Consider the following 90,705-nt stretch of genomic DNA (forward strand, 5'->3'; position numbering starts at 1 on the left):
TTTGGAGTGATGGGCATTTCAAATGCGGACAAAGAGTTCGTGGTGAAGGTGCGATCCACTTGTTCGCACCTTCCCTAACATTTGCCACAAAACACTTTAATAACCGTTGCATGGTAATATACCATGCTAATTTTTTCACGAAGAAAGGCAATCAAAAATCTAAATTGTGACATAACTTAAATCAGCTTAGCCATTAAGTATTCATCAACATATTCACCATCAACTTTCATCGAGTTTCGCTTTATTCCCTCGACCTCAAAACCACAAGCGTGATAAAGAGCACAAGCTCGGACATTATGACACATGACATTTAACTCCATACGGGTAAAAGCCCGCGCTGTTGCCCACTCTGTCAGCGCAGAAAACAACTTTTTACCAAATCCTTGTCCGGTGGTAGATTGTTGAATACCGATAACACAATACAAGACATGTTTATTGCGATTTGCTGGTTGACCAATGCCGACAATAAAGCCTGCGATCTCATCATGCTCTGCCAGTACCAGCATGACTTTGTTGTTTGCATCGACAAACGAAGCCAATATTTGAGCTTGCTCAACCTCTGTCGTAGTTCGCTCTCCCGGTTCATAGAGCATAAAGGTTGTTTCACTGTCGAGTCGGTTCATTAACGCCAATATGTTATGCGCATCAGATACACAGACTTCTCTCACATCCATATGATGGCCTCAGGTTAAATAGTTAATGTCAAGTTATGCAAATATTTATGAAGGTTTATCGATTTTATATCATCTGAAGTTATCCACTTCCAGTTGTTCGATATTAAAGAACCTCAACCTTTACCTTGATAATTCCATCGCGAATATTGCCGATGGTGCTAAAGGCCGATTTGGAGAGATCGATAGTTCGCCCGCTTTTAAAGGCGCCGCGGTCATTGACCTTGACCACTACGCTCTTGCCATTGGCGAGGTTGGTGACCCGCACCATGGAGCCAAAGGGCAATTCCATATGGGCGGCGCTATTGAGGTTGTTACGATATAACTCGCCGCTGGCGGTCTTTTTGCCGTGATAGCGGTCGGCATAATAGCTGGCATAGCCGGTTTCGCTATAGCCGCGCCAGCTGCCGCCGTGACTCTCGTCATAACGGCTGCTACAGGCCGCCAGCAGCAGGCAAAGAGATAACAGCAGCCCTTTCTGGATATGTTGCACCTTTCCCCTCTCCTCTCTTCTTCTTTCCACTCTGCGCTATTTTTGCATCTTCGATGCGGCCGGTGACACTGGCGGCATGTTCGCAAGCAACTTCTCGCCTTATTGTCAGGCCGCAGCGACGGTGCGGCTACTTTGCCATATCTTCCATGTAAAAAGGGAGGCAAATGCCTCCCTTTCAACTAGTTACCGGTCATCCCGTGTCGGATGGGCCAGAGACATCTCAGGCAATCAGCTTGTCGTCGGCAAAGCCGAAGCCACGCAAACCCACCACATGCACGTGCTCGTGCTTGCCCTGCACCTTGCGGATGAGCTTGTAGGTGGTGCCCTTCTCGGGGCTGATGTTCTCGGGCGCCGCGATAAGCAGCTGCATATCCTGCCGCTCGCACAGCTCGAACAGGGTGGCGATGGATTTGCCATCCAGACGGGCCGCTTCGTCGAGGAACAGCAAGCGGCACGGGGCTATATCCTTGCCGCGCAGACGGCGGGACTCCTCCTCCCAGCTGATCAGCACCATCAAGAGGATGGCCTGACCGGTACCGATCGCCTCGCCGGTGGAGAGCGCACCGCTCTCGGCACGCAGCCAACCATCGGCGCCGCGCTGCACCTCAATCTCCAGCTCCAGATAGTTGCGATAGTCGAGCAGCACGTCGCCCATCACCTGATAGCTGCGATCCCCCTGCTCGATCTGCGGGTTCAGGCGCTGGAACAGCTTGGCCATCGCCTCGGAGAAGCTGAGCTCCTTGTCGGCGAACAGATCGTTGTGCATGGCGGTTTGATCGGCCAGCGCCGTCAGCAGACGGGTATGGGCCTCGCGGATATTGACGTTGAGACGCACCCCGCGCACCAGACCGAAGGCGATGTTCTGCAAGCCCTGGTTGAGCACCCGGATGCGGTTCTGCTCGCGGCGGATGATGTTGGTGATCTTGGCCGCCACCTCGTGGGAGGAGAGCGACAGATGGGTTTCCCGCTGCTTGAGCTCGTCGGCGAGACGGGCCAGCTCGATCTCCATCTCCTCGATCGCCTCCACCGGATCATCGGAGCGGATGATGTCGTTGCGGATGCGATCTTTGAGGTAACGGTAGACCTGCACGTAGAAGGCGACCTTCTGCTCGGTGCTGCGGTTGCCCTCGGAGAGACGCAGCGCATCGCGCAGAGCCTCGTCGTGGGCCACCGCCACCCGCAGGGCGCCGAGAGCCTTGTCCGACATGGAGCGCAGCTCGTCGCTGTCGAGGTACGCCAGCTCGCGCTTGTTGAGGCGCTTCTCGACATCGGTCTCCCGCGCCAGACGCACCACCCGCGACCAGCTCGCCTTGTGACCCACCAGAGATTTACGGGCGCTGTAGTAATCCTTGCCTTCCAGCTTGAGACGACCGCCAAGGGATTCGATCTCCCGCTTGGTTACCTGCAACTGGGCCTCGGCGCTGGTGCGACGGGAACGGGTGCGGATCAGCAGCTCTTCAATCTCTTTCTTGTGGGCGCGCGCCTTCTCTTCCATATCGTCAGAGAGGGTCAGCCCCATGGCCGCCAGCTCCTGCTCGAACTCGGTCAGGGTCTGGCGCTTGGCCTCGACGCTGGAGTTGAGGGCGGTGCGCAGTTGCAACGCCTCGGTGTGACGCAGGGCAATCTGCTTGTGCTGCTCGCCAGCGGTGCGGGCGGCAAGCTCGGCCGCTTTCAGCTTCTCTTTGAGTCGCTCGCTCATCTCGGAGGCCTTGCCCAGCAGATCTTGCGCATCCTGATAGGCAAAGTGCGGCAAACGGGCCACCAGCTGATCGAGGGCGTAGCAACGGCGCTTCTGCTCGGCCAGCAGGTCATTGACCTCATCGAAGGCCGCCTGCAGCGCGGCAAGATCCTGCGGATCCTGACGCAGCACCTGCACCATGGTTTCCAGTTTTTCCAGCGCCTTGCCGTGTTTGGCGATAAAAGCTTCGGCTGTTTTAAGGGCCTCAACGTCGGCGTGAGCCGCCTCGAGGCGGGCCGCCAGATCAGTCTCGGCAAACAGGTGGGCAAAGGGCAGCATCCCCTGCACCAGCTGGATATGGCGAGTCAGCTGGGCGGCGGCCGCTTTGGCCTCGGCCAGCTGCTTGTCACACTCACCAATGGCACCTTGCAGCGCGCGCAGTTCGGCCTGCTTGGCCTGCACTTCGGCTTCGGGGTCGGGGCGGAAGGCGATATCCAGATGCTGGCCAATAAAGTCGCGGAAGTGACCGTAGAGACGGTGATACTTCTGCTGCTCGAAGGCGGCCTTGGCGTAACCCTCGATGAGCCCTTCTCGCTCAAGGTCGAGCTGCTCGATCCGTTTTTCCCGCGCTGCGCGGCCAAACAGCGGCAGCTCGGGGTAGCGGGAGAAGCGCACTTGACGCTTGCTGGTGCGCACCAGCACGGCGTCCCCCAGCTCGTCCGCTTCCACCAGATCTTCGTCAAAGGAGTCGGGGTTGCCCTGAATCAGGTAGATATCTTCCGGGCAATCTTCCAGCTTTTTCAGCCGCTCGATGGCGCCTTCGAGGTCGAGCACCACCAGGGCACTGCGAGCCGGGCCGTAGAGCGCCGAGTAGTAAGGGGCATCGTCGATGGAGATATCGTCATAGACATCGGAGAGCAGCACGCCCCCCACCTGCTCGGCGATGCGGGCAAGACGGGGATCCGCCTCGCCTGCTCCCAACTGCAGGTTGCGAATTTGCAGCTCCAGCGCCTGTTTCTGCGCCGCGATGCGGTTGCTCTCCTGCTCGAACTCGCGCTCCTTGTCGAGCACTGTCTGCATGCCGGCCGAAAGCTCTTCAGCGGTAGCGAGCGGCAGGCCGCTCTGCTCGCGCAGCTGCTCGAGCTTTTCAAAGGATTTGAGCCAGCGCGGCGCCAGCTTGGTGAGTTCCGCAATATCGCGACCCAGCTGGGTGCCCTGATGCTCGAGGCTGGCGCGGCGCTGGTTCACCTCTGCCTGCTGCTCGGAGAGCTCCTCCTGACGGGTGCGCTGGGCTTCGAGGAAGATCTCCAGCTCATCGCTGCTGGCAATCAGCTGGCCAGAGGCCTGCTGCAGCTCGTCACGCAGCTTGAAGAGGCTCTTCTGGCTTTCGCTCTCTTTCTCGAGGCGAGCCAGCGCGGCGCGCAGCCCCTGCCCCTGGGCAATGCGGGCCTTGTCTTCGATATGACGCTTGAGCAGCGCCTGCGCAGTGGGCCAGGCGGCCTCGCGCACTGTCTCCGGAGCGATGCTGAGCAGCAGCGCCAGCGCCGCTTCGTGCTCGGCCACTGCCGCCTTGGCCAGTGCCAGCTGTTGCTCGGCCCCAAGCACCCGGCTGGTGAGGCTCTGCTCGGCTGCGCGGAACTGATGCAGGGTGTCGCTCGCCTGTTCGGCGGTCAGCCCCGGCAGCTCGCACTGCTCGCGGGCAGCATCGAGGGCCTGCACCGCCTGACGGTACTGGATGGCGCGGGTCTGCTGGATATCGAGCGCCTGCTGGTAGTCGGCCAGCTGGGTCTTGAGGCTGTCGACCTCTGCCTGTGCCAGCTCCTTGCGCTCTTCCACTTCCAGCAGCTGGCCGTGGATCTCTTCCACTACCGCCTGCTGCTGTTCGAGTTTGTCAGAGAGATCCGCCAGATCGGCGCGGTACATCTCGATCTTCTTCTGCAAACTGACAGCCGCCATCACCTTGGCCAGATGCTCGGAGGCAGACTCCAGCTCGTCGGTCAGCAATTTTTCGCGGTTGGTGAGCTGCTCCACCTCGTCGGCCAGATAGATGGCGCGCTGTTTCTCTTCGGCCAGAATACGGCGCTTGTCGGCCAGCTCCTGGCGCGCCTTGAGGGCCAGCTCGGAGAGGCGGCTCTTCTCGGCGGCATTGCGCACATAGTCAGCGGCCACATAGTGGGTAGTCTCGGTGATCAGGTTCTTGAACAGATCCCGCTGCCCCTGGGTCTCCTTGATCGCCTCCAGCGTGCGGCGGTTTTCATAGATGGCCGCCTCCATGTCTGCAAACGCCTTGCGCACCCCGGAGTTCTCCGGCAGCAGGTATTCGCGCAGGGAACGGCTGATGGACGAGGAGATACCGCCGTAGAGAGAAGCTTCGATCAGGCGATAGAACTTGCCGCGATCTTTTTGATCACGCAGCTTCTTCGGGGTGATGCCGAACTCGAACATGAAGTTGTGATAGTCGGTCACCGTATTGAATTTGGCGACTTTCAGCGCCCCCAGCTCGGCGGCCGCCCCTTTCAGGTCGGTAAAGGCACGTACCCGCCCCTTGCCGCCATCGAGCTTCTCCAGCAGCAGATCGGTCGGTGCCAGATTCTCCGGCACATCCACCAGCGCAAACGGGGTGATGTTGACCTTGTTGTCGCGGTTGGCCACCTGCTCGAGGTGGACGCCGACCCAGATCCGCTGCTCGCGGCTGTTCATCACTTCCAGAAGTGAGTAGCAGTGGCCGCGCTGCAGTTTGCCGTAGAGCCCCTTGTCACGGGAGGCGCTGCTCGATCCCGCTTCCGTGGTATTGCGGAAATGGAGCAGTGACTGGTCGGGGATGAGCGCCGCGATAAAGGCCGCCATGGTGGTGGACTTGCCCGCGCCGTTGCCGCCGGAAAGGGTGGTGACCAGCTGGTCGAGATCGAAGGTCCGGGCAAAGAAGCCGTTCCAGTTGACCATGGTCAGGGATTTGAACTTGCCTCGCACCGGTTATACCTCCAGATCCAGTTGTTCTTCATCGAGATCCGCCTCGATGTCATCAAAGAGCGAGTCGCTGCTCGGCATTTCGTCGTCGTGGAAGATGGCTTCACCCTCCTGGATCATCCGCAGCTGAACGGCGCGCGGATCTTCATCGGAACGCACATCGGCGGCGAAACGGAACACCGATTCGTTGACCCGGAATTTATCCCCGTTGCCAAGGGCGGTGATCATGCCAAGGCGACGCAGACGGCGCATGGAGGTACGGATCTTTTCGAGCAGCTTCTTCTTGTCGAGATCGGTACCGCCGGAGCGGCTGTTGACCATCCGCAGTAGTTGCTTCTCGTCGGCGAGGCTCAGCACCTCCTCCTGCAGCTCGGCCATGGCGAATACCCCTTCCGAGGCCAGACGATCCGGGCTCAGGTAGAGGTAGCAGAGCACCTTGCCCACCAGCATATCGAGCTCGGAGAGCACAGTGGTGCCGATGTCGGAGCTCGGGCGCGGGCGCAGGTAAAAGAAGCCTTCCGGCGCCTTGATCAACTCCACCTGATAGCGGCCGTAGAAGATCTCCAGCTCGCTGTGATAATCGACCAGCGCCGAATGCTGCTCGAACTCGTCGGCACTGATGTGGCGACCCGAGCGCAAGGCGGTGTCGATGCGCGGAAACAAGGGGTTGGCAATCGCCTCTGCAAGGCGCAGCGGCAAGGGAAACTCAGAATTGATCAATGACATAGGCCTGAACCTTGGATCCAGCTTGGTTAATGGGTTTCCATGCGGGTTGGCGATGCAGTTCGCGCTCGCCGCTGGCATGGCCCAGGCGCACGGCCTGGTCGATCAGAAGACGCGCCACATCGAAGTGGGCATGAGCCGGGTAGTCCAGCAGGTATTCCCGCAGTACATCGGCCAAGTCCAGCTGCTGGCCCTGCTCGGGGTAGCGGGCCAGATAGCGCTCGATGCGCTCGGCCAGCTCCTGGTTGATATCCACCATCTCGACGTACTCCATCTCGAGGGGCACCTCACCGGTCACCTCCTCGTCGTGGATGGCGATGGTCTCGTCGCGCAGCTCCAGCAGACGGGGTTCTTCGGCCACCCGCAGCTGCCAGTTGTGCTGCTCGAAGTTGCGAATGGACTCGCGCAGCCGCTGGCTGAAGGCGCGGTTCTTGTCCATATCGATGGCGTTGCGGATAAATTTGTGGACGTGCCTGTCGTAGCGGGACCAGAGCTCGATGCACTGCTGACCCCAGCTGGTGATCACATCCAGCCGCCCTTGCAAGGCGTGAGTCAGCTCCTCGACGTGAAACAGATCGTCGCGCCCCTGCGCCGCTTCCTGAATGTTGAGCAGCCCCGCCTGCAGGCGGTGGCCGGCAGCGTCCAGAGTATCCTGCAGCTCGCGCAGGGTCTGGCCGGTCTCGTGCAGCAGTTTTTCGCAGCTGTGAATGGCATCGACCCAGTTCTGGGTCAGCAGGGCCGCGATCTCGCTCTTGACCTGATTCTGCTGCTCATCCATGGCACGCTGGGTGAGATCAATTCGCCCCAGGGTCTCTTCCAGCGAGAAGGTGAGGCGCGGCAGCACCTCGGCATCCCACTGCTCGCGGGTATTGGTCTCAAGCGCCGCCTTGCGGGCGGTGTCGAGCTCGGCAGCCAGGTGTTCGAGCAGAATGGAGAGCTTGATGGAGTCAACCTGACGCTGATCCATAAAGAAGTCGACGATGCTCACACCCAGGCGCGACAGGCGGTAGAGGCTCTCCCCCGCCACCATGTTGGTATTGAAGCGCGACAGCAGCTGCTGGCGAATGAGATCGTTGATGGCGTTGTTGGCGCGACCGGTGAGGGTCTCATCCATCTGGCCGAAGGCGCTGCTGACATAGCCAAAGGCATCGTGCAGCGCCGCTTCCGACAGGTCCGACTCATCTTCGGACAGGGTCTTGATTGCAATCAGAAAGGCCAGCCGGTCGGTCGGCAGGCTCAGCGCCAACCCCTCCTGCCTGACCCACCCTACTAGCTCCGGCAAAGAACGCTCTGGCAGGGTACGGGATGTACTCATCATGATGTTGTCATCTCGTTGTTGTATTGGGCGCAAAATCGTGCGCGCGGCTACATCCGGTAGCATCGAAAACATGGTTCACATCAACGTGAACAGCGAGCAATCAGCTGGCCGGCTTTTGGGCCATCACATGGATATAGCGACCGAGGGCGACAAAAGGCTCCTGACGGCAATATTGCTGCTCCATGGCCAGCAGATCGTCGAACTTCTCCACCTGATCCTGCTTGTGACGCATATAGTCGTGGATCACCCGCACACCGGTTTTGCCGATGATGCGCAGCCCCCCGCGACCAATCCAGTCATAGACCTGCTCCGGCAGCTGGGGGTTGGTGGGCGTTAGCGCAGTCTGGCGCTTCTTGCGAAGGCCAAGGCGCACATAGTCAAAATTGCCCACCACCAGGCTCTGGAACAGCAAACCATGACGGTTGTAGAAAAGCAGCGACAGTATGCCCCCGGCATTGACGAAAGGGAACAGACCCAGCAAGGTCTGGCGCGGCTCGGCGAGCCACTCCAGCACCGCATGGCAGAGCACCAGATCAAAGGTCCCGGTCACGTGTTGCTTCAGATCCTGAATGGGGCAATGGATGAGACGAATTTTGTCTTCCAGCCCCTTCTCGGCGATCTGGCTGCGGGCCAGTTCCAGCATTTCTGCTGACAGATCGCACAGCTCCACCTGATGGCCCATGGCCGCCAGCTTCTGGGCAAAATAGCCAAAACCGCCCCCCGCATCGAGGATGCGCAGCGGACGGTTGCCAAGGCGGGCCAGGCAGGCTTCGATGTCGCTCCAGACAACGGTGGTGCGGATGCGCCCCTTGGTGGAGTCGTAAATGTTGCGGGCGAACTTGTCGGCGCGCCCGTCAAAACTCTGATCGTGCTTCAAGGAGAAACTCAACATTAGCGCCACAGGGTTGTGGCCATCCCAAAAAAGAGAGGTATTCTGTCACATCCCGAATTTGCTGAAAACTCAAGGAAGTGTCTGCCGTGTTTGTGCTCAAAAAGTGGCTTGGTCAGCTGTTGATGCCGCTCCCCTTCTCTCTCTCCCTGCTGCTGGTCGCCCTGCTGCTACTCTGGTTCACCCGTTTTCAGAAAACCGGCAAGCTGCTGGCCACTCTCTCCCTGCTCATTGTGGCGCTGATGGGGATGCGGCCGGTGAGCTATGAACTGGCCCGCGGGCTGGAGCAGACCTTCCCGCCGTTCGAGGTGAGCCAGCATCCCAACATCGATGCCATCGTGGTGCTCGGCAATGGTCATGTCAGCGACCCGGCGGTACCGATGCGCAGTTGGCAGAACAATATCGCCCTGGCCCGCACTCTCGAAGGGGTGCGCCTCGCCCAGGCCTATCCCGAAGCCGAACTGGTTTTCTCCGGCTATGTGTCGGGGGATCCCCTCTCCAATGCCGAGGTCAATGCCCGGATGGCCGAGAGCCTCGGCATTCCCCGTTCGCGGATGACGTTGTTTGAAAACAACAAAGACACTCATGATGAGGCGGTCAGTATCAGCCGACATCTGAAAGGAAAAGAGGTGGCGCTGGTCAGTTCAGCAACCCACCTGCCGCGCGCCATGGCCCTCTATCAAGGTCAGGGACTCAATGCCGTGCCGGCCCCCACCGACTACACCGCCAAGCAGAGCCAGGTACCCCAGCCCCTCTACAGTTATTTACCCAAAGGGCGTTATTTGATGTATTCCGAAGCTGCCATCCACGAATGGATTGGGGTATGGTGGGCTCGCTTGCGGGGGCAGGTTAACGAATGAGCGATCAAGCGTTTCATTCCTGATTTGGATCAGGAAAGCGAAAAAAAATTACGTCATTTGCCGCCGGGTCAGCTATCTTGGGCTCGGTTCAATTCATATAATGTCGCGCAATCAAATGCCTAGGAGATATACAAGATGAGACAGCACCTGGTAATGGGTAACTGGAAACTGAACGGCACCAAAGCTTCTGTTGAAGCTCTGATCAAAGGACTGACCCCGGCTGCTGCCGCTCATCCTTCTGTACAAGTCGCCGTCTGCCCGCCGGTTATCTTTTTGGGTCTGGTTGAGCAACTGACCGCTGGCAGCAAGATTGCCTACGGTGCCCAGAACGCTGACGTTCACGAGTCTGGTGCCTTCACCGGCGAAAACGCCCCCTCCATGCTGAAAGCCTTTGGTTGCACCTACTCTCTGGTCGGCCACAGCGAGCGTCGTACCCTGCACGCAGAGACTGACGACGTGGTTGCTGCCAAGTACGAAGCGATCCAGAAAGGCGGCCTGATCCCGGTTCTGTGCATCGGTGAAACTCTGGAGCAGTTCGAAGCCGGCGTGACCAAGAACGTGGTTGAGACCCAGCTGAAAGCCGTTATCGACCGTTGCGGCATCGCCTCCTTCAACAACGCCGTTATCGCTTACGAGCCGGTATGGGCCATCGGTACTGGCAAGACTGCCACTCCGGAGATCGCTCAGTCCGTTCACGCTCACATCCGTCAGTACCTGGCCGGTTTTGATGCCGCCGTTGCTGCCAAAGTACAGATCCTGTACGGCGGTTCCGTTACTGGTGCCACTGCAGCCGACCTGTTCGGTCAGCCGGACATCGACGGTGGCCTGGTCGGTGGTGCGTCCCTGAAAGTGGACGACTTCTCCCAGATCATCGCTGGCGCTGCCAAGTAATCGCTGATTACGGCAAAGAGAGGGGCTCGTCCCCTCTCTTGTATCGCTTTTCCTATGGTGGCCCCCGCATCCCATATGAAAGCCGATATAGTAAAAGTGGCTTGTCTATTTAAACATTCGTATTTGACAACTCAGATCCAGAGGCACTCATGACCAAACAAATCAAACGTATTGGTGTTTTGACCAGTGGTGGCGACGCACCGGGTATGAACGCAGCCATTCGCGCCGTGGTTCGCGCCGGTTTGCATCATGGCCTGGAAGTTTACGGTATTTATGATGGCTACCTCGGTCTGCACCAGGATCGTATCGTCAAGCTGGAGCGTCACAGCGTCTCCGACGTGGTGAATCGTGGTGGTACTTTCCTCGGCTCCGCCCGTTTCCCTGCCTTCAAAGACCCCGCAGTGCGCGCCGAAGCAATCGAAAACCTGAAAAAGCACGGTATCGATGCGCTGGTCGTCATCGGTGGTGACGGCTCCTACATGGGTGCCAAGAAGCTGACCGAAGAGGGTTTCCCCTGCATCGGCCTGCCGGGCACCATCGACAACGATATCGCCGGTACCGACTTCACCATCGGTTTTGATACCGCTCTGAACGTGGTGGTTGACGCCATCGACCGTCTGCGCGACACCTGCAGCTCCCACCACCGTATCTCCGTGGTCGAGATCATGGGCCGCCACTGTGGCGATCTGGCCATGTCCGCCGCCGTTGCCGGTGGTGCCGAATATGTGATCGTGCCGGAAGTGGCTTTTGACAAAGAGAAGCTGCTCAAGCAGATCAAGGAAGGCGAAGCCAAAGGCAAGAAGCACGCCATCATCACCATCTGCGAGCACGTTACCGACGTGAACGCGCTGGCCAAGGACATCGAAGCCCTGACCGGTCGTGAAACCCGCGCCACCATCCTGGGTCATATCCAGCGTGGCGGTGCCCCGACTGCTCGTGACCGCATCATGTCCAGCCGTATGGGTGCCTACGCCGTTGAGCAGCTGCTGGCTGGTCACGGCGGTCGCTGCGTCGGCATTCAGCGCAACGAGCTGGTACACCACGACATCATCGACTGCATCGAGAACATGAAGCGTCCGTTCGATCAGGAGCTGTACAACCTCTCCACCACCCTGTTCTAAGCCTCGCGGCTTTTTACCGGCTGTTGATGACAAAAACCCTCCATCGGAGGGTTTTTTTATATCTTGCAAAAACGGGGGCATCGGCACGCTGTGTGACCCTCACCATACGGGTTGCCTGATTCCCCAGCCTTGCGCCATCTGACTGATCACCAGCCTTCCTCTCCTCACAGCAACCGGCTTCAGCCTACGAACAGAGTTCCGGTATTGTCGTGGATGTTTTATCACTACGAACCGGATTGCGTTGACCTGTGCTCTGTCGACCCTGAATCGAGCTTGTTCAGCCTCCTCGTCATACGCCGCTTTTTATATCTCAATCTTGTAGAAGGGATTCAGATATCTTCCCCAACCATGCTCCGGCGCAGTTCTCGTATTGCACTCACATGACTCACGCAGATGTACCGGCTACGCAAATCGCTGCTCGCCCCCAGTCCAGCCCAGCCCAGCCCAGCCAGAGAGTACGCCTCTGCTCTATTGCGCACCTCACTCTTGTTGCGGCCATGTCTATTCCGAGGCCAACGGGGAAATTGGCGGTGATAAAACAGCCAGCTGCCACTCTATATCCCCCCGATGCACGGCTCTCCTCCCTATGAACCCAGTGTATTGCTGTAAAAATGCGGAGACTCTGGACTGATAAAGTGATGGTGTGACAAGGGCTGGCAACCAGACTCTCTCCATAGACTTCTTTTGGATGGGTTATCTACGTCAGGAGTCGTCAAATCATTGCCTTTCGCACTTTTTATGGCCTCAATGACACTATTACGAGGGTGAAAACTTATAAAACGCCAATTGAGCCCCATACACCCCCCTTCACCAAACCAGCCAACAGCTCAACAACCAATTGAATTTAAATGAAATAATCATAAAAGCAGAATCTTGAATGCCTAACCTGCCATAGCAGGTGATAAAATCAGCTCAATATGATAAAAATAGCCATCTCAACCAACCACGAACATAAAGCAGCTATTTCATCAAATTACACCTTGTTTTACCCCCTTGTTATGGTATCTTGACTACATCAACCAACAACTTAGGGAGAGAAAAATGAAAGAGTTTGTCGTTACTGCCGTTTTCACGGTGTTTTTCACCCTGGTTGCTGTCTCTCTGCCCTCACTGTCACAGTTCTGAGCCGGATAGAGAGGCATCAATCCGGACCGACCCTCTTTGCCATGTCTGTTTAATCGCCACCAACTGGCGCTTTTCAGTAATAATGCCGAGATGGTCAACATAGATATGATTTCATCACGTTGACGCTGTTTCTTTCGCCACAAGGGTTAACCAGGATGGTTTAGCCATATGGCCTGATGGAGTAGAATCAGCAGCAGATCATATCCGAGGGGAGCGAGGCTCCCCTTTTTGTTACCCGTCGTTTGACAATCCCCTACCCCGGCATCTACAACAGGCTGGTTGACGCCATACGGCCCATGCCCACAACTGATGTTTTCCCTCCCGTGCTCTCCATTCAACACTGCTACATCCGTCAGCAATCTCTTGTGCACACCTTTGCTCTGATACTTGTCCGGCAGATATAAAAAAGCCCCCGCCATCATGGCAGGGGCTCGCGTTACGCAGTGTCAGCTAAAGGCTGTTATATCTCAGCCCAGCCCAAAGCAGTTATGCCTTGTTCCAACGCTGTGGGTCATATTCCGGGCTGAAGCGGTCAACAATGACAGCACAGGCCGCATCGCCGGTGATATTGAGGGAGGTGCGGATCATGTCGAACAGCCGATCCAGCGCGAACAGCAGCGGCAACCCTTCGATGGGGGATCCCGGCCGCCAGCAGCACGGCAACCACCAGGAAGCTTGGGCCCGGCACACCGGCCTGACCGATCGCCCCCAGAGTGGAGGTCACAATGATGGCCGCCCAGGCACCGACGCTCAGATCGATGTTGTAAACCTGCGCGAAGAAGATGGCGACCAGGCCGTAATAGATGGCGTTGCCGCTCATGTTGATGGTGGCCCCCAGCGGCAACACGAAGGAAGCGGTCGCGTTAGTCACTTTCAGATCATGCTCGCAGGTCTCCATATTGACCGGCAGGGTCGCCATGGAAGAGGCGGTGGAGAAGGCCACGATCTGCGGCTTCTTCATGGCAGAGAGGTACTTCATTACCGGCGTATTGGAGAACATCATCACCAGCAGCGGATAGACCACAAAGCCGAAGATGAGGATGGCAGCCACATAGACCACGAACAGCTTGAGTACCAGGGTCAGCACATCGAAGCCATAGGTACCGATGGCTTCCGCCATCAGACCGAACACCCCGAGCGGCGCGATGATCATCACCTTGTTGATCATCCAAACGAAGGCATCCACCAGGGTATTGAGCCCATCGACCAGTGGCTTGGCCCGCTCGCGCGGCTGTTTGGCCAGCGCAATGCCGAGGAACATGCAGAACACCAGGATCTGCAGGATGTTCGCTTCGTTGAGGGAGTTGAAGACGTTGGTGGGGATCATGCCAAGCAAGGTGGCGACTGCATCCGGCAACGCCCCTTTATCGGCGTAGTCACCGCCAAACATGGAGGCAACGGAAGCGAAATCAACCCCGACACCCGGTTTGAAGATCTGCCCCATCACCAGCGCTAGCAACACGGCCAACGCTGAGGTCACGAGGAAGAAGGCCAGCGTAGCCGCACCGATCTTGCCCGCCGCCGGGCTGGCGCCCAGATTGGCGGCGCCGGAGAGGATGGCAACCGCCACCAGCGGGATCACCAGCATCTTGATCAGCTGGATAAACAGGGTACCGAGCGGTGCAAACACGGTGGCTTGTTCACCCATGAACGCGCCGACCACTGCGCCCAGTACCATGGCGACCACAACCTGGAAGCCGATGTTTTTAATGAGTCCTTTAGTTAACACAATATGTTCCTTTATGTAGCAAAATTCACACTTTTCCCAGTGCAATTAACCAAACAGGGGAATGAGCGGCTGCCCATTCCCCTGTTTGCGCGTGTTATCTCACATTTAATTGCTGTTTTAAATCAGCAAATCATTAACCTTGGCTATTAATAAGTTTGCGAAAAAGTGAAGATTCAAAGCGGTCTCGACGATTTTTACCTCATCCCCCATGACAACTGGCAAAAGATTGTGCTAGTTTGGCTGCACAAACGTACACACAGGGATGTAAAGATGCTGAAAGTTAACGAGTATTTCGACGGAAATGTAAAATCCATCGGTTTCGAACAAAAAGGCGAGAAATCAACCGTCGGGGTGATGAACGCCGGTGACTACCTGTTCAACACCGCCGCCCCCGAACGGATGACAGTGATCAAGGGCGCCCTCACCATCCAGCTGGCTGATGAAGATGAGTGGCACACCTACAGCCAGGGTGAATCCTTCCTGGTGGCCGGTCACTCTTCCTTCAAACTGGAAGTGAAAACCCCCACTGCCTATCTGTGCGAATTTCTCGACTGATCAGGCCGGTTGAAGGGGATCAGCCCCTTCAACTTTCTTGGTCCCCCCGGCCCCATTATCTGTGTCCATGTCACAGCACCGCACATCCCCGCTTCCTATCCATGGCAAAAATCCTAGAATAAACAGACATAAACCATCACCGGATTGATGTCATGATCAGCGTGTTTGACCTGTTTTCCATCGGAATTGGCCCCTCCTCTTCCCATACCGTCGGCCCCATGCGTGCCTCCTATGCCTTTGTGCAGCAGCTCAAACTGCAAGGCCATCTGCCGCAGGTCACGCGGGTCGAAGTGGAGTGTTACGGCTCGCTGGGCCAGACCGGCAAAGGGCACGGCACCGGCAAAGCGATCATTCTGGGGTTATCGGGCTTTGAACCGGAATCGGTCGATATCGATGCGATTCCCGCCATTCTGGCTCGAGTGGAAAAGGAACAGAACCTGCCGCTGGCAGGCGAACAACCAAGCCATTTTCCCCGCACCGGTGCCATCATCTTCAACCGCCGAAAAACCCTGCCGGCCCACACCAATGGCATGACTCTGCGGGCCTTTGATAAAGAGGAAAACCTGCGCTTCAGCCAGACCTACTACTCCATCGGGGGCGGCTTCATCATTGAAGAGAGCCACTTTGCCACCGCCAAAGAAGAGGCCGCCAAGTCTGATGCCGAGCACCCTGTCCCCTACCCGTTCGACAGCGGCGCCCAACTGCTGGCCCACTGTCAGGAGAGCGGCCTCTCCATCTCTGGGCTGATCCTGGCCAATGAGCGGGTATTTCACAGCGATGAGCAGATAAAAGCTGGGCTACGCAAGATCTGGCAGGCGATGCAGGGCTGCGTCGAGCGAGGCTGCAAAAGCGAAGGGGTGCTGCCGGGCGGCCTCAAGGTTCGGCGCCGCGCCCCGGGGCTGTTCCGCCAGCTCAGTTGCGAGACCAACTTCAACAAGGATCCGCTGATGGTGATGGAGTGGGTCGATCTCTTTGCGCTGGCGGTCAACGAAGAGAACGCCGCCGGTGGCCGGGTGGTCACCGCCCCCACCAATGGCGCTGCGGGCATCATCCCCGCCGTGCTGCACTACTACGATCGCTTCGTGCACAAGGTGGATGACGAGACGCTGATCCGCTACTTCCTCACCGCGGCTGCCATCGGCATCTTATATAAGAAGAACGCCTCCCTCTCCGGGGCCGAAGTGGGCTGTCAGGGTGAAGTGGGAGTCGCCTGTTCCATGGCGGCTGGCGCGCTGACCGAACTGCTGGGTGGCAGCCCGGCCATGGTGGAGAACGCCGCCGAAATAGGCATGGAGCACAATCTCGGCCTCACCTGCGATCCTATAGGCGGACTGGTGCAGGTGCCCTGCATCGAGCGCAACGCCATGGGGGCGGTCAAGGCGATCAATGCCGCCCGCCTCGCCCTGCGCGGCACCGGTGAGCACAAGGTGTCACTGGACAAGGTGATCAAGACCATGTGGGAGACCGGCAACGATATGAAGACCAAATACAAGGAGACGGCCCGTGGCGGCCTCGCCGTTAACATTACCGAATGTTAAAAAACGGCAAATGACTCCATTTGGTTCCGAAATGCCCGGCATCGCCGGGTATTTTTATGGGCAAACGCTTAACAAAATGGATAAGCACAAAAATAAATTTTATACTCGCGCCTCAGATTCAACAAAAATAGATCTATTTCAACTTTTTTTAGGTCTGGAACCGTTACACTACGGTTATCTGGTTCTGTGACCTGCGCTGACAAGCGCGCTCCATGGATCTCCCAAATTTCTGTGAGTGGGCATGCCGCCCCCTTCTACCCTGAGGTAATAGTGACATGATCAGCGTTTTTGATATCTTCAAAATCGGTGTAGGCCCCTCTTCTTCCCACACTGTTGGCCCGATGAAAGCGGCCAAACAGTTTGTTGACGAGCTGCGCGCGGGCGGCAAGATCCGCGATGTAACCCGGATCAATGTCGATGTCTACGGCTCCCTCTCCTGGACTGGCAAAGGCCACCATACCGACACTGCCATCATCATGGGCCTGGCTGGCAACCTGCCGGAAAATGTTGATATCGATGCCATCCCCGAGTTTATCTCCCGTGTTGAGCAGACCGAGCGCCTGCCGATCGGCCTGCACTGCCACACCGTCAGCTTCCCGCGCGACGCCATGGTATTCCACGACGAAGCCCTGCCGCTGCACGAAAACGGCATGAAGCTGACTGCCCTGATCGAAGATGAAGTGGTTTACAGCAAGACCTACTACTCCATCGGTGGTGGCTTTATCGTTGACGAAGAGAACTTCGGCAAGGCTGACAGCGGCGACATGTCCGTACGCTATCCGTTCAAGAGCGCCGCTGAGCTGGTTGCCCATTGCAGCCAGACCGGTCTCTCCATCTCTGCCCTGATGATGGAAAACGAGAAGTGCTTCAACACTCCGGAAGAGATCTACAAGAAGTTCGGCAAGATCTGGAACACCATGCGTGAAGGTATCGAGCGCGGCTGCCGTACCGAAGGTGTTCTCTCCGGCCCGCTGCGCGTACCCCGTCGTGCCGCACCGCTCTACCGTCAGCTCAACACCAACGAGAACCTCTCGAGCGACCCGATGAACATCGTTGACTGGGTCAACATGTTCGCTCTGGCCGTGAGTGAAGAGAACGCTGCCGGTGGCCGAGTGGTCACTGCCCCGACCAACGGCGCTGCCGGTATCATCCCGGCCGTACTGGCTTACTACGACAAGTTCATCCAGCCGGTTGGCCGCGACGAGTACACCCGCTTCTATCTGGCTGCCGGTGCCGTCGGCATCCTCTACAAGATGAACGCCTCCATCTCCGGCGCCGAAGTGGGCTGTCAGGGTGAAGTGGGTGTCTCCTGCTCCATGGCCGCTGCCGGTCTGACCGAGCTGATGGGCGGTAGCCTGGAGCACGTCTGCGAAGCTGCCGAGATCGGCATGGAGCACAACCTGGGTCTGACCTGTGATCCGGTTGCCGGTCAGGTACAGGTGCCTTGCATCGAGCGTAACGCCATCGCAGCCATGAAGGCTGTCAACGCCTCCCGTATGGCCCTGCGTCGTACCTCCAAGCCGCGCGTCTCCCTGGACAAGGTGATCGAGACCATGTACATCACCGGCAAGGACATGGACTCCAAGTACCGTGAAACCTCCCGTGGCGGTCTGGCCATCAAGGTGATGCAGGTTGCCTGCGAATAAATAGGGGTTGCGACCCTCATCTGAACAAAGGCGGGATATCCCGCCTTTTTTACTGCCCAGATGGGATGCCGGGCACTTAAACCGGCATACCGACCATTTCACTGTAGGGCGTCGCTGATATGTCCCTGCTACGCCACTGCGATGCTGATTGCTTTTTCTAAATACCTCTCCAATTACATACCTTGATTAACTCGTCTCAATGGATTGGAAGCGACGTTCTACCCTGCCAGTAACCTTTACCCGCTATCTTGCCCCTGTCACGGTTTCACAACTAATCGATATCGAGATGGCCCCTAAGCTCAATCCCCTCCACTTTGGGCATACCCTTGTTTGGCAAGACGCGGTTACCACTCCCCCTGCGGATTATCACGCCGCCACATTGATTTCCACCTATGTGGCACTTTCGTGATCAGGGCAAACAATCAAGCACACAAACAGGGGGTTAGCTCATCATTTTGGCCACAGCGCATCGCGCAAACTGGTTTTAGCACAGTTATCATCGCCCTCTTTACGCGCCCTTTGATGGACAAATCATCACGCAGTGGAGGCCAAAAAAGCGCCCAAGGAAGAGGCTGAAAATAATCGATGAATGAGCCAATAGCCGTTGAAATGGAGGATATGAGTACGCGCCACTCGCTATTTTTGTGAGCGCCAGCAAAGGTTGAAGATATGGTGTTGGGGGCAGATTGACTTTCTATTTAAACAGCGAAAAGTGAATATCACCAAAGGGAGGGTTTAATTTGGCCAGATCCTGTCACGGGATTATCGCAAGCTACCTCTCCGGAGCCGGAATGCGTCATGCAGAGTCACAAAGAATTAGCCCCGCTGGGCAGAACGCACCACGGGGCTGGATATTCAGGATGGTTTTTTCAGGCTGGCCTTGTGCTGCTCCAGCAAATTCTCAGGGGCGGCGGCACCTGCAGGTAGAACCCCTGGTTGGTCAGCGCGGCCATCACCTTGCCGACATCAGCCAGACCCAAGGGCTTGGCCGGATCCAGCTTGGTCATCAGCACCAGCTCGGGACGCCCGAATGCGCTCAGCAATGGCTCGGGAACGCGGGAGAAATCCTCTCTTTTTTCAACAAAAAGGTAGGTCTCGGCTTTTTTGCGACTTTTATAGACTGCACACAACATGGAAATTGATATAATCCGACGAGTTTATTGCCTCTGATGGGGGCAAACTATAACATCAGGAATTGAATAACAATAACGGATTAGCATCTCTGCCTCGGGGAAGATTCATGGTTGAGCGCGATAACGAATTGAAAGGGACCACCTTCACTATTTCTGTGTTGCATATCAGCGATGGCGAGCCTGAGCGGATACGTCAGTTGTTGGCCGAAAAAGTGGCCCAGGCACCCTACTTTTTTAATTGCGCGCCGCTGGTGATCAATGTTTCCCGACTGGAACATATTCCCGATTTCGAACAGCTCAAGGAGCTGGTGGAGTCCGAAGAGTTTGTGCTGGTTGGCATCACGGGGGCGCGCAGTGAAGAGATGAAGACAGCCGCCAAGGCGGTGGGACTGGCTGTAATGGCCTCGGGCAAGAGTCGCAAGAGCGAACCGGAACCCGAGCCTGCCCCCGCGCCAGCCGCTCCTGTGGTGGTTCCCGAGCCCGAACCCGCCCCCTTGATCCCGAGCAAGGTACATGTGGGACCGGTTCGTTCCGGCCAGCAGATTTATGCCGCCGGCACCTCGTTGGTGGTGCTGGGGTCCGTCAGTCCGGGAGCTGAAGTGCTCGCCGACGACAGCATTCATATTTATGGCACCCTGCGTGGCAGAGCCATTGCCGGTGCCCGGGGAAACACCCAGGCCCGGATCTATTGCCAGCAATTACAGGCCGAGCTGCTCTCCATCGCGGGCACATTCCAGCTGAGCGATGCATTGCCGGCAGGCCTGATCCAGCAACCGGTACATGTCCGGCTGGACAACGAACAACTCCGAATAGACCGTATCAAATAGAGTTACAAGGAAGCGAGAATGGCGCGAATCATAGTCGTTACATCGGGTAAAGGTGGCGTTGGCAAGACCACAACCAGTGCGGCCCTGAGCACCGGCTTAGCCCAGCGTGGTCACAAGACAGTGGTCATTGACTTTGACATCGGTCTGAGAAACCTGGATCTCATCATGGGCTGCGAGCGGCGCGTGGTGTATGACTTCGTCAACGTCATCAACGGGGAAGCAAACCTCAATCAGGCGCTGATCAAGGACAAACGCTCGGAAAATCTGTTTATCCTGCCCGCCTCCCAGACCCGGGACAAAGATGCCCTCACCCGTGAGGGGGTCGAGAAGATCCTGGATCAGCTGGCGGAGATGAAGTTCGATTACATCGTCTGCGACTCCCCGGCGGGGATCGAGGCGGGCGCGCTGATGGCGCTCTATTTTGCCGATGAAGCGATCGTCACCACCAACCCGGAAGTCTCTTCCGTGCGTGACTCCGACCGCATCCTTGGTATCCTGGCCTCCAAGTCCCGCCGCGCCGAGCGTGGCGAAGACCCAATCAAGGAGCATCTGCTGCTGACCCGCTACTGCCCGACCCGCGTCAACCGCGGCGACATGCTGAGCGTGCAGGATGTGCAGGAGATCCTGGCCATCCCGCTGCTCGGGGTGATCCCGGAGTCCCAGGCGGTGCTGCGCGCCTCCAACTCCGGCGAACCGGTTATTCTGGACAAGGAGTCCGATGCCGGTCAGGCCTACGAAGATGCGGTGTCCCGCCTGCTGGGCGATGCCAAGGAATTTCGTTTTCTGGAAGAAGAGAAGAAGGGCTTCTTTAGCCGACTGTTCGGGAGTTAAACATGTCATTATTGGATTATTTTCGTTCCAACAAGAAACAGAACACCGCACAACTGGCCAAAGAGCGGTTGCAGATCATTGTTGCTCACGAGCGTTCATCCAGAGGGGGGCCGGATTACCTGCCCCAGCTCAAGCAGGACATCCTCGATGTGATCCGCAAATACGTCAACATTGATCCGGAGAAGATAACCGTCCAACTGGATCAGAAGAGTGATGAGCTGTCGGTACTGGAGCTCAACATCACCTTCGCCGATGACAAGAAGGGATGAGCTGACGCCCTATGCGTGACCCCTTCCCCCAATGAAGACCGGATCCTGTCACTGGATCCGGTTTTTTATTGGCACAAAAACAGGCCACAGCGGCTCGCCTCATCTCGCCAAGGGGTCTGCCGACCGCTAGAATAGCGCCGCCCCGCAGGCAGTGATCTGCGCTGGCACCTTTTTCTCTTTTCTGGAACAGACCGCTTATGTCTATGAATGACGAAATGCACAGCGTCGAGGAACTGCTCGATACCGCCCTCGAACTCTTTATGGAGCTGGCCTCTGACAACCTGCCGGAGCAGGAGATCGCCCGCTTCAATCAGGAGTTCAACGATCGCGGCCTGCTGGCCGAAACCGACCCGGCCGATGACTGGGAAGCGGACGTGGGTTTTGCGGTGAGCGATACCGACTATGCCGAGATCTGGGTAGGCCTTGGCAATGAAGAACAAGAGTATGAGCACTTGTTTGCCCGTATGCTGCTCTCCCGCCGTGTTGACGAGAAGTTTTGCCACATCGAATGGTTGCCCCAATAATTCCGGATCCCGATGATCCCAGCCACTATCAGTGGGAGTCTGACCCTGACTCTGTGGCCCCTGAGCGTCCATCTGCATCCCTTGGGCGCCGGGTGTTGAGGTGGGCAGGCAAGATCGCGCTGGCCGGGCTGCTCTGCTCGGTTGGCTCGGTCGCCTTACTCCGTTTTATCGATCCGCCGATGTGGAGCTGGCGTATCGAGCGGGCCCTCTTTCCGCACGCCAAGATCACCCAGGTGCGCCATGAATGGGTAGATCTGGAGTCCATCTCCAAAGAGCTGCAACTGGCGGTGATCGCAGCCGAGGATCAGCGCTTTGCCGATCACAACGGCTTTGACATGGATGCCATCAACGCCGCGCTCAAGCACAACCAGCACAGCGAACGGGTGCGCGGTGCCAGCACCCTCAGCCAGCAGACCGCCAAGAACCTCTTTATGTGGAGTGATCGCAGCTTCCTGCGCAAGGGGCTGGAGGCCTGGTTTACCCTGCTGATGGAGCTGGGTTGGGACAAGGCCCGTATTCTCGAGGTCTATCTCAATATCGTGGAGTTCGGCCCCGGCATCTATGGCGCCGAAGCAGCTGCCCGCACCTACTTTGGCAAACCGGCCAGCCGCTTGACCCGCTACGAGTCATCCCTGCTGGCCGCCGCCCTGCCCAATCCGTGGCGCTATCGGGTCAAGCCCCCGTCACCCTATGTGCAGAAGCGTTCGGTCTGGATCCGCCGCCAGATGGGGCAACTGGGCCAGATCACCCTCAATCGGGTGCATCAGGCCGACTGATCCTCAGGGCTCATCGGGTTTCTCCGGTGGGCCCAGATGGCCGCCCACCGTCTCGTGGTGGAGTGGCAGATAGTGCCACCACCAGGCCTCGCGCCGTCGCTTGATCTGTTGCCGCCGTCCCCGCTGCTTCATCCCCTTACTCCCTGCCAGATGATCCGCGCCTTAACCATACTCCCCCAACGGCAACTTGGACAGGCCAGCCACGCCCGGCGTACTGGTCTGGCCGCCACAGCCAATAATTGTTACAGTAGCGAACCTCGATGTATCTGGAGTGATTTCATGGAACAGCGTACCCCGGATCAGCTGGTCGAATGGGCCTATGATCAGTTTCTTGAGCAGGCCGCCGATATGCTGGCCCCCGAACAAATAGTCGACATCACCCTGGAGTTTGAGCAGCGTGGCGCCGTGGAGGCAACCCTGCCCAATGCCGACTGGTCGACCGAGCTGGGTGAGCCGGTCGATATGGAGCGCTGGGTCGAAGTGTGGGTCGGTTTGCTGGATCATCAGGATGAGTTTGAGGTGATCTTCGCCACCTTCCTGCTGCCCCGTCTGCTGACCGAAGATCAAGTGCATGTGCGCTGGCATCGCCAGCAGCAGGCATAAAAAAGGCGCCATCGGCGCCTTTCTTGTTTCTGTGCACTCTTATTGCTGTTCTCTGCTAATCCTGCGCCGCGATGGCCTTGGCCAGACAGCGGCGGCACCAGCAAGCGCTGGCCTCCTGCATCGGCATTGCCGGCAACTGGCTGCACCAGCACTGGGCGATGGTCTGACCGGCAGAGACGGCGCAATAGGCCGGTTCGCCACAACCCGGACAGCGGTGGGTGCTTTTCGAGCCATTCAGCTCGGCCATCACCGCCAGCTGGGCCTTGCTATCCATCGCCGACCAGTGGCCGATCTCGGTCAGGGTGCGGCCACAACCAAGGCAAAGCCCATCTTTCGCCTTGCAGAGGCCAACACAGGGACTCGGCATCTTATTCGCTATCCACTGCCGAGTCGGTCTCTGTGGCCACCAGAGTGATGGCGTTATCTTCGATGACAATCTTGCCCTGCTTGTAGAGGCCGCCGATCGCCTTCTTGAAGGTGCCCTTGCTCATGCTGAACAGCTTGTAGATGAGCTCGGGTTCGCTCTTGTCACCCACCGCCAGACTGCCGCCCTGCTTTTTCATCCGGCTCAGAATGCGCTCACCAGCGTCATCAACCCGCGCCAGACCCGGCTTTTGCAGGGTCAGATCCAGCTTGCCATCCTCGCGCACCTGCTTGACCCAGGCGGTTTGCGGCCGACCGGTCATCACTCGGCCAAACACTTCGTTCTTGAACAGCATGCCGGGATACTGACCGTTGACGATCACCTTGATGCCAAGGGGCGAGTGCTCCCCCGGCAGCGCAGTCACTTCGTCACCGACCTTGAAGTTGCTGCCGGCCGGGGTCAGGAAACGCTCGATGCGGCTGGTGCCGACCATGCGCCCTTCGTTATCCAGTTGCAGACGCACCAGATAAACGTGGCCCACCTGCATCGGCTTGTTCTGCTCGCGGCTCGGCACAAACAGATCCTTTTTCATGCCCCAGTCGAGGAAAGCACCAATCTTGTTGGCATTGACCACTTTCAGACCGGCGAATTCGTCCACCATGGCAAATGGCTTGTCGGTGGTGATCACCGGTTCGCAATCGGCATCCAGATAGAGGAAGACCTGCACGCTATCCCCCTCTTTCACCCCTTCCGGCAGTTGACGCTTGGGCAGCAGCAGTTCACCGTACTCATCGGCCGCAAGCCAGGCGCCACGGTCTTCGAGTTCAACAACGGTGAGGGTGTTCATCTTGCCAATCTGTATCATGGTGCTCTCTTTTTTCATTACCCGGATGGGCCAATTGATCATGGCCCCTATGGGCGCGCATGTTACCTCAAGAGCGGTGATCCGGCCTAGTCCCCAAGCCACCACGAGCCGCCCTTTCGCCCCTATCTTATCCGCCAATGGTGATTAAATCGCCAAACAGGCGGCCATTTGCTGCAAATAACCCCACTTTTAGGTAGACTTCGCGGCTGTTCAAATCCAGAGGAACTGTCGATGAACCCATCCACTCGTACCCGCCATCTTAATCAATGGATCCAGAGCCACAGCGATCAGGATATGACCTACCCGGCCCTGCACGGTTTTCTCTGTGCTCGTCTGGTGGGGCCGGAAAGCCCTGACTGGCAACGCCCGCTGGCTGGTTTGCTGGAACAGGATGCCGAGTTGGATGAAAAAAGCGCAGAAGCCCTCAACCACCTGATCGCCGAGCTGGAATCTCAAGCCGACGACGCCCAGCTGGCCCTACCCAGCCAGTGTCGCCTGCCCAGCGATAACCCCGAGCAGGTGTTCGAACAGAGCCACCCCCTCGGTCAATGGTGTTATGGCTTCAGCATGGGTTTTGCCACCTGGCCCAAGCCGAAGGATTTGAACGACCCGACCACCCAGTACCGCTTCAGTCTGGCCGCCGAGCTGAGCCTGTTTCGCGACAAGCAGATGGCCCAGATGCTCTATAGCGCAGCCGCCAGCGAACTCCCCTTTGTCGAGTTCTGCAAACGACAGCGCCAGAATATGAAAACCGCCCTCAACCAGTTGCTCAACCTCGACCAGTATCAGGCCGCCCCCAGCGCTGATGTGGCCCTCAATGGCGAGCAGGCCCAACAGTGGCAGACCTGGTTCGAGCTGGCCGACAGCTGCCGCGATCATCAGGCCCGCCTCGGCTGGTTCGAGAAGATCATCACCGATGCCACTCCGCTCTTTGATGAAGCCTTCTGGCAGCAAACCGCCGGCCACGGCTGGAGTGCCCCCGAGCTGCGCCCTCTGCTGGCCGCCAGAGCCGGCCGCGCCGACTGCCTGCTGCGCCTTGGCAAGCTGGGCGAGGCCAAAGCCGAGTATCTGGCGCTGCTGACAATCTGCATGGCCGATGAGCTGGGTTGCCGCTACAACCTCTCCACCCTCTATGCCCTGCAAGGGGATTGGCAGGCGTTGGCCGCCCTGCTGGTGCGCTTCGATGAAGCCTCCAGCTGGTTGCTCTACAACAAGGCGCTGATGGTCTTTGCCACCGAGGGTGCCGAGGTAGCCAAGCCCCATCTGCTGGTCGCCATCGAGGCCAACCCGCACATTCCGGCCTGCCTGCTGGGTCAGCGCAAGCTGCCCAAACAGGAGCCACAAAGCTGGCAAGCGGGCAGCCGCGACGAGGCCGCGCTCTACGCTATCCACACACGCGAGGCCTGGCTCAAGCAAAACGCCCTCATCTGGTTGCGTAAAGGCTGAACAGCGTTGGCTTAAAATCCCGTCGGTCAGACTCGGTTTTTCCTTGAGGGCGTGCGCCACCGCACATTTCATCGCAACCGGGTCAGACAAATCAGCTTGAGTTTCGTATCATCAATGTCAAAGTATCAAAAGAAACTGCATCTGATGCAGCCGTCACAGCAGGGTGTAATATGTCAAAAATCATAGCGTTACTCGCTCACTACCCGCCCTATCAGTTGGTACATGCCGCCGAGATGCTACGGGATACCTTCGAACAGTTTTATGAACAGCGCTACCAGCTGACCGTGCCGCAGTGGCGCCTGATGATGGTGCTCGGCCCCAATTACCCCATCAGCCAGAAAGAGCTGGTCGAGGCGAGCGGCATGGACAAGGTGCGCATCTCCCGCGAGATCCGCCGTCTGGTCGAAAAAGGGATCATCTTTACCGAGAGCAGCGAGCAGGATAAACGCATCAGCCTGGTCTCCCTCACCAATGCCGGGCTCGCCCTCTTCCTGCAACTCAAGAGCGAAGCGGGCAGCTGGCAACATACCCTGACCGACTATCTGCCAAGCGAATCCCGCGAGGCGATCCGTCAGCATCTGCACAGCGTCAGCGCCGCCATCGAGCAGCTGCAATCACTGGATCGGGAGAAATAATCATGGATTTGAAAAAGTTCGCCACCATGGACATCAACATGCTGCTGAGCGTCGTCAATATGCAGCTGCGTGATCGATATGACGATCTGGATGATCTCTGCAAGGCGCAGGAGATCGATCAGGCAGCACTGGAAGCGCGGCTCGCCAGCGGCGATTTTCACTACCAGCCAGCGCAGAAACAGTTCAGATAAAGAGAGCTAGCGGGATCGGGATCACAGCGCCAGTGATGGCGCTAGCTCTGCGGTAAAAACCTGATATGGTCTGAAGAGCCCCAACAGGGTGATGCACGGATACATCACCCTGTCACAAGAGGGCATTAAAATCGTTTCAGGTGAGCAAACCAAGGATGACCCCATGATATTGATGACCCGACAGAGCCTGTTGATCACGCTCTGTACCCTGTTGATGATCAGCCTCTTCACGCCCCACATGCCGCAAAGTACCGAACAGTGGCTGACCACCCTCTTGCTTGGCTTGCTGGTCACGGTGGCGCTGCTACTGGTGCGCGGTTGTCGCCGCTTTATGATGGAGTAGTGACTCCGCCGGAACGTCTATACCGACCGCTTGCCGCGATACTCTCTGTAGCATTACGGTCTTGTCGCAATAACGTCTGTCGCAATCACACCAAGCCAAAAAACAAACGCAGCCTGATGGCTGCGTTCTTGTATCTGGCGGGGCAACCCCTGAAGAGATAACCCCTAACGGGATAGATAGCCCTTATAGAGAGAGCCCTTAGATAGCCAGAGCCTCAAGCTGCGCTTTGGCCGCTTCCATCCCCTTGCTCTGGGCATCCGGGCCCATACCCATCCCCTCGGCGTAGATGAAATCCACCTCTTTGATACCGATGAAACCGAGCACGGTACGCATGTAGGGGGTGACCAGATCGGTGGCGCTGCCGACGTGCATGTCGCCGCGGGGGCTGATCACCAGCGCACGGGTATTTTCAACCATCCCCACCGGACCGGTCTCGGTGTAGCGGAAGGTGACGCCAGCGCGAGCCACCAGATCGATCCAGTTTTTCAGCTGGGTCGGGATGTTGAAGTTGTACATGGGGGCCGCAATCACCACCAAGTCGCTCGCCTTGAGTTCGGCGATCAGCTCGTCAGACTGGGCGATCACCGCCAGTTGACGTTCATTGAGATTGTCACCACCGCGCAGGCCGGAGGCCAGCTCGCCATCCAGCACCGGCAGGTTGAGGGCTGCCAGATCACGCACGGTGACGACATCATCCTGATGGTCAGCCAGGAAGCCGTCGATCAGGGCGTTGGATTGGGAATATTGACCCAGGATGCTGGATTTGAGTACGAGGATATTGGCCATGGTGAAACTCCATTTGGTTGTCGGTTGAACAGCGTTGCTGTCGATGGAGGTCACTCTAAACATTGTGCTTATTTGCTGATAACGAAAATAGATGCTCAACTTGTTCAAATTTTTTGATGCAAGGCCACTTCCTCGCCAGCCAACCCTGCGGCCGCGCTTCAACCCTTGGCAGAACAAACGATTGCCGTTATGATCCGCCGCACTTTTTTCCAGCGACCCGGATCCCATGATACCCTCGCGCAGGCACTCTCCTCTGGCCGGTGCAGTCTGGATGATGGTGGCAGGACTCTGCTTCGCCGCCGTCAACAGCCTGAGCCAGTATGTCAGCTTCAAACTCGGCCTTGCCTCTACTCAGGTCGCCTTCCATCAATACCTGATCGCCCTGATCTGCCTGCTGCCCTGGCTGGTTCGCCATGGCTTGCGCCAATCCCTGATGACCAATCAGTTCCGGTTGCACCTGTTGCGGGTATTGCTGGCGGTAGTCGGCATCCAACTCTGGCTCTGGGCGCTGGCGTACCCCGTCCCCATCTGGCAGGGGATCGCCCTGCTAATGACCTCGCCGCTGTTTGCCACCCTGGGCTCCGCCCTGCTGCTCAAGGAGCAGGTGAGCCGCGCCCGCATTCTGGCCACCCTGGCGGGCTTTGCTGGCGCCATGCTGATCCTCGCCCCCTGGACTGACGAATTCAACTGGGCCTCCCTGCTGCCGGTGGCTGCGGCGCTGTTCTGGGCCGGCTACTCCCTGATGGTGCGCTATCAGGCAGCCAACGAATCATCCCACACCATAGTGGTCTACCTGCTTATTTTCAGTACCCCGTTCAACGTCATGCTGGCCCTGCCAGAGTGGCAGTGGCCGAGCGAGAGCCAGTGGCTGCTGGTAGCCGCCTCCGGTGTGCTGACGGCGCTGGCCCAGATGTCCATCGCCCGCGCTTACAGCGTGGCGGAGGCCTCCTTCGTGCAGCCCTTCGATTTTGCCAAGCTGCCGATGAACGTGCTGGCGGGCTGGCTGGTATTTGGCTGGGCGCCCCCCGGCCGTCTGTGGCTTGGCGCCGCCATCATCATTGGCGCCATTACCTTGCTGACCCATCTGGAGCAGCGCGCTCACAAACCCGTTTCCTGAGGTACGCCATGCGTGCCTCTTTTTTTGTCCGCTATTTGTGTAATAGCGATCATCAACAATGACCATCGACATCAGGAGAGATCGTATGTTTGGAACCGCAACCCGCCCCGGCGCCACCCGTGCCCTGCTGCTGGGCTCCGGCGAACTTGGCAAGGAGGTCGCCATCGAGTTGCAACGGTTCGGGATCGAAGTGATCGCCGCCGACCGCTACCCCAATGCCCCCGCCATGCAGGTGGCCCACGCAGCCCACGTGCTGGACATGCTCGATGGCAACGCCCTGCGTGCCCTGGTTGCCGAGGTTAAACCCGACCTCATCATCCCCGAGATTGAAGCGATTGCCACCGATACCCTGGCAGCCCTTGAGCAAGAAGGGGTCAAGGTAGTGCCCAACGCCCGCGCTACCCAGCTCACCATGAACCGGGAAGGGATCCGCCGCCTCGCCGCCGAGACCCTGGGTCTGCCCACCTCACCCTACCGTTTTGCCCAGAGCAAGGAGGAGTTTGTCGCCGCCGTCGAGGCTATCGGCCTGCCCTGCGTGGTGAAACCTGTGATGAGTTCGTCCGGCAAGGGACAGAGCGTGCTGCGCGATCTCGCCAAGCTCGATGAGAGCTGGACCTACGCCCAGGAGGGTGGCCGCGCCGGTCGTGGCAAGGTGATCGTCGAGGGCTTCGTTCCCTTTGAGTACGAGATCACCCTGCTCACGGTACGCGCCGTCGATGGCATTCACTTCTGCGACCCTATCGGCCACCGGCAGGAAGATGGCGACTACCGCGAATCCTGGCAGCCGCAGGTGATGAGCGAGCTGGCGCTGGCCCGCTCCAAAGAGGTTGCGGCCAAGGTGGTCGAGGCCCTCGGTGGTTACGGCCTGTTCGGAGTCGAGCTCTTTATAAAAGGCGATGAAGTGTGGTTCAGCGAAGTCTCGCCGCGTCCCCACGATACCGGCATGGTGACCCTGATCTCGCAGGATCTCTCCGAGTTCGCCCTGCATGTACGCGCCATTCTGGGGCTGCCGGTCGGTACCATCACCCAGTACGGGCCGAGCGCCTCTGCCGTGGTGCTGCGCGAAGGGCACAGCCAGAATATCCGCTATCAGGGGATTGATGAGGCATTGGCACTGGTGCCGGGCGCTCAGCTGCGGCTGTTTGGCAAGCCGGAGATCGCCGGTCGCCGCCGTCTTGGCGTGGCGCTGGCCCGCGCAGCGGATTGCCAGGATGCGGTAGAGAAAGCCGAAGCCGTGGCCGCCAAGGTCGAAGTGCTGTTCTAAGGACTTTTTTGCCATAGCAAAACAAACGTTTGCCGATGTGATCGGGCGCAAGGGGCATTGCAATGCCCCTTTTGCATTTCCCCGTCAGGCTTATAATCCCCCTCCTCAAATTTGTCAGGAGTACAAGATGTTAGCTGCCGTGATCTTCGATATGGATGGTGTTCTGATCGACTCGGAACCCTTTTGGCAACGGGCCCAGATCGCCGTTTTCTCCGAACTGGGTCACCCCCACACGGTCGAGGATTGTGAGTCGACCATCGGCGTGCGCATCGATCAGCTGGTTGCCCACTGGTATCGCCTGCGCCCGTGGAGCGGCCCAACTCAGGAAGAGGTGGTACAGCGCATTCTGGATCGGGTCAACGCCCTGATCCTCTCCGAAGGTCAGGCCAAAGCCGGTGTGCTGGAGGCGCTCGACCTTATCGAAGCCCGCGGCCTGAAAGTGGGTCTGGCCACCTCCTCCCCCTTTGCGATGGTAGAAGCGGTGCTCGGCAAACTTGGCATTCGCGATCGCTTTATGGCGGTGCACTCCGCAGAGGTGGAGCGTTTCGGCAAACCGCACCCGGATGTCTATATCCACGCCGCCGAGAAACTGGGGGTAGAGCCGGTTCATTGTCTGGCCATCGAAGACAGCTTTACCGGCCTGCTGGCGGCCAAGGCGGCCTCCATGACCGCGCTGATCGTGCCGGATCCCGCTTTAGTGGGTGACCCACGTTTGGCCATCGCCAACTACCAGCTAAGCTCGCTGGCCGAGCTGAATGCCGACATGTTGGCCAGCTGGGTCGCGTAACGCCTCGTTACGCACCCCATCTCCTACTCGCAGGGGGCAGCTGGCCCCCTGTTATTGCCAAACAACCGTTGGCAATCCCCCTCTTGTCACCCGCGATCAGCAACCAGACGGCTCTTATCCTGAACGGCCCACGCAACCAGTTGGGCCTTGCCATTTCTAAGGCTTGATCTCTGTCATAAACGTGCGTTTGCTCGCGGTTAACCCCCTGCAGCCCGACTAGAATCAGGGTAGATAGGTGGCCTCAGGGCCCGAGGAGGTTATCATGATCGAGTACACCAGCAAGCGCATCGTCTGCCCCCACTGTGGCCACCATACCCAGGTCGAGCTGGATGCCAGCCAGGGTGATCAGGAGTTTTACGAAGATTGCATGGCCTGTTGCAATCCGATCCACCTGCGGCTTCACCGCGACGAAGCCCGCGACTGTTTGCAGTTGTTTGTGGATGCAGACGACGAGCAACTGTTTTGATTACGAGTCACAAAAGGCCGAACAGCTGTTTTGCCTGCAAGTCGCAAAGAGCTGAGCAGATGTTGTGACTGCGAGTCATAGAAGGTTGAGTGGATATTTTCACCATGTAAAAAACAAGGGCCTGCACACTGCAGGCCCTTGCTTATGAGGCGATTGAAACCGAGCCGTTTCCTTTCAGTGACCCGCGCGTGCCGCCAACACCCGTTCCACGGTATCGACGATGGCCTGGGTCTGGGGATCGATCTCGATATTGGTCTGCCAGCCAGCCTTGACCCAACCCAGGTTGGTGCGGGCCAGGGTCTCGGGGATCAGGTGGACGCAGAACTCCCGCTCGCGCACCTCACCGATGGTCAGGCTGATGCCATCGATGCCGATATACCCCTTGGTCAGCACATATTTCATCAGCTCGGGAGCGAGGCGATACCACACCTGACGGTTGTTGGGGGTGTCGATCACCGAGGTAACCTCCGCCATGCCGATGATATGGCCAGACATGGCATGACCGCCGATCTCGTCACCAAAGCGGGCAGCCCGCTCCACATTGACCTTGTCCCCCATCTTTAACAGGCCGAGGTTGGTGAGACGCAGGGTCTCCTGCATCAGATCGAAACTGACCAGATCCCCCTCGACCCGGGTGACGGTCAAGCAGCAGCCGTTGTGAGCGACCGAGGCGCCGAGGGCCAGCCCTTCCCCCCACGCCAAGCTTGGCATGCGGATCACATGGGTACGGAAGTTGGGTTGCTCTTCGATGGCGACCAGCTCGGCCACACCTTGCACAATTCCGGTAAACATCATCACCTCTTTGTTTCTGGTAACACGCTCTGTTTTTATCGCGGCCTGTGGCCGCTTCTTTTACATAATCCGTTTTTTACACAATTCGTTTCGTACAAACTGTCACACCTGCTCCGCCGCCTCAGACCGCGCCAGCACTCGAGCCCGGCGCAGGGAATGAATGACCACTATGCCAGCCAGCACGATGAGCAGACACCCCGCCATACTACTGAGGGTCGGCATTTCACCAAACATCAGATAGCCGCAGAGGGTAGAAAAAAAGATCTGGAAATAGAAGAAGGGCGCCAGAGTAGAGGCCTGCGCATACTGCATCGCCTTGATAAGGCAATATTGGGAGAGCAGGGTCACCACTGGTAGCGCCAGCAGATAGGGCAAGTCAGCAAGCCCAGGGGAGCGCCACAGTGCAGGCTGCCAGCAGAGTGCGACCATTGCCACCATCCCCAGCATGAAGCAGGTGACGATCAGGATATCGAGGGTGGTCAAACGTGGATCCACCAGCTTGGTGATGAGGTTGTAGCCGGTGTTGGCCAGTACAATGACCAGTGGCAGCAGATAGTAGAGGTTCGCGTCGCCCCCGTCAGGATGGGTCACCACCAGCACGCCAAACAACCCCAACAGCACGGCCGCCACCTTGGTCCGGGTCAGACGCTCCCTGAAAAAGATCACGCCCGCCACCACGAAGGCCAGCGAACCAAGCTGGCAAATGATGGTGTAGACGTTGAGCGGTACATGGGCCAGCGCAATCACCGAGACCAGCGCACAGACCAGAAACAGCAGCGAGCGCAACAATAGCCAGCGATCCACCGCCAGCAGCGCCGACATGGTGCGCCTTGGCAACAACAGCAGCAGACCGAGGAAAGGAACAAAGAAGCGAAACCAAACCATCTCCATCACGGAGTAGCCATGGAGTACCAGATATTTGTCCGCGCCATCCTTAAGCGTCAGGGCAAGAAGTGCAAACAGCGTCAGAAAGATCGCCAGTGAGTTGCGCGAAGAGAGCAGCATCAAAGAGGCCGAAACAGGAAAAGGGGATAATCAAACTAACGGGCTTGCCGCAAATTACAACCGCAAGACTGACAAAATGGGAGCAAAACCGCTATATTTGCTCGCCTTTTTACTTTCAAGGAAGCAAATCATGATGGTTTATGAGTGCTGTGAAGCGATCCGTATCGCCTATAACCAGATTGGCTCCGGCGAGCAGGGCTATGTGCCAAACGCCATCGCCGCTACTATCCGCGCCCTCAATGCGGTCGCCGCCGATGAGCGGGTGCCCGCCGAACTGCGTGAACAGGCCGCCTATGCGGCAGCCAACCTGCTAATCAGCGATCACGAAGACGCCTGATCCTGCCCCCCGGGGTGGCAACTATTTCGTCCTGGCTGAATTTCAGGCTAGAATGCCTCCCCCACCCTTTGCACTTTCGTCCGAAAGTGCAAAGGCTCTTCCCGATTTCCGCTCTTTCTCTATCTATCTGATCCACTCGGAGGTGTCAGTGCAACGTTATTGGTCCGAGGCGAAGCAGCTCGTCCGTCTAGCCAGCCCCATTCTGGTCGCCCAGGTGGCCCAGGTCGCCATGAACTTCGTTGATACCGTGATGGCGGGACAGGTGAGTGCGGTCGATCTGGCTGCCGTGTCGGTGGCGTCCAGCTTCTGGCTACCGGTGATCCTGCTGGTGCAGGGGATCATCATGGCGCTCACTCCCATCGTCTCCCAGCTCAATGGTGCCCGTAAACGGGATCAAATCCGCCCGGCCGTCCATCAGGGCTTCTGGCTGGCGCTCATCGTCACCCCGCTGGCGATGATTGCGCTCTATTACAGCCCGCTGGCGTTGCAGTTCATGGATGTGGAACCGGTGATGGCTGCCAAGACCACTGGTTATCTGCACGCCATCCTGTGGGGTCTGCCCGCGTTCGTGCTGTTCCAGGTGCTGCGCAACTTCAGTGAGGGGCTCTCCCACACCATGCCTACCATGGTGATCGGCTTTGTCGGGCTGGCGGTCAATATTCCCGCCAACTACATCTTCATTCACGGCCACTTCGGCATGCCGAAACTGGGCGGGGTGGGTTGTGGCGTGGCCACGGCCATCGTGCTGTGGGCCATGCTGCTGGCGATGATCCTCTATGTGAAGCTCTCCCGTCACTTCACCGAGATCCGCCTCTTCTCCCAGCTGGCTCGCCCCAACGGTAGCCGGATCTGGCGCTTGTTCCGCTTGGGCTTCCCCATCGCCATGGCGATCTTCTGCGAGGTGACCCTGTTTACCGTGGTGGCCCTGATGCTGGCCCCCTTCGGTGCCGAGACGGTGGCGAGCCACCAGATTGCGCTCAACTTCTCCAGCCTGGTCTTTATGCTGCCCCTCTCCATCGGGGTGGGTGTCACCATCCGGGTCGGTCACAGCATCGGTGAAGGGCAGCCCCATCATGCCCGGGTGGCTGCTCGCACCGGCTTGATGCTGGGGATGGCCATCGCCGCTGCCACTGCAGCCATGACGGTACTGCTGCGCGAGCAGATCGCCTCCATCTATACCGATGATCAGCAGGTGATCGTCCTGGCGGCCATTTTGCTGTTCTTCGCCGCCATCTATCAGATCTCCGACTCGGTGCAGGTGGTCGCGGCCGCCGCACTACGCGGTTACAAGGATACCCAGGCGATCTTCTACGTCACCATCGTCGCCTACTGGGGACTGGGGCTGCCCACCGGCATGATCCTGGGTCTGACCGACTGGCTGGTGCCGCGGATGGGGCCGCAGGGTTTCTGGATCGGCTTTATCGTCGGCCTCACCAGCGCGGCCCTGATGCTGGGGGCGAGATTGCGCTACATCTATGGCCGTTTTGCCACTCCGGAAGCCTGCACTACCCTGTCGCGATCTCAGTAACAGGGCTTGGCGAGCGACAACTCGCCTGCAAAATCAACAGGCTGCGCAAGAACTGGGCAAACAGTCTCCTTTGTGCATATGGCCTGTTGACAGCCTTGGGGGGCATGGGTAGTATGCCGACCACGTCAGCAGCGCTGGCGTAGTGAAGTAAGAGAAAGTGGGTTTATAGCTCAGTTGGTTAGAGCACTACCTTGACATGGTAGGGGTCGTTGGTTCGAATCCAATTAAACCCACCACTTTTTCTGTGATGCGTCCTTAGCTCAGCTGGTTAGAGCACCACCTTGACATGGTGGGGGTCGGTGGTTCGAATCCACTAGGACGCACCATTACAGAATACTGATTATGCGTCCTTAGCTCAGCTGGTTAGAGCATCACCTTGACATGGTGGGGGTCGGTGGTTCGAATCCACTAGGACGCACCAGATTAAAAAAGCCCGCTCATCGAGCGGGCTTTTTACATTCTGCCATGCAGCCACAGCCCTGCCCCGCCACTCCGTTCAGCACAATTCGGCAATGGCGCAGAACCTTGTTCCCATAAAAAGCCCGTGTCGTCTGATAAACGACACGGGCCAGATCGATGCCGCCAGCGCCTCAGCTCTGCACGGCAATCTCGTACTTCTTTATCTTGCGATAGAGGGTGGCAATCCCAATCCCCAGCGCCTGTGCGGCCAGTTTTTTGTTGCCAAGCCGCTGCAGGGTCTCTTCAATCATCTGTTTCTCCATGCTCTCAAGGCCGCTCTCACCCGGAACGGGTTCAGGCAGTTTCTCCGGCGTGGCGACAAGCGGAGCGGTGGCAGGCACATTGAACGCCGCATCCAGATTGGTCACCGGGATCGACTGGGCCGCCACGCGATGGGGCTCCTGATTGCGGATGATGTTGGGGGGCAGCAGGCTGGCGTCAATCACCTCGCCCGCCTGGCTGACGTTGACCAGATATTCGATGAGGTTGCTGAGCTCGCGCACGTTGCCTGGCCAGCGATACCCCTTGAGCAGCGCCATCACCTCGGGTGCCAGACCGGGATAGACGATGCCGATCCGGCAGGTGTGGAGGTTGAGGAAGTAGTGGGTCAGCAGCTCCACGTCCCCTTCCCGCTCCCGCAGCGGCGGCAGGTTGAGAGGGATGACGTTGATGCGGTAATAGAGATCTTCACGAAACTTCCCCTCGGCGATGTATTGATCGAGATGCTGGTGAGTAGCGGCGATGATGCGAATATCCACCGGCACCGGTCGGCTGGCCCCGATGGGGGTCACCTCCCGCAGCTCCAGCACCCGCAGCAGCTTGGCCTGCATGGTGAGCGGCATGTCGCCAATCTCGTCAAGGAACAGGGTGCCCTGATGGGCCGCCTGGATCAGACCCTGTTTGCCACCGCTGGAGGCACCGGTAAAGGAGCCCTTCACATAACCAAACAGCTCGCTCTCCAGCAGTTGTTCGGGAATGGCGGCACAGTTGATGGCGATGAAAGGCTTGTCCTGACGGGGACTCAGGCGATGGACGGCGCGGGCCACCACCTCTTTACCGGTGCCGCTCTCGCCACAAATCAGCACGCTGGAGGGACTCTGGGCGATGCGGTGCAGTAGCCGCTTGAGGGTGCGCATCGGCTTGCTCTCGCCGATCAGCTGATCGATCCGCACATCCGGATCCGGCTCCTGAACCTGACCGGAGTGGGACTGGTGAAACGCCATCAGAAAGAGCTGCTGGCCCTGCACATGATGTAGCTGGCCGATGATCAGCTCCTGACGACCTTCAAAGGTGATGATGTGCTGAAGATGACCACTCAGCCCCTGTTGGGAAAAGGTGAGCGGTCGGATCCCCACTTCGCGCCCCTGCAGCTGTTCCTGCTGGCAACCCAGATGATGGAGCGCCGCCTCGTTGGCGTAGAGCAGTTGACTCTTGTCATCGAGCAGCAGGCAGCCCTGATCCATGTTGGTCATCAGATTGAGGAACACCTTGTTGACCCCGTCCGACAGCCCGCGCGAATCGAGCAACTTGGCCACAAAGATGGTGGAGATGTGGCGCACATAGTCGCACACATCCTGCAGATTGTTGTTGAGGCGCGCCTGCTGCTCGTCGCTGAAGGCCACCAGACTGATCACCCCGATGCAGCGCTCGTCCACCATGATGGGCACCCCGAGGAAGGCGCGCTCACGGCAGCTCTCCTTGCAGGTACAACCGTCACAGACGGGATCATCGCTGGTGTGGGTAACGATCTTCTCCCGCTGATTATCAATCACATAACGCAGCAGGCGGGAATCCCCCTCCAGCTGACGTCCGAAGAACTTGCCATAGGGCCCGGTGCCAGCCACCCGAACCATATCGGCATCCACAATCTCGACCTCAAGCTGCAGCACACTGGCCAGCATCTTGGCAAAGCGCAAGATGGTCGGCTGGATCTGCATCAACAGACACTGGTTGCTCACGGATCTCATCCATCATTCCTTTTTGTTCTTGTTATCTTCCCCCTAAAGGGAGTCATGCTGGCCAGATACTAAGGGATATCAGGGGGAACTACTTCGGGGGGGATCACGAAAAGGGAAAATGATCCGCATCCTCCGCGACTTCAGAGGTACAGATAAAATTCAATAAAAACATAAAGATGAAAACACATGCAGCAAGATAAACCACTCGGGACAGCCAAGCCTGCAGATCTGCGGAATCCATCGACAAATCATGCTGAAGGTGGGGAAAACAGCCACTGAAATGGCATTTGGCTCACGCGCCACGTACCTGTTTCAAGACTTGACACTCATGGTCGAAATCCGCTTTATCTTGCGGCTGAATGTAACTTTGCCAGCGGGCAAACAGCTCGGCCGTCGGATAACGATGCAGACGAATACCGGTGCGATAGAGTTTGGGAAAGAGTGGGTCTGGCTGGGATCTCACGACCAGACCGCGCAGCTTCTCGCCAGAGGGAATGGCAATCACCAGCTCATCCCCCTCTTTCAACCGTATGGCCCCCAGAATACCGATGCCGCCGATGGCTATGTCGCGCACCACCACATAGGGTACCGGGTTGAGCAACTCCAGAAACCAGTTACGACGGCTGCATTCTGCCTTGTAACCACCCCCACTGAGGATAAAACGGCGGTGTCTGCGCCAGTCATAACCGGTAGGCAATGCCGGGTCATAGCGCGATTTTGCCTGCCCCACAGGATCAGATTGCTCACTTGTGCTCATCCGGTTTCCCTCACTGGCATTGGTTAAACAGTGTCAGTCAGCTCTTTTTCAACTATAGCTGTCGCCGTTAGCCCTGGGGCTCAGGGGCCGGATACGGGGACGACAGATATATTACGGAGGCAATGATGGACAGAGATGGCATGGAAAAGCTTGCTGATCCTGATAGGCTAACTTTCCCCTGCAAGGATGAGATGCGAACGACTGTGACTCGGTTCGATCAAGCAATTGGCCAGTGAGTCGCACCGCCGCAGCGATGCAATCTGACTTAGCCAGGCAGATGAAGTGCCAACCAGACCGCCAGCGGGATCACCAGCACAGAGAGGGCATTGCCGCCGAGCACGATACTGGCCACCTTGTCCGGCTGACAGTGATACTGCTCGCAGAGCATGTAATTCAACACCGCAGGGGGCAAGGAAACCGACAACATCAACAGCGGGATCCACTCCGTCTTGAGCGGCAACAGCCAGATCGCCAGCAGCAGCGACAATCCCCCCGCCAGCAGATAGAGCAGGTTGCACTTGAGCGCGAGGCCAAGGTGATCGAGTTCTCCTTCCATCAGGCGAATGCCCAGCGCAAAGAGCATCAGGGGCACCGAGATCTGGCCGAGCAGCGAGGCCGTAGTCACCACATATTCCGGCAGCGTAATGTGCAGGTTGGCCACCAGCAAACCGGCCAGCGCGGCCCACAACACAGGGCTGCGCAGCCACAGCCAGCGGGAGGTATTGGCCGAGAGGATAAACATACCGACCGAGAAGTGCAGCAGATGTAGCCCGCCGCCGAAAATGAAAAAGAGTTACGGGGAAAATGAAAAGCTACCGGCCCAGTAGTTTATCAAACTTGGTGGCACTGGAATCACTGAGTTTGATAAGCCCGTTAAACCAGCATTAAACCTCTATCTCATAGGTCGGTAAATCAGGCGCTTCCCCTGCCAACTCTCCTCCCCTGTAAAATGCCTTCTTGCCGATGGCTACCCCGGTGCCCCGTACTGTGACCGTTCCACCCGCCAACACAGTGAGAGTGGTAGTCGTGGTACCTACTGCGGTCACGGTACCGACCAGCAAGGGATCAGCGCCGGGTACCAGCTCCAGGAATCGCTTAAACAGGTTCATACAAATCGCTCCACACTCAGTTGCTGACGCACCGTCATGGCCCTGTTCTGCAGCGCAGCAGAGACCCTGACGCCCCGGTTGTAGCCCTTGCAACCATCCACTGCGAGCAGTGCGCCCGGCAGGATCAGCCCAGTATCAGCAGACAACGGCAGTTCAATGGTCTGGGTACGCTTGGGCATGGTCTTGGCCAGCCCCACCACACCCTGGGCACGGGCAGCCGTCACATCACACACCAACGGGTGGGTGATGGTTGGCGCTTGTTGCTCGCCAGCCGTCCCCTGGCGCACCACCCGCGCACTGATGCCCTGATGACCACCGCTGACCCAGATCCCGTTGGCGGCATGACCCGGCTGGAAGTCACTGCCCAGGGTGGTAATGATGGCGCGGGGGATCGCCACATCGGCCTCTGCAGTATCGAGCTGCCATGGGACGGTGGGATAACGCGGCTTGATGACCAGATGACGGTTGCGCTGGTGTGGCAGCACAAAACCACCGGCCGCCTCGGCCAGGTACCTGACCACCTCAATCGGAGTCTGGTTATCCAGGCTAAAGAACCCGGCAGGTACCAACCAGTCCGCCGCTTGCCAATCTAACGTCCAGCCCACCGGCAATACGGCAGCAGCTAGCTGGGCCATAGTCGCGGCAGCAGGCTCACTCACCGCCTGCGCCAATACATGGGTCGGCGACAAGTAAGCGGTACGCGAGCGGCCGGTCAGCGTTGCCGACTCGCGGCCAAAGCTCTGGCTCGATTGCCAACCGTCGCACACGCAGTCCCATTGCTGACTATTGATATGAATGCTGACCTCTTCCTCATCGGTCAAAGCCGCTGCCGCGATACGGGGAATTTGAGCGCTGAACTGCCACGCCCAGGAGTCGGTATCGAGCTCGATACTTACCGCCGTGGCAGGGATATCGAGCCCATCGCGTACCCGCACGATCTTCGCTGTATTGCTCACCAGATAAACCCTCCGGGTTGGAATGACGATTGCCGCATCACTGCCCTGCCAGACAAACTCCAGCTCTGCCATGTCGCGCTTGCGCCCGAAAGCCAAACGCAGCACCCGCTTATCGGGGCGGATGGGTGGCTTGGGTGGTTCTGGCGGCAGCGTCTTGCCCTTGGATGGCCACATGGCCTCATCCCAGCCATCACGCCAGCCCTCTATCAGCGGCTTGCCGTGGTGCCAGGCTTGGGCGGCCACCCCTTTACCGATAGGGATGCCCTCTTGCCACTGGTCAGCCTGCCAAGCCTGGTCAAAGCGCGGCGGGTTGGTGAACCCGACCAGGCGCCAGCTGCTGGCCGGCGCCGCCTCAACCCACAGGGACTGATTCGCCACATGGCCAGCGGCCAGGCTGTCATAGCCCTGGCGGTTCTGCTGGCTGACCGGCAGCCCCTCGGCAAAGCGTTGTTGATTGGCCATGAACGTCTGGGGCATCTGCTCGCCCAGCTCATCCACCTGCTGCTGATGCGCGGCGGCCTGTTGCCACAGGGCGCGGCTGGTTGCCCGCTCGGTGCCTGCCTTCTGCCATTCGCTACTGAGGTCCTGGGAATGACTATCTGCCCGATCCCAGGCATCCCCCATTGCACTGGCTGGGCCCCGGAATACGTTCTGGTCATACTGCCCGGCGAGCACAGGCTGCGGGGCGCGGGATGTGCTGGCCATGGTGCATTCAATGACGAACGCGCCGACCAGCTCCCCACGGCCATGTGTATGGCTGGCAAGCACCGCATCAAGTACCACAGAACCGTCCAGCATCGCGCTGGGGCGATGCGGGGCGCCAGCCAATACCGATGACAGCACCAGACTCGGTGACGCACTCAGGCGTGGCGGCATGGTGGTACCGTTAAGGATACCGACCAGCCGCACCACCTCAGACTGATTCAGCTCCAGCTGGCCATTGATGCTGCGAGCCTTACGCAGCTCTAGGCTGGCATCCTTTCTGGCCATATGGCCCCCCGGTTACGGTTCAGTGATGGTGGCGGTATTAATGCGGATCAGCGCACCGGCAAAAAACTCCGCTGCGGGCAGCTCCAGATCGGCACCGCTGCCCGGCACCCCGACATCGAGATCCGCCACAAAGGCCCCATCCCGGTCAACAATGCGCCCCCAGGTGGGGGCGCCGCTGCCTGTGGCCATCTGCTCCGCCAAGGGTTTCAGGGTCAGCACCCCACCGCTGATCGTCTTGGCGCAAGGGTGGCTGAACGTCAGCACCACAAGAGCCAGCTGGTCAGTAGGGGCCGCCCCCGGTGCCGGTTTGGTGCCGGTATAGATGGTCAGCTTGGCACTGGCCCCGCTGCCTGTATCAATGGCCGTGGCCAATAGCTGGGCGCGACTGGTGCGCAGCCCTTCGGCATAGGAGATCATGGTTATTTCCTCTTGAGCGGGACAATCATGGGGAAAGGCTCGGGCGCCACCCCGCCGCCAGGCGGGTAGGGCTTTGGCGCCTGATAGTCGGCGGCCACCGCGTTGTAGTCGGCAGGGCCATATGCCGGGTCATCCTGGGCGACCACCATATAACGGCGATTCAGCCACAACAGATCGAACCGATAGACCCCATCCGATGCGCGGCTGTAGGTCTCGCCAACCAATTCGCCATCCTGGGTAAAGCAAAGTACCCGGCGCCGCACTCCCATCCCGCTGATAGTCACCGTACTTTCAATAAACCCCTGCTCCACGTTGCGCACCCCATCGCGGATCCAAAAGTAATCCCGCCCCTTGCAGAGCGGGTACTGGGTCTGCTGCTGGAGGTTGACCGGGCCCGCATACATCGGCGGTGCGCCACGCCAGGCCACATCTTGCGGCTGGAACTGGCTGCGCTGTTCCTGGTTGGCTGCAACAGCGGTGATAGTATGGCGATATAACTGATAGGTGTATTCAGCCAGCAACAGGGTGAACTCAGTACCTATGGTGGCCAACGTCTGCCCAGGCTGTAGCTCTATCCAGATCCGGCTTTTTGGTGGGGCAATAAACTGCGATGAACGCACCACCATCTTGGTCTGGTAATAGCCAAACACCTGGCCATTGATGGTAGCCAAGCCAAGATAGGGGACATCGGTTACCCCCTCGCTCGTGATTCCACCCACCGTCAACTTGGCCACGCCATTGATATAAGCCAGCTTGGCCACCACAGCGCCAACCGCATCAAACAGCACCGCCGTTTGGCCAGGCAAGATGCTACGCGCTAAGGCGTAGGCCGGTGCAGTGCCAGAAGCGACCAGCCCAACCCCTGGTTGATGGGCAATGGCGGCACCGGCTGGCAATACCAAATCTGGCTGCAAAGCGGTGTACTGCTCTGCGGTCAGCGCAGCAAAGTCACCATTAAACCCCGGTGGCCCGCTAGCAATACGCAAATAGGTTTCGGCGCGGCAGCCGTTCGCACTGGTATACGTCTCGCAAGAGCGCATATTGCTAAAGCGCAAACTCGTCACCACCGTCATATTGCAGGTCAGGGTAAATGACTGATTGCGATGCTGACCGCCATCATCGGTATAAATCAGGCTGGTTGGGGTAAAGGTCAGCTCACCATAGGTTCGCGGATATGCGTCTCGTTGGGTTGCTTTGGTCAGGCTGGCAAGGCTTGGGCCATACCATAAACCGCTGCGATAGGTGCCATCGGTTCTGGTGCGAATTGCGGCGACCACATTGCCCGCCGCATCCAAAAACTCCAGATCCATATCGCAAAAATCGTTTGCCCAGCAGGCATTGGATGCCCCAATCTTCAACCGATATCCAAGGGGCTTGAACGGGATAGACCCACCCCATACGCCAGTATCAGCGATGCCGCTCTTGTTATAGGCATAACGGAACAACCCGATATCAGCGGTATCACCAAACCAGTCTGCCCACTCTGCTCCGCTGGTTGCGCTCACATCAGAAGTAGCGTCATAAGTAATGGTCTGAGCAGCCGATAGCATCAGCCACCCTTTTGACGGCAAAAAAGTGGCCATGACTTACCTCCAGGGGCCCGTAATGTCGAACCCCATCAGTGAGCGCGGATCTGACTGGTATGTGTTTACCTGATAGAGCCCACGAATGAAGCGCACCTTCTTCCCTGGCAGCGCTGGTAAATCGCCAAAGTTTTTACGATGCCAGCCGCCGATATCACCGTATGGCACGACAAACCCCGGCATATACCCACGCAGATGGTTGCCATTCTCCAGCACCATGCAGGGGTCGGTAGATAGATAAAATCCGTTATCTGGGCCGTTTGGTACAGCCAACCCCACACCGAAACGGGCAAACATGCCCTTGATCCACCATGATGTTGTGCCAAACAACTGATGATATGGGCGAGCAATCGCTCGTTGATCGGTGGTGTTGAACGTGGTGAGTGTTGTGCCCCAATAAGCGGCACCACTCGCATCCCGGTTACCCCAGTTTGACTCGTTGGCATTCGCCGCCGTAGTGAAGTAATGGCACAGGACGGCATGGTAACGGTCACCGGGTCTGACTGAACGGATATAGCCGGTGCAATAGACGGTTTGATAGCTGTAGTTGCCAATGCTCGGTAGCCAGTAAAAGAACTGGCTATCGCCTATCAGATCCCAGGTCTTTGCCGTATAGCGCTGGGTCGCAGGCCAACGATGGTCATAGATAGTGGTAAAGGTGTTGATATCCACCACATCCTCAACCATGGTGATCTTGGCCAGATAGGAGGCAAACCCATACTGGTTAGAGCCCGTCCATCCAGTGAATGCGCTGTTATCAATTCGCCACGATACATTGCCCGACTCACTGACATTGGTGGGGCGCACGATAAAGATCTTGCCGTCCCCACTTTCATGAGTAATCGTCCAGCCCAGCGGCGCCACCTTCATGGTCATGGCTGCGCCAGAACCGGCAGCACCGGGGTTGCCGCCGTCAATCTCAAACCAGACCTGAGTGGCGGTGACCTGCATCACCCGATGCTCGCCGTTGTAGGCAACAGGCGATATCCCCTCGACCTGGACAACTGAGTCTTGCAGATAGGCATGCCCACCGGTAAAGGTCGCCACCGCCCACCCCTTGGCGACATCGAAAGCCAGCGCGTTGATGGTCAGGGTGCCAAAGCCGGTGACCAGCACCGCCTTGAGTAGCGCCGCCAGGGCGCCCTCTGCGGTATCGCCCAGACTCGGTGCGCCCTGCATCTCGCTTGCAAACCATTTGACCTTGTATTCAGCCATCGCTTTTCTCTCCACGGGCAAGGCGCAACGCCTCACCGGTTAACGGTTGACGTTGCCCCTGAGCTGGGCCTCGAAACGGTCAGTATCCACCGCTGCCACCGACTGCAAGATGGTGCGGATAAACCAGATCGGGTAATTGGCGGCGTAGGTGTTGAAGCGCAGCACGTTGCCCGCAGCCCACCCAGCCCCCCAGCCACGCCGGTCAAGACTGAAATAGGGCTGGCCGTTATTGGGGTTGATGGGGGCAAAATCGGTATTCACATCCCCCACCGCGATTTGGCCCACATGCTCGCCGACCAAAATATACGTGGTGGAGGTCTGGAAGATGATGGCCCAGCGCTCTTGTAGGGTGGCCCGGTTGGTCACCACGATCGGGAAGTCCGTATCGTTGTATTCCGCCGTGCAGGGGTCGCCAATCAGAAAATCAGACCAGTTATTTGTCCAGGTGCGTTGGTCGAACAGCGCCCCATAGCGGGCCCACAGGTCACCGATAATGAGGGCGCTGGAGACCAGGGTATCCGCCGCCTCATAGTTGTGACTGAGGGGCCGAGCCAGGGTGATGCGGCCCGAGATCTCCACATCGGTGGCCAGGCTCATATCCTCAATCCGATGAACCACAGTCAGCGGCTCCACATAGCCGGTCAGGCTCAGCGGGCTGGCCAAGGTCACCATCCCGCTGTTCATGTTGACGTTGTAGAGCTGCGGCGCCAGCTCCTTGCCGTTCTTATCCTCCACCCGGCAATAGGCCAGCCGTTCGCGCCCGGTATTGAGTTGCTGCCCCGCCTGCACTCCCATGGGGAAGGCGCTGCGCTTGGTGGAATGCACCACCACGATGTAACCCTTACGAATAAAGGGCACCCGGCCATCGGATGGCAGGCGCACCGGATCCAGCTTGATCAGATCCGCATCGAGCGGCAGATAGCTATAGACCACCGCATTAAACCGGATGGTGTCAGCCACCACCGACAAGGGGCGCCAGATCTTGCCATCGACCACCATATCGGGGTCAAACCAGGGTTTACCCTCGTTGCCCGCTGCCGTCACCAGGCGGCCAAAGCGTACCGATACCACCCCAGTCTGATAGTCCACCTTGCCGGTTACATCCTGGCTGGTGATGGTGCCATCGCCGTTGGCGGTCACCTCAAACCGGCGCCCGTCTGCGGTGTTGCCGCTCAGGTAGAGGCTGGATGGCGCAATGGGTGCCCCCGGCGTCCTGAATGTCACCTCGTCCACCGTCTGGGCCACCAGGCTGGTGACCAGCGAACTCAGGGCTGGTACGGGCGCCGCGCCGGGGTTCCAGACCGTGACGGTCGCCTTGCCGGTAGCGTAATCCAGTGTCCCGGCCTGCTCACCGGCCCCGGTGGCGGGGTCGATGTTACGATAGAGGATCCCTTGCCTGTCCACATAGACCGACCCGCCCAGAGCAAAGCGCACCGAGTTGGCCAGGATCGCCTCGCCGTTGCGCGGGGTGATATCCAATACCAACGGGGTGGCCTTCACGGTGTCCTGGCCCGCGCTGCTGGCGTTATTGCTGCGGTACTCCACCTCGACCCAACCACTGTCGTCCACCGGGAACAGGTAGGCGGCTTGCACATAGTAGATTTCAACCAACGTCCAGCGCTGGCGGGCAATGGTGTTGCCGTGACCATCGCCATAGGTGCCGATGGTGCGCCACTCATAGCGGGTTTTCGGAATGCCGCCCTGGCCATCCGGCTTGATGGTGATCTGGCCGGTGGTGTAGTTGACGGTGCCCCGCTCTACCCCTGCCGCATCCAGCAGCTTGCCAGCACCGTTGTCGCGCACACTGATGATCGGGTCATGGTGGGCGATCACCAGTTCGGTGTCGTCCTTCACCTCCTCATAAAGGGCATTCCAGCGCACCGATACCATCCTGGGGGTCAGGTTCTGCTTGGTCAGCTGCATGGTGATCGTCCCGTCCGGGTTGCGGGCCGGGTAGTCAAACCGTTGGGTATCTGGGTCGCCGTACTGGTAAACAACCAGGTACTCCTGGCCGCCATCGGGCAGGGTTGGCACCCGCAGAGCCAGATCGCCGGTCACATAATTGATGGTGCCGGTGGCATCGCCGGTCAGCTGGCCAGCCCCGTTGTCGATGGCGGTTTTGGTCGCGCCTCCGGCTTGCCAGGTCAGGGTCAGGCTGTTGGGGGTGATCCCCTCATGGGCCAGCTTATGGGTCAGCTGCACCGGATCCAGCACCAGGCTGGCGCGGTTGAGGTAAGAGACCTTGGTACCCCAGCTGAACATGATCGCGCTGTTCACATCCGGCAGGGCCCCCAGGGTCAGCACCACAGAGCCGGTGGTGAAGTTGAGCAGGCCAGAACCATAGGATTTGTCCTGGCCAAACAGCTCCCCGCGCCCGTTGTCTTTCAGGTCGTACCATTTGCCCTGGGCCAGATAGCTGACGGTCAGCGAACCGGGGCAAGGGGTGGGCAGCAGGGTCGCGGTGTAGGCATAGCCCCGGTTATTGGCGGCAATCTGGATCTGGGCCGTGTCAGCGATGCGCGATGGCATCACTGCCGGGCGAAAGCTCACGGTTTTACTGGCCGCGCCATAGTTCGGGCACTGGCTGTTGAAGGTCAGCAGGCCGCGCCCGTAGTCGATAGCCCCCACCACGGTACCGACCAGGAACAGCTCGCCGCCCTTGTCGGTGATCACCGCCGCACCGATGGTGACCGATACACTGCCCGGCATGGCACCAATCCCCAGGAACAGCCCCTGACTGGGGCTGACCGGTGAGGTGGTGGTGAAGGTGTGAGGACTGCCCACCCCGGACTCCAGCAGGGCGCCAAGCTCACCGGCAGCGGTCAGATCCACCACCGGGGTTTCACTGCGGGCACTGGGTACCAGCTGGGTGAAGATGGTCTTGGCCTGCACCCGCATTGCACCCAGCGCCGTATCCGCGACCAGCTTGGTGGTCGAAAAGTAGTTGGCGGCATCGGCCACCACGGTTTCCCGCAGGGTGGTCTTGGTGGTTGCCTGGTCATAGGGGCTGGGCTGCTCCCCTTCAAAGGTGTGGCGCAGCGGGTCAGTGATCACGCAAGTGACCACGTTGCGGGTGAACTCGCCCTGGTAGCCAGCCACCCCGAACTTGCGCAGCTCGGCGGTTACCCGGTCAACCCGTACATACTGCTCAACCTCGTTCCCCTTCCCTTCGTTGCCGACCAGCACCAGCACCTCCCCGACCTCCGGCAACCGCACCTCAATGCGTTGCAGGATACGGATCGCCCGCTGCCCTTCCAGCTGGGTATCGTAGAGCACCCCCTGCCACTTCGGGCCTCGGGCCTGATAGCGCTCCAGGGTATTGCGGGCGTTGCCTCTGGTGTCGTTGTGGTCTTTGGTGGTCATCAGCGTCAGGTTGACACTGGGGTCACTGGGCGGCAGCAGTACCATGGCATTGGCGCCATAGTAGGTGTCGGTGTCGTCCGTCTGCACCGCCAGAAACGCCTTGCGCATATTCACGGTGCCATAGGCCCGATCCATGTCGCTGACGTCAGGGAACAGGCTGTTATGGTTGCCGCTGATGATCTCGCGGCCAGTGATGCGACCACCGCCGTCATCGGTATCAACCAGGCGCTGGCTGGCCAACAGCAAGATATCGCCAGAGAGAATGGTCATGGGGTTACCTCAGTCAGATTCAGGGTCAAGGCATAGGGGTCACCCCCTTCCGGGTCGGCCATCTCAATCAATGGCGTGGCCACCACACCTGGACGGCGCCACACTACGGTGCGGGCCACGCCATCGAGCAGGGTCAACGTCATCAACTGGGCCACCTGCGCCTCCAGCACCTTGAGCTCCTGCACCTTGGCGCGGGAGCAATGCCCGCTCAGGGTCAGCGGCCGTCCCTCGGGCTTGGCGGTCTCCTCCACCAACAGGGCGCCGCTCAGGGTCGGGGTCACCACCTGCTCGACCGGCGCCCATTCGAACTCGTCGCGCCAGACCAGATCATCTGGCAGCAGCACGCTGTTTAAGGTCACGTTCATTGGCGAAGTCCTTGCTGTTTAAGGAGTGAAATCAGGGCATTCGCATTGGCCTCATCGGCCTGCAGTTCGGCCGAGCCCCCTGCCCCTTTGAGCTCGATGGTGATCCGCTCGGACAAGGGCCTACGCGTCCCTGGGGTGTTGGGGCCGGGGGGAGATGGCGCGACAGCCGGAGCCGGTGGCTGGGCGGCGGCCTGATTGGTTTTGGCACTCTCTTTGGCCAACGCTTTGTTGAGCTCCTCTTTGAGGCGAGCCTGCATCGCCTCCATCTCTTTTTGGAACTTCTCGCCGTAATACTTGCTCCACTCGCTGTAGGCCGGAATATCCTTGACCTTCTGGCTGTAGCGGGCCAGCTCCTCCTCCACCCCGGCCAGAGTATTGGCCAGCCCCTCGGCATTGCCGCGCAGGCTGTTGATGTCTACGCTCTTGTAGTAGAAAGAACCGGCGTTCACGGTGCGGGTGATATCGCCTCGGCCACCTCCTCCGCCACTACTGGCAAGGCTGGCATTCGTCTGCTTGGCTTCATCCTGAACCCCTTTAAGCCCCGCCCGCATCGCATCGGTGGCCCCCTTGGCCCGTGCGGCGGCCTCGTCAAAACCATCACCAATGGCCGCGACGGCCTGCTTGGTATCGCCGCTCCCCCCTTTCACCTTGGCCATGGCATCGGCGGCGATGGCCATGGAGCGAGCCAGCGCATCCCCGGTGATTTTGCCCTGGGCGGCCAGTTGCTTCTGACGCGCGATCACCGCATCGATCTCGGCGGTGGTCTTGGTGCTGTTGTAGGCGGCGGCCAGCGCCTCCTCGATGGCGGCACTACTGGCGCCCGTGTGCGCCACCAATACATCCAGGGCGCCGATGGTCTTCTGAAAGCCCGCACCGATACGACCATTGGCCCGTTCGAAGTCCAGCCCCAACTCCTCAAACGCCTTGGCCAGCTTGGCTGGGCCATCGGCGGCGGTTTGCTTGGCCACCGCATTGATCTCGGCCAGATAATCGCGGGTACTCTTGACCTCATCACCCAGCGCTTTAACGGCTGCAGCGCCTTGTCGCCAGCTTCCAGTGGCCTCGTCGTAATGCACCTTGCCCTCGGCGACCAGGCGATCGAGATCCGCCATGCTGGTGATGGCAAAACCCAGCTCCGTTGACAGGGCGGCAAACTGACCATTGAGGCGGGCCTGAGTCTCGGAGCTCAGCCCCTGCGCTTCTCTAAGTGCCAGCTCAGCCTGCACCAGCTGGCGCAGGGCAGAGGCAAACTGGGTGATCTGGATGATGGACTCGACCGCCACGGCGGCCAGCAGACCCTTGACGGCAGCGCCCAGCACCCTGACCCCGATAGCCGCACCGGCTGCTGCCGTGCCCGCTGTCGTCATGCCGCCTGCTGCTGTCGCTGTCGCCACAGGCATGGCAATAAATTGGGCATAGAGGCTGCGCAGATCACCCATCCAGCCCGCGATTTTCAGGCCGACCCAAGCCTGGGCCAGCACGGTTAGCGCGGTGCGCCACTCAGAGAGGGTCTGGATCAGCGACTTGAGGGTTTCCCCCATGGAGATAAAGCCATCGGAGAGGCGCTTGGCCCATGCCTGCAGGCGGCCATCCCTGGCCATCACCTCAAATTCGGCATTAAGGTTGGCCAGCTGGTTTTTGAGCCAGGCCAGCGCCCCGTTCTCGGCCACCATCCGGTAAAACTTGGCGAGGTTGTCCTGGGCATTGGAGATAAGCCCGGAGAGCAGACTCATGTTGTCGGCAGCGGCACCGCGCGATTGGGCCGCAATCTCGTTCATCAGGGCAGAGATGGTCTCACGGCCCAACTTGCCTGCCTCAGAGAGCTTCTGCAGCTCGGCAGTATTCTTGCCAGTCACCTGCTCCAACATCTGCCAGACAGGTACGCCCCGCTCAATCAGCTGCAGGATCTCCTCACCCTGCAGCTTCTGCTTGGCCCAGGCTTGGCCAAGGGCCAGGGAGATGCCCTGCACCTCTTCAAAACCGCCGCCCAATTTGAACGCCTGATCAACAATACCCTGCATGGCCCCCGCCATAGGGTCGATGCCGAACGCCTTGAGCCGCACGAATACCTGGGTGACTTCACTAAGCTGCAGGGGGGTGTTCTTGGCAAAGTCCTTGATCCAGGCTGACGCCTCTTTGCCACCGGCAATCGATCCCATCACCGCCTTGAGCTGCACATCGAGGCGCTCGGCCTGATCGCCGGTCTGGAACATGGCCATCAGTTGGCTGGTGAGGGTCTGGATACCAAACCAAGTACCAGCCAACGCCACCAGGCGGCCTGTCAGACTGCCGATGGCCCCTTGAAAACCACCGGCCTGCTGACTGCCCTGGCTAAGCCCGCGTCCCAGCCGCTCGGTCTGGGCGACACTCTTAGTCAGCTCACGCTGCAGGCGCTGCTGTTCCTGGGCAAGGTTCCTGGTATCGAGCCCGGACTGCTTGAGCCCTGCATGCAGGTGGGTATGACTGGCGGATTGAGCGACCAGCTGGCGCTCCAGCTGCTTGACCTCGGAGGCCAGCAACCGCTCTTGTTCGGCCAGCGTCTTGGCATCTCCGCTGCCCGCTTGTTGCTCACGGCGCAACTGTTCCAGCTTGTCACGGCTTAGCACTGTCGCCAGTTCGAGCTGGGTCAGGGCGGCTTTTGAGTCATTGAACTGCTGGATCAGCGCCTGCTGGCGGCTTAACGATTCAAGGCTCTCGGCCAACTGTGCCGTTTCAGCAGCCGTCTCGTCCGAGATCGGGCCCAGCTCCTGTACCTCACCCGCCAAGGCGGCCAGGTCTTCCCGACCGGTGACCTTGGCCGCCAGCTCTAGGGCAAGTTTGAGGGTGGTAGAGGTGGGCATGGGGCATTCCGATCAGATTCAGATATGCCCTATTGTGGAGATATGGCAAAATTGGTGGGTTTCTGATGAATTACTGAGAATCAGGGTTTAATCAATGAAAGAATACAATAAAAAATTGCCACTTTACTTAGCCAGCTTACTGGTTTTCTTAGTCATACTTATAGTTATCATCCCTTATAGCGCTACCTTTGGGAAGAATGGTCTATCTGATCAGCATCAGGCATGGGCTAACTTTGGTGGATACTTTGGAGGTGTTCTCAGCCCCATTTTTTCAGCCCTTGCTTTTATCGGCATTTGGCTAACGTACAGAGCGCAACAGACACAGCTCAGATTTGCCGAAAACAGAGCAACTATAGATGAACTCCAAAGGCTGCTTTCCACTACTGCTGCGGCCATTGATCTGACAGTAACCCACCCCATACCACTCAGAGACGCAATCAATAACGATGTAAAAACCTTCTTTTTATCAGAAATAATCGCCTGTGCTAACTGCATAAAACACAATCCGCTCGCAAATGACGACTTGATTTTCAGTTACATTGGCAGTGAAGAATGTATCAAATTATTTAATAGACTCGAATCTCAGTTTAAAGAGCTCTGTTGGTGCATGGGAGAATTTCAAGCCGCTGGGGGAAGTTCTAAAATCATAGATTTTTACCGTATGAAGTTTCAGGTGCTCATCAATGATTTCAGTAACGCAGATAGCTGGGAGCTAAATGACGAAATTTTAAGATACTTTCCCACAACAGACTAAAGAAGGCGTTTCCCACCGCAGTCCTGTGTTTAATTCCATTTGTATCAAATGATAGGTATCACAATGCACGTAACCCAGCTCCGACTACAATCTCCAAAGAGGATAGATAGAACCATTCATGGTCTCGTGGACTATCTTGGCCTCAATGTGAGTGAAGCCGTTCACCTAAAATTTTCGCGACCTACTGCATTCGTACCAGAGCCAGACTTTTGCCACTTCAATGTATGGCTCCAAACTCGACACGCCGGGGGTAAACCACAATCAGGCTGGATCTTGGCCCAAGACAAGCAGCAAGCTTTTGCGGAGGCCATCTTTCATACCGTGTGGAGGTCGCCAGATGGAAGGCTCCTTGATGTAACGCCGCGAACGGATCAAGAGAAACGCGTTCTCTTCGTACCAGACCCAACAAGATCAATCACTCTAGCAACTCACAAAGGCCGTCCTGCTATCCACACGTTTGATAACGTACGAGTCCGTGGCAACTCGATCACAACGCAGTTAACCAAGATAACGATCGTCATCGAAGGCGATTTCCTTCAACGTCAAGGGTTGTGGCCCTGGTGATATACGCCCTTGTTATCGATCAGAAAACGGCGGGTCTCCCCGCCCCTTACACCGTCTCCGGTCGATCCACATAGAAGGGGGCGGTCTCGCCATCCACGGTCAGCTGTTTTCCCCTCCTGCTCGATCACTGACAACTCAATGGACTGTCATTTCTGACAGTGGCAAGTGAGCCCAGACGGTCAAAACTTAGATTCACTTGAGCAAAGGTATGGAATGAATGCATCAATTTGGCGTCTGGCATGAAGGGGGGCACCACACCATACAAGGGCTGCCGATCCTGAAACATCTATTGCGCTCACTTCATGGCGATGTGATGGTGCGCTATGTCTGCCGTGCCGATACGCCTTGCACCCTGTTCCTGACTATCAAGGATGGCGTGCCATACCAGAAGTTTAAGGAGGGAACTCCGCCTCTGGACTGGCAGTGGTTAGAGAACTCCATCCTCCCCCTTTCAGCCTCATCTCAACCACTGGCCATGATTAAACGGCTAGCATTACGCTAAATGCCAAGCCTCACCCTACCGGATAGCACAAAACAACTCTTTCCAGCAGCTCAAACTCCAAAGCCTACTTTCAAGCTTGAGAAGGTGGAGATCGGGCATTCCTAAGAGATTCAGATATGCCCTATGGCAAAGGGATGGCAAAATGAGTGGTTTTATGGCGAGTTTTGGAAACGTTAGGACTGTACATGCTCAATTTGGAAAAAAACTATCTATCTCGAAAATGGCTTATCTTGGTATTGTTTATACTATTTATATGTGCACCGCTCATTTTTTATTTCATTGTTTTTGGCCCAGCATCAGGGTTCAGTATATCTAGAAATGATCAAGCATGGGCTAATTTTGGTAGTTACCTAAGTGGTACAGTTGGCCCATTAATATCAATAGGTGCTTTCATTGGTTTATTCATGACCATAAAACAACAACAAGAGTCATTATCTGTACAAGCAAAACAATTAAATATACTTGAGAAGCAGCGAAAAATAGATAGCATCCAAGCAAACATAAATGAGCAATCAAGAAACATTGACTCTCTACTTCATAGCAAAGTAACTGCAATAATAGGAGGCACTGAGGACTCTCGGCTAAGCCTACTACAAATCATTGTATTCACATCAGAGATTGTCTTTCCAAAAGATCCTGAAATGATGACTGAAGATGAGAGGCATGAGCTATTCCTTCAGCATGAATATAGAAAAAATGCAAATGCGGATATAACTAGACTAGGATTTGAATTCAATCTTCTGTGCAATTACTGGGATTTTTTTGTTTCAAATGGAGGTGATACTTCCGTTATCACCCTGCAGAAAAGAAAATATGCTTACGCCCTTACATACTTAAGATATTGCGGCGTGCGATATCAAACTATAGACAAGCATTTTGATTTTCAAAAATTACGTGAGCTATGTATTAATGAGTATCAATTCGAAGACATTTGGCAGCTATTCGATGATTGAGTTAATTAACTTAATTTTATGAAAACAGCGGGTCTCCCCGCTGTTCTACTATCTAACATCACACCGTCACCGGTCGATCCACATAGAAGGGGGCGGTCTCGCCATCCACGGCCAGCAGCTCTCCCTCCAGCTCGATCTCGATGGGCTTGTCGCTCATAAAGTCCACCGCCTTCTTGGGGGACAAGCTGGCACGGGGCACCGTCAGTTTGATGGCCTCTCCGCTGACAATACTACGGCCATCGAGCAACAGTCGCGCCTTGATCTCCGGCTGGATGTTGCCCGCGATGCGGGTACCAGTCACCGCGTTATAGCTACCGCTGACCGTCAAGTTGCCGCCGTCCGCCACCGAGCCACCCTTGATCGCCCGTACCAGCCCGAGCGCATAGTTAACCTCGATATCGGTACCCACCACCAGCGCGGTGGCCCCTTCCTTGATGGTCAGACCGGTTGCGGCAATATTACTTTTGCCCAGCTGGGCCCACTTCGGCCAGGCGGGCAGAACGACCTGCAGATCAGTCATCGTACCGGCCCCCTGATTGATGGGGCTCTCCAGACCCATAAAGGCGGCGGCCAGCAGCACAGGCGGGATCTCGGTGGTCTTGATGGTGACCATGGCAGGCTTGGGAATGTGGTAGTTCTCCCGCGCCTGACCATATTGCCCCTTGCGCTTGCTGGGAATGGAGATCTTCTGGCTGTCGGGTTTCACTTCCAGACTATCCACATCGATGGGGCCAATCACCCCGGCCGAGAGCCCGTTCACAAAGGTCTCGATAAAGAGATCCCCTTCCAGGTGCAGTGTTTCGCTCATCATCGCTCTCCTTTGAATTTCACTCGGGTAGTAAAGGCAAGCGGCAAATAAGCCGCACCGCCGCTGTAACTGGGTTTTACCGGTGGGGTGACCCGGCGAAAGGTACTATCACCACATGCTCGCCCACTGACGGCCTGCAGGATGCGGGCAAGCCACACTCCGGCACTGACCTTCTTGGGGCTGGCACGATGCACCAGCACCAGCAACCAGAGCTGATCAAAGCTGCTGGCCCGGCCTGACTGGGTGCCTTCGCTCTCACGTTCGCCCTGATAGACCACATGCACCGCCGGACTGTGCTGGCCCAGATTGGCGATGGCCGCCACATCGGTGGCCACAAACACCTCCTTGAGCCCCGCAGGTTTGAGGGGGGCCAGCAGCTCACGCAGCCGCTCGCCAGCCTGCAGGTAGTCGAGTTCGGCACCAGACTGGTTGGCAAGCTGGCTCATAGAAAGCCCCCCTTGTCGCGCCCCTGACTCCGGCCAAAGACGCGCCCATCCGACTGCAGTTGAGCCAGGTTCTGGCTCTCCAGGGTGGCCCCATCGGATGCCAACCCCAGCGCCAGCTCCCCCTTGCCAACCAATTTCAAAAAGGCCAGGGCCGCCTCATTGCGCTTGGCTATCTGCTCCGGTGCCTGTTCACCATAGAGACGATGACGGGCGATATCGGCGCAGATAGGTACCAGGGCACTCGGGATATGGGCCAACGGCAAGGGATAGCGACCCGCCAGATAGCCATCGATCAAGGCGCCTGCATCCTGCAGGGCGATGGTGATAGGCGCCTGATCCAGCTCACCGGTCGGCGTCATGGCCAGGCGCAGCAACTCGGCCTCGCCAAAGCGGATCACCATGTCATTGACGCTGGCATACATATCACTGCTCTCCGTTCTGGCCAGATGACTGCTCATCCTTGACCGGGTATTGCACTTCGGTCGCCGCGATCGCCGTCACCAGTTCGGCCTTCTTGAGCTTGGTCGCCTCCGGGATACCCATCTGCACCGCCAGCTCGCGCAGCTCATCGACCTTCATCTCGGCCAGCGGCGTGACCTTGCCCGCCTGGGTGGCGTCACTATTCTGGGTGGCAACACCGGCCAGATAGCCCGAACTGGTCAGGACGCCCAGTGTTGCGTCCAGATCCCCAGGCGCCGATGGTGCATCACCTGCCTGAAGACTGGCGTCTTCAGCCAACCGGACGACCACCAGACGCGGGTCGCTCTCCAGGGTCGCGCACTGCTCAGGCGACACAACCATCTCAGACTTGCCCGGTGCAATCGGCAGGCCCGCACGAAAATAGACCTGACGAACTGTTGACCCTGTTTGGCAATAAATGCCCACTCGAATAGCCAGTTCCATCTCTTGTTCCATCTCATGTTTTCCTCGTCGTCTCTGATAGAGAGGCTGTTTAAACCGAGGGTTAAACTGGGCTTGGCAGCTGTTTAACCCCCGTCTTTTAAACAAACAGCAAACAGGCATAACGCAGGGTTAGAGGTAGTCAGCCACCACCAGCTCCAACTTGCCTTTCAGCTCGTTGCTACTGCTGCTATCCAGCTCTCGCTCCAGCATCTGGGTCGCCAGCTTCTCAAGGGAGGGCGGAACCACCAGCAAAGTGGCCTTCACCCCGAGCTTGCGGCCGCCATCGGCTTGAAACTCCCGCATCTTGGAAAAGGAATCCCACAGGTTGTCGGGGGTCAGCGCCCGCTTGTTGGCAAAGGCCAGCTGCCAGAAACCAAAGCCTGCGGCATCACGGCAATCGACCCCGTAACGGAACTCCTTGCGGGTGAATACCGCCTCGTCATCGACCTTGGTCATGGCAATCAGCTGCGGCGACTTGCGATCCTGGAAGATGACCGGCTTGAGGGCGCGGCTGGTATCGAGCAGGAACCAGGGCTCACCCTGATAACCGGCATCCACCACCAGGTTGGCGCTCAGAACAGGGGTACCGGTGCCATCGGCCTTGGGATAGACCGGGTGATCGGTGTCGAAGAAATACTGGCCGTCATAGCAAGGCGTGGTGAAGCCAGCACCGAGCAGACCGAAACAGAGCTCGTCGGGGTGGATCCCTGCCGCCAGACCCATCTCTTGAAACAGGGGGGCATAGATACCCAGCTCGTCATCTTCGATATCGTTGCGATCGACCGCCACGGTGGCCTCGAAGTCTTCGTTGACGATCTGGTAACCGTGCGCCTTCATCGACTCGATCACCCGATCACCGACCCACTTGCGCAGACTGGGGAACTTGCCCAGCCAGCCATAGGTGTTGGACTTGGTGGTCGATTTGATCACGGTGGCAATCTTGGTGTACTGGGCAGGCGCTTCACCCTTGGCGTCTTCAAAGTTCTTCTTGAAGCCGGTGAAGAGGGCCTGCAACAGCGCGGGAGTAACAATGGCCATACGGGTGTTCCTTCTCTGGTTAAACAGGTTGGTCTGGCGGTCGCGTTCGTCCGATTACGCCGCTGCGCGGCTAAGCGAACCTACCGGCCTTTTGCCTTGGCAAACTCTTCGTAACTGATACCGAGTTGATCGGCGGCATACTTGTCATCTGCCGAGAGCACCGCATTCTCCGCTCGATCGGGCAGGGTCAGCTGGGTGGTCTGGCTGGCGGCCAGTGCCGCAATCGCCGGACGGGGCTCCAGCAACGCCTTGAGGGCGGCCACCCCCTTCTGAGCGGCATATGCGGTCAGATACTCCTCTTCGGCGGCCACCACCTTGCCCTGGGTACGGGCGTCCTTGATCAGGGTTGCGGCATCCGTGGTCTCGACCTTGGCGCTCAAGGTGGCCACTTCCGTCACCAGGGCGTTATAGGTCTCCACCGGTACGTACTTGGCCAGGTCAATCTGGCCACCCTGCCCTGTGGAGACGGTCGCCTTGAGCGCAGCCAGCGATACCTTCTCGGCAGTGAGTGCCGCCTCCAGCTCCGGCGCTTTCTTGGCGCTGGCCTGCAGGGTATCCAGAGCAGCCAGAGCGGCAGTCCCCTGCTCGGCGGTAAACTGGCCATCGGCCCCCGGCTGGATGCCGAGCTTGCCGAGCAGCGCGATCAGGTGTTCGTTCATGGATTTCTCCTGTTGTGCAACATGGGATGAGGTGGCCAGCAGGCCGGGTTGGGTAGAACTTGATGCTGGTAACGCACTCAAAGCGGCAAGCGCCTGCATGCCCACCACACCGGGATCATTGGTGATGGCGGTCATCCGCAGTTCCAGCGGGCGGCCCTGGGCGTCATAGGGAAAGACTGCAGAAAGGAATCGATACTCTTTGGCTGCCACCAGGGCCGCAGCCCGCTCCGTCCAGCGCGGCTTGATAAAGAGCCCCTGCCCTTCGCGCCATGCAATCTCGTCACTGTTGTACCAACCGGCCGCAGGGGCTGGCTGGCCGTTCTGGTCAGTCTTGAGGGTCTGGTGGTCGTAATCGATCAGGATGTCTTGCCCAAGCGCTTTGGCACGGGCAATCAGGGCTGCAGCGATCTGCCCGTCCAGCTGCCAGTGGCCACTCGCAACATCAAACGGGCGACCATCACGGGCCTTGAACGGGCCGACCGGCAGCAGCTGGTACCAGCCATCGCCTTGAGGGGTGAGCTGCGCATCGAGCACCGCCAACCGCTCCCCGCTGACGGGGTTGGCTTGGAGGATGGCCACGAAGGGCGCTGAGTATGGAGTCTTGGATATGTTCATGCCGCCATAGTGCGGCGGCATGAAGGGGGGCGGGGTTTATGGTGGGTTAGTGCATAGTTTACTGTTCAAAATTTACTATCGTAAAAAGCCCAGCTATTGATAACAATGGCTGCCCATGTGATTATTGCAATAAATTCAAACATATAACTTTCACATGTGGCGCTTGTATGAGTAATAAAGAAATTTGCAGGCTGTGCAGAAAACATTCTGAGCTACAAAAATCTCACGCAATTGGCAATGCTATTTTCAAAAAAATATCCAGAAAAAATGCAGGCAAAGCAATTTCCATATCAAATAATGATGAGAGAGTAAATGAATACAGCAGTGATAGTTGGGCAGAAAGCCAGCTATGCAAAGAATGTGAAACTCTACTAAATGATAAATATGAAAAGTATGGTCTGGGGGTACTAAGAGCCAAGGTGGGGGATAGTAAAATCACTGAAAATGGCGTGCGTTTCTCAGGTATAAATCTGCATAAAATGAACATGTACTTTATTTCTATCCTTTGGCGCATGGCATGTTCAAGCCACCCTCAATATAGGAGTGTATATATTGAGCCTTTAGCAAAAGAAAAATTACGGTTAGCTCTAATGAATGACTTACCCATTCCAACATGTCAAATTAGCGTTAAATTATCTAGATTAATTGATAGAACCCCAGCGGGGGGATTTAGCCTAACCAACCTCAAGGGATTTATTGTCTCACCTTTTACAAGGAAAAAATCATCTGCTTCTGCTGACCTCTCATATTGTTTCATCTTCGAAGGTTTTTTTGTTGAAATCTTCCAACCTGGATTGAAGTCCCCTTTGAGCGCGAAACCGGGCGTAATAAGAAAAAACAAAAATCACATATCAGTGCCTTTTATTCATATTTTTGACATCCCTGAACTTACCGACCTAATGGTTAAAGCTTATGGTAAGCAGATTAATGGAAGAACAAAAGTACCGATGGGAAGAACATAAATATTTAACAACTACCTAAACCCCGAACCATGCCAAGCAACAACGCTGATTAGAAGCATGGTCTTCACTTAGCAGAAGAGATCCCAACGAGATCAACATTACCCCACTTAACTGTTCACTTTACATCCATTCCAAAACCCGCTATCAATTGACTGCCGCTGTATCGTAAGGAGAGCGGTGTAAGGCTGATCCGGTTGTGCCGGTCAGTACCCGCTCTGAGCCTATGCAGGCCGACGGGACTTCAACTTGAACCGAAGTCCGTCCGGCCACCATCCAATCCATACCGTCACGGACTTCAATATCAAACTGATGATTGAGGTCACGACCATGGGTAACATCGCCAAACAACGCCACCAAGCTGCCGTTCGTCAATCCTTTCACTGCTTCTATTGCGGACTGCCGATGTGGGAAGCCTCCCCTGCCGCACTGATGCATAAATATCACCTCACCCCTGCCGAAGCCCGGCTATTGCAGTGCACGGGGGAACATCTACAGCCACGCAGCAACGGCGGTTCAAACCAGCCAACCAATATCGTGGCAGCCTGTCGGCACTGCAACGGCACCCGCCACAAAACGCCCAAGGTGCTATCCCCTGAGCAGTATCAGAAAAAGGTGCGGACGCGGGTAGGTAAAGGGGGCTGGTTTCCCAAAGGGCTCACCAGCAAGGTCAAGGGGAACAAAACCAATGGTGTTTAAGGCTGTTTAACCGCGCCAATGGCTCACTCCTTGCTATCAGGCTGACCATCCGCCCTGGCGGGTGATACGAACGCAGCATGGAGCATCACAAGCGCGCAGTCCGCGCAGGACTCCATTGGGGTAATATTTAATGTGCGATGCCTACCACATCGCACACATTATGCTTGCTTTGCCCAATAGATTAAGACTCTGACAACATGTAAGACATTGAGTTACTACCAACTTCAAGAATCTCAATGGTTACACCATCCATCTTTAACTTTTTATCTGCAGGATTAAATTTAAACTCTGCAGTATTAGGTGGTAGTGCATATACTTGTGCATCTGGTTTTTGATATTGCGTTACAACTGTATTGCTATTTGTTGTGCCAACGGCACTATAATTATTTACATTGAGCGTTGAAAATGAATTAGTGTTTGCCACAACACTATTCCTGCCATATCTGGTAAACACATTCTCATTGGATTGAATGTTGACATCTGTAAATCTCAAAACTGCCATACCGTCAGAGTCAAATCCCATAAAGCGTAACTCTGACATACCTTCTTGGACTTTCCCACCATAGATGTCAGCTTTGCCAAATGCATTTGGCAAATCGCGAGTCTTGTTCACTGCATATATTTCACCACCGACATAAACAGTCTGAGGTTGATGAAATGTTTTTGAATAATCTTTGTAGTGTTGTATTTGTGCACAGCCGGAGAGGAAAAACATAACACTAAAAAATAAAACAACCTTCTGCATCTAATTATCCACCATCTAATTCACATATATTTATAATGCAATATCAGCGGCTGGATTTATAGATAATAGAAAGATTCATACAACCCCCATTCAGCCCGCATACAGCTTTGTTGCATACTGTGGGGTATTGATTGCGTTTTGTTTTTTATTTGATATCGGTGTCAATATCGTTGAGCGAGCCTTTAATAATCTCCAATACACTCTGTTTATCCTCCTCTGACAACCCCAGATAGGGGCGCTCTGGCAAGTGAGTATCCTCACGGCCGAACTGGTGGGCGGCACCGTATACCATGGGCGTACCGAAGTAGAGGGTCTGGGGATCGACCTGATAGTCGAGGGCATCGCGCAGATCATCGTTGAGGCGCAGCACCTCATCAGCATGGCGGGGCTTACGGGCACGGTACTTCTCCGAGAGCGGGGCCCAGGGCTCCCCTTCCGGGCTCTCTTGGGCATCCCAGCGATCCCGGTGTGACAGCATCAGCCCTTCGCCAATATCGGCCAGTGGCTCACTGAGATCACCGGTTTGCTGATAGAGCTTGGCCAGCAGCTCAAAGGCATCGGCCACCCCATGGTGGCTGATGGCGATAAAGCTACCGGCCATCAGAACTCATCCTCAAAGGTGGTCATATAGTGCAGCGCGTCCTCATCTGCGTTAGCCATTGCGGCCTCCCAGAGATCCCCCATCAGGTCAGCTTCCTCACCACGGGCTTGCTCACACAAAGCATCCAGCGCCTTGGCTTGCGCCAGGGTAAAGGGGCCATCCTGTGCCAGGAGGGCGCTGGCTTGTTCCAGCAAGGTCATTATCTCGCTCCTTTATGTTTTGATCTCCGGGGCCGCTAGCGGCCGCCCTTGGTAGTGGCAGCCGTAGCTTTGGCCAACATGGCTTCCACTCTCTTAGCCAGTTCGGGAAAGTGCTCCAGCATGGATTCCCTCGCCAGCACCCAGGCGGCAAACGCCTCGGCCGCCATCTCTTTGCCATTGGTTCCGGCATATTCGGTAATCAGGCCGATACCGTTGAGATTGGGCTCCCCGGCCCAGAAGTGAACCTGGTGGCCAAGCTCATGCAACCAGGTCGAGATCCGCTGTGCCGACTCCCCCAGTTTATCGCCTACATTGGCCGACACACTCCAGTGACGGCGCAAGGCATCACCACTGACGCCTCTTGGCAGCAATTGGCGCGGGCCGCGATTAGCGTAGGCATCAGCCAACACGTCGGCAGCCGCTGCTTGTACCGCCTGCATATCCACCGTCTTTAAAGTATCGCCCCCCTTTACCTTGATAACCAGATGATCCCAGCTGGTTGCGGTAAAGCCGTTGACCCTGCTGGCCCGGCGCGAATAGTAAAAAGAGCGCACCAGATAGGGATCTTTGCCCAGGTAATCAGCAATAGCCGGGGCAACTTTGAGCCCGGCCGCCCCCTTCCCCATTTCGGTCTGCTTGATAAACAGGGTTTTGACCGGATGTGCCTTGAGGAACGCCGCCAATGGTTCGCGCTGGGGGGCTGGCAACTTGGCCAGAAGATCACTCAAACCCTGGGCGGTGACACTTTTGACACTGGAAAAGGCGCTCTCCACTATCCGCTCTGGCAGTCGCTCGGCCAACGCAGGCTTGGCCGCTTCGCGCTTGGCCACCGCCTTGGTCAGGTCTGCCGGAGTCTGGGGACGATAATCAAAGCCGGGATCGATACCTCTGGGAATTTTGTGCAACTCCCCGGTGGCCTTGTCCACCCACTCATATTCGCCATCATCCGGGGCCTTGCCGACCACCAAGCCGCGCCGCTTGAGATCGGCCTCTGAGAGCAGGAACTTCTTGCACTTGCAGCCATAACCGTTACTGGGGCTGTGCGTCTCCCACCAGGGGTGATCCACCGGCAGCACCAGATTGTTCCACTTGAGGTGCAACTCCCTGGGGTGCTCGGAGTCCCCATGACGATAGAGCGCATAGGGACGCTTGTGCTTGATACGCTGGATCTGCTCTTCACGCCCGGCGTTATAACTCTGGCGCAGGTTGGTCTCGAAGATGACGCGGGAGCGCCACGAAGCCGGGCCGGTATGCTCCCAACCGTGGCGAGCCACAATCTCCTTAAACGCCTTCTGAAAGGCCCCGATGGATTGCCCTTCACTGATCGCCTTGTCTACCGCCCCGCGCAGGTCAGCCAGCAGATCGGTCTTGGTGGCCCCCGCCACCATAAAGGCGCGGTTATGGGCATCGCGCCACACATCGGCCCAGCGTTCGCTCGGCATATCGAGCTTCTGGCGAAAGAAGGCGATCGCCTCGGCAAAGGGCAAGGAGCCATATCTGACTGGTGAAGAGCGAACGGGCATCAGTGCCCTTCCTCCATCTCAAGCATGCCGAGCAGCTCGCTGGCGGCGATAGCTTGTGCCATCAGCGCCCCCAGTTCGTCATGGCTGAGTTCAGGTTCCAGTGCCAACAAGCCATCCCGGATCTCTTCCAGGGTAGTGGCCTGCATCACCAGCGCCTGGACAGCATCGGTCATTCCCGCCAGCAGAGGGGCGGCCTCGGCCTGTAGCCGGGCCAACTGGGCATCGTTGTTATCTCCCTGCGCTGCTTTATATGCAGCCAGGGTCGCCAGTCCCTGACGGGGCAGCCGAGCCTTGAGCTCTGCCTCCCCTGTTGTCCCCCGATTATCCTGAATGGCCAATACCTCTTCCTGAGCGGTGGGCACCGGGATCTGCAACTTGTCATAGACCCACTGGGTCGGGATCTTCATGCCGATAGAGACCAGAGTGCGCAGCGGCCCTGCCAGTTGCTGCATATCCTCCGGCTCGGTCACATCAAACTCCAGCCGGGGGCTACGGCGCGGCCCCTGATAGCTCTTGCCGTTCAGGGCATAGAGGGGATAGACCAGATCGCGGGTCAGGGTGGCGGCCAGCTGGCGGAGATCTGCATCCCGTACCTCCTGGCGCACCTCGTTATGGACATTACCCAGAGCATTGGTCGAGCTCTTGCCGTCGGCCTGCGAGGTCAAGGTGCCCCCCAGAATGGCCTTGCTCATGGAGCGCTCGCACCACTCCATCATCACCACAAAGGGATCGGCCTGACCGCTGGCGGCGTTCTGGAACTCAATCTCCATCCCGCGCGGGATAATGCCCCCGGCGTTATGACCGATGGAGAGCACCGCCTGCAGCAGAGTGGCCTTCTCTTTCTCGGTCGCCCCTTCCGGGTATTTGCCAAGGCGCACCGGCAGGCCGTAGATCTCCAGAAACTCGGCAAGATCCCGCACGCTGTAGTTCTTGAACAGAAACGGCCAGATCAGGGTACGGACAAGGCCGGTGCGGGCCAGATACCCCGATTTGGACTTGGCCTTGTGCAGCAGCCAACCAAACGGGTTGAGGGCTACCCCTTCGTAGCTGTTATCACGCAGCCGCAGCTGGTTGCGATCGTCCGGGTGGGTCTGAAACCAGGCGGGATCGCGCCAGATGATGCCCTTGGGAAGCTGTAATCCCTCCACCAGCTCCCAGCCGCAGAACTCCTGGGCACAAAACCCCTTGAGCACCGCATCGGTGGCGTCAAAGATGGCATCATCAAACCAGGTAAAATCCTCAATCAGCTCGCGGATCATCTCACTGTCACGCTTCTCCGCCGGGGTGGCATTGCGGGGCGGCTCGATTGTCCAGCTGACCCCCAGCAGAGCGCGGCGACGTTTGCCGAGTTCACTCTGCAGGTGGGCGTCTTTCTCCTCCATATCTTCGGCCAGCTCGCACTGGGCGATCAGGTTGCCCTGTTCTGCCTCCTTCAATGCGGCTGCCGCTCTGCTCGGGGTAAGCCCCACCGTGGGGTGTTCACTGTAGTGACGGCGCAACTGGGCAAGCGCCGCCGAGTTCTCGGTCTGCGGCTCTTTTTCAAGCCGCAGGGGATTGCCGTTGATATCGATGATCCTGCCCATTACCAGGCCCCTCTCTCGAACGAATGATGGTTATCGCCCCTTGCTTCATCGCGCTTGTTGGGCAGCGGGGTGAACTCGATGGCGCCCCCCTCCATCCAGCTGGCCCGCACCGCCATGGCCAGCGCCACTGCAAAGTCACCGTGGCGCTGTTGGCCCCCTTGGCCAGTGTTCTTGCCCTTGTCGATCTTGGGGATGCCGTTGATGACCTGGATTTTCCCCAAGTCATCCTGCACGTCCGCATGGCGCGGGATGGTCAGGTTGCCATCCTCAAACTCTGCCTTGAGCTTGGGCATCCACTCCCGATACCAGGGGTCATTGAGCATCACGCACTCAATCATCCCGGCCCCCCAACGCAAGCGGGCAGCCTCTGCCAGATAGCCGCCGTTACCGGTGGCATCGAAGGCCGCCGCAGTAAAACGGTGTAGCCCAATCAGCAGGTAGAACAGGATCTGGCGCTGGCTCTCATAGGGGGCATTGACCAGCTCCACCACAAAAGGCACCTGTTTGCGCAAGTTAGTGGCGAGGGAGAGCGGCACGAATACCGACAAGTCCCCTTTGCGGGCGAAGTCCTCCCCCAGCACATGGCGGCAACTGCGATCGAGCGTATCCAGACAGGGCTTGAGGTTCTCCTCGCACCAGATATCCACCAGCGCCTTGCGGGCCTCCTCGCTCTGCAGTTCGAAGTCTTTGGGGGCGGTAAAGCGCAGAATGGGGATATCCGGTTGCATCGCCCGCTCAATCAGGGTGCGCTTGATATAGACGCCGCTGCTCTGCTTGGGTACGCAGAAATACTCCTCAAGGGCATCCTCTTCGGTGGCGGTAGCCTTGAGCAGCCCCGCCTTCCAGGCGTCCTCGGCTTCCTGTGTCCAAAGGCCGCCCTTGACCTGGCAGATCCGACGATAGAGCCCCTGGCGGCAGGCATCGTCCAGGCTGATGGTATGGATGGAATACTCTTTGCGGCCCGCTCGGCTGTCGTTTATCAGCTGGTTAAACAGGTTATCGACACCGTTATGGGTACTGATCAACCGCACCTTGGCGCCCCACATGGTCAGCGCCATGGCGGCCTTCAACACCTCGGCCAGTCGGTCGTGGAATGCGGCCTCGTCGATGGTCACATTGCCCTGCATCCCCCGCAGGTTGGAGGGGTTGCTGGAGAGCGCCTGCACCTTGAAGCCAGAGGCGAAATAGACCACGAAGGTGAGGATCGCTTTATCCTCATCGTCGGTGAACACCTCCTCCTGGATCTCACCGGCCGCCTTGTTGTACGCCTTGGCCCACATCGCTACCGCATCGATAAACTCGCGGGCCATCTCCTTGTTGCTGCCCACATAAAAGTGGTGGCAACCCCCGGCCGTCTTGGTCTTGGCGGCCGTCAGGGCTGCATCAGCAGCCTCTGCCCAGGTGATACCGGTACGGCGGCTCTTCTCGGCGATCTTGAGCAGGCTATCGTCGGCAATCCAGATCCGCTGGTACGGCAGCAACACCTCGTCGGGGTTATATTCGGTACCCAGGGTCTGGGCCAACTGCTGGGCGATAGGGGTCTGAGCAATGACGGTCATCAGGCAATCCCCAGGATTTCGCGGCGTATCTCGGCGGCGGCTTCACCACTCAAGCCCGCCTGAGTCACAATGGCTTCGGTCTTGGCGGCCACCTCTTCGGCAAATGCCTGGCGGATCTCTTTCTCCCGCTTATGACTCTGCATGGCAGTCGATTCGAGCCGCTGGGCCGCCAGCATGGCGTTTTTCAGCATGTCGATATCCACCGCCTCCTCCGGGTTCTGCACCTGAGCCAGCATCGCCTTGAACAGTTGGGAACGACCCAGCTCCAGAATGAGCTTGGTGGTCTCCCCCATCGGCTTATCGCCAAGCTGAGAGGTCAAGGCGGCCGTGGTTTCACGCAAATCCCGCAGGTGCTGGCCGACCTGTTCAACCTGGCTGGCATGACGGCTCAACCCGGAGCGGGAAAGCTTGAGATCATCGGGTAGCCCAGCCTCCTCGATCAGGCCGTTGATCTCATCCAGGATGGCGGCCTGACTGTTGCCCTTATCCCGCAGCATCTCGTTGAGCTCGTTACGGATGGACTCAGGCAGCAGCCACACCTTGCTGGCGCGGCCTCGGGTCGGTTTATCGGCCATGGTCAATCCTCCGCCCTGGGTTTCTTGACGCCGGGCACCGTTGCACGGCCCTCTGCTGCGTCCTGCCCCCGACCGGTCAGGTGAGCCACTTGCACCGTGGCCAGCCGCTCGATGCGCACCAGCCCCTGCTCTTCCAGCCAGGCCAGCAGGGTCTTTACCCGATCCCGCGTCACCCGACCGGTACCAAGCTGGTCGAGGCAGTCATTGAGGATTGACTCGTTGGCAGCACCACCGATATCCAGCAGGGAGCGCAGGATCACCAGCCGCTGCTGGGCGTCCAATATTTGTTGAATGTTCATGGCTTCTCCTTCTGTACCGCGGCAAGCTCATTTTCCAGCAGCAGATCAGCAAGGCGGCGGGCTTGGCGCAGCTCCGGCTTCACCTCCCGCAACTCCCCCCGCAGCTCGCTGATCTCCAGCTGCAGCTTGTGCAGCTCACGCTCGCTCGGCAGATCAGCCAGTACCTGCTCCACCCGCTGGACTCTCTGCACCAGGGCTGTGAGGTCTTCGCGCTTGGCGTAAGTCTTGGAGAGCAAGATGATGACCACCAGACCCACCAAACTGGCCAACGCATAGAGCGGCCCCCAGTTCTTAACGATGAATTCCCACACGGGTCGCCTCCTTGCGCTCATACAAGGTCTGGCACTCGATACAGCGCTCAGCACCAGGCTCGGCGGCAAGGCGGGAGGGCGGGATCGCTTCGTCACAATCGCAGCAGATACCATCGCCGTGTGGCCTTGCCCTGTTCTGGTGGGCTTCGATAATGCGCCCAGTCCGATCGGCATCGGCCTGCTGGGCGCGGTCTATATGGTCTGTCACATGACCTCTCTCGTATGGCTACTAACGGACGGTATGGGTCGCCTTGATCCGGCCCCAGATGGCGAGCAGGCCACCCACCGCACTGGCCAGATCCACCAGGGTGGATGCCAGGCTGGCTTGGGTACCCGCATCGACCGGCACACCGAACAGGCCCGCAATACCGGCCCCCACGGCAATCACACCACCGATCACGGTGCGGCTTTTGAAGGCAGACTTCGCTTGAGGTAACAGGGAATCAGGCATGATGGACTTCCTTCTTTTGGGGTTGAAATAACGGAGGTTGGCAATGACGGGCACGGGCCCGCAGGCGATCCAGTTCGGTCACCGAACGCCACCCTTTCTCGAACAGGGATTGACGGGTCTTGTGGTGGCTATAGAGCGGGATCGCCTTCGGGTCAGCGATCTGATTGGCCAGAGCGGCCTTGAGATGGGCTTTGCGCCCATCCTTGAAGCAAGCGAGATAACGGGGGTTCTTGAGCTCAGGGATGCCAAAGCAGCCCGCAGCCTGGATCGCGGCCGCCGACTTCTGTTGCTTGATGGTCAGCACGCTCATGCCACCACCTCGCCAACCACGTCGGAAAGGAGGTAGCTCTGCAGACGCAACAGCCGGTTGATCCAGCCATCGGCATTGGCCCACTGACTCGGGTCTTTGCGCACAATGCCGAGCATGAAGCAGGCCCGCTGCATCATCAGAGCCAGCAACAACTGGCCCTCGCCCTTGGCGCCCAGTTGCTGCTTGAGCCTGCCAATCGACACTGGGCCAAGGCGACCATCTGCCATCACCCCCAAGACCTGCTGCAGCTGTTGGATGGCGCGTTTCGGCCCGTGATGCACCGCAGCATCAAACACGGCGATAGAGAGTGCCGGGCTTAAGCTGGCAATCAGGTCACAGCGGGCGGGTACCCAGTAGTTCTGGCGGTAAAAGGGCTCGGTATGGGCCGGGGTCAGATCACCGATAGCAATATCAGGTACCCCATCCCGATCGAGGTCGGCCATGCCGTCCTTCTTGCCATCGGCAGCATCGGCTATGCCGAATTTGGTATGACCACCACGGTCGGCGGGATGGTTGACCTCGCCCCCTTCCACATCGGGACGAAGCAACCATTTAAGAGCGAGTGATAACATAAAGGCCCCTCGGTGAACTGCGTTATCAGCAGCGTACCGAGGGGCCTCTATGGCATGGGTTTATGGTGGGTTAGTGCAAAACATTACTTCATGACACCATCCTGACCACCATGCAGTAACCCCACGAAAAACAAAAAGGAGGAATAGTATTACATTAAAAATGTTGATATTTAGAGGCGCTCAATTAATAAACACAAAAATTACAATCATTGCTCCTGTATAACTTTGCTGGCATTATTTCCCAGATATAAAAATAATGGGGGTATTGTGTGGGAGTTTTAGACATCTTAGATGCACATATCGCGCAAATGAATCCGCATGCTTTACGAGAGGCTGCGCTGTCACAGTATAAGAAAAATTTCATCCTTTTTCCTGGCCTATTTACTACAACCCAGCAGTTACCCGCCCTAGAATGGAACTCATTTGAGTTCAACTCTGCTAATCCCAATCTACCAGATCAGCAAGGTGTATATGCATTCTCTGTTAATTTTAGACATGCAAACCTCCCATCTAACTCATATATTTTATACGTAGGTAAAGCTGGGGATGTTGACTCTAGAAATACAATTCAAGCTCGTTTTAGAGATTATCGACGTGAAAAGTCACATATGACCAGAGCAACTATACATAGCATGTTAAATTTATGGGATGGCCATCTTACATATCATTATGCATGCGTAGAAAATGGCACTTCTACAGGCGACATAGAAAAGGTTTTAACTGGTATTTTCATGCCGCCATATAACACAAATGATTTCCATGCTGAACTTAGACCAATTCGAAGAGGTGTCAACATATGACTAACTCACGGTTAGTTATTCCATGCCTACGTGGAACTATTGGTTCATGGGTAACGTATACATGTCTAATGCAGCTTAAAGATATTGCATCTCTAATTCGGTTTGCTAAAGAGCTTCACACAAATAAACAATTATCTCAAATGATACAACGTAATCTGGATGATGAGAGAGCAATAGAAATAGCTGATTATCTAAAAAACAACGAAGAACGTTTCTTTAACTCTCTTGTCGTTGCAATATATGATGGTGATCCTAAATGGCATGGATTCGACAAAATTGAACCTAATAATGATGAAGCAGCTAATTTAGAAATGCCAGATTATGCCAAGGAATGCTTGGGGTACTTATCTCTATCAAAAGATGAAAAAATATTTGCTCTTGATGGTCAGCATCGTTTATCCGGAATAAAAAAAGCTGTGATAGACAATGAGCCCATGGGGTTGGAGCAACTACCTGTTATCTTTATCTCTCATAGAAATACCGCTGATGGGATCAAGCGTTCTCGAAGATTGTTTACCACACTAAATAAAAAAGCAAAACTAGTTTCTAGGGAGTCAATAATAGCTCTCGATGAAGATGACATCTGCGCTTGCATTACTAGATATCTTGTAGAAAATACTGATTTCTTACGAGAAAACTATATATCTTTTACTGTTGGAAGCCTCAGAGATCATCAAAACGTCACAACTATTGGCAATATATTTGACTGTGTTGAAAAAATCTGTGCATATCACCTTGGCTGTACAGTAGGAAAAGTGTCAGATACAAAAATTGATATTACTACGGAGGCCAAATTATACAGACTGGCTACCGAAATATACAAACACTCTTTCAATGAGATCTTGCAGCTACGCGAGATATTCTTGCATGAAGATCCATCAGTGATTGTTATGAAATATAGAGGCAAAGATGCTAACAATCATCTTCTTTATCGCCCAATAGGATGGGAAATTTATATTGACGCCATCATAAAGCTATTATCTGAAGGGTGTGACGTTCAACGTGCGGTATTAAAAGTAAGTGAAAAAGACCTCTTCTTGAATGGGAGTATATTCTCTAAGAATCTGTGGTCTCCAGATAGAAAAACCCTTCTCCCACTATCTGCTAAGAAGTTGCGCCAGATGATAAAAACACTAACTGAATAAGTATTTTTAGTGGCTAGTAATTTTGCTAGCCACTATTACAAAACAAATCAATCTGAATTGATTTTTTATTTATTTCTCGTTGCCTTGCTAAAATCGCATATGTTTGTGGCACTGAAACTTTATACTTACGAGAAATAAAGTCAATATTGCGTCCATTGAAGTCATCCCAGATGGCCCGATCACGCAGCGCGGCCTTGAGATGATCCCCGGTGGGGATGTAGTAGGCACGGCCCCCCATGTAATGGGCCTGTACCAGCGCCAACTTGCGGGCCTGAGCCTTGGCCAGATCCGGCTCCATTCCCCCTCTGACCAATTCGCAGGCCAGCACATCGACCAGCTCACTCAGGGCTTTGGGCCATTTGGCCGTCAGTTCGGAGGCCGGGATCTGGTCGAGGCGATCGACAAGCTGCCCCAGCGAAGCGTGATCATCGGCAAAGAGATCCTGATTCTGTTCCATGACTCCCCCGACAAAATAGAAAAAGCGGTGCACCGATTAGAACACAGGCCATTTTATGCGCACATTTTTTAGCGCATACTGAGTCCCTCGTTATCAAAGGGAGATTGAGACGAATGAAATGGAGCGAACGATTGGTTGAATGGCTGCTGGATCTAACGGCGAAAAGCCAGCGAGACCCCTATGCTCTATGGCCTGCGGTCATTGCTTTTATCATTGCCTTTGGGTTGGCTATTTTCCCTGCATTCTTAATCAGCAACCTTCCAGCTCAAGGCCCGATGCGAGATGGGATGATCGATATATTGCAAATCATCTGGGTCGCCTCAGCAGTAGTTGGCCTGATCATCTTGGTCAAAGGGGTAATGATCACTCTGGCTCGGCTAGAAAAAGCAGGGCGTATTCCTGATTAACTCAGGTACGACTGCTCCACTTTTTCAGCGCCTCCAGCACTTTGACGGCCAGAGGCGCATCCAGCCAGCCCACCTCGGCCACCCCTACCCCACCGTTTAAACGGGCAGTCATCCGTTGCACCCAGTGGTTTAATGCGGTTTCCGAACCATCCCTGACGATGCCAAGGCGGGCCATCTCGCACCAGATGGCCCTGACCTTGGCAATTTCATTGACCCTGAGATGACTACCGGCCGCAGGACTCAGCCGTCTGTTGGCTGCATGGCGAGCAGGCTTGGGAATAAAGCCCGCCGCCTTGAAGGCTGCCAGCACCAGTTCCAGCTCCTGCTCGCTCAACAGGGCGGCGCTGCGCTTGCCTGTGTGGCTGGCCAACAGGTCGCGGTAACACTCATCATCAAGCGCCAACGCACGGCGCCCTACCTGTACCAACCGGATCAGTCTGCTGCGTTTATCCATCACCTATCCCCTCCCCGTTCTGCCTTACTGTCATGGTGCTGCCCGGCCACCCTCAGCTGTTGGTAGTGTTCATTGAGGCACCCCCTGCACCAGCTGGAGAGCCGGGTGGCATCACTCGCCACACCGAAAAACTCGGTATCCCATGGCCAGAACTCGCCACAACGGGGGCAGCGCTGCTCCAGCCCCAGTTCGGTGATGCAGGCCCGACCGCTTAGCAGGCGGCGAGCCAGAATATGAGGGGCCAGCAGAGGACTATAGATGGCCATGGCGATCCCCGGCTTCGTGTACCCCACCACAATCTCTGGCCGATTTGGCCTGCTGCAGTTCGGCCACCAGTTGCCAGCGCATCTGGCAGGCTTCTCCGGCCAGCGCGTGAAAACCACGGGCGCGCGCCTCTTTATCAAACTGCTTGAGCTGTTTGCACACAGCCCGTTTGTCAGCAGCTACCAGTGCAATGGCTGCGCTGCTGAATATCTTGGTAAGCCGAATATCCATCTCTGTTTTGGTCATCGCCGTGCTCCTTGTATCAAGACGGTGAAGACCTGGGCCCAGATCGTTTGGTTGCTCATCAGTACCCGGCCACCACACCGGGCAGACAGGGCGGCATCGCCGCCCTGTTTCGCATCGGGCTATTACTCAAACTGCAGTGGCGTCATCCCTTGATACTCCTCGGCATTGAGGGGGGCTGGCCCCAACCCCAGCGCCCAGAGCAAGGCGGCCTTGATGCCATCCTCATAGGTGTCGTCGGGGTAGCAGGTGCCCTCGGTTTCGGTGATCTGCTCACAGAGCAGCAGTTGCTCTTCGGCTTTTTCTACGTTGATCTCCATCACGCCTCCTCCCTATACCTTGGCCAGATCCAGGCTCATCTGGATGTAACGCCCGTGAGCGTCACGCTCGTAGAGCCGCAGATATTGGCTGGTGCCTGTCACCTGGATGGCATCAACAGCGGCTTGCATGGCCAGCAGCCAATCCGGGTCATCGATATTGAGCTGACGAAGGGAGAGCACCTGGTTCACATCGATATGACCGCTCTTGGATACCCGAAAGGCATGGTCTACCAGGGCGCGGATCTCGCTGCTGGCGCCATCGCTCCAGCGTTCGATGCACTGGTCGATCAGCGCTTTGGCGGCCTGGATCCGTTCATCAAATTTACGGTGCTCCCCCACTGCCCGAATGAGCTTGTAACGGCCATCAAAACTGAGCAGGGTCACGTTGCCCTTGGTACCGCCCCATGCCACGCCGTACTGCTCGGCGGAGAGATCCACAAAGTCGGCGATCTGTTGCATGGCGCCAATCTTGAAGGCGGCCAGCTGTGCGCGCTGCTCGCGAGCAGCGGCGATAATGGCCAGCACCACTTCATCGCGCAGCTTGTCTGCCGGGGCGATCAGGTTTTCCGGTACCCAGTGCCCCTGGGCGTTCTGGCGCATCGGGGTGGTACTGCTGGTTTGTGCTTCTTCCATGGGCTTCTCCTTAATGGATCTTGTTGCTGCCGGGCACCGAAGGGCACATCACGGCGCTGTACTGCTCTGTTGTCGCGCTCGCCAGCTCCTCTTGGTGGGTCGCGCTGCAGAATTCGAGAAACTTGGGTAACTGGCGCAGCACCACCCGCGCCAGCGCCTCGTCTTCTATCTCAAGCTGGATCTTGCTCATCTCATCCCCCTTGCCAGTTTCAGGATTCTTGGCGCCAGTGCAGCAGGCACCCGCCAAAGCGCACCAGGGCAACTTCACGCACCACGCCCGCCAGACATTCACGGCTCAACACGGCGCGCGCCTGCATCTCTTTGGGCAGTGGCCCGGTAACCGCCAGCAGCGGGGTATGGCAAACCCGACTGGTGCGAACGTCATATCCCTTGGCCGTGAGCCAGTGGCTGAGTTGCTCGGCGGTCTTTTGCAAATTGCTGTGCAGATACTTTTTCATCCCGTTCTCCTTGTGATCTCGTCACCGGGCCCACCGCGAAAGAGCCCTGCCAACCCTTATTTGCCTTCTTGCTTGTCGAGCAGCCGGTTGTATTTGATGGCCATGATTTTCAGCTCTTCGGCCAGCAGTTCACTTAGAATGCGCAGGCTGCTGCTGGCATTGTCGCCATCGCTTTTAGCCTGACGGCGCAATCTGGAGAGGGTTGCCTCGGCGTCATAGCGAGCCATTTTCTGCGACCCTTTGCCCTGCTCTACCGATAACCGCATCGGGCGGCGCAGTTGCTGCGCCTCGGTCAGCTGGCTATGGGGGCAACCGCTGCGGCATGCCTTCCAGAGCTTGATATCCATCGGACTGCTGCCCACTTCGCTCGGGCCACGGCGTTGGTGAGCGAGACACTGATGCGCCGGGATATCCCCCAGGATGGGGCACCTCACTTTGTTGCCCATCAGTGCCCCTTCCACCAGGGTCTGTACCCTTGCCATATCGCCGGGATACTTTTCGTTGCAGACCTGGCTGATGGTGGTGCGAGAGAGCCCAAGCTTCTCGGCCACCTGGGCCAGCGAGCTGGCCGCCACTTCGGCCTGCAACACCTCAAGCCACGTTTCCATGTGTCTCCTCCTCCCGTTGGAACGGGTATAACTGCTGCTGGTTTTGATCCCAGCAACCATGGTCACGACACAGCGGGGCATAACGGCCTGTATCCCTGACCAGCTGATAGCGTCCTGTTAGGCCGTGTCTGGCGGGAACAGGCAGCAAACTGTCAACTTTGAACAGAACTTTGACGTAACCGGCTTTCACCAACCTATCGGTGTAAAACCAGGCTTGTTTCTGACCCGTCTCTGCCGTCAGCATCAGGTCTGTCAGGGTGAAGAAGCGGCTGATCTTCATGGTGTTCCACATTTTCTGTTGATTGGTTTTGCGCTTGTTCCGGCATTTTGGCCGCTTCTGGCCACTGCTTTTGCCAATCGGTGGCACGTATTGGGCGCTAACCACTTTGAAATAGGCCGGGCGGGATACCACGCCGTCCGGGTGTTTAATGAGGTGGCCAGCGGCCAACCAGTCACGCACGACCTTGTAGATATGTGCCTCCGACATTCCCGTCACGGCGATCACGTCCTTGATCAGAAAAGTCTCTTGCTGGCACATCCATTCCCAGGCTTGCAACGTCATTAGCGTTGCTTTTGTATCAACCACTGGAATCCCTCCCGTGCTTTGTTTTTATTGGCTGTAGCCTGACGGCTAGCGGCTGCGACGCACGTCATGGAGCAGCTCGCTGGCGTCAACGTCCTCCAGCCGGATAATCCGGGCATCAGAGGCCATCGCCATTTTTTCAATCTTGTCGAGGGCCGAGACGATGGTGCGCACCACGCCATTGGAACGCTTGCGGATCAGATCCAGCAGTGCATCGTCGATCTCCACGTCCACCTCCAGCATTTCGCTGGCAATCAGGGACACGTCATCGAGATCGGCCGGTTTGAATTCGATCCACTGGGAGATGCGGTTAAACAGCTGCTTGCGCTGGCTGATGCGGCGGGCAATCTCTTCCATCCCGACCAGGATCAGGGGTTGTTCGGTTGCATCGTAGATATCGCGCAGGGTCTCCATGATGCGGGCATTGCCGACCACGTAATCGGCCTCATCCACGAAGATGGCCAGCTCTTCGGCACGGACGGATTCGATGATGCTATCGACCTGAGCACGCAGGTTATGGCGCTGGGGAATGCCGATCTCTTTGGCAATCTGTTCCAGCAGGCTGGTCACCGTGTCGGCCTTGTAGCAGCGGACATAGATGCCGTTCACTTCGTCCTGGTTGAACAGCCACTCCACAGCGGTGGTCTTGCCAAAGCCGGAGGGGCCATGGATCAGGCCAATGCCCGGCACGATGCTGGAGCGGTTGAGCAAGTTGTCGAGCAGCTGCTCGGTCTTGATCATGTTTTTGACTTCAACGATCTTGTGTTTCATAGTGGGTTTGTCCTTTGTTTTTGGGCCTTTTCGGGCTACTCGCTAACCTTTTGCCTGGGTGCAGCGGGTAGCCCGAACTTCATCCAGATGGCGGTTAATGCGTTTTGCCATCAGCTTGTGGCTGTAGAGGTATCGGGTCAGCCACTCCTTCTCCCGCTCTGTCAGCGGGGTATCCAGCTCCCGCTCTGCCAGATAGATGGCTTGCTCGTACTCGGTCTTGAGTGCTCTCGATTCCTGCCCTGCGGTGGCTTGCGCCCGCAGCGCTTTCGCTTCTCGTCTGGCTTCTATGGCGGCCAGCTCTGCCGCATTGAAACGGGCGGGTTCAGCGGGCGTTGAGACCCCGGTGAGCGCGGCCAATGCCGGGTTATCGAGGGTGAGATCACGACGGCTGAACGCTTCAATACCCTTGGCCTGGTCAACGAAGTGGCGCACCACATCCTGATGGAGCTGGTCGATGCCAAAGGTTTTGGCAAGGTTGCGCATCTCGCGGCGAAAACTGGCCAACGCCTTGGCATCGGCTTTTTTGGCCGCCCGGAAGGCATCGGGGCTGATGCCATTGCCCAGCAGGTCGATGTTGATGGCCTCGATCCGCTCGTTCCAATCGCCAGTGCGGTACAAGATGGCGCGGCCCACATCGCACGGGTCGAGAAAGACGCTGACCCGCTGGCTCTTCCAGTTGTGCTCCAACAGTTCGGGGGCGCTGTATTTGAGACCACCGGCCTTGATAAAACCTTTGGAGACGGTCGCCTCACCGATATGGTTGAGCAGCAGATCCAGCGCAGCTTCATCGGGAATGGCGCGGCGCTGGTAACGAGCCAGCTGGTACTTTTCATTGGGACTGACCCCGAGGGCACTGTGCTTGCGGTTGTGGTAACGGGCATCGAGCCAGTTATCGAGCAGGGTTTGCAGTTCGGCAGCCGTCATGGCCAGCTCGTAAATCTCTTTTTGTGCATCCGGTTTGCGCTTCTCCTCCAGCCGCTGGGCAAAGCTCTTGCGCGCCTCGATCACCTGACGGTCTGCCACGCAGTGGCCGATATAGGAGGGCAACAGCTCGATCAGGCCATGGCTCAAGGTGCGGAAAAAGCGCTCGATATGGGGTTTCTCCCACCCTGAATAGGCGTTGGAGCGGCTGACGTTCATACCAAGCAGAGTGCAGATGGACATGACCCGCTGGCTCACGTAATCAGAGCCGTTATCAGTGCGCATCACGCCGTTATCGTTGAGCGTGCCCCAGGCCAGCAGGGTCTTGCGCAGCAACAGGCAGATCCCCTCGCTCGATGAGCTCTTGGCTACAAGCAGACGGACGCGGCGGGTATACACATCGATCACCGCGATGATGCTGTGACGACCATCCACCAGCATCGCATCGACCGGAGTGCTATCGAACTCCCAGACGTCGTTGGGCTGGGCCATCCAGGGGTACATCTCCTCGATCGCGCTGCGGTATTTGTTGTTGTAGGCATCCGGGTTGGTGGTATAGGTAAACGCCACCTTGTTCTCTGCCAACCATTTCACCATCCAGCGACGCAAGGAGGATTGGCTGGGGATCTGCCATCCCAGCTGATTCATTTCGCTGTATTGGCTAGCCAGTTCGTGCAGTGCCCCCCACTTGTTGGCCAAATGGGGCTTGGTGGTGACCAAGGCGGTGAGAAACTGGACCAGATCCGGGCTCTGTTCGACGGTTGATGGCCGCTCCCGCTGATAGTTGCCAGCCAGGGCTGCGGGGCCTTCATCCGCCAGCGCACTTTGCCAGCGGCGCAGGGTGATCAGACTGAATGGCTTTTGCCTTTCATAAACGCTGACAGGCAGGGCGAGAGTGCGGGCACGGTATGCCTCGATAAAGGCACGGCGACCCACCTCCCCTTGCTGGCAAGCGTGATAGGGGGCCAGGAAGATATCGGCAGCCTGCAGGATGAGCAGTCTGGCATCGACCTTCTGGCGAGGCCCCTCCCCCAATGTCAGCAATTTGCGGCCTGCCTCCGGTTTGACCGGCACCTCACGCGCCAGCAACTTGGCCATGGCCTTGCCACCCGCTGCATGGTCGGTCACTGCATGGCCTTGTGCGGCCACCGCTTGTTCTGCCAGGTAACGACGGGTTTCAATCGGCAGTGAGCCAATGTGGTATTCAGCCCCTTTGCCTTTCTCGCGCTTGCGGCTTTGCCACTCTTCACGCTCGGCCTTTTTGCGCACACCATCGGGGTAAGCGGGCATGCCGACCAATCCGGCCAGCGCCTGGGCGGTGTACCAGGTGCTCATTGGTCACCTCCCAGCAGATCGATCCCCAGCGACTCGGACAGCAGGGCCATGATGGCGCGGCTTTCCCGACGCTTGGGGCTAATCCCTCTGGCCGGAGCATAGTGTTTGATGCAACGCTGTACGGCTCGGGGGTGCAACCCTTTAGCGCGGGCCCAAGCAGCTTGGGAATATCCGCATTTTATGAGCTCAGCCCTGATCCACTCTGGTGTTTTCCCTGACATACTCACCCCGTTTCGGTATCATCAAGTGTCGCAGTGCGTATCTTTATCATTCATAAAAGAATGATTTTATGTCGCGATGCGTCACATATGAATGATTGATCACCCCAAAAAGATTGACAAGTCTTTTTGTGCGGAATTTTTTGTCTATCGACTCACCAGCATTAGCCACTAGCCGAGAATTCCTTGTATGTCAGAGCGTTATGAAGAAAAACCACAAGCAGCACAAAAAGACGGTGAGGTATCTTTTCTGACGGCGGGAATGGATACTTTGAGTGACCGTCTGGATGAGCTGCGCGGGAGCCTGAGCTACAAGGCATTTGCCGAACTGGTGGGAATGAGTGAGTCGGGGATGCGCAAATACTTCCCTCCGTTTAATTCACTGCCCACCATCGACAAGGCGCTGCGCATCGCGCGGACGTTCAATGTGAATCTGGAGTGGCTGGCCACCGGTCAGGGCCCGAAACACCCCGATGGAATGGCCGAGCAGATGGTGCAACGTGAGGAGTTTGATGAGGAGTACGCGCTGATCGATGGCTACCATGTCACCGTCAGTACCGGCCATGGTGCGTTTAATGATGATCATGAGGTTAAACGCAAGCTGGCTTTTCGCCGCAAGTGGCTCACGTTTCGCAAGTTAAACCCGGATAACCTGGTGGTGGTCTTCGCCAAAGGCGACAGCATGGAGCCCACCATCCACTCTGGTGACTCTATCCTGGTCGATATCAGCAAGAATCAGATCGAAGATGGATCCATCTTCGTGCTGCGCTTGGGGGAAGAGCTCTACGCCAAGCGCCTGCAGAAAAACTTCGATGGCGGGATCACCATCATCAGCGACAACCGCGATGATTACCCCCTGCAGGTCGTGCCAGCCAACCAGCTGGAGAACCTGGCCGTGATCGGCAAGGTAGTCTGGGCCGGGCACGATTTTTTTTAACTGGTGGTGCTACAGACAGTCGCTTAAACCCGGATTTAAGACACCTACTGTCACACAAAAGAAAAAACAGGCTGTCAGCCTGTTTTTCATTTTCAGCGCATCCCAATCGGCTGAGCGAACCAACTTTTCATTTTGCGGTTAAACGGCTTGGTTTAACCGCATCACGCCACAAGCCCCGCCATTCCTGAGTTTGTCCCGCCATCTCCCACTTGTTTTCACCAGCTCCCGGTTTTTCATTCTTGGTGATGGGTTACAGCAGATTGGAGAGCACAAAGAGGATCACGATGGCCCCCAGTTGCTGCTCGCCAAACGCCAGCACCATCAAGGGGATACCGAGATTGCCGGTATTTCGGAACATAGCGGGCAAGATCAGGGCTGCCCGCTCAATCCCTTTGAGTTTGAGCAGTGCGAGCAGCAGACCGGGTAACAGAATAACCAGCGCCCCCGCCGCAATCAGCGGCATATGCTCCGCCAGTGCCAGCGGAAACTTGACCAGCGCGGAGAAGACCAGCGCCGGGGTAAACAGCTCGATATTGGCTCGATTGACGTAACCGAGCGCAGCCCCCGGTCGCAATCGCCCGTAGAGGGCGCCGAGCCCGACCACACCGAACACCGGGATGACGATATTGAGCAGGGCGCTGAACATGGGCGGCGTCCGTTACAGTTCGCGGGCCGGTTTGCCCATCAGCACCACCGGATCCAGCGTCACTTCCAGTGCACCGTTACTGACCCAGAGTTGACCATCGGAGATAGTGCAGGTGAGCTGCATGGTGCGCTCGACCATGGCGGTGAGCGGCAGAGTCTGGCTGTCGGAGAGTTCGATGATGCTGAGGTTGTCATGCTGGCTCAGCTTGCCCTGGTTCTGCTTCCACCAGACGGCTGTACCACGACCGCCGTAGAGGTAGAGCACCACCTGACGGGCACGGTTACAGGCCTTTTTCAGCCGTTTTTCATCGGGCTGGCCCAGCTCGATCCAGAGCTCTATTTCGTCCGAGTAGTTCTTGCACCAGAGCTCGGGTTCGTCATCGGCGCTCAATCCCTTGGTGAACTCCAGTCGCTCGGCGGCGTGCCAGGCAAAAGCCGCCAGCCGGATCATCATCCGCTCATCGGTCTCGGAGGGGTGGCGCGCCAGCGTGAGGGAGAAGTCCTGATACAGATTGCGATCCATATCAGACAAACTGATCTGGGCCTTGAATACGGTTGCCTTGAGAGCCATAGAAAACCTTGAACCCCTGATAAGAGAAGGGTGAGTGAGAAATACGGGCGCCAGTGTAATCAAAATCGGCGGCAGGTTCGACCATCCTGACCAAAGATTTCCCCTTCCCTGCCGGGATAAGTGCTTTAAAAGACACAAAAAACAAATGCCAGTCCGAAGACTGGCATTTGGCGGCATGGAGAAGTGACTCACTTCTCGGCGGACTGTACCCCGAACGCATTCAGCAGCATGCAACAGGTCACTGCCACCGCCACGAATCCGCTCAGAAAGATAAAGGGCATGGCCCCATATCCCAGTACTGTCCAGATGGTGTGTTCAAGAAGACTCATTGTTGTGTCCTTCATCCGGTGAAAGGTGTGTTCCTTCTGGCGGATATTGGCTCCGCTCTTGATGCCTCCATTTGACCTCAATCAGCGGTTGGGTCCTATGCCACCAAAGTGATAAATGCAGGGTTCATTTGCGCTGGATCAAGCTTTTTGGCCAAATATCCATGTAGTTCAAGCAATTACCACCGCCAATCAAGGATAGACACAAACACGGCAGAATAAAAAAACGCGCCGGATGGCGCGTTTCCTGGACAGCACAGGCAAGGGATCAGTTGTCGCACAGATCGCTTGGCATGTCCTGACGCAGGCGGGTCCACAGCTTGCCGGACTCGATACCGTACTGACGCACCGTCATGAACACGGCTTCGTGATTCTTGGTCTCCGCCAGATTGAGCAGGGTCTTGTAGTAGGCATCTGCGGTCTCGCGGGCCTGCTTGTCGGAGAAGTAGTAGCTGCCAACCCGGCTGTACAACCCTTTGAAACCGTTCAGGATCAAAGCATAGATCGGATTGCCGGAAGCAAACGCCAGCTGGTGGTGCAGGCGATAATCGAACTCGGCATAAGCCTGGGCGTTGTTCTCGACCCCATCGGCGCCACGCAGGATCTCGGCGGCCTGTTCCGGATTGTGACGGATCGCCCCGCGGATAAAGATGGTGCAGATATGGGTACGGGCGGAGAGCAGCTGAGCTATCAGATCAGGTACCTTGTCCTGATCCAGACGGGCCAACGTCTCCAGAATATTGAGGCCGGAGGTTTCCCAGAAATTGTTCACCTTGGTCGGCTTGCCATGCTGTATGGTCAACCAGCCATCACGGGCCAGTCGCTGCAGCACTTCGCGCAAGGTAGTCCGCGTCACCCCGATCAACTCGGATAATTCACGCTCGGCGGGCAGAATAGATCCGGGAGGAAAGCGATTGTTCCAGATGGACTCGATGATGTATTCCTCGGCAAACCCAGCTGGGCTCTGCGCTTTTATAACCATGAATTGACTCTGTTGTAATGCGTAAAAAGGCTGACGAATGATATCAAAGCGATGATGGCTGGCAAGCATAAGGTCAGTCCTCTGCTCACATATGGCAAATATAGTGTTGGGAATATGTATCTAATCGCCACGAGGGAGCCAGCCAACCCCGACAAGGTGGTTATAAAACAGACAGATGGGCAGAGATCCATCGGCTATCATTTATAATCGTCACGCTTTTTGATTAAAATCACGAGGAATCAGACAGATAAAGGCCAACATCCGGAGGCACAGGTCGAATCATCCTTGACTGCATAGAAGCAGATCCTAACAACAAAGTTGAGACCCATTATCATGCCAATAAGCCTAGGGCAGGCATTCGCCAAGAACTTCTTGGGCAATGCACCACAGTGGTATAAAAGCGCCATCTTGCTATTTCTGGTGATCAATCCGATTGCCTTCCACCTTGATCCTTTCATTGCGGGCTGGTTACTGGTCGTTGAGTTTATCTTCACCCTGGCCATGGCCCTCAAGTGCTACCCCCTGCAACCAGGTGGTCTGCTCGCGATCGAAGCCGTGTTGATCGGCATGACCTCCGCCGATCAGGTCAAACACGAGCTGGTCGCCAATATCGAAGTGCTGTTGTTGCTGGTGTTCATGGTGGCAGGCATCTATTTCATGAAGCAGCTGCTGCTCTATGTCTTCACCAAGCTGCTGATCGGCGTACGCTCCAAGATCCTGCTCTCCCTCTCCTTCTGTCTGGTCTCCGCCTTCCTGTCGGCTTTTCTCGATGCCCTGACCGTGATTGCCGTTGTGATCAGCGTTGCCACCGGTTTCTATGCCATCTATCACAAGGTCTCGTCCGGCAAGGAGTTTGGTCACAGCCATGACCATACCGATGATAAGGAAGTCGCCGAGCTCAATCGCCAGGATCTCGATGATTTTCGTGCCTTCCTGCGCAGCCTGATGATGCATGCCGCCATCGGTACCGCGCTGGGTGGTGTCTGCACCCTGGTGGGCGAGCCGCAAAACCTCATCATCGGCGAGCAAGCCAGCTGGAACTTCGCCGAATTTGCCATTCGCATGTCACCCGTCACCGTCCCCGTCTTTATCTGCGGTCTGCTGACCTGCGTGCTAGTAGAACAGTTCCGCTGGTTTGGCTATGGCGCCCGACTGCCAGACACGGTGCGCGCCATCATGGAGGAGTACAACCGCTACGAAGAGGCAAAACGCAGCCCGCAAGACAAGGCCAAGCTGATCGTTCAGGCATTGATTGCGGTCTGGCTGATTTTCGGTCTGGCCATGCACCTGGCAGCCGTTGGCCTGATTGGCCTCTCGGTTATCGTGCTGGCCACCTCCCTGACCGGGATCACCGAGGAGCACTCGCTGGGTAAAGCCTTCCAGGAGGCACTCCCCTTCACCGCCCTGCTGGCGGTCTTCTTCAGCGTAGTCGCCGTCATCATCGATCAGCAGCTGTTCAAGCCGGTGATCCAACTGGTACTGGCAGCCAAACCGGAGAACCAGCTGGCCCTCTTCTATCTGGCCAACGGGGTGCTCTCCATGGTCAGTGACAACGTCTTTGTCGGCACCGTCTACATCAATGAGGTGAAGACGGCCATGCTCAATGGTGCCATCGACCGCGCCCAGTTCGATCTGCTGGCGGTAGCCATCAACACAGGTACAAACCTGCCGTCGGTCGCCACCCCCAATGGTCAGGCCGCCTTCCTGTTTATGCTCACTTCGGCATTGGCGCCGCTGCTGCGTCTCTCCTATGGCCGCATGGTCTGGATGGCGCTGCCCTACACCTTGGTGCTGGGGCTGATCGGCTTTTTCTCTGTCGAATTGCTGCTTGGTCCTGCCACCGAGTGGTTCTATCAGCATGGATGGCTGGTGATGGAGAGTGCGCTGCCAGCGGTACAGCCGGCGCTGCATTAATCCACTGCAACGGAACCCGAGGGCCCTTTCAGGGCCCTTTTCTTTTCGGTTCCGCTCTGCTCTAATTCAGCCACTGTTTTTTCTGAGAGATCAATGAGATGATCGAGTTTCTCCGCCGTATTGCCGCCCATCGGCTGGCTTGGGGGTTGTTGGCAGCATCAGCCCTGTTCCTCGAGTTGTGTGCCCTCTTCTTCCAGCATGTGCTGGGCCTCTCCCCGTGCGTGATGTGTGTTTACGAACGGTTGGCGACCCTGGGGGTGCTGGCCGCTGGTCTGCTCGGCATGGTGGCGCCGGATAAGTGGTATGTTCGCTTGAGTGCCATGTTGCTGTGGGGCTACAGTGCCTTCCGTGGCTTCCAGCTGGCCCTCAAGCATGTGGACTATCAGGTTAACCCCTCCCCATTCAACGTCTGCAGCCCGTTTGCCGACTTCCCGAGCTGGGCTCCGCTCGATCAGTGGCTCCCCTGGCTCTTTATGCCGGAAGGGGATTGTGCCCAGATCACTTGGCAGTTCTTCGGTTACTCCATGCCCCAGTGGCTGGTTGTCATCTTCGCCGCTTACCTGTTGGTCTTCACCGTAGTGGCCATCGGCAATCTGGTGAAAGGGCGTTGCTGCAACTGAGTGTCATCCCGCGTGGAGATAAAAAGAGGGAGCCATAATGGCTCCCTCTTTCTCGTTCTGGCTGACCGTATTCTGGTTACGCCTTGGCTGTACTCATCTTGGCCTTGACCGCGCCAATTACCATGGGCAACAGGGAGATACCAATGATGCCGAAGATCAGCAGGGTAAAGTTGTGACGCACCACCGGCAGATTGCCAAAGAAGTGGCCGGCATAGACAAAAGAGAGTACCCACAGCAGACCGCCAACCAGGTTGAACGCCAGGAAGCGCGGATAGGTCATGGCCCCCATCCCTGCCACGAACGGCGCAAAGGTACGCACGATAGGCAGGAAGCGGGTGATGATGATGGTCTTGCCACCATGCTTGGCATAGAAGGCGTGGGTCTTCTCCAGATAATCCCGGCGGAAGATTTTGGAGTCCGGGTTGCGGAACAGCTGCTCGCCGAAGAAGTGACCAATGGTGTAGTTGACCACGTTGCCCAGCACGGCAGCGATGATCAGCACGGCCGACAGGGTATGGACGTCCAGCACGCTGCCCACGGTGAGCGCACCGGCGGCAAACAGCAGGGAGTCACCCGGCAGGAACGGCGTCACTACCAACCCTGTTTCACAGAAGATGATCAGAAACAGGATGGCGTAAACCCAGACGCCATAGTTCTCAAACAGCTCTTTCAAATGCACGTCAACGTGCAGGATAAAGTCGATTGCAAAGAGGATCAGATCCATTTTTCCATACCCATAAAGTGAACGGCGTGGAGTCTACGCCAATGCCATCCGGGCGACAATCACCGAGGCAGCCTCTTTTTCATCCCGAAGCGCCCACCTTCAAATGAAACCGTTTTTCCGCTTCCTTCGAGGGTGGGGGCACAAAGAGTGATGTCGAGCGTGGTGTTGAAAAGGTGAACTAGGAGGCCTGTTCTAGATCGCTGCGCACTGCGGAGGGCAAACAACGCTCCCAACCCCATAGCAACACCAGCAGCAGGGTCACATCATCGAACCAACCCAGCAAGGGCACCACGTCGGGGATAAGATCCACCGGACTGATGCCATAGAGCAGGATAAGGATCACCAGGCCCCTCGCCCACCAGGGGGTACCAGGATGGCGAAAACCATGATAGAGACGACGAAGTCGTTGCCAAATCAGCCAGCGTTTGCGGCTCATGACTCGATCAACTCGCTGCGCAACTGCTGGATCTGATCCCGCAGTGCTGCCGCCTGTTCGAACTCCAGATCCCGGGCATGCTGGAACATCTGCTCCTCCATCCGCTTGATCTCTTTGGCAATCTCGCTGGCAGAGCGGACATGGTATTCCCCTTGCGGCTCGGCTGCCTTGCGCATCCCCTTGCCTGGTTTACCTGCCGTGCGGCTGCCCCCCATGTCCATCACATCGCCAATGGATTTGTTGAGCCCTTTGGGGGTGATCCCATGCTTGAGGTTATGGGCATGCTGCAAGGCGCGGCGCCGCTCGGTCTCCTCAATGGCTACCTTCATCGAGTTGGTGATGGTATCGCCGTAGAGAATGACCTTGCCGTTGAGGTTACGCGCCGCCCGGCCGATGGTCTGGATCAGCGAGCGGGTGGAGCGCAGGAAGCCCTCTTTATCCGCATCCAGAATCGCCACCAGCGACACTTCCGGCATGTCGAGACCTTCCCGCAGCAGGTTGATGCCCACCAGCACATCGAACTTGCCAAGGCGCAGATCGCGAATGATCTCCACCCGTTCGACCGTATCGATATCGGAGTGGAGATAGCGCACCTTGACGTCGTGCTCCGCCAGATACTCGGTCAAGTCTTCCGCCATCCGCTTGGTCAGGGTTGTGACCAGCACCCGCTCCTCCACCGCGACCCGCTTGCGGATCTCGGAGAGGAGATCATCCACCTGCGTGGTCACCGGACGCACCTCGATCTCCGGATCGAGCAGGCCGGTAGGGCGCACCACCTGCTGCACCACATCGCCGCCGGACTTCTCCAGCTCGTAGGGGCCCGGAGTCGCCGAGACAAACACCGTCTGCGGCATCAGCGCTTCAAATTCGTCGAACTTGAGTGGCCGGTTGTCCAGCGCCGAGGGGAGCCGGAAGCCGTACTCCACCAGGGTCTCCTTGCGGGAGCGGTCCCCTTTGAACATGGCGCCAATCTGCGGCACCGTGACGTGGGACTCGTCGATGATGAGCAGGCCATCCCCCGGCAGGTAGTCAAACAGGGTGGGCGGCGGCTCCCCCGGCGCACGGCCGGAGAGGTAGCGGCTGTAGTTCTCTATGCCGGAGCAGTAACCCAGCTCCTGCATCATCTCCATGTCAAACTGGGTACGCTGGCTGATGCGCTGCTCCTCCACCAACTTGTTGAGGGACAACAGCTGCTCGCGACGGCTGCGCAGCTCCTCCTTGATATGCTCGATGGCCCCCAGAATGGTCTCGCGCGGGGTGGCGTAGTGGGTCTTGGGGTAAATGGTGTAGCGCACTACCGTCTGCTCGATAGCGCCGGTCAGAGGATCGAACTGGGATAGGCGCTCCACCTCTTCATCAAACAGCTCTACCCGCAGGGCCAGCTTGTCCGATTCGGCAGGGTAGATGTCGATCACTTCACCGCGCACCCGGAAGGTGCCGCGTTGAAACGCCATGTCGTTGCGGGTGTACTGCAGCTCGGCGAGGCGACGCAGGATATCCCGCTGGTTGATCACATCCCCCACTTTGAGGTGCAGCATCATGCTCAGATAAGCTTGGGGATCCCCCAGACCATAGATGGCCGACACCGAAGCAACGATCACCACGTCGCGCCGCTCCAGCAACGCCTTGGTGGCCGACAATCGCATCTGCTCGATGTGATCGTTGATGGAGGCATCCTTCTCTATAAAGGTGTCGGTGGTCGGCACATAGGCTTCGGGCTGGTAATAGTCGTAGTAGGAGACGAAATACTCCACCGCGTTGTCGGGGAAGAACTCCTTCATCTCACCATAGAGCTGGGCGGCCAGGGTCTTGTTGGGAGCCAGGATCATGGTCGGGCGGTTCAGGGTGGCGATGACGTTAGCCATGGTGAAGGTCTTGCCCGAACCAGTCACCCCGAGCAGCGTCTGATGAGCCAGCCCCGACTCGATGCCATCCAGCAGTTGGGCAATCGCCGCGGGCTGATCCCCGGCGGGTTGAAACTGGCTGGCTAACTTGAACAATTTGCTCATGAACACTCCCGACACAAAACAGCAGAGGAGCAGTGTAACCGAGGGTTTGGCAGCGGTACACCCGTGCCATCATCCCGCGAATGGCTTGACCACCTCGGACACCTTCTGTATGATGCTCCTCCTTGCCTGATGTTCCCCCGTAGTTCAGTCGGTAGAACGGCGGACTGTTAATCCGTATGTCACTGGTTCAAGTCCAGTCGGGGGAGCCAAATTCCTCACCATCTCGGTGCAAGTTATCCACTTTAGTGCCCTCTCCTGCCAATTTTAATGCACAAGATCCTTCTTGCTGCTGACGCTCCCTTTTGTTACCCGTTCTGGCTCGACAGAGTTTTCTCCTGTTGCATCTAACTATTTGATTTTTATACAAACATTTTTCTTCCGGTATTTTTTGAACAGCCCTTGCATCCCAGTACTGGCGCGGCTTTCAGGGCGATGAACAAGTTTCATAAACAGGGTTATCCACAGATTCTGTGGGTAAGTGCAGCAAGCCCTGTCAGGACGCGGGATTGCCCTTGATGGCCCCCGGCGAAGAGTCATTTTGCTGGCCAACCTGATTTTATGCTGTTTTTTTGCCCCCTCAGGAACAGTGAGGTGACAGGCTCTATTGGCACTTTTTAGAGGTATCTTTTTGCCAACCCTTTCCCTGTGGGCGAACGGGCAAATATCAAGCTGATTTGCCCCTCAGCCAACCATGGTGGCCATCGGTTGAATCTGCTGAAACTGATCCCCGCCAAGCGGCTGGACAGCAGAATCTAAAAAATCGGCCTGCGCCAGAGCACTTCGGTCGCGGGCAGCAGATTTCACTAATTGACAACGACGGTTACAGCAAAAATTGCCAGATTTCATCCGCTTGTCTCCCTATCACGCCGCCGGCTCCACAAATAGCGTCCGATAACGTCCGATTAATCGCACCCTTGCGCTTCTTTATTGGGGATAGATCCGGCACAATATCGACCCCACTTTTTTCCTCGGTTTTTCCGGGCATGACCATAGATTTCGTGACACTGCTACATCAAAGCGACTCCCTGCTGCTGTTCGTGGTATTGGCCTTCGGCCTGCTGCTTGGCAAGGTTCGAATTGGCAACTTTCAGATTGGCAACACCATAGGTGTACTGTTTACCGCCCTGCTGTTCGGCCAGATGGGCTTCGAGTTTACTGCCACCACAGAAAACGTCGGATTTATGCTGTTCATCTTCTGTGTGGGGATTGAGGCTGGCCCCCACTTCTTCAGCGTCTTCCTGCGCGACGGCATCCACTACATCACCCTGACTCTGGTGATCTTGCTGACCGCCCTGCTGCTGACGGTGGGGCTGGCCAAGTTCTTCAATCTGGGGCCGGGCATGGCGGCGGGGATCCTGGCGGGTTCCCTCACCTCGACCCCGGCGCTGGTGGGTGCCCAGGATGCCTTGCGCAGTGGTCTGCTCAACCTGCCCCATCATACCGATATGCAGGCTGTGCTCGACAACATGGGCATCGGCTACGCCCTGACCTATCTGGTGGGTCTGGTGGGCCTGATGCTGGTGGTGCGCTATCTCCCCTCGCTGGCTCGCCTCGACCTCAATACCGAGGCACAAAAAATCGCCCGTGAGCGGGGTCTCTCCGACAGCGAGAGTCGCAAGACCTATCTGCCCATCATCCGCGCCTATCGGGTGGGCCCCGAACTGGCAGCCTGGATCGGTGGCCGTACCCTGCGGGAGACCGGCATCTATCCCCATACCGGCTGCTATGTAGAGCGGATCCGCCGCAACGGCATTCTGGCCAGTCCCGATGGCGATGCCGTCATTCAGGAAGGGGATGAGATCGCCCTGGTGGGCTATCCCGAGAGCCACGAGAAGCTGGACGTAAACTATCGCAACGGTAAAGAGGTGTTCGACCGCAACCTGCTTGACCTGCAGATAGTCACCGAAGAGATAGTGGTAAAGAATGACTCCGTGGTAGGCCGCCATCTGGTGGAGCTCAACCTCACCGAGAAAGGGTGCTTCCTCAACCGGGTAGTGCGCTCCCAGATCGAGATGCCGTTCGATCGCAACATCATGCTGCAAAAGGGCGACGTGTTGCAGATCAGCGGCGAGAAGCAGCGGGTCAAACTGCTGGCCAACAAGATCGGCTTTATCAGCATCCACAGCCAGACCACAGATCTGGTGGCTTTCACCACCTTCTTCGTGCTGGGCCTGCTGATCGGCTCCGTTTCGCTGGTGTTCGGTCAGATCGAATTCGGTCTCGGCAACGCCGTCGGCCTACTGCTGGCGGGCATTCTTATGGGTTACCTGCGGGCCAACCACCCGACGGTCGGCTATGTGCCGCCCGGCGCGCTCAGATTGGCCAAGGATCTCGGTCTGGCGGTCTTTATGGTGAGCACGGGCCTGAAAGCCGGTGGCGGCATTCTGGATCACCTCAGCGAGGTAGGTACGGTAGTGCTCTTCTCCGGCATGCTGGTGACCACCTTGCCGGTGCTGGTAGGCTATCTGTTCGGGGTCTGGGTGCTCAAGATGAACCCGGCACTGCTGCTCGGAGCCATCACAGGTGCCCGTACCTGTGCCCCGGCGATGGATGTGGTCAACGAGGCAGCCAACAGCTCCATTCCAGCGCTCGGCTATGCCGGTACCTATGCGGTGGCCAACGTGATGCTGACCCTGGCGGGCTCCTTTATCATCGGCTTCTGGTTCTAGCCAGTACCATCACATTACCGCTAACAAAGAAGGGAGCCTCAGGCTCCCTTCTTGCTATCTACTCCGCTAGAGAGATGTAGATCAGGTTCATTGGTGTGGTGTCACCTCCCCCCACTATCTGCGCTGAAATCTGCCACTAACCCACTCTTCCTATTCCACAATGGCCGATGCTCTGCTCTGCTCTGCTCTGCTCTGCTCTGCTCTGCTCTGCTCTGCTCTGCTCTGCTCTGCTCTGCTCTGCTCTGCTCTGC

General features: G+C 57.3%; 94 protein-coding genes, 4 tRNA genes, 1 other RNA gene and 4 pseudogenes. 38 read left to right on the forward strand and 65 right to left on the reverse strand.

Going from position 1 to position 90,705, the window contains the following annotated elements; translation table 11 throughout:
• Positions 1 to 176: 176 nt before the first annotated feature.
• From OKB77_RS14370 to cmoM, 6 genes are all read right to left on the reverse strand, one after another.
• Entirely contained in the window at positions 177 to 674 is a 498-nt protein-coding gene (locus tag OKB77_RS14370) for a GNAT family N-acetyltransferase (RefSeq protein ID WP_064338033.1), read from the reverse strand.
• 103 nt (positions 675 to 777) lie between these two features.
• Positions 778 to 1,164, reverse strand: coding sequence for a septal ring lytic transglycosylase RlpA family protein (locus tag OKB77_RS14375; protein ID WP_064338034.1), 387 nt, complete (start codon positions 1,162 to 1,164; stop codon positions 778 to 780).
• A 220-nt stretch (positions 1,165 to 1,384) separates the two neighbouring features.
• Entirely contained in the window at positions 1,385 to 5,812 is a 4,428-nt protein-coding gene (gene mukB, locus OKB77_RS14380) for a chromosome partition protein MukB (protein ID WP_265775593.1), read from the reverse strand.
• Positions 5,813 to 5,815: 3 nt separating this feature from the next.
• Positions 5,816 to 6,535 carry a chromosome partition protein MukE gene (gene mukE, locus OKB77_RS14385; protein ID WP_265775594.1) on the reverse strand — a complete coding sequence of 240 codons (720 nt, stop codon included), beginning with the start codon at positions 6,533 to 6,535 and terminating at the stop codon, positions 5,816 to 5,818.
• Positions 6,516 to 7,850: a chromosome partition protein MukF gene (gene mukF / locus OKB77_RS14390; protein WP_270817870.1), complete on the reverse strand. Its 1,335-nt coding sequence runs from the start codon at positions 7,848 to 7,850 to the stop codon at positions 6,516 to 6,518. Before mukF ends, mukE begins: the two co-directional genes overlap by 20 nt.
• 100 nt (positions 7,851 to 7,950) lie before the next feature.
• A complete protein-coding gene (gene cmoM, locus OKB77_RS14395; protein ID WP_265775596.1) occupies positions 7,951 to 8,727 on the reverse strand; it encodes a tRNA uridine 5-oxyacetic acid(34) methyltransferase CmoM in 777 nt (258 codons plus the stop codon).
• A 101-nt stretch (positions 8,728 to 8,828) separates the two neighbouring features.
• On the opposite strand from cmoM, the gene elyC reads away from it, so the two are divergent.
• The 3 genes from elyC to pfkA all read left to right on the forward strand — a co-directional run bounded on the left by elyC (position 8,829) and on the right by pfkA (position 11,611).
• Positions 8,829 to 9,599 (forward strand): envelope biogenesis factor ElyC, encoded by a 771-nt coding sequence (gene elyC, locus OKB77_RS14400; RefSeq protein ID WP_265775597.1) that lies wholly within the window; start codon positions 8,829 to 8,831, stop codon positions 9,597 to 9,599.
• Between the two features lie 135 nt (positions 9,600 to 9,734).
• Complete coding sequence (tpiA, locus tag OKB77_RS14405) at positions 9,735 to 10,490, forward strand: triose-phosphate isomerase (protein ID WP_047440675.1); 756 nt, start codon at positions 9,735 to 9,737, stop codon at positions 10,488 to 10,490.
• Between the two features lie 149 nt (positions 10,491 to 10,639).
• A complete protein-coding gene (gene pfkA, locus OKB77_RS14410; protein ID WP_005336840.1) occupies positions 10,640 to 11,611 on the forward strand; it encodes a 6-phosphofructokinase in 972 nt (323 codons plus the stop codon).
• A 1,611-nt stretch (positions 11,612 to 13,222) separates the two neighbouring features.
• Here pfkA and OKB77_RS14415 read toward each other — a convergent pair.
• Positions 13,223 to 14,465 (reverse strand): annotated as a pseudogene (locus tag OKB77_RS14415) (dicarboxylate/amino acid:cation symporter).
• Positions 14,466 to 14,735: 270 nt separating this feature from the next.
• On the opposite strand from OKB77_RS14415, the gene ppnP reads away from it, so the two are divergent.
• The 3 genes from ppnP to OKB77_RS14430 all read left to right on the forward strand — a co-directional run bounded on the left by ppnP (position 14,736) and on the right by OKB77_RS14430 (position 18,204).
• Positions 14,736 to 15,020, forward strand: coding sequence for a pyrimidine/purine nucleoside phosphorylase (gene ppnP / locus OKB77_RS14420; protein WP_005336842.1), 285 nt, complete (start codon positions 14,736 to 14,738; stop codon positions 15,018 to 15,020).
• Positions 15,021 to 15,172: 152 nt separating this feature from the next.
• On the forward strand, positions 15,173 to 16,558 hold the full coding sequence (locus tag OKB77_RS14425; RefSeq protein ID WP_199415495.1) for an L-serine ammonia-lyase: 1,386 nt from the start codon (positions 15,173 to 15,175) through the stop codon (positions 16,556 to 16,558).
• Between the two features lie 275 nt (positions 16,559 to 16,833).
• Positions 16,834 to 18,204, forward strand: a complete 1,371-nt coding sequence (locus OKB77_RS14430; RefSeq protein WP_270817871.1) for an L-serine ammonia-lyase — start codon at positions 16,834 to 16,836, stop codon at positions 18,202 to 18,204.
• Positions 18,205 to 19,059: 855 nt separating this feature from the next.
• On the opposite strand, the pseudogene OKB77_RS14435 reads toward OKB77_RS14430, so the two are convergent.
• Positions 19,060 to 19,337, reverse strand: a pseudogene (locus OKB77_RS14435) (YcgL domain-containing protein).
• Positions 19,338 to 19,444: 107 nt separating this feature from the next.
• Here OKB77_RS14435 and minC point away from each other — a divergent pair.
• The 5 genes from minC (at position 19,445) to mtgA (ending at position 22,564) form a co-directional block, all read left to right on the forward strand.
• Positions 19,445 to 20,164 carry a septum site-determining protein MinC gene (gene minC / locus OKB77_RS14440; RefSeq protein WP_058056865.1) on the forward strand — a complete coding sequence of 240 codons (720 nt, stop codon included), beginning with the start codon at positions 19,445 to 19,447 and terminating at the stop codon, positions 20,162 to 20,164.
• An 18-nt stretch (positions 20,165 to 20,182) separates the two neighbouring features.
• Positions 20,183 to 20,995, forward strand: coding sequence for a septum site-determining protein MinD (gene minD, locus OKB77_RS14445; protein ID WP_005336847.1), 813 nt, complete (start codon positions 20,183 to 20,185; stop codon positions 20,993 to 20,995).
• 2 nt (positions 20,996 to 20,997) lie between these two features.
• Positions 20,998 to 21,264, forward strand: coding sequence for a cell division topological specificity factor MinE (minE, locus tag OKB77_RS14450; RefSeq protein ID WP_005336848.1), 267 nt, complete (start codon positions 20,998 to 21,000; stop codon positions 21,262 to 21,264).
• 197 nt (positions 21,265 to 21,461) lie between these two features.
• On the forward strand, positions 21,462 to 21,788 hold the full coding sequence (locus OKB77_RS14455) for an HI1450 family dsDNA-mimic protein (RefSeq protein WP_005352317.1): 327 nt from the start codon (positions 21,462 to 21,464) through the stop codon (positions 21,786 to 21,788).
• Positions 21,773 to 22,564 (forward strand): monofunctional biosynthetic peptidoglycan transglycosylase, encoded by a 792-nt coding sequence (mtgA, locus tag OKB77_RS14460; RefSeq protein WP_190973237.1) that lies wholly within the window; start codon positions 21,773 to 21,775, stop codon positions 22,562 to 22,564. Before OKB77_RS14455 ends, mtgA begins: the two co-directional genes overlap by 16 nt.
• A 3-nt stretch (positions 22,565 to 22,567) precedes the next feature.
• Here the strand turns inward: mtgA and OKB77_RS14465 are convergent, their stop codons facing one another.
• The gene (locus tag OKB77_RS14465) at positions 22,568 to 22,696 is read right to left on the reverse strand and encodes a hypothetical protein (RefSeq protein WP_265177014.1); all 129 of its coding nucleotides are present in this window, start codon (positions 22,694 to 22,696) and stop codon (positions 22,568 to 22,570) included.
• A 147-nt stretch (positions 22,697 to 22,843) separates the two neighbouring features.
• Here OKB77_RS14465 and OKB77_RS14470 point away from each other — a divergent pair, with 147 nt between their 5' ends.
• Entirely contained in the window at positions 22,844 to 23,167 is a 324-nt protein-coding gene (locus tag OKB77_RS14470; protein WP_005336851.1) for an HI1450 family dsDNA-mimic protein, read from the forward strand.
• A 55-nt stretch (positions 23,168 to 23,222) separates the two neighbouring features.
• On the opposite strand, the gene OKB77_RS14475 is transcribed toward OKB77_RS14470, so the two are convergent.
• Both OKB77_RS14475 and OKB77_RS14480 read right to left on the reverse strand, forming a co-directional pair.
• Positions 23,223 to 23,534: a DUF1289 domain-containing protein gene (locus OKB77_RS14475; protein ID WP_110303768.1), complete on the reverse strand. Its 312-nt coding sequence runs from the start codon at positions 23,532 to 23,534 to the stop codon at positions 23,223 to 23,225.
• Between the two features lies 1 nt (position 23,535).
• Positions 23,536 to 24,396, reverse strand: a complete 861-nt coding sequence (locus OKB77_RS14480; RefSeq protein ID WP_005336853.1) for a CvfB family protein — start codon at positions 24,394 to 24,396, stop codon at positions 23,536 to 23,538.
• A 231-nt stretch (positions 24,397 to 24,627) separates the two neighbouring features.
• On the opposite strand from OKB77_RS14480, the gene OKB77_RS14485 reads away from it, so the two are divergent.
• The 4 genes from OKB77_RS14485 (at position 24,628) to OKB77_RS14500 (ending at position 27,011) form a co-directional block, all read left to right on the forward strand.
• Positions 24,628 to 25,842 (forward strand): UPF0149 family protein, encoded by a 1,215-nt coding sequence (locus tag OKB77_RS14485; protein ID WP_199415494.1) that lies wholly within the window; start codon positions 24,628 to 24,630, stop codon positions 25,840 to 25,842.
• A 170-nt stretch (positions 25,843 to 26,012) separates the two neighbouring features.
• Complete coding sequence (locus OKB77_RS14490; RefSeq protein ID WP_005336856.1) at positions 26,013 to 26,477, forward strand: MarR family winged helix-turn-helix transcriptional regulator; 465 nt, start codon at positions 26,013 to 26,015, stop codon at positions 26,475 to 26,477.
• Positions 26,478 to 26,479: 2 nt separating this feature from the next.
• Positions 26,480 to 26,668, forward strand: a complete 189-nt coding sequence (locus OKB77_RS14495; protein WP_019445848.1) for a DUF4250 domain-containing protein — start codon at positions 26,480 to 26,482, stop codon at positions 26,666 to 26,668.
• A 163-nt stretch (positions 26,669 to 26,831) separates the two neighbouring features.
• Positions 26,832 to 27,011 (forward strand): hypothetical protein, encoded by a 180-nt coding sequence (locus OKB77_RS14500; RefSeq protein WP_019445847.1) that lies wholly within the window; start codon positions 26,832 to 26,834, stop codon positions 27,009 to 27,011.
• 198 nt (positions 27,012 to 27,209) lie between these two features.
• Here the strand turns inward: OKB77_RS14500 and OKB77_RS14505 are convergent, their stop codons facing one another.
• The gene (locus OKB77_RS14505; protein WP_270817872.1) at positions 27,210 to 27,797 is read right to left on the reverse strand and encodes an FMN-dependent NADH-azoreductase; all 588 of its coding nucleotides are present in this window, start codon (positions 27,795 to 27,797) and stop codon (positions 27,210 to 27,212) included.
• A 226-nt stretch (positions 27,798 to 28,023) separates the two neighbouring features.
• Between OKB77_RS14505 and OKB77_RS14510 the strand changes: the two genes are divergently transcribed.
• The 4 genes from OKB77_RS14510 (at position 28,024) to OKB77_RS14525 (ending at position 31,431) form a co-directional block, all read left to right on the forward strand.
• The gene (locus tag OKB77_RS14510; RefSeq protein WP_139732184.1) at positions 28,024 to 28,914 is read left to right on the forward strand and encodes a DMT family transporter; all 891 of its coding nucleotides are present in this window, start codon (positions 28,024 to 28,026) and stop codon (positions 28,912 to 28,914) included.
• 85 nt (positions 28,915 to 28,999) lie between these two features.
• Positions 29,000 to 30,178, forward strand: a complete 1,179-nt coding sequence (gene purT, locus OKB77_RS14515; RefSeq protein WP_150389037.1) for a formate-dependent phosphoribosylglycinamide formyltransferase — start codon at positions 29,000 to 29,002, stop codon at positions 30,176 to 30,178.
• 127 nt (positions 30,179 to 30,305) lie between these two features.
• Positions 30,306 to 30,965, forward strand: coding sequence for a hexitol phosphatase HxpB (gene hxpB / locus OKB77_RS14520; RefSeq protein WP_042055900.1), 660 nt, complete (start codon positions 30,306 to 30,308; stop codon positions 30,963 to 30,965).
• 262 nt (positions 30,966 to 31,227) lie between these two features.
• Positions 31,228 to 31,431, forward strand: a complete 204-nt coding sequence (locus OKB77_RS14525; protein ID WP_150389036.1) for a CPXCG motif-containing cysteine-rich protein — start codon at positions 31,228 to 31,230, stop codon at positions 31,429 to 31,431.
• 174 nt (positions 31,432 to 31,605) lie between these two features.
• Here OKB77_RS14525 and OKB77_RS14530 read toward each other — a convergent pair whose 3' ends face one another.
• Entirely contained in the window at positions 31,606 to 32,223 is a 618-nt protein-coding gene (locus OKB77_RS14530; RefSeq protein WP_150390512.1) for a riboflavin synthase subunit alpha, read from the reverse strand.
• 102 nt (positions 32,224 to 32,325) lie between these two features.
• Positions 32,326 to 33,228, reverse strand: coding sequence for a DMT family transporter (locus OKB77_RS14535; RefSeq protein ID WP_270817873.1), 903 nt, complete (start codon positions 33,226 to 33,228; stop codon positions 32,326 to 32,328).
• A 130-nt stretch (positions 33,229 to 33,358) separates the two neighbouring features.
• Here OKB77_RS14535 and OKB77_RS14540 point away from each other — a divergent pair, with 130 nt between their 5' ends.
• The 5 genes from OKB77_RS14540 (at position 33,359) to OKB77_RS14560 (ending at position 35,514) form a co-directional block, all read left to right on the forward strand.
• Positions 33,359 to 33,565, forward strand: coding sequence for a YaeP family protein (locus tag OKB77_RS14540; RefSeq protein ID WP_005336882.1), 207 nt, complete (start codon positions 33,359 to 33,361; stop codon positions 33,563 to 33,565).
• Between the two features lie 148 nt (positions 33,566 to 33,713).
• Complete coding sequence (locus OKB77_RS14545) at positions 33,714 to 35,093, forward strand: MATE family efflux transporter (protein WP_043820305.1); 1,380 nt, start codon at positions 33,714 to 33,716, stop codon at positions 35,091 to 35,093.
• A 159-nt stretch (positions 35,094 to 35,252) separates the two neighbouring features.
• Positions 35,253 to 35,329 (forward strand) — tRNA-Val (locus OKB77_RS14550).
• Positions 35,330 to 35,342: 13 nt separating this feature from the next.
• Positions 35,343 to 35,419, forward strand: a tRNA-Val gene (locus OKB77_RS14555).
• Positions 35,420 to 35,437: 18 nt separating this feature from the next.
• A tRNA-Val gene (locus OKB77_RS14560) sits at positions 35,438 to 35,514 on the forward strand.
• Between the two features lie 169 nt (positions 35,515 to 35,683).
• Here the strand turns inward: OKB77_RS14560 and OKB77_RS14565 are convergent.
• From OKB77_RS14565 to OKB77_RS14615, 11 genes and pseudogenes are all read right to left on the reverse strand, one after another.
• Positions 35,684 to 37,519: a sigma 54-interacting transcriptional regulator gene (locus tag OKB77_RS14565; RefSeq protein WP_150389034.1), complete on the reverse strand. Its 1,836-nt coding sequence runs from the start codon at positions 37,517 to 37,519 to the stop codon at positions 35,684 to 35,686.
• Positions 37,520 to 37,802: 283 nt separating this feature from the next.
• Positions 37,803 to 38,267 carry a hypothetical protein gene (locus OKB77_RS14570; protein ID WP_076491525.1) on the reverse strand — a complete coding sequence of 155 codons (465 nt, stop codon included), beginning with the start codon at positions 38,265 to 38,267 and terminating at the stop codon, positions 37,803 to 37,805.
• A gap of 265 nt (positions 38,268 to 38,532) precedes the next feature.
• Positions 38,533 to 39,033 (reverse strand): annotated as a pseudogene (locus OKB77_RS14575) (AEC family transporter); the annotation flags it as partial.
• A 118-nt stretch (positions 39,034 to 39,151) separates the two neighbouring features.
• The gene (locus OKB77_RS14580; protein WP_182932628.1) at positions 39,152 to 39,376 is read right to left on the reverse strand and encodes a hypothetical protein; all 225 of its coding nucleotides are present in this window, start codon (positions 39,374 to 39,376) and stop codon (positions 39,152 to 39,154) included.
• Positions 39,373 to 41,322, reverse strand: a complete 1,950-nt coding sequence (locus OKB77_RS14585) for a hypothetical protein (protein WP_270817874.1) — start codon at positions 41,320 to 41,322, stop codon at positions 39,373 to 39,375. Before OKB77_RS14585 ends, OKB77_RS14580 begins: the two co-directional genes overlap by 4 nt.
• A 12-nt stretch (positions 41,323 to 41,334) precedes the next feature.
• Positions 41,335 to 41,739 carry a hypothetical protein gene (locus OKB77_RS14590; protein ID WP_213388966.1) on the reverse strand — a complete coding sequence of 135 codons (405 nt, stop codon included), beginning with the start codon at positions 41,737 to 41,739 and terminating at the stop codon, positions 41,335 to 41,337.
• 2 nt (positions 41,740 to 41,741) lie between these two features.
• Positions 41,742 to 43,322, reverse strand: a complete 1,581-nt coding sequence (locus tag OKB77_RS14595; protein ID WP_270817875.1) for a hypothetical protein — start codon at positions 43,320 to 43,322, stop codon at positions 41,742 to 41,744.
• Between the two features lie 3 nt (positions 43,323 to 43,325).
• The gene (locus OKB77_RS14600) at positions 43,326 to 44,537 is read right to left on the reverse strand and encodes a hypothetical protein (protein WP_270817876.1); all 1,212 of its coding nucleotides are present in this window, start codon (positions 44,535 to 44,537) and stop codon (positions 43,326 to 43,328) included.
• A 39-nt stretch (positions 44,538 to 44,576) separates the two neighbouring features.
• Positions 44,577 to 48,170 (reverse strand): curculin (mannose-binding) lectin protein, encoded by a 3,594-nt coding sequence (locus OKB77_RS14605; RefSeq protein ID WP_270817877.1) that lies wholly within the window; start codon positions 48,168 to 48,170, stop codon positions 44,577 to 44,579.
• The gene (locus tag OKB77_RS14610) at positions 48,167 to 48,535 is read right to left on the reverse strand and encodes a hypothetical protein (protein WP_215269999.1); all 369 of its coding nucleotides are present in this window, start codon (positions 48,533 to 48,535) and stop codon (positions 48,167 to 48,169) included. Before OKB77_RS14610 ends, OKB77_RS14605 begins: the two co-directional genes overlap by 4 nt.
• A complete protein-coding gene (locus OKB77_RS14615; RefSeq protein ID WP_270817878.1) occupies positions 48,532 to 51,375 on the reverse strand; it encodes a tape measure protein in 2,844 nt (947 codons plus the stop codon). The genes OKB77_RS14610 and OKB77_RS14615 overlap by 4 nt, the downstream gene beginning before the upstream one ends.
• Positions 51,376 to 51,469: 94 nt before the next feature.
• Here OKB77_RS14615 and OKB77_RS14620 point away from each other — a divergent pair, with 94 nt between their 5' ends.
• The 3 genes from OKB77_RS14620 (at position 51,470) to OKB77_RS14630 (ending at position 54,148) form a co-directional block, all read left to right on the forward strand.
• Positions 51,470 to 52,129, forward strand: a complete 660-nt coding sequence (locus OKB77_RS14620; RefSeq protein WP_270817879.1) for a hypothetical protein — start codon at positions 51,470 to 51,472, stop codon at positions 52,127 to 52,129.
• A gap of 781 nt (positions 52,130 to 52,910) precedes the next feature.
• Entirely contained in the window at positions 52,911 to 53,195 is a 285-nt protein-coding gene (locus OKB77_RS14625) for a hypothetical protein (RefSeq protein ID WP_016350135.1), read from the forward strand.
• Between the two features lie 185 nt (positions 53,196 to 53,380).
• Entirely contained in the window at positions 53,381 to 54,148 is a 768-nt protein-coding gene (locus tag OKB77_RS14630) for a hypothetical protein (protein WP_270817880.1), read from the forward strand.
• 58 nt (positions 54,149 to 54,206) lie between these two features.
• On the opposite strand, the gene OKB77_RS14635 is transcribed toward OKB77_RS14630, so the two are convergent.
• The 6 genes from OKB77_RS14635 to OKB77_RS14660 all read right to left on the reverse strand — a co-directional run bounded on the left by OKB77_RS14635 (position 54,207) and on the right by OKB77_RS14660 (position 58,638).
• Complete coding sequence (locus OKB77_RS14635; protein ID WP_333563168.1) at positions 54,207 to 54,956, reverse strand: hypothetical protein; 750 nt, start codon at positions 54,954 to 54,956, stop codon at positions 54,207 to 54,209.
• The gene (locus OKB77_RS14640) at positions 54,956 to 55,402 is read right to left on the reverse strand and encodes a phage tail terminator protein (RefSeq protein ID WP_270817882.1); all 447 of its coding nucleotides are present in this window, start codon (positions 55,400 to 55,402) and stop codon (positions 54,956 to 54,958) included. Before OKB77_RS14640 ends, OKB77_RS14635 begins: the two co-directional genes overlap by 1 nt.
• A complete protein-coding gene (locus OKB77_RS14645; RefSeq protein ID WP_270817883.1) occupies positions 55,399 to 55,860 on the reverse strand; it encodes a gp436 family protein in 462 nt (153 codons plus the stop codon). Before OKB77_RS14645 ends, OKB77_RS14640 begins: the two co-directional genes overlap by 4 nt.
• Entirely contained in the window at positions 55,826 to 56,203 is a 378-nt protein-coding gene (locus OKB77_RS14650) for a Rho termination factor N-terminal domain-containing protein (protein WP_270817884.1), read from the reverse strand. Before OKB77_RS14650 ends, OKB77_RS14645 begins: the two co-directional genes overlap by 35 nt.
• 231 nt (positions 56,204 to 56,434) lie before the next feature.
• Positions 56,435 to 57,343: a Mu-like prophage major head subunit gpT family protein gene (locus OKB77_RS14655; RefSeq protein WP_270817885.1), complete on the reverse strand. Its 909-nt coding sequence runs from the start codon at positions 57,341 to 57,343 to the stop codon at positions 56,435 to 56,437.
• Between the two features lie 80 nt (positions 57,344 to 57,423).
• Complete coding sequence (locus OKB77_RS14660) at positions 57,424 to 58,638, reverse strand: phage protease (RefSeq protein WP_333563165.1); 1,215 nt, start codon at positions 58,636 to 58,638, stop codon at positions 57,424 to 57,426.
• A gap of 146 nt (positions 58,639 to 58,784) precedes the next feature.
• Between OKB77_RS14660 and OKB77_RS14665 the strand changes: the two genes are divergently transcribed.
• Positions 58,785 to 59,579 (forward strand): hypothetical protein, encoded by a 795-nt coding sequence (locus OKB77_RS14665; RefSeq protein ID WP_270817888.1) that lies wholly within the window; start codon positions 58,785 to 58,787, stop codon positions 59,577 to 59,579.
• A 246-nt stretch (positions 59,580 to 59,825) separates the two neighbouring features.
• A complete protein-coding gene (locus OKB77_RS14670) occupies positions 59,826 to 60,275 on the forward strand; it encodes an HNH endonuclease (RefSeq protein WP_270817890.1) in 450 nt (149 codons plus the stop codon).
• Positions 60,276 to 60,456: 181 nt separating this feature from the next.
• Here OKB77_RS14670 and OKB77_RS14675 read toward each other — a convergent pair whose 3' ends face one another.
• The 13 genes from OKB77_RS14675 to OKB77_RS14735 form a co-directional block, all read right to left on the reverse strand.
• Complete coding sequence (locus tag OKB77_RS14675) at positions 60,457 to 61,020, reverse strand: hypothetical protein (protein ID WP_270817891.1); 564 nt, start codon at positions 61,018 to 61,020, stop codon at positions 60,457 to 60,459.
• Between the two features lie 145 nt (positions 61,021 to 61,165).
• On the reverse strand, positions 61,166 to 61,621 hold the full coding sequence (locus OKB77_RS14680; protein WP_270817892.1) for a phage virion morphogenesis protein: 456 nt from the start codon (positions 61,619 to 61,621) through the stop codon (positions 61,166 to 61,168).
• Complete coding sequence (locus tag OKB77_RS14685; RefSeq protein WP_270817893.1) at positions 61,621 to 61,821, reverse strand: hypothetical protein; 201 nt, start codon at positions 61,819 to 61,821, stop codon at positions 61,621 to 61,623. The genes OKB77_RS14680 and OKB77_RS14685 overlap by 1 nt, the downstream gene beginning before the upstream one ends.
• A gap of 35 nt (positions 61,822 to 61,856) precedes the next feature.
• Positions 61,857 to 63,344, reverse strand: a complete 1,488-nt coding sequence (locus OKB77_RS14690) for a phage minor head protein (protein WP_270817894.1) — start codon at positions 63,342 to 63,344, stop codon at positions 61,857 to 61,859.
• Positions 63,344 to 64,927: a DUF935 domain-containing protein gene (locus tag OKB77_RS14695; protein WP_270817895.1), complete on the reverse strand. Its 1,584-nt coding sequence runs from the start codon at positions 64,925 to 64,927 to the stop codon at positions 63,344 to 63,346. Before OKB77_RS14695 ends, OKB77_RS14690 begins: the two co-directional genes overlap by 1 nt.
• Complete coding sequence (locus OKB77_RS14700; RefSeq protein WP_270817896.1) at positions 64,927 to 66,486, reverse strand: terminase large subunit domain-containing protein; 1,560 nt, start codon at positions 66,484 to 66,486, stop codon at positions 64,927 to 64,929. Before OKB77_RS14700 ends, OKB77_RS14695 begins: the two co-directional genes overlap by 1 nt.
• Positions 66,486 to 67,061 carry a DUF3486 family protein gene (locus OKB77_RS14705; protein WP_270817897.1) on the reverse strand — a complete coding sequence of 192 codons (576 nt, stop codon included), beginning with the start codon at positions 67,059 to 67,061 and terminating at the stop codon, positions 66,486 to 66,488. The genes OKB77_RS14700 and OKB77_RS14705 overlap by 1 nt, the downstream gene beginning before the upstream one ends.
• Before the next feature lie 2 nt (positions 67,062 to 67,063).
• Positions 67,064 to 67,360, reverse strand: coding sequence for a VpaChn25_0724 family phage protein (locus tag OKB77_RS14710; RefSeq protein ID WP_270817898.1), 297 nt, complete (start codon positions 67,358 to 67,360; stop codon positions 67,064 to 67,066).
• Positions 67,357 to 67,671, reverse strand: coding sequence for a DUF2730 family protein (locus OKB77_RS14715; RefSeq protein WP_016350122.1), 315 nt, complete (start codon positions 67,669 to 67,671; stop codon positions 67,357 to 67,359). Before OKB77_RS14715 ends, OKB77_RS14710 begins: the two co-directional genes overlap by 4 nt.
• On the reverse strand, positions 67,652 to 67,879 hold the full coding sequence (locus OKB77_RS14720; protein ID WP_244776889.1) for a TraR/DksA C4-type zinc finger protein: 228 nt from the start codon (positions 67,877 to 67,879) through the stop codon (positions 67,652 to 67,654). Before OKB77_RS14720 ends, OKB77_RS14715 begins: the two co-directional genes overlap by 20 nt.
• A 21-nt stretch (positions 67,880 to 67,900) precedes the next feature.
• On the reverse strand, positions 67,901 to 68,122 hold the full coding sequence (locus OKB77_RS14725; protein WP_005353373.1) for a hypothetical protein: 222 nt from the start codon (positions 68,120 to 68,122) through the stop codon (positions 67,901 to 67,903).
• The gene (locus tag OKB77_RS14730; RefSeq protein ID WP_270817899.1) at positions 68,115 to 68,432 is read right to left on the reverse strand and encodes a hypothetical protein; all 318 of its coding nucleotides are present in this window, start codon (positions 68,430 to 68,432) and stop codon (positions 68,115 to 68,117) included. The genes OKB77_RS14725 and OKB77_RS14730 overlap by 8 nt, the downstream gene beginning before the upstream one ends.
• A complete protein-coding gene (locus OKB77_RS14735) occupies positions 68,429 to 69,004 on the reverse strand; it encodes a glycoside hydrolase family 108 protein (protein WP_270817900.1) in 576 nt (191 codons plus the stop codon). Before OKB77_RS14735 ends, OKB77_RS14730 begins: the two co-directional genes overlap by 4 nt.
• A gap of 269 nt (positions 69,005 to 69,273) precedes the next feature.
• On the opposite strand from OKB77_RS14735, the gene OKB77_RS14740 reads away from it, so the two are divergent.
• Positions 69,274 to 69,804, forward strand: a complete 531-nt coding sequence (locus OKB77_RS14740; RefSeq protein WP_270817901.1) for a hypothetical protein — start codon at positions 69,274 to 69,276, stop codon at positions 69,802 to 69,804.
• Positions 69,801 to 70,949, forward strand: a complete 1,149-nt coding sequence (locus OKB77_RS14745) for a DGQHR domain-containing protein (protein ID WP_270817902.1) — start codon at positions 69,801 to 69,803, stop codon at positions 70,947 to 70,949. The genes OKB77_RS14740 and OKB77_RS14745 overlap by 4 nt, the downstream gene beginning before the upstream one ends.
• 25 nt (positions 70,950 to 70,974) lie before the next feature.
• Here OKB77_RS14745 and OKB77_RS14750 read toward each other — a convergent pair whose 3' ends face one another.
• A complete protein-coding gene (locus OKB77_RS14750; RefSeq protein ID WP_270817903.1) occupies positions 70,975 to 71,406 on the reverse strand; it encodes a Mor transcription activator family protein in 432 nt (143 codons plus the stop codon).
• 113 nt (positions 71,407 to 71,519) lie between these two features.
• On the opposite strand from OKB77_RS14750, the gene OKB77_RS14755 reads away from it, so the two are divergent.
• A complete protein-coding gene (locus OKB77_RS14755; protein ID WP_060585867.1) occupies positions 71,520 to 71,813 on the forward strand; it encodes a hypothetical protein in 294 nt (97 codons plus the stop codon).
• A gap of 1 nt (position 71,814) precedes the next feature.
• On the opposite strand, the gene OKB77_RS14760 is transcribed toward OKB77_RS14755, so the two are convergent.
• The 12 genes from OKB77_RS14760 to OKB77_RS14815 form a co-directional block, all read right to left on the reverse strand.
• Positions 71,815 to 72,267 (reverse strand): gp16 family protein, encoded by a 453-nt coding sequence (locus tag OKB77_RS14760; protein WP_270817906.1) that lies wholly within the window; start codon positions 72,265 to 72,267, stop codon positions 71,815 to 71,817.
• Complete coding sequence (locus OKB77_RS14765) at positions 72,267 to 72,533, reverse strand: hypothetical protein (protein WP_270817908.1); 267 nt, start codon at positions 72,531 to 72,533, stop codon at positions 72,267 to 72,269. The genes OKB77_RS14760 and OKB77_RS14765 overlap by 1 nt, the downstream gene beginning before the upstream one ends.
• Positions 72,520 to 72,777 carry a hypothetical protein gene (locus OKB77_RS14770; protein ID WP_148610690.1) on the reverse strand — a complete coding sequence of 86 codons (258 nt, stop codon included), beginning with the start codon at positions 72,775 to 72,777 and terminating at the stop codon, positions 72,520 to 72,522. Before OKB77_RS14770 ends, OKB77_RS14765 begins: the two co-directional genes overlap by 14 nt.
• A 45-nt stretch (positions 72,778 to 72,822) precedes the next feature.
• Positions 72,823 to 72,892: hammerhead ribozyme type II (locus OKB77_RS14775), an RNA gene on the reverse strand.
• A gap of 7 nt (positions 72,893 to 72,899) precedes the next feature.
• Complete coding sequence (locus OKB77_RS14780) at positions 72,900 to 73,094, reverse strand: hypothetical protein (protein WP_270817911.1); 195 nt, start codon at positions 73,092 to 73,094, stop codon at positions 72,900 to 72,902.
• A gap of 12 nt (positions 73,095 to 73,106) precedes the next feature.
• A complete protein-coding gene (locus tag OKB77_RS14785; protein WP_270817912.1) occupies positions 73,107 to 73,727 on the reverse strand; it encodes a DUF3164 family protein in 621 nt (206 codons plus the stop codon).
• Between the two features lie 10 nt (positions 73,728 to 73,737).
• A complete protein-coding gene (locus tag OKB77_RS14790; RefSeq protein ID WP_270817913.1) occupies positions 73,738 to 73,917 on the reverse strand; it encodes a hypothetical protein in 180 nt (59 codons plus the stop codon).
• A 19-nt stretch (positions 73,918 to 73,936) separates the two neighbouring features.
• On the reverse strand, positions 73,937 to 74,185 hold the full coding sequence (locus OKB77_RS14795) for a hypothetical protein (protein WP_013723693.1): 249 nt from the start codon (positions 74,183 to 74,185) through the stop codon (positions 73,937 to 73,939).
• A gap of 56 nt (positions 74,186 to 74,241) precedes the next feature.
• Positions 74,242 to 74,793, reverse strand: coding sequence for a transcriptional regulator (locus OKB77_RS14800; RefSeq protein ID WP_005345956.1), 552 nt, complete (start codon positions 74,791 to 74,793; stop codon positions 74,242 to 74,244).
• On the reverse strand, positions 74,777 to 75,379 hold the full coding sequence (locus OKB77_RS14805; protein ID WP_005353403.1) for a hypothetical protein: 603 nt from the start codon (positions 75,377 to 75,379) through the stop codon (positions 74,777 to 74,779). The genes OKB77_RS14800 and OKB77_RS14805 overlap by 17 nt, the downstream gene beginning before the upstream one ends.
• Positions 75,380 to 75,424: 45 nt before the next feature.
• Complete coding sequence (locus OKB77_RS14810; protein ID WP_029300291.1) at positions 75,425 to 76,147, reverse strand: AAA family ATPase; 723 nt, start codon at positions 76,145 to 76,147, stop codon at positions 75,425 to 75,427.
• 42 nt (positions 76,148 to 76,189) lie between these two features.
• The gene (locus tag OKB77_RS14815) at positions 76,190 to 78,403 is read right to left on the reverse strand and encodes a DNA-binding protein (RefSeq protein ID WP_270817914.1); all 2,214 of its coding nucleotides are present in this window, start codon (positions 78,401 to 78,403) and stop codon (positions 76,190 to 76,192) included.
• A 408-nt stretch (positions 78,404 to 78,811) separates the two neighbouring features.
• Here OKB77_RS14815 and OKB77_RS14820 point away from each other — a divergent pair, with 408 nt between their 5' ends.
• A complete protein-coding gene (locus tag OKB77_RS14820; protein WP_333563167.1) occupies positions 78,812 to 79,558 on the forward strand; it encodes a LexA family transcriptional regulator in 747 nt (248 codons plus the stop codon).
• Positions 79,559 to 79,811: 253 nt separating this feature from the next.
• Here the strand turns inward: OKB77_RS14820 and OKB77_RS14825 are convergent.
• From OKB77_RS14825 to fadR, 4 genes and pseudogenes are all read right to left on the reverse strand, one after another.
• Positions 79,812 to 80,204, reverse strand: a pseudogene (locus OKB77_RS14825) (AEC family transporter); the annotation flags it as partial.
• A gap of 12 nt (positions 80,205 to 80,216) precedes the next feature.
• Positions 80,217 to 80,774, reverse strand: coding sequence for a YaeQ family protein (locus OKB77_RS14830; RefSeq protein ID WP_005352343.1), 558 nt, complete (start codon positions 80,772 to 80,774; stop codon positions 80,217 to 80,219).
• A 188-nt stretch (positions 80,775 to 80,962) separates the two neighbouring features.
• Entirely contained in the window at positions 80,963 to 81,103 is a 141-nt protein-coding gene (locus tag OKB77_RS14835; protein ID WP_005345965.1) for a TIGR02808 family protein, read from the reverse strand.
• A 265-nt stretch (positions 81,104 to 81,368) separates the two neighbouring features.
• Entirely contained in the window at positions 81,369 to 82,082 is a 714-nt protein-coding gene (gene fadR, locus OKB77_RS14840) for a fatty acid metabolism transcriptional regulator FadR (protein WP_026034983.1), read from the reverse strand.
• A gap of 333 nt (positions 82,083 to 82,415) precedes the next feature.
• Here fadR and nhaB point away from each other — a divergent pair, with 333 nt between their 5' ends.
• Complete coding sequence (gene nhaB, locus OKB77_RS14845) at positions 82,416 to 83,996, forward strand: Na(+)/H(+) antiporter NhaB (protein ID WP_265775600.1); 1,581 nt, start codon at positions 82,416 to 82,418, stop codon at positions 83,994 to 83,996.
• A gap of 98 nt (positions 83,997 to 84,094) precedes the next feature.
• On the forward strand, positions 84,095 to 84,616 hold the full coding sequence (dsbB, locus tag OKB77_RS14850; protein ID WP_150389032.1) for a disulfide bond formation protein DsbB: 522 nt from the start codon (positions 84,095 to 84,097) through the stop codon (positions 84,614 to 84,616).
• A 76-nt stretch (positions 84,617 to 84,692) separates the two neighbouring features.
• On the opposite strand, the gene OKB77_RS14855 is transcribed toward dsbB, so the two are convergent.
• From OKB77_RS14855 to uvrB, 3 genes are all read right to left on the reverse strand, one after another.
• Positions 84,693 to 85,340: a DedA family protein gene (locus OKB77_RS14855; protein WP_150389031.1), complete on the reverse strand. Its 648-nt coding sequence runs from the start codon at positions 85,338 to 85,340 to the stop codon at positions 84,693 to 84,695.
• A gap of 178 nt (positions 85,341 to 85,518) precedes the next feature.
• Positions 85,519 to 85,776: a YkvA family protein gene (locus OKB77_RS14860; RefSeq protein ID WP_005336897.1), complete on the reverse strand. Its 258-nt coding sequence runs from the start codon at positions 85,774 to 85,776 to the stop codon at positions 85,519 to 85,521.
• The gene (gene uvrB / locus OKB77_RS14865; RefSeq protein WP_270817916.1) at positions 85,773 to 87,785 is read right to left on the reverse strand and encodes an excinuclease ABC subunit UvrB; all 2,013 of its coding nucleotides are present in this window, start codon (positions 87,783 to 87,785) and stop codon (positions 85,773 to 85,775) included. The genes OKB77_RS14860 and uvrB overlap by 4 nt, the downstream gene beginning before the upstream one ends.
• Positions 87,786 to 87,918: 133 nt before the next feature.
• Here uvrB and OKB77_RS14870 point away from each other — a divergent pair.
• A tRNA-Asn gene (locus OKB77_RS14870) sits at positions 87,919 to 87,994 on the forward strand.
• A gap of 472 nt (positions 87,995 to 88,466) precedes the next feature.
• Here the strand turns inward: OKB77_RS14870 and OKB77_RS14875 are convergent.
• The gene (locus tag OKB77_RS14875; RefSeq protein ID WP_155737312.1) at positions 88,467 to 88,631 is read right to left on the reverse strand and encodes a hypothetical protein; all 165 of its coding nucleotides are present in this window, start codon (positions 88,629 to 88,631) and stop codon (positions 88,467 to 88,469) included.
• Between the two features lie 137 nt (positions 88,632 to 88,768).
• Here OKB77_RS14875 and OKB77_RS14880 point away from each other — a divergent pair, with 137 nt between their 5' ends.
• Positions 88,769 to 90,454, forward strand: coding sequence for an aspartate:alanine antiporter (locus OKB77_RS14880; protein WP_270817917.1), 1,686 nt, complete (start codon positions 88,769 to 88,771; stop codon positions 90,452 to 90,454).
• The last annotated feature ends 251 nt before the right edge of the window (positions 90,455 to 90,705 follow it).

Source organism: Aeromonas sp. Y318-3 (assembly GCF_027706185.1).
GTDB classification, from domain to species: Bacteria; Pseudomonadota; Gammaproteobacteria; order Enterobacterales; family Aeromonadaceae; genus Aeromonas; species Aeromonas veronii.

Excerpts from the sequence above, each read along its gene's own strand:
- OKB77_RS14370 (WP_064338033.1), bottom strand. The coding sequence starts at position 674 with ATGGATGTGAGAGAAGTCTGTGTATCTGATGCGCATAACATATTGGCG.
- mukE (WP_265775594.1), bottom strand. The coding sequence starts at position 6,535 with ATGTCATTGATCAATTCTGAGTTTCCCTTGCCGCTGCGCCTTGCAGAG.
- mukF (WP_270817870.1), bottom strand. The coding sequence starts at position 7,850 with ATGATGAGTACATCCCGTACCCTGCCAGAGCGTTCTTTGCCGGAGCTA.
- tpiA (WP_047440675.1), top strand. The coding sequence starts at position 9,735 with ATGAGACAGCACCTGGTAATGGGTAACTGGAAACTGAACGGCACCAAA.
- pfkA (WP_005336840.1), top strand. The coding sequence starts at position 10,640 with ATGACCAAACAAATCAAACGTATTGGTGTTTTGACCAGTGGTGGCGAC.
- ppnP (WP_005336842.1), top strand. The coding sequence starts at position 14,736 with ATGCTGAAAGTTAACGAGTATTTCGACGGAAATGTAAAATCCATCGGT.
- OKB77_RS14425 (WP_199415495.1), top strand. The coding sequence starts at position 15,173 with ATGATCAGCGTGTTTGACCTGTTTTCCATCGGAATTGGCCCCTCCTCT.
- OKB77_RS14430 (WP_270817871.1), top strand. The coding sequence starts at position 16,834 with ATGATCAGCGTTTTTGATATCTTCAAAATCGGTGTAGGCCCCTCTTCT.
- minC (WP_058056865.1), top strand. The coding sequence starts at position 19,445 with ATGGTTGAGCGCGATAACGAATTGAAAGGGACCACCTTCACTATTTCT.
- minD (WP_005336847.1), top strand. The coding sequence starts at position 20,183 with ATGGCGCGAATCATAGTCGTTACATCGGGTAAAGGTGGCGTTGGCAAG.
- minE (WP_005336848.1), top strand. The coding sequence starts at position 20,998 with ATGTCATTATTGGATTATTTTCGTTCCAACAAGAAACAGAACACCGCA.
- OKB77_RS14455 (WP_005352317.1), top strand. The coding sequence starts at position 21,462 with ATGTCTATGAATGACGAAATGCACAGCGTCGAGGAACTGCTCGATACC.
- mtgA (WP_190973237.1), top strand. The coding sequence starts at position 21,773 with ATGGTTGCCCCAATAATTCCGGATCCCGATGATCCCAGCCACTATCAG.
- OKB77_RS14465 (WP_265177014.1), bottom strand. The coding sequence starts at position 22,696 with ATGAAGCAGCGGGGACGGCGGCAACAGATCAAGCGACGGCGCGAGGCC.
- OKB77_RS14470 (WP_005336851.1), top strand. The coding sequence starts at position 22,844 with ATGGAACAGCGTACCCCGGATCAGCTGGTCGAATGGGCCTATGATCAG.
- OKB77_RS14475 (WP_110303768.1), bottom strand. The coding sequence starts at position 23,534 with ATGCCGAGTCCCTGTGTTGGCCTCTGCAAGGCGAAAGATGGGCTTTGC.
- OKB77_RS14480 (WP_005336853.1), bottom strand. The coding sequence starts at position 24,396 with ATGATACAGATTGGCAAGATGAACACCCTCACCGTTGTTGAACTCGAA.
- OKB77_RS14485 (WP_199415494.1), top strand. The coding sequence starts at position 24,628 with ATGAACCCATCCACTCGTACCCGCCATCTTAATCAATGGATCCAGAGC.
- OKB77_RS14490 (WP_005336856.1), top strand. The coding sequence starts at position 26,013 with ATGTCAAAAATCATAGCGTTACTCGCTCACTACCCGCCCTATCAGTTG.
- OKB77_RS14495 (WP_019445848.1), top strand. The coding sequence starts at position 26,480 with ATGGATTTGAAAAAGTTCGCCACCATGGACATCAACATGCTGCTGAGC.
- OKB77_RS14500 (WP_019445847.1), top strand. The coding sequence starts at position 26,832 with ATGATATTGATGACCCGACAGAGCCTGTTGATCACGCTCTGTACCCTG.
- OKB77_RS14505 (WP_270817872.1), bottom strand. The coding sequence starts at position 27,797 with ATGGCCAATATCCTCGTACTCAAATCCAGCATCCTGGGTCAATATTCC.
- OKB77_RS14510 (WP_139732184.1), top strand. The coding sequence starts at position 28,024 with ATGATACCCTCGCGCAGGCACTCTCCTCTGGCCGGTGCAGTCTGGATG.
- purT (WP_150389037.1), top strand. The coding sequence starts at position 29,000 with ATGTTTGGAACCGCAACCCGCCCCGGCGCCACCCGTGCCCTGCTGCTG.
- hxpB (WP_042055900.1), top strand. The coding sequence starts at position 30,306 with ATGTTAGCTGCCGTGATCTTCGATATGGATGGTGTTCTGATCGACTCG.
- OKB77_RS14525 (WP_150389036.1), top strand. The coding sequence starts at position 31,228 with ATGATCGAGTACACCAGCAAGCGCATCGTCTGCCCCCACTGTGGCCAC.
- OKB77_RS14530 (WP_150390512.1), bottom strand. The coding sequence starts at position 32,223 with ATGTTTACCGGAATTGTGCAAGGTGTGGCCGAGCTGGTCGCCATCGAA.
- OKB77_RS14535 (WP_270817873.1), bottom strand. The coding sequence starts at position 33,228 with ATGCTGCTCTCTTCGCGCAACTCACTGGCGATCTTTCTGACGCTGTTT.
- OKB77_RS14540 (WP_005336882.1), top strand. The coding sequence starts at position 33,359 with ATGATGGTTTATGAGTGCTGTGAAGCGATCCGTATCGCCTATAACCAG.
- OKB77_RS14565 (WP_150389034.1), bottom strand. The coding sequence starts at position 37,519 with ATGAGATCCGTGAGCAACCAGTGTCTGTTGATGCAGATCCAGCCGACC.
- OKB77_RS14570 (WP_076491525.1), bottom strand. The coding sequence starts at position 38,267 with ATGAGCACAAGTGAGCAATCTGATCCTGTGGGGCAGGCAAAATCGCGC.
- OKB77_RS14580 (WP_182932628.1), bottom strand. The coding sequence starts at position 39,376 with ATGAACCTGTTTAAGCGATTCCTGGAGCTGGTACCCGGCGCTGATCCC.
- OKB77_RS14585 (WP_270817874.1), bottom strand. The coding sequence starts at position 41,322 with ATGGCCAGAAAGGATGCCAGCCTAGAGCTGCGTAAGGCTCGCAGCATC.
- OKB77_RS14590 (WP_213388966.1), bottom strand. The coding sequence starts at position 41,739 with ATGATCTCCTATGCCGAAGGGCTGCGCACCAGTCGCGCCCAGCTATTG.
- OKB77_RS14595 (WP_270817875.1), bottom strand. The coding sequence starts at position 43,322 with ATGGCCACTTTTTTGCCGTCAAAAGGGTGGCTGATGCTATCGGCTGCT.
- OKB77_RS14600 (WP_270817876.1), bottom strand. The coding sequence starts at position 44,537 with ATGGCTGAATACAAGGTCAAATGGTTTGCAAGCGAGATGCAGGGCGCA.
- OKB77_RS14605 (WP_270817877.1), bottom strand. The coding sequence starts at position 48,170 with ATGACCATTCTCTCTGGCGATATCTTGCTGTTGGCCAGCCAGCGCCTG.
- OKB77_RS14610 (WP_215269999.1), bottom strand. The coding sequence starts at position 48,535 with ATGAACGTGACCTTAAACAGCGTGCTGCTGCCAGATGATCTGGTCTGG.
- OKB77_RS14615 (WP_270817878.1), bottom strand. The coding sequence starts at position 51,375 with ATGCCCACCTCTACCACCCTCAAACTTGCCCTAGAGCTGGCGGCCAAG.
- OKB77_RS14620 (WP_270817879.1), top strand. The coding sequence starts at position 51,470 with ATGAAAGAATACAATAAAAAATTGCCACTTTACTTAGCCAGCTTACTG.
- OKB77_RS14625 (WP_016350135.1), top strand. The coding sequence starts at position 52,911 with ATGCATCAATTTGGCGTCTGGCATGAAGGGGGGCACCACACCATACAA.
- OKB77_RS14630 (WP_270817880.1), top strand. The coding sequence starts at position 53,381 with ATGCTCAATTTGGAAAAAAACTATCTATCTCGAAAATGGCTTATCTTG.
- OKB77_RS14635 (WP_333563168.1), bottom strand. The coding sequence starts at position 54,956 with ATGAGCGAAACACTGCACCTGGAAGGGGATCTCTTTATCGAGACCTTT.
- OKB77_RS14640 (WP_270817882.1), bottom strand. The coding sequence starts at position 55,402 with ATGAGCCAGCTTGCCAACCAGTCTGGTGCCGAACTCGACTACCTGCAG.
- OKB77_RS14645 (WP_270817883.1), bottom strand. The coding sequence starts at position 55,860 with ATGAGCAGTCATCTGGCCAGAACGGAGAGCAGTGATATGTATGCCAGC.
- OKB77_RS14650 (WP_270817884.1), bottom strand. The coding sequence starts at position 56,203 with ATGGTTGTGTCGCCTGAGCAGTGCGCGACCCTGGAGAGCGACCCGCGT.
- OKB77_RS14655 (WP_270817885.1), bottom strand. The coding sequence starts at position 57,343 with ATGGCCATTGTTACTCCCGCGCTGTTGCAGGCCCTCTTCACCGGCTTC.
- OKB77_RS14660 (WP_333563165.1), bottom strand. The coding sequence starts at position 58,638 with ATGCCGCCGCACTATGGCGGCATGAACATATCCAAGACTCCATACTCA.
- OKB77_RS14665 (WP_270817888.1), top strand. The coding sequence starts at position 58,785 with ATGAGTAATAAAGAAATTTGCAGGCTGTGCAGAAAACATTCTGAGCTA.
- OKB77_RS14675 (WP_270817891.1), bottom strand. The coding sequence starts at position 61,020 with ATGCAGAAGGTTGTTTTATTTTTTAGTGTTATGTTTTTCCTCTCCGGC.
- OKB77_RS14680 (WP_270817892.1), bottom strand. The coding sequence starts at position 61,621 with ATGGCCGGTAGCTTTATCGCCATCAGCCACCATGGGGTGGCCGATGCC.
- OKB77_RS14685 (WP_270817893.1), bottom strand. The coding sequence starts at position 61,821 with ATGACCTTGCTGGAACAAGCCAGCGCCCTCCTGGCACAGGATGGCCCC.
- OKB77_RS14690 (WP_270817894.1), bottom strand. The coding sequence starts at position 63,344 with ATGCCCGTTCGCTCTTCACCAGTCAGATATGGCTCCTTGCCCTTTGCC.
- OKB77_RS14695 (WP_270817895.1), bottom strand. The coding sequence starts at position 64,927 with ATGGGCAGGATCATCGATATCAACGGCAATCCCCTGCGGCTTGAAAAA.
- OKB77_RS14700 (WP_270817896.1), bottom strand. The coding sequence starts at position 66,486 with ATGACCGTCATTGCTCAGACCCCTATCGCCCAGCAGTTGGCCCAGACC.
- OKB77_RS14705 (WP_270817897.1), bottom strand. The coding sequence starts at position 67,061 with ATGGCCGATAAACCGACCCGAGGCCGCGCCAGCAAGGTGTGGCTGCTG.
- OKB77_RS14710 (WP_270817898.1), bottom strand. The coding sequence starts at position 67,360 with ATGAACATTCAACAAATATTGGACGCCCAGCAGCGGCTGGTGATCCTG.
- OKB77_RS14725 (WP_005353373.1), bottom strand. The coding sequence starts at position 68,122 with ATGCCTGATTCCCTGTTACCTCAAGCGAAGTCTGCCTTCAAAAGCCGC.
- OKB77_RS14730 (WP_270817899.1), bottom strand. The coding sequence starts at position 68,432 with ATGAGCGTGCTGACCATCAAGCAACAGAAGTCGGCGGCCGCGATCCAG.
- OKB77_RS14735 (WP_270817900.1), bottom strand. The coding sequence starts at position 69,004 with ATGTTATCACTCGCTCTTAAATGGTTGCTTCGTCCCGATGTGGAAGGG.
- OKB77_RS14745 (WP_270817902.1), top strand. The coding sequence starts at position 69,801 with ATGACTAACTCACGGTTAGTTATTCCATGCCTACGTGGAACTATTGGT.
- OKB77_RS14750 (WP_270817903.1), bottom strand. The coding sequence starts at position 71,406 with ATGGAACAGAATCAGGATCTCTTTGCCGATGATCACGCTTCGCTGGGG.
- OKB77_RS14755 (WP_060585867.1), top strand. The coding sequence starts at position 71,520 with ATGAAATGGAGCGAACGATTGGTTGAATGGCTGCTGGATCTAACGGCG.
- OKB77_RS14760 (WP_270817906.1), bottom strand. The coding sequence starts at position 72,267 with ATGGATAAACGCAGCAGACTGATCCGGTTGGTACAGGTAGGGCGCCGT.
- OKB77_RS14765 (WP_270817908.1), bottom strand. The coding sequence starts at position 72,533 with ATGGCCATCTATAGTCCTCTGCTGGCCCCTCATATTCTGGCTCGCCGC.
- OKB77_RS14770 (WP_148610690.1), bottom strand. The coding sequence starts at position 72,777 with ATGACCAAAACAGAGATGGATATTCGGCTTACCAAGATATTCAGCAGC.
- OKB77_RS14780 (WP_270817911.1), bottom strand. The coding sequence starts at position 73,094 with ATGGAGATCAACGTAGAAAAAGCCGAAGAGCAACTGCTGCTCTGTGAG.
- OKB77_RS14785 (WP_270817912.1), bottom strand. The coding sequence starts at position 73,727 with ATGGAAGAAGCACAAACCAGCAGTACCACCCCGATGCGCCAGAACGCC.
- OKB77_RS14790 (WP_270817913.1), bottom strand. The coding sequence starts at position 73,917 with ATGAGCAAGATCCAGCTTGAGATAGAAGACGAGGCGCTGGCGCGGGTG.
- OKB77_RS14795 (WP_013723693.1), bottom strand. The coding sequence starts at position 74,185 with ATGAAAAAGTATCTGCACAGCAATTTGCAAAAGACCGCCGAGCAACTC.
- OKB77_RS14800 (WP_005345956.1), bottom strand. The coding sequence starts at position 74,793 with ATGGAAACGTGGCTTGAGGTGTTGCAGGCCGAAGTGGCGGCCAGCTCG.
- OKB77_RS14810 (WP_029300291.1), bottom strand. The coding sequence starts at position 76,147 with ATGAAACACAAGATCGTTGAAGTCAAAAACATGATCAAGACCGAGCAG.
- OKB77_RS14815 (WP_270817914.1), bottom strand. The coding sequence starts at position 78,403 with ATGAGCACCTGGTACACCGCCCAGGCGCTGGCCGGATTGGTCGGCATG.
- OKB77_RS14820 (WP_333563167.1), top strand. The coding sequence starts at position 78,812 with ATGTCAGAGCGTTATGAAGAAAAACCACAAGCAGCACAAAAAGACGGT.
- OKB77_RS14830 (WP_005352343.1), bottom strand. The coding sequence starts at position 80,774 with ATGGCTCTCAAGGCAACCGTATTCAAGGCCCAGATCAGTTTGTCTGAT.
- OKB77_RS14835 (WP_005345965.1), bottom strand. The coding sequence starts at position 81,103 with ATGAGTCTTCTTGAACACACCATCTGGACAGTACTGGGATATGGGGCC.
- fadR (WP_026034983.1), bottom strand. The coding sequence starts at position 82,082 with ATGGTTATAAAAGCGCAGAGCCCAGCTGGGTTTGCCGAGGAATACATC.
- nhaB (WP_265775600.1), top strand. The coding sequence starts at position 82,416 with ATGCCAATAAGCCTAGGGCAGGCATTCGCCAAGAACTTCTTGGGCAAT.
- dsbB (WP_150389032.1), top strand. The coding sequence starts at position 84,095 with ATGATCGAGTTTCTCCGCCGTATTGCCGCCCATCGGCTGGCTTGGGGG.
- OKB77_RS14855 (WP_150389031.1), bottom strand. The coding sequence starts at position 85,340 with ATGGATCTGATCCTCTTTGCAATCGACTTTATCCTGCACGTTGACGTG.
- OKB77_RS14860 (WP_005336897.1), bottom strand. The coding sequence starts at position 85,776 with ATGAGCCGCAAACGCTGGCTGATTTGGCAACGACTTCGTCGTCTCTAT.
- uvrB (WP_270817916.1), bottom strand. The coding sequence starts at position 87,785 with ATGAGCAAATTGTTCAAGTTAGCCAGCCAGTTTCAACCCGCCGGGGAT.
- OKB77_RS14875 (WP_155737312.1), bottom strand. The coding sequence starts at position 88,631 with ATGAAATCTGGCAATTTTTGCTGTAACCGTCGTTGTCAATTAGTGAAA.
- OKB77_RS14880 (WP_270817917.1), top strand. The coding sequence starts at position 88,769 with ATGACCATAGATTTCGTGACACTGCTACATCAAAGCGACTCCCTGCTG.